The organism is Roseateles puraquae, assembly GCF_002205845.1.
In the GTDB taxonomy this organism is placed as follows: Bacteria; Pseudomonadota; Gammaproteobacteria; order Burkholderiales; family Burkholderiaceae_C; genus Pelomonas; species Pelomonas puraquae.
The window spans coordinates 340,696-454,991 of the sequence record NZ_NISI01000001.1; the positions used below are offsets into that span (position 1 = coordinate 340,696).

96 protein-coding genes and 7 tRNA genes (2 of these 103 only partly in view) are annotated in these 114,296 nt (G+C 67.9%); 27 read left to right on the forward strand and 76 right to left on the reverse strand.

Going from position 1 to position 114,296, the window contains the following annotated elements; translation table 11 throughout:
- Both CDO81_RS01575 and CDO81_RS01580 read right to left on the reverse strand, forming a co-directional pair.
- Window positions 1–2,434, reverse strand: the 5' portion of a protein-coding gene (locus CDO81_RS01575) for a ligand-binding sensor domain-containing protein (RefSeq protein WP_144397106.1). It extends 788 nt beyond the left edge of the window; 2,434 of the gene's 3,222 nt are visible here — the first part of the coding sequence; its start codon is at window positions 2,432–2,434; the stop codon falls past the left edge of the window.
- 232 nt (window positions 2,435–2,666) lie between these two features.
- The gene (locus tag CDO81_RS01580) at window positions 2,667–3,404 is read right to left on the reverse strand and encodes an RNA methyltransferase (RefSeq protein ID WP_088481404.1); all 738 of its coding nucleotides are present in this window, start codon (window positions 3,402–3,404) and stop codon (window positions 2,667–2,669) included.
- Window positions 3,405–3,511: 107 nt separating this feature from the next.
- Between CDO81_RS01580 and CDO81_RS01585 the strand changes: the two genes are divergently transcribed.
- Together CDO81_RS01585 and CDO81_RS01590 are read left to right on the forward strand one after the other, a co-directional pair.
- Window positions 3,512–4,447, forward strand: a complete 936-nt coding sequence (locus CDO81_RS01585; RefSeq protein WP_088481405.1) for an inositol monophosphatase family protein — start codon at window positions 3,512–3,514, stop codon at window positions 4,445–4,447.
- A 245-nt stretch (window positions 4,448–4,692) separates the two neighbouring features.
- Window positions 4,693–5,007 carry an energy transducer TonB gene (locus CDO81_RS01590; protein WP_088481406.1) on the forward strand — a complete coding sequence of 105 codons (315 nt, stop codon included), beginning with the start codon at window positions 4,693–4,695 and terminating at the stop codon, window positions 5,005–5,007.
- Window positions 5,008–5,074: 67 nt separating this feature from the next.
- Here the strand turns inward: CDO81_RS01590 and CDO81_RS01595 are convergent, their stop codons facing one another.
- Window positions 5,075–6,031: a hypothetical protein gene (locus CDO81_RS01595; RefSeq protein ID WP_144397107.1), complete on the reverse strand. Its 957-nt coding sequence runs from the start codon at window positions 6,029–6,031 to the stop codon at window positions 5,075–5,077.
- A 200-nt stretch (window positions 6,032–6,231) separates the two neighbouring features.
- On the opposite strand from CDO81_RS01595, the gene mutS reads away from it, so the two are divergent.
- From mutS to CDO81_RS01640, 9 genes are all read left to right on the forward strand, one after another.
- Complete coding sequence (gene mutS / locus CDO81_RS01600; protein ID WP_241516808.1) at window positions 6,232–8,793, forward strand: DNA mismatch repair protein MutS; 2,562 nt, start codon at window positions 6,232–6,234, stop codon at window positions 8,791–8,793.
- A 4-nt stretch (window positions 8,794–8,797) separates the two neighbouring features.
- On the forward strand, window positions 8,798–9,592 hold the full coding sequence (locus tag CDO81_RS01605; RefSeq protein ID WP_088481408.1) for an alpha/beta fold hydrolase: 795 nt from the start codon (window positions 8,798–8,800) through the stop codon (window positions 9,590–9,592).
- Window positions 9,593–9,650: 58 nt separating this feature from the next.
- Window positions 9,651–11,285 carry a CTP synthase gene (locus CDO81_RS01610; protein WP_088481409.1) on the forward strand — a complete coding sequence of 545 codons (1,635 nt, stop codon included), beginning with the start codon at window positions 9,651–9,653 and terminating at the stop codon, window positions 11,283–11,285.
- Window positions 11,285–12,142, forward strand: a complete 858-nt coding sequence (gene kdsA / locus CDO81_RS01615; protein WP_088481410.1) for a 3-deoxy-8-phosphooctulonate synthase — start codon at window positions 11,285–11,287, stop codon at window positions 12,140–12,142. The genes CDO81_RS01610 and kdsA overlap by 1 nt, the downstream gene beginning before the upstream one ends.
- 18 nt (window positions 12,143–12,160) lie before the next feature.
- Complete coding sequence (locus CDO81_RS01620) at window positions 12,161–12,451, forward strand: DUF1330 domain-containing protein (protein ID WP_088481411.1); 291 nt, start codon at window positions 12,161–12,163, stop codon at window positions 12,449–12,451.
- Window positions 12,452–12,533: 82 nt separating this feature from the next.
- Window positions 12,534–13,820 carry a phosphopyruvate hydratase gene (gene eno, locus CDO81_RS01625; RefSeq protein WP_088481412.1) on the forward strand — a complete coding sequence of 429 codons (1,287 nt, stop codon included), beginning with the start codon at window positions 12,534–12,536 and terminating at the stop codon, window positions 13,818–13,820.
- A 3-nt stretch (window positions 13,821–13,823) separates the two neighbouring features.
- Entirely contained in the window at window positions 13,824–14,111 is a 288-nt protein-coding gene (locus CDO81_RS01630; RefSeq protein WP_088481413.1) for a septum formation initiator family protein, read from the forward strand.
- Window positions 14,111–14,734, forward strand: coding sequence for a nicotinamide riboside transporter PnuC (gene pnuC, locus CDO81_RS01635; protein ID WP_088481414.1), 624 nt, complete (start codon window positions 14,111–14,113; stop codon window positions 14,732–14,734). The genes CDO81_RS01630 and pnuC overlap by 1 nt, the downstream gene beginning before the upstream one ends.
- Entirely contained in the window at window positions 14,731–15,249 is a 519-nt protein-coding gene (locus CDO81_RS01640; RefSeq protein WP_158218132.1) for an AAA family ATPase, read from the forward strand. Before pnuC ends, CDO81_RS01640 begins: the two co-directional genes overlap by 4 nt.
- On the opposite strand, the gene CDO81_RS01645 is transcribed toward CDO81_RS01640, so the two are convergent.
- The 3 genes from CDO81_RS01645 to CDO81_RS01655 form a co-directional block, all read right to left on the reverse strand.
- A complete protein-coding gene (locus tag CDO81_RS01645; protein WP_088481415.1) occupies window positions 15,228–18,587 on the reverse strand; it encodes a hypothetical protein in 3,360 nt (1,119 codons plus the stop codon). The two genes, CDO81_RS01640 and CDO81_RS01645, sit on opposite strands and share 22 nt — an antisense overlap.
- A gap of 111 nt (window positions 18,588–18,698) precedes the next feature.
- The gene (gene hslO, locus CDO81_RS01650) at window positions 18,699–19,661 is read right to left on the reverse strand and encodes an Hsp33 family molecular chaperone HslO (protein ID WP_088481416.1); all 963 of its coding nucleotides are present in this window, start codon (window positions 19,659–19,661) and stop codon (window positions 18,699–18,701) included.
- Window positions 19,658–20,182 (reverse strand): gamma carbonic anhydrase family protein, encoded by a 525-nt coding sequence (locus CDO81_RS01655; RefSeq protein WP_088481417.1) that lies wholly within the window; start codon window positions 20,180–20,182, stop codon window positions 19,658–19,660. Before CDO81_RS01655 ends, hslO begins: the two co-directional genes overlap by 4 nt.
- Window positions 20,183–20,224: 42 nt before the next feature.
- Between CDO81_RS01655 and CDO81_RS01660 the strand changes: the two genes are divergently transcribed.
- On the forward strand, window positions 20,225–21,040 hold the full coding sequence (locus tag CDO81_RS01660) for a ferritin-like domain-containing protein (protein ID WP_088481418.1): 816 nt from the start codon (window positions 20,225–20,227) through the stop codon (window positions 21,038–21,040).
- On the opposite strand, the gene CDO81_RS01665 is transcribed toward CDO81_RS01660, so the two are convergent.
- Window positions 21,021–22,856, reverse strand: coding sequence for a hypothetical protein (locus CDO81_RS01665; RefSeq protein WP_088481419.1), 1,836 nt, complete (start codon window positions 22,854–22,856; stop codon window positions 21,021–21,023). The two genes, CDO81_RS01660 and CDO81_RS01665, sit on opposite strands and share 20 nt — an antisense overlap.
- A gap of 4 nt (window positions 22,857–22,860) precedes the next feature.
- Window positions 22,861–23,883, reverse strand: coding sequence for a DUF4124 domain-containing protein (locus CDO81_RS01670; RefSeq protein ID WP_088481420.1), 1,023 nt, complete (start codon window positions 23,881–23,883; stop codon window positions 22,861–22,863).
- 282 nt (window positions 23,884–24,165) lie between these two features.
- Here CDO81_RS01670 and CDO81_RS01675 point away from each other — a divergent pair, with 282 nt between their 5' ends.
- The 7 genes from CDO81_RS01675 to CDO81_RS01705 all read left to right on the forward strand — a co-directional run bounded on the left by CDO81_RS01675 (window position 24,166) and on the right by CDO81_RS01705 (window position 30,987).
- Window positions 24,166–25,083 carry a DMT family transporter gene (locus tag CDO81_RS01675; RefSeq protein WP_088481421.1) on the forward strand — a complete coding sequence of 306 codons (918 nt, stop codon included), beginning with the start codon at window positions 24,166–24,168 and terminating at the stop codon, window positions 25,081–25,083.
- Between the two features lie 36 nt (window positions 25,084–25,119).
- A complete protein-coding gene (gene aptA / locus CDO81_RS01680; protein ID WP_088481422.1) occupies window positions 25,120–26,436 on the forward strand; it encodes an omega-aminotransferase AptA in 1,317 nt (438 codons plus the stop codon).
- Window positions 26,437–26,504: 68 nt separating this feature from the next.
- Window positions 26,505–27,686 (forward strand): esterase-like activity of phytase family protein, encoded by a 1,182-nt coding sequence (locus CDO81_RS01685; RefSeq protein WP_088481423.1) that lies wholly within the window; start codon window positions 26,505–26,507, stop codon window positions 27,684–27,686.
- 55 nt (window positions 27,687–27,741) lie between these two features.
- Window positions 27,742–28,629, forward strand: a complete 888-nt coding sequence (locus CDO81_RS01690) for a DMT family transporter (protein ID WP_088481424.1) — start codon at window positions 27,742–27,744, stop codon at window positions 28,627–28,629.
- Window positions 28,630–28,638: 9 nt separating this feature from the next.
- Entirely contained in the window at window positions 28,639–29,490 is an 852-nt protein-coding gene (locus CDO81_RS01695) for a PIG-L deacetylase family protein (protein WP_088481425.1), read from the forward strand.
- Window positions 29,487–30,467, forward strand: coding sequence for a succinylglutamate desuccinylase/aspartoacylase family protein (locus CDO81_RS01700; protein WP_088481426.1), 981 nt, complete (start codon window positions 29,487–29,489; stop codon window positions 30,465–30,467). The genes CDO81_RS01695 and CDO81_RS01700 overlap by 4 nt, the downstream gene beginning before the upstream one ends.
- A gap of 13 nt (window positions 30,468–30,480) precedes the next feature.
- Window positions 30,481–30,987, forward strand: a complete 507-nt coding sequence (locus tag CDO81_RS01705; protein WP_088481427.1) for a hypothetical protein — start codon at window positions 30,481–30,483, stop codon at window positions 30,985–30,987.
- On the opposite strand, the gene CDO81_RS01710 is transcribed toward CDO81_RS01705, so the two are convergent.
- The 8 genes from CDO81_RS01710 to CDO81_RS01745 are packed head-to-tail and all read right to left on the reverse strand — an operon-like array spanning window position 30,935 to window position 36,942.
- On the reverse strand, window positions 30,935–31,456 hold the full coding sequence (locus tag CDO81_RS01710) for a DUF4188 domain-containing protein (RefSeq protein ID WP_088482402.1): 522 nt from the start codon (window positions 31,454–31,456) through the stop codon (window positions 30,935–30,937). The genes CDO81_RS01705 and CDO81_RS01710 overlap by 53 nt on opposite strands.
- A gap of 15 nt (window positions 31,457–31,471) precedes the next feature.
- On the reverse strand, window positions 31,472–31,762 hold the full coding sequence (locus CDO81_RS01715) for a type II toxin-antitoxin system RelE/ParE family toxin (protein ID WP_158218133.1): 291 nt from the start codon (window positions 31,760–31,762) through the stop codon (window positions 31,472–31,474).
- On the reverse strand, window positions 31,759–31,983 hold the full coding sequence (locus CDO81_RS01720) for an addiction module protein (protein ID WP_088481429.1): 225 nt from the start codon (window positions 31,981–31,983) through the stop codon (window positions 31,759–31,761). The genes CDO81_RS01715 and CDO81_RS01720 overlap by 4 nt, the downstream gene beginning before the upstream one ends.
- Window positions 31,984–32,031: 48 nt before the next feature.
- The gene (locus CDO81_RS01725) at window positions 32,032–32,661 is read right to left on the reverse strand and encodes a glutathione S-transferase family protein (protein ID WP_088481430.1); all 630 of its coding nucleotides are present in this window, start codon (window positions 32,659–32,661) and stop codon (window positions 32,032–32,034) included.
- On the reverse strand, window positions 32,658–33,521 hold the full coding sequence (gene yghU, locus CDO81_RS01730) for a glutathione-dependent disulfide-bond oxidoreductase (protein WP_088481431.1): 864 nt from the start codon (window positions 33,519–33,521) through the stop codon (window positions 32,658–32,660). Before yghU ends, CDO81_RS01725 begins: the two co-directional genes overlap by 4 nt.
- A gap of 15 nt (window positions 33,522–33,536) precedes the next feature.
- A complete protein-coding gene (locus tag CDO81_RS01735) occupies window positions 33,537–35,147 on the reverse strand; it encodes a diguanylate cyclase domain-containing protein (protein ID WP_088481432.1) in 1,611 nt (536 codons plus the stop codon).
- Window positions 35,144–35,578 carry a hypothetical protein gene (locus CDO81_RS01740; protein ID WP_088481433.1) on the reverse strand — a complete coding sequence of 145 codons (435 nt, stop codon included), beginning with the start codon at window positions 35,576–35,578 and terminating at the stop codon, window positions 35,144–35,146. The genes CDO81_RS01735 and CDO81_RS01740 overlap by 4 nt, the downstream gene beginning before the upstream one ends.
- Before the next feature lie 20 nt (window positions 35,579–35,598).
- Window positions 35,599–36,942: a hypothetical protein gene (locus CDO81_RS01745; RefSeq protein ID WP_158218134.1), complete on the reverse strand. Its 1,344-nt coding sequence runs from the start codon at window positions 36,940–36,942 to the stop codon at window positions 35,599–35,601.
- 122 nt (window positions 36,943–37,064) lie between these two features.
- On the opposite strand from CDO81_RS01745, the gene CDO81_RS01750 reads away from it, so the two are divergent.
- A complete protein-coding gene (locus tag CDO81_RS01750; RefSeq protein WP_088482403.1) occupies window positions 37,065–37,709 on the forward strand; it encodes a DsbA family oxidoreductase in 645 nt (214 codons plus the stop codon).
- Window positions 37,710–37,773: 64 nt separating this feature from the next.
- Entirely contained in the window at window positions 37,774–38,748 is a 975-nt protein-coding gene (locus CDO81_RS01755) for a recombination-associated protein RdgC (RefSeq protein WP_088481435.1), read from the forward strand.
- Window positions 38,749–38,752: 4 nt separating this feature from the next.
- Here the strand turns inward: CDO81_RS01755 and CDO81_RS01760 are convergent, their stop codons facing one another.
- From CDO81_RS01760 to rimP, 15 genes are all read right to left on the reverse strand, one after another.
- Window positions 38,753–40,846: a TonB-dependent receptor gene (locus tag CDO81_RS01760; protein WP_088482404.1), complete on the reverse strand. Its 2,094-nt coding sequence runs from the start codon at window positions 40,844–40,846 to the stop codon at window positions 38,753–38,755.
- Window positions 40,847–40,951: 105 nt separating this feature from the next.
- Window positions 40,952–41,470, reverse strand: a complete 519-nt coding sequence (locus CDO81_RS01765; protein WP_088481436.1) for a hypothetical protein — start codon at window positions 41,468–41,470, stop codon at window positions 40,952–40,954.
- Window positions 41,471–41,722: 252 nt separating this feature from the next.
- Window positions 41,723–42,187 (reverse strand): CYTH domain-containing protein, encoded by a 465-nt coding sequence (locus CDO81_RS01770; protein ID WP_088481437.1) that lies wholly within the window; start codon window positions 42,185–42,187, stop codon window positions 41,723–41,725.
- Complete coding sequence (locus tag CDO81_RS01775; protein ID WP_088481438.1) at window positions 42,177–43,421, reverse strand: DEAD/DEAH box helicase; 1,245 nt, start codon at window positions 43,419–43,421, stop codon at window positions 42,177–42,179. Before CDO81_RS01775 ends, CDO81_RS01770 begins: the two co-directional genes overlap by 11 nt.
- 6 nt (window positions 43,422–43,427) lie before the next feature.
- Complete coding sequence (locus CDO81_RS01780) at window positions 43,428–43,997, reverse strand: methylated-DNA--[protein]-cysteine S-methyltransferase (protein WP_241516810.1); 570 nt, start codon at window positions 43,995–43,997, stop codon at window positions 43,428–43,430.
- A 14-nt stretch (window positions 43,998–44,011) separates the two neighbouring features.
- Window positions 44,012–45,034: a tRNA dihydrouridine(20/20a) synthase DusA gene (dusA, locus tag CDO81_RS01785; RefSeq protein WP_193466479.1), complete on the reverse strand. Its 1,023-nt coding sequence runs from the start codon at window positions 45,032–45,034 to the stop codon at window positions 44,012–44,014.
- Between the two features lie 10 nt (window positions 45,035–45,044).
- Entirely contained in the window at window positions 45,045–47,060 is a 2,016-nt protein-coding gene (locus tag CDO81_RS01790) for an acyltransferase family protein (RefSeq protein WP_088481440.1), read from the reverse strand.
- On the reverse strand, window positions 47,057–48,175 hold the full coding sequence (locus CDO81_RS01795; RefSeq protein WP_088481441.1) for an enoyl-CoA hydratase/isomerase family protein: 1,119 nt from the start codon (window positions 48,173–48,175) through the stop codon (window positions 47,057–47,059). Before CDO81_RS01795 ends, CDO81_RS01790 begins: the two co-directional genes overlap by 4 nt.
- A complete protein-coding gene (locus CDO81_RS01800) occupies window positions 48,172–49,053 on the reverse strand; it encodes a DMT family transporter (RefSeq protein WP_088481442.1) in 882 nt (293 codons plus the stop codon). Before CDO81_RS01800 ends, CDO81_RS01795 begins: the two co-directional genes overlap by 4 nt.
- Before the next feature lie 130 nt (window positions 49,054–49,183).
- Window positions 49,184–51,013: a translational GTPase TypA gene (gene typA, locus CDO81_RS01805; RefSeq protein ID WP_088481443.1), complete on the reverse strand. Its 1,830-nt coding sequence runs from the start codon at window positions 51,011–51,013 to the stop codon at window positions 49,184–49,186.
- Between the two features lie 45 nt (window positions 51,014–51,058).
- Complete coding sequence (gene truB, locus CDO81_RS01810; RefSeq protein WP_088481444.1) at window positions 51,059–52,015, reverse strand: tRNA pseudouridine(55) synthase TruB; 957 nt, start codon at window positions 52,013–52,015, stop codon at window positions 51,059–51,061.
- A complete protein-coding gene (rbfA, locus tag CDO81_RS01815; protein WP_088481445.1) occupies window positions 52,008–52,391 on the reverse strand; it encodes a 30S ribosome-binding factor RbfA in 384 nt (127 codons plus the stop codon). Before rbfA ends, truB begins: the two co-directional genes overlap by 8 nt.
- A 66-nt stretch (window positions 52,392–52,457) precedes the next feature.
- A complete protein-coding gene (infB, locus tag CDO81_RS01820) occupies window positions 52,458–55,478 on the reverse strand; it encodes a translation initiation factor IF-2 (RefSeq protein WP_088481446.1) in 3,021 nt (1,006 codons plus the stop codon).
- Between the two features lie 49 nt (window positions 55,479–55,527).
- Window positions 55,528–57,006, reverse strand: coding sequence for a transcription termination factor NusA (nusA, locus tag CDO81_RS01825; RefSeq protein WP_088481447.1), 1,479 nt, complete (start codon window positions 57,004–57,006; stop codon window positions 55,528–55,530).
- Complete coding sequence (gene rimP / locus CDO81_RS01830; RefSeq protein ID WP_088481448.1) at window positions 57,003–57,626, reverse strand: ribosome maturation factor RimP; 624 nt, start codon at window positions 57,624–57,626, stop codon at window positions 57,003–57,005. The genes nusA and rimP overlap by 4 nt, the downstream gene beginning before the upstream one ends.
- A 260-nt stretch (window positions 57,627–57,886) precedes the next feature.
- On the opposite strand from rimP, the gene fabI reads away from it, so the two are divergent.
- Window positions 57,887–58,669 (forward strand): enoyl-ACP reductase FabI, encoded by a 783-nt coding sequence (gene fabI, locus CDO81_RS01835; protein WP_088481449.1) that lies wholly within the window; start codon window positions 57,887–57,889, stop codon window positions 58,667–58,669.
- 65 nt (window positions 58,670–58,734) lie between these two features.
- Here fabI and CDO81_RS01840 read toward each other — a convergent pair whose 3' ends face one another.
- Window positions 58,735–61,002 carry an arginine/lysine/ornithine decarboxylase gene (locus CDO81_RS01840; RefSeq protein ID WP_088481450.1) on the reverse strand — a complete coding sequence of 756 codons (2,268 nt, stop codon included), beginning with the start codon at window positions 61,000–61,002 and terminating at the stop codon, window positions 58,735–58,737.
- A gap of 399 nt (window positions 61,003–61,401) precedes the next feature.
- Window positions 61,402–62,106 carry a helix-turn-helix transcriptional regulator gene (locus tag CDO81_RS01845; RefSeq protein WP_088481451.1) on the reverse strand — a complete coding sequence of 235 codons (705 nt, stop codon included), beginning with the start codon at window positions 62,104–62,106 and terminating at the stop codon, window positions 61,402–61,404.
- A 77-nt stretch (window positions 62,107–62,183) separates the two neighbouring features.
- On the opposite strand from CDO81_RS01845, the gene CDO81_RS01850 reads away from it, so the two are divergent.
- Together CDO81_RS01850 and CDO81_RS01855 are read left to right on the forward strand one after the other, a co-directional pair.
- Entirely contained in the window at window positions 62,184–62,558 is a 375-nt protein-coding gene (locus CDO81_RS01850) for a hypothetical protein (protein WP_144397110.1), read from the forward strand.
- A 53-nt stretch (window positions 62,559–62,611) separates the two neighbouring features.
- Window positions 62,612–62,702 (forward strand) — tRNA-Ser (locus CDO81_RS01855).
- 560 nt (window positions 62,703–63,262) lie between these two features.
- On the opposite strand, the gene CDO81_RS27460 is transcribed toward CDO81_RS01855, so the two are convergent.
- From CDO81_RS27460 to scpA, 37 genes are all read right to left on the reverse strand, one after another.
- Window positions 63,263–63,508 (reverse strand): hypothetical protein, encoded by a 246-nt coding sequence (locus CDO81_RS27460; RefSeq protein ID WP_144397111.1) that lies wholly within the window; start codon window positions 63,506–63,508, stop codon window positions 63,263–63,265.
- Between the two features lie 172 nt (window positions 63,509–63,680).
- Window positions 63,681–63,757 (reverse strand) — tRNA-Asp (locus CDO81_RS01865).
- Between the two features lie 83 nt (window positions 63,758–63,840).
- A tRNA-Glu gene (locus tag CDO81_RS01870) sits at window positions 63,841–63,916 on the reverse strand.
- A 45-nt stretch (window positions 63,917–63,961) separates the two neighbouring features.
- Window positions 63,962–64,037: transfer RNA gene (locus tag CDO81_RS01875), tRNA-Ala, on the reverse strand.
- A gap of 73 nt (window positions 64,038–64,110) precedes the next feature.
- A tRNA-Asp gene (locus tag CDO81_RS01880) sits at window positions 64,111–64,187 on the reverse strand.
- A 52-nt stretch (window positions 64,188–64,239) separates the two neighbouring features.
- Window positions 64,240–64,315: transfer RNA gene (locus CDO81_RS01885), tRNA-Glu, on the reverse strand.
- Between the two features lie 50 nt (window positions 64,316–64,365).
- Window positions 64,366–64,441, reverse strand: a tRNA-Ala gene (locus CDO81_RS01890).
- Window positions 64,442–64,533: 92 nt separating this feature from the next.
- Window positions 64,534–65,934: a glutamate--tRNA ligase gene (gene gltX, locus CDO81_RS01895; protein WP_088481454.1), complete on the reverse strand. Its 1,401-nt coding sequence runs from the start codon at window positions 65,932–65,934 to the stop codon at window positions 64,534–64,536.
- Complete coding sequence (locus tag CDO81_RS01900; RefSeq protein ID WP_088481455.1) at window positions 65,931–67,157, reverse strand: O-succinylhomoserine sulfhydrylase; 1,227 nt, start codon at window positions 67,155–67,157, stop codon at window positions 65,931–65,933. Before CDO81_RS01900 ends, gltX begins: the two co-directional genes overlap by 4 nt.
- Before the next feature lie 4 nt (window positions 67,158–67,161).
- The gene (gene purF / locus CDO81_RS01905) at window positions 67,162–68,673 is read right to left on the reverse strand and encodes an amidophosphoribosyltransferase (protein ID WP_088481456.1); all 1,512 of its coding nucleotides are present in this window, start codon (window positions 68,671–68,673) and stop codon (window positions 67,162–67,164) included.
- Window positions 68,674–68,684: 11 nt separating this feature from the next.
- Window positions 68,685–69,227, reverse strand: a complete 543-nt coding sequence (locus tag CDO81_RS01910; protein WP_088481457.1) for a CvpA family protein — start codon at window positions 69,225–69,227, stop codon at window positions 68,685–68,687.
- A gap of 11 nt (window positions 69,228–69,238) precedes the next feature.
- On the reverse strand, window positions 69,239–70,051 hold the full coding sequence (locus tag CDO81_RS01915) for an SPOR domain-containing protein (protein ID WP_088481458.1): 813 nt from the start codon (window positions 70,049–70,051) through the stop codon (window positions 69,239–69,241).
- Between the two features lie 17 nt (window positions 70,052–70,068).
- On the reverse strand, window positions 70,069–71,379 hold the full coding sequence (folC, locus tag CDO81_RS01920; RefSeq protein WP_088481459.1) for a bifunctional tetrahydrofolate synthase/dihydrofolate synthase: 1,311 nt from the start codon (window positions 71,377–71,379) through the stop codon (window positions 70,069–70,071).
- Between the two features lie 60 nt (window positions 71,380–71,439).
- Entirely contained in the window at window positions 71,440–72,312 is an 873-nt protein-coding gene (accD, locus tag CDO81_RS01925) for an acetyl-CoA carboxylase, carboxyltransferase subunit beta (RefSeq protein ID WP_088481460.1), read from the reverse strand.
- Window positions 72,313–72,333: 21 nt separating this feature from the next.
- Window positions 72,334–73,134, reverse strand: a complete 801-nt coding sequence (trpA, locus tag CDO81_RS01930) for a tryptophan synthase subunit alpha (protein WP_088481461.1) — start codon at window positions 73,132–73,134, stop codon at window positions 72,334–72,336.
- Window positions 73,131–74,420, reverse strand: coding sequence for a tryptophan synthase subunit beta (gene trpB / locus CDO81_RS01935; RefSeq protein ID WP_088481462.1), 1,290 nt, complete (start codon window positions 74,418–74,420; stop codon window positions 73,131–73,133). The genes trpA and trpB overlap by 4 nt, the downstream gene beginning before the upstream one ends.
- Entirely contained in the window at window positions 74,420–75,061 is a 642-nt protein-coding gene (locus tag CDO81_RS01940) for a phosphoribosylanthranilate isomerase (protein WP_088481463.1), read from the reverse strand. The genes trpB and CDO81_RS01940 overlap by 1 nt, the downstream gene beginning before the upstream one ends.
- Before the next feature lie 36 nt (window positions 75,062–75,097).
- Window positions 75,098–75,880, reverse strand: a complete 783-nt coding sequence (truA, locus tag CDO81_RS01945; protein WP_088481464.1) for a tRNA pseudouridine(38-40) synthase TruA — start codon at window positions 75,878–75,880, stop codon at window positions 75,098–75,100.
- Window positions 75,881–75,952: 72 nt separating this feature from the next.
- The gene (locus tag CDO81_RS01950; protein WP_088481465.1) at window positions 75,953–78,457 is read right to left on the reverse strand and encodes a FimV/HubP family polar landmark protein; all 2,505 of its coding nucleotides are present in this window, start codon (window positions 78,455–78,457) and stop codon (window positions 75,953–75,955) included.
- A 334-nt stretch (window positions 78,458–78,791) separates the two neighbouring features.
- Window positions 78,792–79,904, reverse strand: coding sequence for an aspartate-semialdehyde dehydrogenase (gene asd, locus CDO81_RS01955; protein ID WP_088482406.1), 1,113 nt, complete (start codon window positions 79,902–79,904; stop codon window positions 78,792–78,794).
- Window positions 79,905–79,997: 93 nt separating this feature from the next.
- The gene (leuB, locus tag CDO81_RS01960; RefSeq protein ID WP_088481466.1) at window positions 79,998–81,095 is read right to left on the reverse strand and encodes a 3-isopropylmalate dehydrogenase; all 1,098 of its coding nucleotides are present in this window, start codon (window positions 81,093–81,095) and stop codon (window positions 79,998–80,000) included.
- 1 nt (window position 81,096) lies between these two features.
- Window positions 81,097–81,744 (reverse strand): 3-isopropylmalate dehydratase small subunit, encoded by a 648-nt coding sequence (gene leuD, locus CDO81_RS01965; protein ID WP_088481467.1) that lies wholly within the window; start codon window positions 81,742–81,744, stop codon window positions 81,097–81,099.
- Between the two features lie 2 nt (window positions 81,745–81,746).
- The gene (gene leuC, locus CDO81_RS01970; protein ID WP_088481468.1) at window positions 81,747–83,159 is read right to left on the reverse strand and encodes a 3-isopropylmalate dehydratase large subunit; all 1,413 of its coding nucleotides are present in this window, start codon (window positions 83,157–83,159) and stop codon (window positions 81,747–81,749) included.
- Entirely contained in the window at window positions 83,156–84,049 is an 894-nt protein-coding gene (locus CDO81_RS01975) for a LysR family transcriptional regulator (protein ID WP_088481469.1), read from the reverse strand. Before CDO81_RS01975 ends, leuC begins: the two co-directional genes overlap by 4 nt.
- 81 nt (window positions 84,050–84,130) lie before the next feature.
- A complete protein-coding gene (locus CDO81_RS01980; RefSeq protein ID WP_144397112.1) occupies window positions 84,131–85,471 on the reverse strand; it encodes a phospholipase C/P1 nuclease family protein in 1,341 nt (446 codons plus the stop codon).
- Between the two features lie 71 nt (window positions 85,472–85,542).
- Window positions 85,543–86,301 (reverse strand): LytR/AlgR family response regulator transcription factor, encoded by a 759-nt coding sequence (locus CDO81_RS01985; RefSeq protein WP_088481471.1) that lies wholly within the window; start codon window positions 86,299–86,301, stop codon window positions 85,543–85,545.
- Window positions 86,302–86,304: 3 nt separating this feature from the next.
- Window positions 86,305–87,384, reverse strand: coding sequence for a sensor histidine kinase (locus CDO81_RS01990; protein ID WP_088481472.1), 1,080 nt, complete (start codon window positions 87,382–87,384; stop codon window positions 86,305–86,307).
- Complete coding sequence (locus CDO81_RS01995; protein ID WP_144397113.1) at window positions 87,381–88,052, reverse strand: hypothetical protein; 672 nt, start codon at window positions 88,050–88,052, stop codon at window positions 87,381–87,383. Before CDO81_RS01995 ends, CDO81_RS01990 begins: the two co-directional genes overlap by 4 nt.
- 120 nt (window positions 88,053–88,172) lie before the next feature.
- A complete protein-coding gene (locus CDO81_RS02000) occupies window positions 88,173–88,643 on the reverse strand; it encodes a VOC family protein (protein WP_088482407.1) in 471 nt (156 codons plus the stop codon).
- Window positions 88,644–88,654: 11 nt separating this feature from the next.
- A complete protein-coding gene (locus tag CDO81_RS02005) occupies window positions 88,655–89,863 on the reverse strand; it encodes an FAD-dependent oxidoreductase (RefSeq protein ID WP_088481474.1) in 1,209 nt (402 codons plus the stop codon).
- Window positions 89,856–91,901, reverse strand: coding sequence for an acetyl-CoA carboxylase biotin carboxylase subunit (accC, locus tag CDO81_RS02010; protein WP_088481475.1), 2,046 nt, complete (start codon window positions 91,899–91,901; stop codon window positions 89,856–89,858). The genes CDO81_RS02005 and accC overlap by 8 nt, the downstream gene beginning before the upstream one ends.
- Window positions 91,902–91,911: 10 nt before the next feature.
- Window positions 91,912–92,202, reverse strand: coding sequence for a helix-hairpin-helix domain-containing protein (locus CDO81_RS02015; RefSeq protein ID WP_088481476.1), 291 nt, complete (start codon window positions 92,200–92,202; stop codon window positions 91,912–91,914).
- A gap of 4 nt (window positions 92,203–92,206) precedes the next feature.
- Window positions 92,207–93,739, reverse strand: a complete 1,533-nt coding sequence (locus CDO81_RS02020; RefSeq protein WP_088481477.1) for an acyl-CoA carboxylase subunit beta — start codon at window positions 93,737–93,739, stop codon at window positions 92,207–92,209.
- A gap of 16 nt (window positions 93,740–93,755) precedes the next feature.
- Window positions 93,756–94,145 carry a VOC family protein gene (locus CDO81_RS02025; RefSeq protein ID WP_088481478.1) on the reverse strand — a complete coding sequence of 130 codons (390 nt, stop codon included), beginning with the start codon at window positions 94,143–94,145 and terminating at the stop codon, window positions 93,756–93,758.
- Window positions 94,142–95,107 (reverse strand): methylmalonyl Co-A mutase-associated GTPase MeaB, encoded by a 966-nt coding sequence (gene meaB / locus CDO81_RS02030; protein WP_088481479.1) that lies wholly within the window; start codon window positions 95,105–95,107, stop codon window positions 94,142–94,144. Before meaB ends, CDO81_RS02025 begins: the two co-directional genes overlap by 4 nt.
- On the reverse strand, window positions 95,104–95,532 hold the full coding sequence (locus tag CDO81_RS02035; protein ID WP_241516811.1) for a GNAT family N-acetyltransferase: 429 nt from the start codon (window positions 95,530–95,532) through the stop codon (window positions 95,104–95,106). Before CDO81_RS02035 ends, meaB begins: the two co-directional genes overlap by 4 nt.
- Complete coding sequence (gene scpA, locus CDO81_RS02040; protein ID WP_088481480.1) at window positions 95,529–97,721, reverse strand: methylmalonyl-CoA mutase; 2,193 nt, start codon at window positions 97,719–97,721, stop codon at window positions 95,529–95,531. Before scpA ends, CDO81_RS02035 begins: the two co-directional genes overlap by 4 nt.
- A 103-nt stretch (window positions 97,722–97,824) precedes the next feature.
- Here scpA and CDO81_RS02045 point away from each other — a divergent pair, with 103 nt between their 5' ends.
- Window positions 97,825–98,481: a GntR family transcriptional regulator gene (locus CDO81_RS02045; protein ID WP_088481481.1), complete on the forward strand. Its 657-nt coding sequence runs from the start codon at window positions 97,825–97,827 to the stop codon at window positions 98,479–98,481.
- Window positions 98,482–98,833: 352 nt separating this feature from the next.
- Entirely contained in the window at window positions 98,834–109,174 is a 10,341-nt protein-coding gene (locus CDO81_RS02050) for a hypothetical protein (protein ID WP_088481482.1), read from the forward strand.
- A 172-nt stretch (window positions 109,175–109,346) separates the two neighbouring features.
- Here the strand turns inward: CDO81_RS02050 and CDO81_RS02055 are convergent, their stop codons facing one another.
- Genes CDO81_RS02055 through CDO81_RS02065 form a run of 3 tightly spaced genes read right to left on the reverse strand, consistent with a single transcriptional unit; the run spans window position 109,347 to window position 111,581 of the window.
- A complete protein-coding gene (locus CDO81_RS02055) occupies window positions 109,347–110,111 on the reverse strand; it encodes an FkbM family methyltransferase (protein ID WP_158218135.1) in 765 nt (254 codons plus the stop codon).
- Window positions 110,111–110,851, reverse strand: a complete 741-nt coding sequence (locus CDO81_RS02060; RefSeq protein ID WP_158218136.1) for a class I SAM-dependent methyltransferase — start codon at window positions 110,849–110,851, stop codon at window positions 110,111–110,113. Before CDO81_RS02060 ends, CDO81_RS02055 begins: the two co-directional genes overlap by 1 nt.
- A gap of 7 nt (window positions 110,852–110,858) precedes the next feature.
- Window positions 110,859–111,581, reverse strand: a complete 723-nt coding sequence (locus CDO81_RS02065) for a glycosyltransferase family 32 protein (protein WP_088481485.1) — start codon at window positions 111,579–111,581, stop codon at window positions 110,859–110,861.
- Between the two features lie 105 nt (window positions 111,582–111,686).
- Here CDO81_RS02065 and CDO81_RS02070 point away from each other — a divergent pair, with 105 nt between their 5' ends.
- Window positions 111,687–112,499 carry a glycosyltransferase family 2 protein gene (locus CDO81_RS02070; protein WP_088481486.1) on the forward strand — a complete coding sequence of 271 codons (813 nt, stop codon included), beginning with the start codon at window positions 111,687–111,689 and terminating at the stop codon, window positions 112,497–112,499.
- A gap of 40 nt (window positions 112,500–112,539) precedes the next feature.
- Here the strand turns inward: CDO81_RS02070 and CDO81_RS02075 are convergent, their stop codons facing one another.
- The 3 genes in view from CDO81_RS02075 to CDO81_RS02085 are tightly spaced (at most 12 nt apart) and all read right to left on the reverse strand, a layout consistent with a single transcriptional unit that may run on beyond the window.
- Window positions 112,540–113,214, reverse strand: a complete 675-nt coding sequence (locus CDO81_RS02075; protein ID WP_088481487.1) for a glycosyltransferase family protein — start codon at window positions 113,212–113,214, stop codon at window positions 112,540–112,542.
- A gap of 12 nt (window positions 113,215–113,226) precedes the next feature.
- The gene (locus CDO81_RS29050; protein WP_088481488.1) at window positions 113,227–113,691 is read right to left on the reverse strand and encodes an acyltransferase; all 465 of its coding nucleotides are present in this window, start codon (window positions 113,689–113,691) and stop codon (window positions 113,227–113,229) included.
- Window positions 113,688–114,296: the 3' portion of a glycosyltransferase family 2 protein gene (locus tag CDO81_RS02085; RefSeq protein ID WP_088481489.1), read on the reverse strand. Its footprint extends 354 nt past the window's final position; only the last 609 of its 963 coding nucleotides appear in the window; the start codon falls outside the window, past its right edge — the gene reads right to left on this strand; the stop codon is at window positions 113,688–113,690. Before CDO81_RS02085 ends, CDO81_RS29050 begins: the two co-directional genes overlap by 4 nt.

Below are 114,296 nucleotides of genomic sequence, written 5' to 3' on the forward strand. Positions count from 1 at the left end.
AGCGCGTCCGCAGCGCGACGGCCCCCAGCAGCAACAGCGCCAGCGCGAGCACCAGCCCCGCGCGGAACCACCAGGTCTGGTGCCAGGCCGGCAGCACCTGCACGGCCAGCGCCAGTTCGCGCTCGCCCCACTGGCCGTCGCGGTTGGAGGCGCGCAGCCGCAGGGTGTAGCGGCCCGGCGCGAGGTTGGTGTAGGCGGCCAGCCGGCGGCTCACATCCGCTGCCATCCAGTCGGCGTCAAAGCCTTCGAGCCGGTAGGCATAGCGATTGCGCTCGGGCGCGGAGAAGTCGCTGGACGCGAATTCCACGGCCAGGCTGTTGCCGTCCGCCGGCACCTGCACCACCGCATCTCGCCCGGGCACCACGGGCACCGGGCGGCCGCCCACCTGCACGTCGGCGAGCAACACCTGCGGGGCGAACTGCCAGGGCTGGAGCCTTTCGGGCAACACCACGGTCATGCCGCCGGCGCCGCCGAAGAGGAGTTCGCCCCGGTCCGTGCGGGCAGCTGAACCGGTCCAGTAGGTCGGGAACACCACGCCTTCGGCCCGTCGCAATGCACGGGCAGTGAGTCGCTCGGGGTCAATGCGCGCCAGGCCATCGTCCGTGCTGGCCCAGATGTGGCCGCGCAGGTCCTGCAGCAGCGCGTTGACGCTGGCGTCCGGCAGGCCCTGGGCCAGGCTGAGGCGCCGCACTGGTTCGGGGTGGCCGGCGGCCGGCAGCACGTCGATGCCGCCGCCGAAGGTGCCGACCCAGAGTCGCCCGGCCGTGTCTGGCATGACCGCGGTCACGAAGCCGGCCGACAGGCCGCCCGGGTCTGACGGCGCCGCGGGGATCTGCCGCACCGCACTCGTCACCGGATCGACCCGGTTGAGCCCATTGCGCGTGCCCACCCACAGCTCGCCAGCCGCGCCGCGGGCCAGCACCATGATGCGCTGGTCGGTCAGCCCGGGCTCGGCCAGCTTCACCGGCGTGCTGCGTCCACTGGCCAGGTCCAGCCGCCACAGGCCGTCGAACTGGCCGCCGACCCAGAGCGTGTCGCCGTCGGCCAGCAAGGCCCAGGTGGAGGCGGCCGGATCGCGCGCGCCCAGCCGGACACGCGCCACCTGGCGACCGTCTGCCGACGCGCGGTACAAGCCGCGCTTGGTGCCGATGTAGACGCTGCCGTCCTTTGCAAGGCTCATGGCCAGCACGATGTCCGGCGGCAGCGCGGTCTCCGGCCGGCTGCCGTCAGGCCGGAGACCGGCGACACGGGCGCCCGTCGCGTCCAGGATGTCGATGCCGCTCTTGTGCGTGGCCAGCCACAGCCGACCGTCGGGCATGGGCAGGATCCAGCTGATTTCAGTGCTGATGAGGCGCGAATCAAGCGCCGCGCTCACGTCGGTGGTGGCGCCCAGCCGTGTGAGCACCCCGGCCTGGCGCGGGTCGTAGCGGCTCAGGCCGCGGTTGGAGGCCACCCAGACCAGCCCGGCGCGGTCGCGGTACAGGGTGCGCAAGGCGTTGTCCGCCAGGCTGACGGGCCAGGCGGGCACGTGACGGATACGGCGCGTCTCCAGACGCGTGGCGTCCACGGCAACCGCCCCCTGGCCCAGCGTGGCCACCCACATCTCGCCGGGCTGCACCTCCAGCAGACTCGTGATCTGGGTGTTCTGAAGCAGATCGTCCTTGTCGGCGGCGCCGGTCTCGCGCACAGCCACGACCGGCCCGTCGCCTTGCTGCCCCAGCACGAAGACGCCCTCGTGCAAGGTGCCGGCCCAGATCCTGCCGGCGCTGTCCTGCGCCAACGCCTGCGGTTGCAGCACACGGCCGATCGCCAGAGGCACCGGCTCCAGCGGTCCCTCAGCCGTGCGGCGCCGGAACAGGCCCGCCTGGCTGCCCAGCCAGAGCTGGCCTCGGCGGTCGCGCAGCACGGCCCAGACCCGCGTGCCCGCAGCCTCGGCCCAGCCCCCCGCCGCGCTCGCGCGCTGCACGCGACCGGTCGCCGGGTCGAGATGATCGAGCCCGCCATCGGTGACGACCCAGAGCCCGCCGGCGCCGTCGTCCAGGATCTGGCGCACGCTGACGTGGCTCAACCCGTCGGGACCACCCACGGGGATGGGCACGAACCGGTCCGTCGCCGGGTCATGCCGCAGCAGGCCGGCGGCGCTCGTCCCGATCCACAGCCGGCCGGCAGCATCGCCGTGGAGCGACTGCACATAGTTGTCCGGCAGCGCCCCGGGCCGTGTCGCGTCAGCCTTGTAGACACGGAAGCGGTAGCCGTCCCAGCGTGCCAAGCCGCCGAGCGAGCCCACCCACAGAAAACCTTGGCCGTCCTCGGCGACCGACGTGGCGATGGCGCTTGGCAGCCCCTGTTCCTGCCCGACATGCTGGAAGGTGATGTCCGCCAGCACCGACCACCGCCGGTCCGCGGGCACCGCCTGGGCGGTCGCGGCGAGCATGGCGAGCGCCAGCCCCGGCAAGCGGCGCCGGCAAAGGCAGAACCACAGGGCAGCGACACGCAGGAGCAAGGCGGGCAGTCTCGGGTGGGAGGGCGCTTGGCCCGGGCCTCCGATTCTGATGCAGCCGAAGGGGTCCGGCGCACCGGGCCGTCAGCGTCTCTGGCGGCACTGCTTCGCCGCAGCGAAACCCTGGCGTCGCGGCGGGCGCCTGACGCGCCCGCCAAGGCCTGGCCTAGCGCGAACCGGCCGCAGGCGCGACCTTTTGCATCTGCCGCGCGATGCCGCGCAGGATGTGGACCTCCTCGTGGGTCAGCCCCGCGCGATTGAAGAGCTGGTTCAGGCGCGGCATCAGCTTCTTGGGGGCGGCCGGGTCGAGGTAGCCGATGTCGATCAACGCGGCCTGCAGATGCTCGAGCAAGCCTTGCACCGCGCGCGCGTCGGCCGCATCGGGCGCCGCAGCGCGCGGCTGCACGGTGAAGCCGCCGATGGCCTGACGCAGGTCGTAGGCCAGCAGCTGCACCGCCTGCGCGAGGTTGAGCGAGCCGTAGTCGGGATGCGTCGGGATGCTGAGCACGGCATGGCATCGGTACACGTCCTCATTGCTCATGCCATAGCGCTCGGAGCCGAACACCAGCGCGAGCCGCGGCGCCGCCTCACGCGCGGCGAGATCGGCAAAGAGTGATCGCGGCTCGTGGGTGGGCGGGCCGAAATCGCGCGGCGTCATGGCGGTGGCGCAGGCGAAGTCGACGCCCTCCAGCGCGGCCGTCAGCGTCGGCACCACTTGGGCACGGGCCAGGATGTCGGCCGCGCCACTGGCCATGGCGATGGCTTCCTCATGGCAGAGCACATCGGCAAAGCGCGGCGCCACCAGCACGAGATCGCTGAAGCCCATCACCTTCATCGCGCGGGCCGTCGCGCCGACGTTGCCGGCGTGGCTGGTGTTGATGAGGATGAAGCGTGTGGATTGCACGGGTTTGTACGGAGGCTGCGGCTAGAATCGCGCGATTATCCGGGGCGTGTCTGAGCGCCTCGACGCTCTTTCCTCCTGTCAGCCCCTTCTTCCCAGCGAGTGCCTGCATGCAGCAAACGTCTCTTCATCCCATGCTCAACGTCGCCATCAAGGCGGCACGTGCAGCCGGCGCCCTCATCAACCGCGCCTCGCTGGACCTCGAAGCGCTTCGCATCAACACCAAGAGCCCGAACGACTTCGTGACCGAGGTCGACCACGCCGCAGAAGGGGTGATCATCGAGACGCTGCTGGGCGCCTACCCGGACCACGGCATCCTCGCCGAAGAGTCGGGCCGCACCCACGGCGCCAAGCATTCCGAGTACGTCTGGATCATCGATCCGCTGGACGGCACCACCAACTTCATCCACGGCCTGCCGGTGTACTGCGTGTCCATCGCGCTGGCCCACCGCGGCGTCGTGCAGCAGGCCGTCGTCTTCGACCCGACGCGCAACGACCTCTTCTACGCCACCAAGGGCCGCGGCGCCTTCCTGAACGACCGCCGCCTGCGTGTGTCCAAGCGCACCCGCATGAGCGACGCCCTGATCGGCACCGGCTTCCCCTTCCGCCGCGGCGACAACTTCAAGCGCTACGTGAAGATGTTCGAGGAAGTCATGCAGCACTGCGCCGGCCTGCGCCGCCCGGGCGCCGCCGCGCTGGACCTCTGCTACGTCGCCGCCGGCTACTACGACGCCTTCTTCGAGACCGGCCTGCAACCCTGGGACGTGGCCGCCGGCTCCCTGATCGTGACCGAGGCGGGTGGCCTGGTGGGCAACTTCACCGGCGAGGCCGACTTCCTGCACCAGCGTGAAGTGGTGGCCGGCACGCCCCGCATCTACGCGCCGCTGGTGGCCATGCTGTCGCCCTACACCCGCGTGATCAAGGAAGAAGACGTCGCCGCCGCACCGACTCCGGCCGCGCAAGCCGCAGCGCCGGCACCCGCGGCCCCCAAGAAGCGCGCCCCGGTTCGGATCAAGAAGGACGAAGCGGGCGAAGCCCCGGTCTGACGCGGCAGCCCATCACGGCCCGCGGCTGGCCGATCGTCTGAACAAGCCCTCCTCGCGAGGGCTTTTCTGCGTCTGGGCCGTGACGGATTTCGCGTACGACACGCCTACGGGCAAACCCGCGCTTTTGTTCGTGAAGTGTGCACGGCCCACCCCCTTACCCATGGGGGGAGGCCCGGCCAGAATCCGAGCTGCAACGCGATCACAAGTCGCCGCTTCAACCTCGTCAACAAGCCCGAAAGATCCAGATGTTTGTCCGCTCCGCTGTCGCTCTCGCCCTCATCGCCGCTGCTTCCCTGGCTCACGCCGATGCCAAGGTCCTGAAGAAGGTCGCCCCCGAGTACCCCAGCGAGGCCGTCAAGAAGAACATCGCCTCCGGCAGCGTCCGCGCCAAGATCGCCATCGCCGGCGACGGCAAGGTCTCGAACGTGGAAGTCGTGGAAGCCGAGCCGAAGCGCGTCTTCGACCGCGCCGCCGTCGACGCCCTGAGCCAGTGGAAGTTCGAAGGCACCGGCGCCCCGCAGACGCACGAAGTCAAGCTGGTCTTCAAGTCGGAAGACTGAGACCCAGCCTCACGGCTCCTGAATCAAGCACCGAAGGCCCGCGAAAGCGGGCCTTTCGTTTTGGGCCTCACTCGTCAGTGGCTACCACGCTCGCCAGACCGGTCGGGCGCACGATGAACTGGTAGGACGCCACCGCGTCGCCTTCCCGACCTGGTGGCGCATAGAGGGACACGAGCACCGCATCCCCTTCGCGCCAGCCGACACCGGAGCGGCCGACGAAGGCCAGCCACCAGCGCCCCTGCACCCACAACGGCACCGCGCGAGGGTCCGCGTTGGAGAACTGGGTGAGCATCGCGTCGAGCCGGCGCTCGTCGGCCCCGAACAGCGCAAAGATCGGGTTCAGCATCGAATCGCCCGACGCGCCTGTCGCCAGTCGGCCCAGGGCAGCTGTCGCCGCGGCATCCGGGCGACGCCCTTCATTGAGGGCCACGGCGTCCAGCGGCTGCCGCCGCGCACGCGAGGCCTCATAGGCCTTGGCCAGCCGCTGGGCGCTGCTGGCAGCCTGATCGCAGACCGGGCTGCCAGGGCGGCAGAAGCGCTGCCCGGCCGTCATCGCCGTCTCACGTTTGATCTCCAGGCTGCAGCGCCCGCCCCAGCCCCGACCGGTCCAGGTCGCGATGCGGTAGCGGAGGTCTGGGCTGTCCATGCTGGGCGCACCGCCGACGACGAAAGCCGGCTGGCCCAGCACCTGGGCCAGCCTGGCCGACTGCGTGACGCACAGCTCCATATCCCTGAGTGCGACGGGCAGCGGCACTGACCGCGCCGCCTTGCCAGGCGAGGCTTCCACGAGCACCAGCGTCTGACAGTTCGCCGTACCGCCGTAGGCGCTCAACAGATACAGGGGCGCGCCTGGCAACTGCTGCACGTCCAGCGGCTGCTCCGACATCGCCCCGACCGCATCGCGCCAGCGGGCCTCCCGGCTCAATGCTTCAGCGACAGGCGACGTCGCCGGCGGGGCCACTGGGCGAATCCAGCCCGACTGTGGGTCCGCCTGCGCCCACACGCTGGCGGACGCTTTGCGCATGTCCTCTGCCAGTCGGGTACACACCGACGGCGCCGCCAGAACCTGGGGAACCCAGACCATCGAAACCAGCAAAGCGCACGCACCCCTGAAACGCTTCATCGACGACTCCCTGCATTCGGCACGCCAGTCAGGCGCCGCCGCTTAAACTGCCGCCCATTTTGAAGCCCTCCGCCGAGGGCTTTTGCATTCCCGAAGCCCCCATGACCCAGCCCGCTGACTTCAGCGCCCATACGCCGATGATGGCCCAGTACCTGGGCCTGAAAGCCGACTTCCCGGACACGCTGCTGCTGTACCGGATGGGCGACTTCTACGAAGTCTTCTACGACGACGCCCGCAAGGCCCACGCCCTGCTCGACATCACCATCACGACCCGGGGCCAGAGCGCGGGCCAGCCGGTGGTGATGGCTGGTGTGCCGGTGCATGCGCTGGAGAGCTATCTCGCCAAGCTCATCAAGCTGGGCGAGGCGGTCGCGATTGCCGAGCAGGTGGGTGAGGTCGGCGCGGGCAAGGGGCCGGTGGAACGCAAGGTGGTACGCGTCGTCACCCCCGGCACGATCACCGACACCGAGCTGCTGGCCGACAAGCAGGACGCGGTGCTGCTGAGCGTCAGCGTGCAGGGCAAGCGCCACGGGCTGGCCTGGTTGTCGCTGACGCAGGGCGAAATCGGTCTCGCGGAATGCAATGAGGCCGAACTGCCCAGCTGGCTCGCGCGGCTGATGCCCGCTGAAATTCTGGTCAACCGCGAGCAACAGCCGGCCGCGGTGATGCGAGCGCGCTTCCCGGTCACCAACCGGCCGGCCTGGCAATTCGACGCCACGCTGGGCCAGCGCAAGCTGTGCGAGCAGCTGGGCGTGGCCAACCTGCAGGGCTTCAATGCCCAGGAGCTGGTGCTGGCCCATGCCGCCGGCAGTGCGCTGCTTGCGTTCGCCGAGCACACCCAAGGCCGTGCGCTGGCGCATGTGCGGACGCTGCGGGTGCAGCGGGCCAGCGACCTGCTGGACCTGCCGCCGGCCACCCAGCGCAACCTGGAGCTGACCCAGACCCTACGCGGCGAAACCAGCCCCACCCTCTTCTCGCTGCTGGACAGCTGCAAGACCGGCATGGGCAGCCGCATGCTGCGCCACTGGCTGCTGCACCCCAAGCGCGACCGGGCCGAGGCTGTAAGCCGGCATGACGCGATTGGCGCACTTCAGGCCGAGGGCTTCGAGCGGCTGCGCGAAGCGCTGAAGTCAGTCAGTGACGTCGAGCGCATCGCCGCCCGCATCGCCCTGCGCCAGGTGCGCCCCCGCGAGCTCACCGGCCTGCGCGCCACGCTGCAGGCGCTGCCCGCGCTGCGCGACGCCACGCCGGCAGCCCTGCGCGACGCGGCACTGAACCCGCCCGACGACATCCTGGAGCTGCTGTCCCGTGCCATCGCGGCCGAGCCGGGACTGCTGCCCCGCGACGGCGGCGTGATCGCCGACGGCTTCGACGCCGAGCTGGACGAGTTGCGCGGCATCCAGCAGAACTGCGACGGTTTCCTGCTCGACCTCGAAACCCGCGAGCGCGCACGCACAGGCATTGCCAACCTGCGGGTGCAGTTCAACCGGGTGCATGGCTTCTACATCGAGGTCACGCAGGGCCAGGTGGACAAGGTGCCGATGGACTACCAGCGCCGCCAGACGCTGAAGAACGCCGAGCGCTACATCACGCCCGAGCTCAAGGCCTTCGAAGACAAGGCCCTGTCCGCCCAGGAGCGGGCGCTGGCGCGCGAGAAGCTGCTGTACGAACAGATCGTCGACGCCCTCATCACCCGGCTGGACCCGCTCACCGCGCTGGGTCGCACGCTGGCCGGGCTGGATGCGCTGGCTGCCCTGGCCGAGCGCGCCGCCACGCTGAACTGGTGCCGGCCCGAGTTTGTGCCCCATCCCTGCCTGGAGATCGAGGCCGGCCGGCACCCCGTAGTGCAAGCCCGCCTGGCCGAAACCGGGGGCGCAGAGTTCATGCCGAACGACTGCAAGCTCGACGCCCGCACCCGCATGCTCGTCATCACCGGCCCGAACATGGGCGGCAAGAGCACCTTCATGCGGCAGGTGGCGCTGATCGCGCTGCTGGCCGCCATCGGCAGCTATGTGCCGGCCACCGCCTGCCGCCTGGGCCCCATGGACGCCATCCACACCCGCATCGGCGCGGCCGACGACCTGGCCAATGCACAGTCCACGTTCATGCTGGAGATGACCGAGGGCGCGGCCATCCTGCACTCGGCGACCGAACAGTCCCTGGTGTTGATGGACGAGATCGGGCGCGGCACGTCCACTTTCGACGGCCTGGCCCTGGCCTCGGCCATCGCGAGCCACCTGCACGACAAGACGCGCGCTTTCACGCTCTTCGCCACGCACTACTTTGAGCTGACCGAGTTCCCGGCCAAGCATTCGATGGCGCAGAACTGGCACGTGTCGGCGGTGGAGAGCGGCGAGGACATCGTGTTCCTGCACGAGTTGCAGCCCGGCCCGGCCAGCCGCAGCTACGGCGTGCAGGTGGCCAAGCTCGCTGGCATGCCCGCGAGCCTCGTGCGCCAGGCGCGCGCCACGCTGGAGGCCCTGGAGGCTCGCTCGAACGCGGCGGACGACCAGTTCGACCTCTTTGCCGCGCCGCCAGCCCCGCCACCGCTGCCGGAGCCGAGCGAGCTGCTGCAGGCGCTGGACAAGGTCGACCCCGACGCGCTGTCACCGCGCGAAGCACTGGAGGCGCTGTACAAGCTCAAGGCCCTGGCCAAGGGCTGACGGCATGAAGACCCTCGTCTTCAGCCATGCCAACAGCTTCCCTGCGGGCTGCTACCGGCAGCTGTTCGACGCCTGGCGCGCGGCAGGCTGGCGGGTCGAGGCGCTGGACCGCTTCGGGCATGACCCCGAATTCCCGGTGACCCCGGACTGGCGGCGCCTGCGCGACCAGTTGCTGCACTTCATCACGCACGAGGTGAAGCCCGACGGCCCCGTGGCCCTGGTGGGCCACTCGCTGGGCGGCATGCTCAGCCTGATGGCCGCCTGCCGTCGGCCCGATCTTGTCAGCGGCCTGGTGATGCTGGACTCGCCCGTCATCGCGGGGCTGCGCGCCGCCGGCGTGGCCGTGGCGAAACACACGGGTCTCATGAACCGCTACCCGCCGTCACGTATCGCCCGCGAGCGGCGCCACCTCTGGCCCGACCGGGCGGCGGTGCGCGCGCATTTCATGGCCAAGAAGGCCTTCGCCCGCTGGGACCCACGCGTGCTGGACGACTACGTCGCGGCCGGCTTCGAGGATGCGGGCGGTGAGGTTCGCCTGCGCTTTCACCGCGAGGTGGAGGCCCAGATCTACCGCACCCTGCCCCACCACCTGCCGCAGCTGCTGCGCCGCCGGCCGCCGCGCTGCCCCGTCGGCTTCATCGGGGGCACCGAATCCGTGGAACTGCGCCAGGCGGGCGCATCCGCCTCCATGAAGCTGGCCGGCGAGCGCTGGCGCTGGATGGCGGGCAGTCACCTGTTTCCCTTCGAGAAGCCGGACGCCACCGCGGCCTTGGTGCTTGAGCTGCTTGAGGCGGTTTGAGCGTCTCGTACAATCGCAATTTCCCACCACAGCAGGCTGTTCTGGCCTGCTGCAAGACATGACCAAATACGTCTTCGTCACCGGCGGTGTGGTGTCCTCCTTGGGCAAGGGCATCGCGTCGGCCTCCCTGGCTGCCATCCTCGAATCGCGCGGCCTCAAAGTCACCCTCATCAAGCTGGACCCGTACATCAACGTCGACCCCGGCACGATGTCGCCCTTCCAGCACGGCGAAGTCTTCGTCACCGATGACGGCGCCGAGACTGACCTGGACCTGGGCCACTACGAGCGCTTCATCACGACGCGCATGAAGAAGGCCAACAACTTCACCACCGGCCAGATCTACAAGACGGTGCTGGAGAAGGAACGCCGCGGCGACTACCTCGGCAAGACGGTGCAGGTCATTCCGCACATCACCAACGAGATCCAGGAATACATCAAGCGCGGCGCCGAAGGCGTGGACGTCGCCATCGTGGAAATCGGCGGCACGGTGGGCGACATCGAGTCCCTGCCCTTCCTGGAGGCCGTACGCCAGATGAGCCTGCGCGCCGGCCCCACGAACACGGCTTTCGTGCACCTCACCTACGTGCCCTGGATCGCCGCTGCCGGCGAGCTCAAGACCAAGCCGACCCAGCACACCGTGCAGAAGCTGCGCGAGATCGGCATCCAGCCCGACGCGCTGCTGTGCCGGGCCGACCGCCGCATCCCGGACGACGAGCGCGAGAAGATCTCCCTGTTCACGAACGTGCCCGAGTACGGCGTGATCTCGATGTGGGACGTCAACACCATCTACAAGGTGCCGCGCGTGCTGCATGAGCAGGGCCTGGACCAGCTCATCTGCACCAAGCTCCAGCTCAACACCAAGAGCACCGACCTCAAGCGCTGGGACAACCTCGTCTACGAGGTCGAGAACCCCAAGGAGCAGGTCACCATCGCGATGTGCGGCAAGTACACCGACTTGTCGGACTCCTACAAGTCGCTGAACGAAGCGCTGCGCCACGCCGGCATCCACAACCATGCCGGCGTCAAGATCGAGTACGTCGACAGCGAGACGCTGACGCCCGAGACGGTGTCCAGCCTGTCGCAGTACGACGCCATCCTCGTGCCCGGCGGCTTCGGCAAGCGCGGCGTGGAGGGCAAGATCCTCGCCGCCCAGTACGCCCGCGAACACAAGCTGCCCTACCTCGGCATCTGCCTGGGCATGCAGGTGGCCACCATCGAGTACGCCCGCCACATGGCTGGTCTCGAGGGGGCCAATTCCACCGAATTCGACCCCGCCACGCCCCACCCCGTCATCGCCCTGATCGACGAATGGCAAGACGCCGACGGCAGCATCCAGAAGCGCGACGCCAACTCCGACCTCGGCGGCACGATGCGCCTGGGCGCGCAAAGCTCCGATGTCAAGCCCGGCACGCTGGCGCATGACATCTACGGCCCGGTGGTCAACGAGCGCCACCGCCACCGCTACGAGGCCAACGAGCACTACCTCGACCGCCTGCAGAAGGCCGGCCTCGTCATCTCGGCCATCACCCAGCGCGAGAAGCTGACCGAGATGGTGGAGCTGCCGCGCGAAGTGCACCCCTGGTTCGTCGGCGTGCAGTTCCACCCCGAGTTCAAGTCGACGCCCTGGGGCGGCCACCCGCTGTTCACGGCCTTCATCAAGGCCGCGCTCGACCACAAGCACGAGGCTAAGTGATGGAACTCTGCGGCTACAAGGTCGGTCTCGACCGCCCCTTCTTCCTGATCGCCGGCACCTGCTCCATCGAGAGCCTGCAGATGTCGCTGGACGTCGCCGGCCTGCTCAAGGAGGCCTGCGGCGCTCTCGGCATCCCGCTGATCTACAAGGGCTCCTTCGACAAGGCCAACCGTTCCTCCGGCACCTCCAAGCGTGGCGTCGGCATGGACGCCGGCCTGAAGATCCTGGACGAAGTGCGCCGCCAGACCGGCCTGCCGGTGCTGACCGACGTGCACGACACCACGCAGGTGGCCGAAGTCGCCGCCGTGGTCGACGTGCTGCAGACGCCCGCCTTCCTGTGCCGCCAGACCGATTTCATCCGCGCCGTCGCCCAGAGCGGCAAGCCGGTGAACATCAAGAAGGGCCAGTTCCTCGCCCCGTGGGACATGAAGAACGTCATCGACAAGGCCCGTGCGGCCGCGGCGGAAGTCGGCCTGTCGGAAGACCGGTTCCTGGCCTGCGAGCGCGGCGTGAGCTTCGGCTACAACAACCTGGTGGCCGACATGACCAGCCTGGCCGAGATGCGCAACTCGGGCGCGCCGGTGGTGTTCGACGTGACCCACTCGGTGCAGAAGCCCGGCGGCCAGGGCACCACCAGTGGCGGTGCCCGCGAGATGGTGCCGGTGCTGGCCCGTGCCGGCGTAGGCGTGGGCGTGGCGGGCCTCTTCATGGAGACCCACCCCAACCCGGCCGAGGCCTTCAGCGACGGCCCGAACGCCGTGCCGCTCAAGCACATGAAGACGCTGCTGGAGCAGCTGGTGGCGCTGGACCGTGTGGTCAAGCAGCAGCCGCTGCTGGAGAACGACTTTTCCTGCTGAAGTCCTCAATCGACCCCCATGCCCAGCGCCTACATCCTCGCCAACGTCACCGTCACCAATCCGACCCAGTACGAGGACTACCGCAAGTTCTCGAGCATCGCCATGCAGGTGCACGGCGCCGAAGTCTGCGTGCGGGGCGGCGCCGTGACCGTGCTGGAGGGCGACTGGACGCCGGAGCGCGTGGTGCTGCTGAAGTTCCCGTCGCGCGAAGCCGCACAGGCCTTCTACGATTCCGCCGAGTACACCCGCGCTCGCCAGGCCCGCGAAGGCGCGGCGGTGATGCGCATGGTGCTGATCGAAGGCGTCTGAACCCCACGAATGTTGTGACGCGGTAACGCCCTCTTGGCACACTCACGGCCGACCGAATTTTTCACTTCCCTGGAGACATTGAATGAGCGCCATCGTTGACATCGTCGGCCGAGAGATTCTCGACAGCCGCGGCAACCCCACCGTCGAATGCGACGTGCTGCTGGAGTCCGGCGTGATGGGCCGTGCGGCCGTGCCGTCGGGCGCGTCCACCGGCTCGCGTGAAGCCATCGAGCTGCGCGACGGCGACAAGGCCCGCTACCTGGGCAAGGGCGTGCTGAAGGCCGTCGAGCACATCAACACCGAGATCAGCGAGGCCGTGCTCGGCCTGGACGCCTCGGAACAGGCCTTCCTCGACAAGACCCTGATCGACCTGGACGGCACCGAGAACAAGAGCCGCCTGGGCGCGAATGCGATGCTGGCCGTCTCGATGGCCGTGGCCCGTGCCGCGGCTGAAGAGTCGGGCCTGCCGCTGTACCGCTACTTCGGCGGCATGAACGGCTGCCAGCTGCCCGTGCCGATGATGAACGTCATCAACGGCGGCGCCCACGCCAACAACAGCCTCGATCTGCAAGAGCTGATGATCATCCCCGTGGGCGCGCCGAGCTTCCGCGAGGCCCTGCGCTGGGGCGCCGAGGTCTTCCACGCGCTCAAGAAGATCCTGCACGACAAGGGCATCTCCACCGCCGTGGGTGACGAGGGCGGTTTCGCGCCCAGCGTCGAAAGCCATGAGGCCGCCATCCAGCTGATCCTGCAGGCCATCGACAAGGCCGGCTACACCGCCGGCGAGCAGATCGCCATCGGCCTGGACTGCGCCGCCAGCGAGTTCTACAAGGACGGCAAGTACGTGCTCGAAGGCGAAGGCGGCATCCAGCTGACCGCGGCCGAGTGGACCGACATGCTGGCCACCTGGGTCGACAAGTACCCCATCATCTCCATCGAAGACGGCATGGCCGAAGGCGACTGGGACGGCTGGAAGCTGCTGACTGACCGCCTGGGCAAGAACGTGCAGATCGTCGGCGATGACCTCTTCGTCACCAACACCAAGATCCTGCAGCAGGGCATCGAGCGCGGCATCGCCAACTCCATCCTGATCAAGATCAACCAGATCGGCACGCTGACCGAGACCTTCGCCGCCATCGAGATGGCCAAGCGCGCCGGCTACACCGCCGTCGTCTCGCACCGCTCCGGCGAAACCGAGGACAGCACCATCTCCGACATCGCCGTCGGCCTGAACGCCGGCCAGATCAAGACCGGCTCGCTGTCGCGCTCCGACCGCATGGCCAAGTACAACCAGCTGCTGCGCATCGAGGAAGACCTGGGCGACATCGCCGTCTACCCCGGCCGCGCCGCGTTCTACAACCTGCGCTGAGCCTTGAAGGTTCTGGCCCTCGTCCTGGCGCTCTTCCTGATCGCCATCCAAGCCCAGCTCTGGGTGGGCCGGGGCAGCATTCCCTATGTGGCCCACCTCCGGGAGGAGGTGGCTGCCGCCCACGCCGAGAACGACAAGGCGCGGGCGCGCAATGCCCAACTGCAGGCCGAACTGCGTGATCTGCGCGAAGGCCTGGAGATGGTTGAGGAAAAGGCCCGCTTCGAGCTGGGCATGATCAAGACCGACGAGGTATTCGTGCCGGTCGTGGCCGCGTCAGGCGCCCGCCGCTGATGTGGGCCTCCGCCTGGGCGGCGCTGCTCGCGCCGGCCTTCAGCGCCTTCGGCAGCCCGATTTCCTGGCTGGAGCTGGTGGCCTTCGTGCTGGCCGTCTGGATGGTGATCTGCAACATGCGGGTGCACCTGCTGGCCTGGCCGCTGGCCTTCATCAGCTCGCTGATGTATTTCGCCCTCTTCTGGGACGGCAAGCTCTATGGCGAGGCTGCGCTGCAGCTGGTGTTCGCCGCGCTGGCCGTCTGGGGCTGGTGGCAGTGGCGCTTCGGGCGCACCCGCCAGGGCGACGCACTGCGGGTCCGGCGCCTGGGCCTGCGAGGCCTGCTGCGCCCGGTGCTGCTCACGCTGGCGGCCTGGCCACTGCTCGGCCTGTTCCTGTCTCGCGCGACCGACAGCCCCCTGCCCTATTGGGACGCGTTTCCTACCGTGGCCAGCCTGCTCGGCCAGTGGCTGCTGGCGCGCAAATACGAGGAAAACTGGCCCACGTGGATCGTCGTCAACGCGGTCAGCGTCGTGCTGTTCGGCTTCAAGGGCTATTGGCTGACGGTCGTCCTGTACGCAGGGTTCATCCCGATGAGCATCGTCGGCTGGCGTGCCTGGCGCCGCGCCGGGAGCATCGCTTGAGCCGCATCGTGGCGTTGCTGGGCGCCGAATGCACCGGCAAGTCCACGCTGGCCGAAGCCCTCGCCGCACGCTTCTCGGCCGGCCTCGTGACCGAGTACCTGCGCGAGTGGTGCGACACCCACGGCCGCACGCCGCAGCAGCACGAGCAGGCCCACATCGCGGCGGAGCAGGCGCGCCGCATCGACGCCGCGGCGCAGGCACACCGCCTCGTGTTCTGCGACACCACGCCGCTGATCACGGCCCTGTGCAGCCAGCACTATTTCCACGACGACTCGCTGCTGGCTGGCGCCGTTGACTTCCAACGCGGCTGCGACCTGACCCTGCTCTGCGCCCCCGACCTGCCCTGGCAGCCTGACGGCATCCAGCGCGACGGGCCCGCGGTACGCGCCGCCTTCGACGCCAGGCTGCGGCAAGCGCTGGCCGCGCACGACCTGCCCTGGGTGGACATCGCCGGCCAGGACGACATGCGCCTGCAGCAGGCCATCTCAGTGCTTCAGCGGCCCAGCAGCAAGTAGTCGAACAGCTGCGTCCCACCGGCGCCGCCCAGCGGCACCAGCATGGCCTTGAGCAAGGGTTGGTCGAAGAAGGAGGCGAACGCGCCTTCGGTCTCGTTCTCGACCTGCACGATGAGTCGCTTGAACGGTTCCACCAGATCCGCCCGCGGCTTGCCGCTGCCCGCCAACCAGCGCAAGTCAGCCTGCATGGAGGCCAACGCCCGGCGGCGCGTGTTCTCGGCCGCCTGTTTCAGCAGCAGCGTGAGCCCGATCAGCACCGCCACGTAAAAGCTCACGCCGACCGCAATGGCCGGCGTCAATGCCCAGTTGTCGAACAGCCGGCTGCGCGCCACCACCAGCAAGGCCAACACGACAAAAGGCCAGATCACCAGCCGGGCCACCGGCGCGCTGCGCCGCGCCACCACGCGTACGTCGATCCAATCATCCAGCAGGGTGTGCACCGTGAAGTCGTCGCCCCCCTCGGCCGCCGTGCGACCCCGGTCCTGGGGCCGCGCGGCAAAGCGCTCGGCCCACAAAGCAGCATGCTCAGGGCCCAGCGCACGGGCGACGTTCTGGAGGGTGGCTTCCGGGTAGTAGCTGCGCCCGGCATTGAGGTGCTTCACGAAGCGGTAGAGCAGCGTGATGGAGTCGGCCACCGTCACGATCAGCAGCGGCAACAGGAACAGCAGCGCGTACAACCCAGCCGCCACCAGATGCCGATGCGACGGCCCACGCACCGGCACGGCGGGCACCTGCAGGCCGTTGACGCTGATGAAGATCAGCAGCACCACTGCCACGGTGAGCCCGTACCAGAAGGCGCAGCGCAACACCCGAGGCAACGGCCCGCCACGTTCGCCGTACTCGGCCCACAGGACCTTGAAGTCGCAGCTGAAGCCGACGCCGGGGCGCCAGAACAGCACGCTGCCCCGGTCCCACCAGTCGCGAAGCAACTGGCCGACCTGGGTGTGGACGATCGGCGCATCCAGCTGCAGCCAGCGCGAATCCTGCCGCAAGCGGCGCTGGGCATCTGCCCAGGCCCAATCGAGGGTCCACAGGATGAGGAAGAGCCCCAGCAAGTGGATGAGATGCGAGGGCCAGGCGCTGACGCCTTCCAGCCACACCATCGGCTCGCAGCTTTCACAAGGCCGGCGTCCAGCCGCCTGCGGGCCGGGCCAGATGAACTCCACCAGGCTGACCAGCAGAAAGGCCAGCAACGCGGCATGCAGCACGACGAGCAGCAGCGCGGTAGGCGCCAGCGGCGCGCGATCACCCCGGCCTCGCCCCGGCCGCAACGCCCCGACCGCCTGGCGCAGGGCCGGCGTGCCCGGCCATACGAACAACCCGCCGAGCACCACGCCCGCCATCGCCAGCGCGACCGACACGCGACCCGCCAGGCCGCCCTGCGGAGCCGCGTTCAGCGCGTAGCCTGCCAGCGGCACTGCGGCCGAGCGACCGATCTCGTAGACCGATGGCTGGCTCAGCGGCACGCGCAGTGCCTCACGTTCTGCGTCACGACAGGCCTCGTTGCGGCAGCCCGCGCGGCGCGCAGCGGCATAGGTGCTGGTCTGGTAGTTGTCGCGCAGCGGTGGCGTGCCGGCCTGCAGGTCGAACTGACCGGGCGGCACGGGGTAGAAGGCCAGCGGCAGGCTGCTGGCCACCACCAGATTGCGCGTGAAGGCCTGGGTGCGCGGGTGCAGGTAGCGCGCATCCATGTCCGTCGTGAAGAACATCCGGTCAGAGAAGTCCTCATGCAGGGCCTGCAGCACCAGCAGTTTGTCGTGCACGTCGTTGGCGAGAATGCCGATGGCCCCGATGGGCGCAAGGCGCGAGTCAGCCTCGCTTTGCTTCAGCTGGGCACCGAGCCGGCGCAGATAGTCGAGCTGGTCACGGCTCTCCGGCCATTCCAGCGTCGGCTGGCTCTTGGGCGACGCGGGCGCCGCCACGGCCGCGCCGTCCTTGGTGGTGGCGCCGTCGATGCCGCGGAAGAAGTAAATCACCTGCAGTTGCCTGGCGCGCTCCGGCGGCAGCGCTTCGGTGATCCTGCTGACCAGGGCCTGGGCGTAGATGGAGTCCCGCTCGGCCACCAGCACGATGCGCCCGGCGGTGCGGGACAGGCGCAATTGCAGCTCGGTCATCAGGCGCTCGATGAGATCGGTGTCGTCCCCCACCGTGCGCTCCATGCGCACCGGATGCTGGACCGGATCGTCGCCCGTGAGGCGGCTGAACTGGTGGCTCAGGAAGCGGTCCAGGCTCTGGCGCCCCAGGTCGCCCAGCAGTTGGTCTTTCGCGTCCAACTCGGCCAGGATGGAGATGGGTGCGGTGGACGCCGAGTTGTAGAACTTCGCGCGCGACAGCAGCCGGTAGCCGTCCAGCACGTCCGGCGGCAGGCCTGCGCCGACGCGGGTGTCTCGGGTTGCGCACAGCGTGGCGTCTTCCAGGGCCCGCTTGCTGCGGCGGATGCCTTCCACATTGTTCAACTCGGCGGCGCAGCGCAGATCCCGCAGCGCCGTGCGCAGCGCGTCAGTGGACGAGGGCCCGATGACTGCCAGCTGCGGCAGGCTCGGGCTGTCCAGCTTGCGCCGGCCCGCCGCATCCAGGGCGGTGAGGCCCATCAGCCGGTCGACCAGGCGCGCCAGCGCATCGAGCTTGCGCAATGGGAGCGAGCTCTCGTCGATCCACAGCACCGCAACCCGGCTGTACCGCGCCGGGTTTGGCTCCGGCCGGGCACCGCTGGCTGACATGCCACGCTGCTCTCTCAGCGACAGCAGCTCGTACGGCACCACATAACTACCCCGTGCCGCGCCAGGGTTCTGGGTCACGGCGGTGGACGATACGAGGCCGGGCGTCAGCAGGTCGAACTCCAGCAGGCTCAGCCGCTCGGCGTTGTCGGGCATGTAGCCCTGGGCCAGCAGGCCGGCCAGGGTGGCATAGCGAATGCGGCGCCGGGCCTCTTCGGCGCCCACGAAATCAGCGCCCGGCATCAGGCCAAGCAGGATCAGGGTGTCGTCGAGCGCCTTGTCATGGTCGTCATCCAGGCGCGCGGCGAACTGCAACGGATTGCGCGCGGCAGCCACGCGACTCTCACAGTCGACATCCAGCCTGGCGGACGCCTGCTTGCGAAGCCGATCACAGCGCTCGGAGCGCTCGACCTCGTAGCGGCGCAACGCGGCGAAGGGGTCTTCCCACAGCCGGGCGTTGACCTCCAGATCCGGGTCCAGCGGCGCCTGGGCCCGCGCCTTCTCGGCGGGCCTCAGCGCATCGAAGGCATGCGGCACGAGCTGGGTGCTGGCCACGAAGGCCAGCAGCACCGCGGCACTCGCCCACGGAAAGCTGCCGAGCCCACCTTTCGAATCCGCCATGCCGAGCCCCCACCTGTGGGCCAGGAAGGCCCCGCGGCAAAGGTCTCAGGCGGCGGGCTCAGCGTCAATCACCAAGCTCGAAAACATCCTCACAACGCATGAGGCAGGCGCTCATTGCAGGGTCGAGGCGGCGCCACCCTCAGGCTGCTGACCAGCCGGCGTGAAGAGCGCGCCCACGTCGACCGCGTCGAAACGGTAATGCCGGCCACAGAAGTCGCAGCCGATCTCCACATCGCCCCGCTCGGCCAGCACGCTGTCGACCTCCTCGCGCCCCAGGCCCAGCAGCATCTGCCCCACACGCTCGCGTGAGCAGGTGCAGGCAAAGCGCGGCGACTGCGGCTCGAAGCGCGTGACCTGCTCCTCCCAGAACAGGCGGCGCAGCACGGTGTCGGCGTCCAGCGTGAGCAGCTCGTCGGCCGTCAGGGTGCCAGCCAGGATGCTGATGCGATTGAAGGCGTCGGACAGGCCGATGTCATCCTCGTTCTTGCGCCCCTCCAGATTGCCCTCGCCTTCGACAGGCAGCCGCTGGATCAGCAGGCCGGCCGCGATCTCGCCATTGGCGGCCAGCACCAGCTTGGTGTCGAGCTGCTCGGACTGCAGCATGTAGTGCTCCAGCACTTCGCTGACCTTCTGCAGCGGTTCGCGCTGGTCGCCATGCAGGGGCACCACGCCTTGGTAGGGCTGCTGGCCCGGCAACTTGTCCTTGGGGTCGAGCGTGATCGCGCAGCGACCCTGGCCGTGGACGTTGACCATGGCTTCCAGCGTGGCGCCCGGTGCGACCTCACCAACGCACTTGGCGGTCGTGCGGAAGGCGAGGTCCGGCTGCACCTCCGCCACGGCCACCTTGACCGGGCCGTCACCGAAGATCTGCAGCACCACCGCGCCGTTGAACTTGATATTGGCCTGCATCAGCACGGCCGCGGCGCTCATCTGGCCGAGCAGATCACGCAGCTCCGGTGGGTATTCCTGGCCGGGCTCGCGCCGCGCCAGCACCTCCTGCCAGGCGTCGGTCAGCCGCACCAGCATGCCGCGCACGGGCAGGCCATCGAACAGGAACTTGTGCAATTCGCTCATCGGATTCTTTTCAGGCCAGCGCCATAGCGGCGGCCGTTGTTGATGTAGTGGGCAGCGCTGGCCTTCAGGCCGGCCTTCTGCGCATCGGTCAGCTCGCGCACGACCTTGGCGGGGGCGCCGACGATCAACGAACCGTCCGGGAACTCCTTGCCCTCGGTCACCAGCGCGCCGGCGCCGACGATGCAGTTGCGGCCGATACGGGCGCCATTCAAGACCACCGCCCCGATCCCGATGAGGCTTTCGTCACCAACGGTGCAGCCATGCAGCATGACCTGGTGGCCCACCGTCACGTTCTCGCCAATCACCAGCGGGAAACCCGTGTCGGCATGCAGGACCGAGCCGTCCTGGATGTTGCTCCCTGCACCGATGGTGAGGGTGTCGCTGTCGCCGCGCAGCACGGCGTTGAACCAGACGCTCACGTCCGCCCCGAGCGTGACGCGGCCGATGACTTCGGCGCTGTCAGCCACGAAGGCCGAGTCGGCCACATCGGGGATGTGCTCGTCGAGCTGGTAGATCGCCATCGCGGGCCTCCCTGAAAAACCCCGGATTCTAAAATTGCGCCGATGTCCGACCTTCGCCTGGCCACGATCGGCCCCCTGCTCACCGCCGATGCGCCCGCCAAGGCCGCCGCCGCGCTCGCGCTGCCTGTCGATCTACCGGTCGACACCGGGGCCATCATCCCCGCGCCTGCCGGCATCCCGGGCCGACCGGCCCGCCCCCAACTGGTGCCCCACATCCGGCTGAAGCCGCCGTCCATGCGCACCCCTGCCGGCATCGCGGCGCTGGTGCACAGCATTGCCCACATCGAGCTCAACGCCATCGACCTGGCGCTCGACATCTGCTGGCGCTTTCCCGGCATGCCCGAGGCCTTCTACCGCGACTGGCTGCGCATCGCCCAGGAGGAGGCCACGCACTTCACGCTGCTGCGCAACCACCTGCTGACGCTGGGCTTCGACTACGGCGACTTCGACGCGCACAACGCGCTGTGGGACATGGCCGAACGCACCCAGTACGACCTGCTCGCCCGCATCGCGCTGGTGCCGCGCACGCTGGAAGCCCGAGGCCTGGACGCCTCGCCTGCCGTGCGCGCCAAGCTCGTCGGCGCTGGCGACCACGCAGCGGGCGCCATCCTCGACGTCATCCTGCGCGACGAGATCGGCCACGTGGCCGCGGGCAACCGCTGGTACCGCTTCCTGTGCGAGCAGCGCGGGCTGGACCCGATCACCACCTACGCCGAGCTGGCCGAGCGCCACCAGGCCCCGCGGCTGCGCGCGCCGTTCAACCTCGAAGCACGCCGGGCGGCGGGATTCGACGAGGCCGAGCTGCAGGCGCTGCTCGGCCCCGCACAGGACACCGGGCTCAGCGCCCGCCCACGCTGAAGCTGCTGCCGCGGTAGTTACCCTGGAACAAAGAGATGGGGCGCCCGGCCCACCGCGCCACCTCGCGCTGCAGGGCCGCGAAGCCCGCACTGTCCTGCTGGTAGGCGTAGTGACGGCCGATCTTCAACACGCGGGCCTCACCCGCACCTTGGACGGTGGAGTCGTAGTAGCCGCCCACCAGGACCGCACCGAGACGGGCCCCGGGTTCAAGCCTCAATTGCCACTGCACGGGCTCGTAGGACGTCAACACCAGCACCAGAGGTTGAGCAGAACGTCGCACCGTCACCGTCACACGGCCAGTGCTGCGCGACTGCCCGGGTTGCGCCACGCGTTCGGCGGGCTCGTAGATGCCAATGCCTTCCACCTGCGCATCGCGGACATAAGGCAGCAGCGGTGAACCCTGCTGCAGCGCCGGGCTCGCAGCCACGCGCTGCTGCTCCAGCTGCACCTTGTTCAAGCGCGCCTGATTGACCTCTTCCAGTTGCGCATTGATGACGTCCGAGACGGCCTGAGGCGCAGCGGTCTCCAGCTTGTCGAGCAACCAGACGGTTGGCGAGCTGACGCGCGCCAACCGGCCGATGCCCCCGAGATAGGTCAGCGGGCGCTGGGCATCGGCGCCTTCGAGGCGTGCCAGCGTGCCGGCGGTCGTGTCGTACAGGTATTTGGTCTGCGCGCCAGGGTTGGCGGCTTCCATCGGCGCACGCAACTCGAGCACGAATTGATCCGGCCGGCTCGTGGGCACCGCAGTATCCACCTGCAATGGCTGGAAGTTGGTCTCCTGCACTTCCAGAGACGTCAGATCCAGGCGCAGGAACGACCCTGACCGGTCCAGCAGCCAAAAGCGGCCGTCGGACGACAAGCGACCCGCGCCGATGCCGATCGACATCAGGGACGACTGCACGCCGGGCTTCTCCGCCACCACCGTGACTGAGAACTTGCCTGCGGCCTCCTTCCCCTCCAGCTGGTAGAGCCCGGGAAAGGTCAGCAGGTTGAATCGTCCACTGTTGCCCGGAACCGGCAGCAGCACATCGTTGCCATGCGACCCGAAGCTGTTGACCACCACAGGCGCCTCCTCGGCGGTGTTCAGGCTCAGCAGGTAGGACGGCTTGTTGCTGGCGCTGCGGACGCCGACGAACCAGGAGGCCAGCCAGTGCACCGAACGCGCATCGGCGAGCTCCAGCAAGGTTTCGCCCCCTTCCACGGCACGAATGCGCGACACCCCACCCGACAGCGTCTGCACGAACAGGCGCCCGTTGGGAGACAGGCTCAGCGTGCCACCTGATCCACGCTCCTTGAACAGACTGCGGCCACTGTCCAGCGCGACCAGTTCAAAGCCATCCCCCGAGCTGACCACGCCCACGGGTGCCTGGCTGCTGGCCCCGGCCAGCTGCCCTGACAAGGTCAGCGATGGTGACACCTCGCCCACCGGCAGCGCCGCCTGGCTCAACAGCAGGCGCACGCGCTGGGCGCCGATCCAGCGGGTCAACTTGCGATCGAACTCGGCGAAGCAGGCCTTGTTGCCCACGGCTGCGCGCACTTCATCGCTGGAGTGCCGCCACGTGGGCGTGAAGTCGGGGCTGCACGAGAGCGCACGCGCACGCAACCGGCCCTGCCAGGCGTTGTCCAACTGCGCCCGATCGCCGCCGGTCGTACCGAGTTGATCGGCAAGGCGCTCGTGCGCCTGGCGAACATCGATGCCCATCGGCACCGCTGCATTGATGCGGTCTTCCGCGTTGACGAATCGTTCGCGCAGGTCACAGCCTGCCAGCATCAGGGTGGCGGCCACACTGGCCATCAGGGTCACAAGTCGGTGCATGAAATCAATCCTTGTAGGTCAGCTGGGCGATGCCGCTGGCCATGGCGTAAGTCCAGATGTGCGTCACCTTGGCTCGGCTGATCTTGACGATGGCCGCCACACCGTCTCTGACGGTGAGGTGCAGGGTGGCATCCAGCGAGCCGGCCATCGTTCGCGCATGGGGTGGGAGCACGCCGGCGAGTGGCACCATCCGCTGCTCCTGGCCTTGCGCGTCGTAGCTGACAAGCTCCAGTTGGTCTGTGATGCCAAAGAAGCTGCCGTTCGCCGCGTCGGACGCCAGTGCAACCAGGTTGCGATTGCGCAGCGGCACGGCCCCCAACCAGGCATGGCGGCGCGTGTCATAGCGGTAGAAGTACCCGTCGCCGCGGCCGGATGCGAAGGCCAGCACGCCGGCGCGTGTGTCCCAGGCGATGGTCGAGGCCCAGGACATCCGGGGCAGCCTGGCCGGGAGCGTCAGCTCCTGCTGAGGTCCGCCCAGGCCGCGCGGCATCCAGACCAAATGGCTGCCGTTGCCTCCGAAGGTGTAGGCCTCGCGCCCGGTCGCATCGAGAGCGACAGGCCCGCCTTCCTCGACGTTCATCGCCCCATCGCGCACCTGGCCTGCCTGTGGATTGCCGCCTTTGGGGCCTGCGTTCGTCCAGGGCAGCCTGCGCCCGTCGGTGCTGAGCAGGTCAAAGCTCAAACGCAGCAGCGGTGCCTGGACGCGCTCGGGCGCGGTGGCGGTTCGCGATTCCAGCGCTGGCGCCGGGGCCGCGGGAGGCGCGACCTCGCCGTCCAAGGTCATCACATCCCAGCCAGGATTCGGCGTCAACCGAGCCGGCGGGGCGGGACGGGCGGGCCCGGCTGGCTTGGGCGCCGGCTGGGCATCCACCTTCAACGGGGCCCCAGCGCTCGCCTCCGGGCAGGGCTGGGCCTGGTAGGTCGTCTTGCCCGAGGCATCGGTGCATTTGTAGACCGCCGCAACGGCCAACGGGCTGGTCACGGCCAGCGTCAGCGCAGCCACAACTGCGCAGCAATTCGTACTCATGTCACTCCCTGGCGCGCCTGCGGCAGGGCCGCGGCAGCTTTCCACCCATTTTGCGGGATGGGCCCAGTACGAAACGGCTGCAATTCACAAACCGAATCACTTTCCGCTTGCCGACAGTCGCGCGCCCCCCGACCTGAGGGGCGCCTATGCGGCGTGGGCCAAACGTCCCGCGCATCCATCGTGCCGGGGCCGCCCGGGCCCACATGGCATGCTCGCGGCTTTGACATCAGGCGGCCTTGGAGCGCAACGTGCAGCGTAACGGGCCGCCCCAGCTTCCCTCCCATGAGCCGCATCCAGGCCAACCTCCTCCTCACCTTTGTGGCCCTGATCTGGGGCTCTGCCTTCGTCGCACAAAACCGCGCGATGGCCGATGTCGGGCCGCTGCTGTTCACCGGGGTGCGGTTTCTCGTGGGCTCGCTGGTGGTGCTGCCCTTGGCCGTCATCGAGTGGCGGCGACTCGGGCGCGAAGGCCGGCCGTTGTCGTGGGGCGATGGCGGTCACATCGCGGGTCTGGGCGCCCTCATGATGCTGGGCGCCGTCATGCAGCAGATCGGCATCCAGTTCACCAGCGTCACCAACGCCGGTTTCCTGACCGCGGTCTATGTGCCGCTGGTGCCGGTGCTGGCCTGGCTGCTGCTGCGCCAGGTGGCACATTGGTCGGTGTGGCCCGCGGCGGCGGGCTGTCTGGTCGGGGCCTTCCTGCTGTCAGGCGCGCATGAACTGAGCATTAGCGTGGGTGACCTGTGGGTGCTCGGCTCAGCAGTACCTTGGGCCGTGCATGTGCTGATGGTGGGCCGCTGGGCCGACCGCATGGGCGCGCCCTTCCTGGTGGCCAGCGGCCAGTTCGCGGTCTGCGGGCTGCTGTCGCTCGGCGCGGCCACCGTGATGGAACCGGTGCGCTGGGACGGCCTGATCGCGGCGGCTGGCCCCATCGCCTACACCGGCGTGCTGTCGGTGGGCGTGGCCTTCACCGCGCAGGTGGTGGCACAGCGCTACGCCCATGCGGCTGACGCCGCCATCATCCTGTCGTCGGAGACCTTGTTCGCCGCCGCCTTTGGCTATGCGCTGCTAGGCGAACGCCTGGACGCCAACGGCCTGCTGGGCTGCGGCCTCATGCTCGCCTGCATCCTGCTTGTCCAGCTCACCCCGCTGGTGGGAACCCTGAGGCGTCGTCGAATTCTGACAACCCCGTCAAATTAGCTTTTAGACTTTGCCATCCCTTTCGCGGAGCCCTGCATGAGCGCTGACGTTTCCAAGCTGGATGCCTACTGGATGCCCTTCACCGCCAACCGGCAGTTCAAGCAGGCGCCGCGCCTGCTGACCCAGGCCGACGGCATGTTCTTCCGCGATGACAAGGGCCGCGAAGTGCTCGACGGCATCGCTGGCCTGTGGTGCGTGAACGCCGGCCACAACCGCCCGAAGATCGTGCAGGCCATCCAGCAGCAGGCCGCCGAACTGGACTTCGCGCCGCCCTTCCAGATGGCACACCCCAAGGCCTTCGAGCTGGCCGAGCGTCTGGCGCAGATCACGCCCGCGGGGCTGAACCGCATCTTCTTCACCAACTCCGGCTCGGAATCGGTCGAGACCGCGCTGAAGATGGCCATCGCCTACCACCGCGTGCGCGGCGAGGGCGCCCGCACCCGCTTGATCGGCCGCGAGCGCGGCTACCACGGCGTCAATTTCGGTGGCATCTCGGTGGGTGGCATGGTGGCCAACCGCAAGATGTTCGGCAGCCTGCTCTCCGGCGTTGACCACATCCGCCACACGCACGACCCGGCGCGCAATGCGTTCTCGGTTGGCGTCCCGCAGCATGGCGCCGAGTTCGCCGACGACCTCGAACGCCTCGTGCAGCTGCACGACGCCTCGACGATCGCCGCCGTCATCGTCGAGCCGGTGGCTGGCTCCACCGGCGTGCTGATCCCGCCGCAGGGCTATCTGCAGCGGCTGCGCGACATCTGCGACAAGCACGGCATCCTGCTGATCTTCGACGAGGTCATCACTGGCTTCGGTCGCACCGGCAACCCGTTCGGCGCCCAGACCTTTGGCGTGACGCCCGACCTGATGACGGTCGCCAAGGGCATCACCAACGGCTGCGTGCCCATGGGCGCGGTCTTTGCGCAGCAGAAGATCCACGATGCCTTCATGACCGGGCCCGAGCACCTCATCGAGTTCTTCCACGGCTACACCTACTCGGCCCACCCGCTGGCATGCGCCGCCGGCCTGGCTACGCTCGACACCTACGCTGACGGCGACCTGCTGACCCGCGCCGCCCGCATGCAGGACGAGTTCGCGAAGGCCCTGCACTCTCTGCGTGATGAACCCAACGTCATCGACGTGCGAAACATCGGCCTGGTCGGCGGCATCGAACTCAAGCCGCTCGATGGCCAGCCGGCCAAGCGCGCCTTCAACATCTTCCTGGACTGCTGGGACAAGGGCCTGCTGATCCGCACCACGGGCGACACCATTGCGCTGTCGCCGCCGCTGATCATCGAAAGCAGCCACATCGAACGCATCATCGACACGCTGCGTGGCGCGCTGCGACGTGCGGCCTGAAGCCTCCGCCTGACGCCGTGCACTAGACTGCGCGCCGCTGTGCGGCCGCGTGCCGCCCCGAGGATTTGATGAAGTTGATCGCCCGCTGCGCCGCCCTGGCCTCTCTCTCCGCTGCCCTGTCCCTGGTTTCGCTGCCGGCGCTGGCCCAGACCCTGAACTACCTCGGGCAGCAGATCGTGCCCACCAGCGCCGTCTTTCGGGGCGTGCCGGTCGGCGGGCTGTCCAGCATCGACTACGTGCCGGCCACCGGCCGCTACCTGGCCATCAGCGACGACCGCAGTGACCGCGGCCCGGCCCGCTTCTACGAACTCGCACTCGACCTGAGCAAGTTCCGCCGCAGCGCCACACCGGGCGACGCCGGGGTCAGCTGGGTCAACATGACCACCATCCTCGACCTGGACGGCCAGCCCTTCGGCCGCAACATGGTCGATCCCGAGAGCCTGCGGCTCGACGCGCGGCGCAACCTCATCTACTGGAGCAACGAGGGGCAGCGCAGTTCCGCCGGTTTCCAGAACCCGACCGTGCGTCGCATGACGCCGGACGGCAAGCCCGCCGGCGAATTCCCGGTGCCGGTGTACTACCACCCCAGCGGCAGTGCAGGCGGCTTGGCCGCGGGCGACGTGGGTGTCTACAACAACCTCGCCTTCGAGAGCATCGCGCTCACGCCCGACGGCAAGACGCTCTGGACGATGACGGAGAACGGCCTGGCGCAGGACAGCCTGCCGACCGCGGTTGGCCGTGGCAGCCGGGCGCGCATGCTGTCTTTCGACCTGGACAGCGGCAAGGCCGGCGCGGAGTACGTCTATGAAGTCGGCCCGGTGCCTTTCCCGCCGGCCAAGGCGGGTGATTTCGCGACCAACGGCGTGCCCGACATGCTCGCCCTGTCGGACCACGAGTTCATCGTCATCGAGCGCGCCTATGCCGTGGGCGCCCAGACGCCCGGCATCGCAGCGCTGACCAAACTGCCCACCAGCAACACGATCAAGCTCTTCCTGGTGGATACGCGCGGTGCGACCGACGTCGCCGGCTGGACCAGCATCAAGGGCCGCGAGGTCACGCCCGTCAAGCGCACGCTGCTGATGGACCTGTCCTCGCTGAAGAACGATGACGGCAGCATCCTCGCACTGGACAACATCGAAGGCCTGACCTTCGGCCCGGTGGTCAATGGCAAGCGCACCTTGATCCTGGTGTCGGACAACAACTTCAACCCGGCGCAGTTCACCCAGTTCGTCGCCCTGACGATCGAATAACCGGCCTGATGAGGCTCGCCGGCCACGGGGTCGGCGCGCTCTGTGGCCCCGCCTCATGCACCCCGTTCCCTGGCGCGCCTACGCTCTGCTGGCCGCGAGCACCAGCCTCGTGGGCAGCTACGTCGGGCTGTCCAAACTGCTGGTGGCCGCCTTCCCGGTGTTCCTGCTGGCGGGCCTGCGCTTCGGCATCGCGGCCGTGCTCATGCTCCCCTGGCTGCGCAAGCCGGCCGATGAAGCGCCTCTGGACGGCCGTGCCCGGCTGCTGCTGTTCCTGGAATCCTTCCTGGGCAACTTTCTGTTTTCCATCTGCATGCTCTTCGGCCTGCGGCAGAGTTCAGCGGTGGTGGCGGGCGTCATCATGGCCGGCATCCCGGCGGCGGTGGCCCTGCTGAGTTGGGCCTTCCTGCGCGAGCGGCCCAGCGGCCGGGTGCTGGCCGGCATCGCCTGCGCGGTGGGGGGCATCGCGCTGGTGGCCACGGCCAAGCAGGGCGGCGCCGAGACCACGCTGGTGGGGGCGCTGCTGCTGCTCGCGGCGGTCTTCTGCGAGGGCTGCTACGTGGTCATCGGCAAGACCCTGACCGCAGGCCTGGGCCCCAAGCGCATCAGCGCGCTGATCAACCTCTGGGGCCTCGTGCTGGTCTCGCCGCTGGCGATCTGGCAGGGGCTGAGCTTCGACTTCCAGACGCCGCGGCTGCAGGACTGGGGGCTGCTCGCCTACTACGCCGCCACGGCCAGTGTCGTCACGGTCTGGCTGTGGATGGCGGGCCTGAAGCGCCTGCCGGCGGCCCAGGCGGGCGTCTTCATGGTGTTCCTGCCGGTCAGCACCGCGCTGATCGGCTTGCTGCTGGGCGAGCGCCTGTCGGGCCTGCAGGCGCTGGCCTATGGCCTGGCCTTATCGGGCGTGCTGCTGGCGACATGGCCCGGAGCCGCGCCGCGTCGGTAGGATGCCGGGATGTCCCTGGAAGCCGACCTCGCCCGCTGGCGAGACCACCTCAACCGCTTCGCCGCGCTGCTCGGCAATCCGCCAGATCGGGCGGCGCCCCCCACACCGGAGGCCCGGCCGGGCCACTGCCTGGTGCTCGCGCCGCACCCTGATGACGAATGCATCGTCGGCGCCCTGCCCCTGCGACTTCAGCAGGAGGCCGGCTGGCGCGTGACCAATGTGGCCGTCACGCTGGGCAGCAACCCCGAACGCCGCGAGCCGCGCTGGGCTGAACTGGTCGATGCCTGCGGCGTGCTGGGTTTCGGCTGCATCCGCCTGGGCGCCGAGGGGCTGTCGGACGTGCGCGACGACACCGCCGAGCGCAATCCCGCCCTGTGGGCCGCCCATGTGCAGACGCTGGCCGAGCTGCTGACCGAGCAGCAGCCCTGCCTCCTGCTGGCACCGCATGCGCTGGACGACAACCCCAGCCACCGAGGCACCTACCGGCTCGTGGCGGAGGCCCTCGCACGGGCGCGGCTGGACACCGTGCTGGCCCATACCGAGTTCTGGGCCACCCAGTCAGCCCCGAACACACTCGTGCAAACCAGCATCGCCGACACGGCCCGCCTGATTGCCGCGCTGGAGCGCCACACCGGCGAGATCGAGCGCAACCCGTATCACCTGCGCCTGCCCGCGTTCCTGGCCGACAGCGTGCGACGCGGCGGCGAGCTGGTGCTGGGCGCCGGCGAGGCGCCGCCTGATTTCGCCTTCGCCACCCTCTACCGCCTCGTGGCCTACCGCGCCGGCCAGCCCGCGGCCGAACTGCCACGACGCGTCTACCCGGCCGACCAGGCCCTGACTTCCGCCCTGCTCACGCCATGACTGCCACGTCTCACCTCCGCATCCACCAGTTCGCCGGCCTGACGCCCGGCCCGCGCCTGCTCGTGACCGGCGCAGTGCATGGCAACGAGGTGCATGGCACCCAGGCCATGACCGAGATCATTCGACAGTTGGACGCTGGCGAGCTCACCCTGCTGCGCGGCACCCTCACCTGCGTGCCCATCGTCAACCCGCTGGCCCACCAACTGGGCCGCCGCGAGGGCGACCGCAACCTCAACCGCAACCTGCGCCCGCCCGTCATCGCGCAAGACTACGAGGACCGCATCGCCCGGGTGCTGTGCCCGCTCATCGCCCAGCACGACGGCATCCTCGACCTGCACAGCTTCCAGGGCAACGGTCCGGCGTTCGCGATGATCGGCCCGCGCAACAACACCGGCGAACTGGAGCCCTTCTCGCAGGAAGCCACCGAGTCGGCCCTGGCCGCACAGCTCGGTGTGGGCCGCATCGTGGAGGGCTGGCTGTCCACCTACGCCCTCGGCCTGAAGCGCCGGCAGCAGCGCGAGCACGACGGCTCCCGTCGGGCCAGCCTCATCAGCGACCCGCACTATGGCGTGGGCACGACGGAGTACATGCGCTCCACCGGCGGCTGGGCCATCACGCTGGAGTGCGGCCAGCACCTGGACCCGAACGGCCCATCGGTGGCCCGCCTGGCCATCCTGCGCACCCTCGTGTTCCTGGGCATGCTGGATGAAAGCGCCGTGGAGCCCCACCGCCCGAGCCAGCCCCCCGAGATGCTGCAGCTGTACGACGTCATCGACCGCGAGGACATGGGCGACCAGTTCGCCCGCGAGTGGGCCAGCTTCGACCCCGTCGAGAAGGGCCAGACCATCGGCACCCGCGCCAGCGGCGAGGCCGTGCTGGCGCCGAGCGAGGGCCGCATCGTGTTCCCGAACGTGAAGTCACAGCCGGGCACCGAATGGTTCTACCTGGCGCGGCCGAGCGACCGCCAGCTGGGCTGAAGACTTCCCCATCATGGCCGCCGACGCCCCACCCGCCCTGCCCGCCCGCCGGCTGTGGCGAATGGCGGCCAAGGTGCTGCATGAGCTGGCCTCCATCGGCTTCGGCGGCGGGCTGGCCGCCTGCCTCTTCATCAATGGCCTGGCCGACCGCGGCACCCCTGAGACTTTCGCCACCGCACGCGAGGCCTTTGCAGCGATTGCCAACTACCTGCTCGTGCCGTCGATGGCCGTGGTGGTCGTCAGCGGGCTGCTGGCGATTGCCGCAACCCGCGGCTACATGGACGCCGGCTGGGCGTGGTTGAAGGCGCTGCTCGGCATCACCGTGTTCGAGGCCACGCTCATGGTGGTGGGCTCGGGCGGTCGCCACGCCGAGATGCTGGCCGCCTTCACGGCTGACCCTGTGGCGCTGCAGGCGCTGCTTCGTTCGGAGCGCAACACCTTGTGGCTGCTGATCGCGCTGAGCGCGGTCAACGTGGTACTGGCGGTGTGGCGTCCTCGCCTGACGTGGCGGGTGCGCTGACGCCCTGAGCCCGCAGCCTGGCTGCGGCTGACTGCAGGCCACCTCGCGCCGGCTGCAACTCGCCCGCTTTGCCCAGGCCAAAGGCCGGCATGTTCACGTAGACGTTTTCGTAGCGCCCCGGGCCGGCGAGATAGGTCTCGTGCCAGATGCCGACGCTGCCGTCCGTGCCGATCGCCCGGTTGAAGGCCTGCCAGGCCGGCAGATGCGCCGCCTGGCGGTCCTGCGCATAGGCCAGCAGCGCGTCCATGCTGCGCCAGTACTGCACCAGCAGAATCGTTCGCGAGAACCACATCTCGTGGCTCAGCAGCCCAAGCTCGGGCTGGGTGTAGAGCTCCCGCAGCATCTTCGGCATGGCCGACGCCACCGGCCACCAGCGGTGCACCGCCCAGGGCCGGTTGATGCGCATGCCGATCAAGAAGACGGCGAACTCACCGTCCAGCCGCGCCGTGAGGCGATCGCGATGGATCATGGGGTCCTCCTGCATTCACCGGTGGCGCCAATAGCCAGGCCCGCGTCCATGGTGCGCAATGGCACTCACTCTGACCAGGCTGCCATCGACCCGATACAGGATGGAGAACGGATAGCGACCGATTGGATAGAGCCGCCGGCCACGCGATGTGGGCGTACCCACGCCTGGAAAGGTTTCGATCAGCCGGATCTTGGCCTCAAAGCCGGCAAGAAAGTTCTGCGCCGCCGCCAGGCCGAATTGATGCCGGCAGAACTCGGTCGCGTCCGCCAGCTCTGCGGCAGCCTCTGGCGCGAGGACAAACGTCACTTCAGCCGCGCACGGGCCTGGGCCAAGGCCTGCTGGCCATCCACCCACTGCTGCGGGTCTTGCGCCAGGCGCGCCTCGCGACGATCGGCCTCGACGCCCCAGGTCTCCTCCCAAGCCGGGTCGTGGCCGAGACTGACCAGCAGCTTGTCCACCAGTCGGGAGCGATCAGCCTGAGGGAGGCTGAGCAATTCGGCCTCCAGCACCTCGATCGGAATGGACATGCGGCACCTCCAAGAATCTGCGCTCAAGCATGCCACAGGCCGTGGCGCTCAACCCATGGTCCCACGGCGCTGCATCGCCTCGCGCCAGCGCAGCAGGTGAGGATGCGCCTCGCCCGGCTTGACCTTCACGATGCGTGCGAAATCGACCGCAACGACGGCCGTGATGTCGGCCACGCTGAACTGCCCTGCGGCGATGAAGTCGCGGTGGGCCAGGTGGTCGTTCAGCACGGCCAGGAAATGGTGCAACCGCGCCAGACCGCGTTCGGCCAGTGCGGGAATCTGGGCGTAGCCGACCGGGCCCGGCAAGGCCCGCCCCGCCATGGCCGGGCTGCTGTTGCGCACCGCTTCAGCAATGGCCATCAGGCCCTCGAACTCCACACGCCACTGCCAGCCGGCGATCTCGGCCTTGTCCAGCGGTGTGCGGCCCAACAGGGGCGGCTCGGGAAAACGGGCTTCCAGGTAGGCCGCGATGCTGGCGTTGTCGGTCAGCACCGGACCTTCGTCGGTCACCAGCGCCGGCACGGTGCACTGCGGGTTGATGCGCCGGAAGGCCTCGCCGAGCTGCTCGCCGCTGCGCAGGTCGACCTGCACGGTCTCGTGCGGCACGTTCTTCTCGGCCAGGAAGATGCGCGCCCGGCGCGGGCTCGGGGCGGTGGCGCAGTCGTACAGGGTGATCATGGCGCGAGCTTGTCTTGCGTGCGGGTGTCGAAGTCGCTGGCGTCGTGCCGCTCATGGAGCTGCGTGGCGGGGTCGCCGTAGACGCGGTTGACCTTGCGACCGCGTTGCACCGCGGGCCGCTGGGCGATCTCGTCGGCCCAACGGATGACGTGGCTGTATTCGTGCACCGACAGGAACTCACCCGCGCCATAGAGCTGCCCCTTGGCCAGCGCGCCGTACCAGGGCCAGGTGGCGATGTCGGCCAGCGTGTACTCGTCGCCCGCCAGGTAGCGGCGCTCGGCCAACAGCCGGTTGAGCACGTCCATCTGTCGCTTGACCTCCATCGCGTAGCGGTTGATGGGGTACTCCAGCTTCTCCGGCGCATAGGCATAGAAGTGCCCGAAGCCACCGCCCAGGAAAGGCGCGCTGCCCATCTGCCAGAACAGCCAGCTCAGCGCCTCCGCACGCGCCGCGCCCGACGCCGGCATGAAGGCGCCGCCGAACTTCTCCGACAGGTACATCAGGATGGCCCCCGACTCGAACACCCGCACCGGCTCGGAGCCGCTGCGGTCCATCAAGGCCGGAATCTTGGAGTTGGGATTGACCTCCACGAAGCCGCTGCCGAACTGCTGGCCCTCGTTGATGCGGATCAGCCAGGCGTCGTACTCCGCGCCGGTGTGGCCCAGGGCCAGCAGCTCTTCCAGCAGGATGGTGACCTTGACGCCATTGGGCGTGCCGAGCGAATAGAGCTGCAGCGGATGGCGCCCCACGGGCAGCTCACGCTCGTGCGTGGCGCCGGCAATCGGACGGTTGATGTTGGCGAATTGACCGCCACTGGCGGTGTTCCAGGTCCAGACCTGGCGCGGCGTGTAGTCAGGCATGAAGCGTTCCGGGTTTCAACCCGGCAACGCTAGCGCAAAAGCCAGTTTCCCGTTGCGCTTCACGTGATAAAGCGCTTCGTCGGCAGACCGCAGCAATGCGGCGGCCTGGTCGCCGTGCAGCGGCAGGCAGGCGACACCCAGGCTGACGCCCACGCGCACCACCTCGCCGCCAGCCAGCTCGATGGGTTGAGAAAGCCCGTCGATCAACTGGGTCATGACCTGCGTCAGCACCGCGTCGCCCGGCCCGACATCACGCAGCGCCACCAGGAACTCGTCACCGCCCAGGCGCGCCACCAGGTCCGACGAACGCCGCACCGCCGCCCGCATGCGCTCGGCGCAGGCCACCAACACCGCATCGCCTGCCGCATGCCCATGGGTGTCGTTGATGCGCTTGAAGCCATCCAGGTCAATGCAGACCACGCTGAGCGACGCCGCGCCTTCGCGGGCCTCGTGCACCAGCCGGGCCAGGGTCTGCTCACCCGCGGCCCGGTTCTTGAGCTGGGTCAGCCCATCGTGCTCGGCCCGGTGGCGCACCGCGTTCTCGTTCGTCTTGCGCTCGGTCACGTCGTAGATCACGCCCTCGACCGTGCCGCCGTCAGGCGGCGCCGAGATCAGGCAGTGGACCCAGCGCCGCGCCTCGCCCACCGGCGCCAACTCCAGGTCCGCAGACACGGCTTCACAGCGCTGGGCGGCCTCCGCCATCATCTGGCGCACCTGCTCCGGGCGCTGGAAGACGCGGGCGATGAAGTCCTGCTCCCCCAGCGCGCGCAACTCGCCCATGCTCAAGCTGAGCAGACGCGAGACCGTCGGGTTGGCGTTGATCAGGCGGCCCTGCGCATCCACCACGAAGATGCCGGCGCTGCTGGCATCGAAGATCTGGCGGTACTGTGCCTCCATGGCTTCCACGGCGGCCCGCAGCTGGCGCTCGGTCTGCAGGGCGCGCTCGTTGGAATCCAGCAGCGCGTTCGCACCCGCGATCAGCACGCCGATCTCATCGTGCGCATGCCCCGCTGGCGTCTGCAGACGTTCTTCGGCACCAGGCTGCATCCGGCGCAGGGCGCTGGCCAGCCGCACGATGGGGCGCGACACCAGGCGTGCGGCCAGCAGGTAGAGCACGACGGCCAGCACCGCCGCCTGCCCGGCCATGGCCGCGGCCAGGGTGTAGGCCTCCCGGTCGGCGTCTGCTCGCACGCGGGCCTCGTTGATCTGGATGCGCAACTGCGCCAGGCGCTCGCTGCCGTCAAACGGCGACAGCACCGGCCGCTGCAGCCAGCTGCCCGGCAAGCCGGGGCCTACGCCCGGACGCGCGGCCCGGGCCAATCGACGACCGTCGGGTGCCACGACCTCAGCCACGTCCACCCATTCGTTGCGTGCCAGGCCGCTGACGACCTCCTGCAGCAGCACCGGGTCGTTCGCAAAGGCGCCAATGGCAAGCGTCTTCTCGACCGCTGCCACCACCGCTTCGACATTGCTGCGGCTGCTGGCCAGCGCCCTCGCCTGCCCGAAGTGGTAGGCGATCGTCGCTGCCACGACGGCCAGCAAGGCCGCGCTCGCGAACGCCAGCAGCATGAAGCGCAGCTGCAGGCTGCGGGTACCGCGCACCCGCGAGACGGCCGGCGCGGTCATCGGGCGGCGGCCTCCTTGATGACCAGCACCGTGCGCAGGGCCGGGTCAGCCGGCTCCCGGCTCAGCCACCCCAGCGCGCCGGGGTTGCGGCGCAGGGCAGCGAGCATCGCCGTTTCATCAGGCAGGGCCTGGGGCGGCACACTCTGGCCGGAGAACATCAGGCGCGACCAGTAGCTGTTCACCTGCGCCACGGTCATTCCGGTGAGCGCCTGGTAGAACGCGGCGCGGCGCGGATCGTCCCGCGGCAGATCCAGGATCAGCGCAATCTCGCCGTTCGTGAACGCACGGCTGCGGCCCATGTAGAGCGCAATCGCCTCCTTGGCGCTCAGGTTGCGCTCCGGATTGGCGGCGTTCACGACCACATAGAAATCAGCCCGCGCCGCGCCGGCCAGCAGCAGGCTGGTCAGCAGGAGCGGCAGGCGCAAGCGCATCGGGGTCGCCTTCACACCGCTCAGAAGATGAAGTCCAGCACGAGGCTGGTCAGGCGCGCCCGGGCGGCGCGGCTGTCGGCACCGGTCCAGAGCGATCCACCGCCGAAGGGCACGCGCACCTGGTCCCACTGCAGCTTGACCGCCGCCTGCGGGTGCACATCCCAGCGCACGCCCACGGCGTTGCTGGACTGCTCGATGCGCCCGCCGTTCAGGAGCCCGGTGGCTGCATCAGCGAGTTGCTGCGCCTGTGCCGCCGTGCTCGGCCCGAGCACCGGCGTGAGGCTCGCCTGCCAGGCTGGCGGGTTCAGGGCGTCAAGCCCATTGCGGACCCGGCTGAAGCTGACGTAGGGCGTCCAGGCGCCGAACCTGCGGCCGAGGGTGAGGTAAGCCGCGTTCTCGATCGTCAGCGGCGATGCATCCACCCGCACGAACTCCAGATTGGCCTGCCAGTCAGCGGATTCGTACCGGGCACCGAGCTCGGTGAACGTCGCCGGCATGTTGTTGGTACTGAGGCGATCCCTGAACGCCTGGGCTTGGGCCGCAATGTCCGGCAGCGGAAGTTGCGCCAGCTGGCCAAAAGTCTGGATGGCTGGCTGCAGCCCGGAAAGATCGAAATTCACCCGCCCGCGGGCTGCACTGGCGCGCAGGAACCATGGCCCCTCCTCGCGTGACACCATCACCCCGCGCACACCGGTCAGGCGGCCTGGCTTGGAGAAGTTCGTGTCTCCGATCCGTGTGGTGCCCGCCATGACCTTGACGCGCCACTGCGCATCGCCCACCCACCAGCTGCGGGCCACGTCCCCGCCGTCCAACGTGGTCGGCTGGCGGGCATACAGCTCGACCGGTGGACGCGCCGTCAGGAAGCCAAAGCCCACGTTGCGGTAGTCGGCCATCAAAAAGGCGTCGACGTTCACCCGCCCGAGGCGCAGCGTCCAGTCGGCGTCCGGGCGGTAGCTGGCGTAGGCCCATTCCAAGGCATCGGTGTCTGCGGCATAGGCGCCCCGCTTCTTGGCGATGACCTGACCGACCAGCTCCAGCGCCGGGCTGGCCGCGTAGTTTAGCTGCACACCGAGGCGAGAGTCGACGTCGGTGCGCCAGGTGGACGCATGTCCGGGCTGCGTGAGCTCGCGTCGATAGCCCCAACCCTCAGGGCCGCTCAGGCCCGCCACGCCCAGCGTGCCGAAACCACTGAGCCGCAACGACGGACCCGCGACCGGCTCCGGGGGCGCATCGGCTGGACCCACGTCAGCAGAAACCGAGGCTGCCGCCAGGGCGCCCAGCAACAGGCCCACGGCCCACGACGCCGCTCGGCGGCCAGGGCGCGACGAACGCGGCGAATCGTCCAACAAGGTGTCTCCCTTCACGCGACTGATTATTGGAGGCTGCGCCCCTGTCGGCCAGCCCCTGCCGCGCGCGAACCCCAAACCCTTCACGGTTGAAACGGCCGCTTGCAGGGGTCATGGCGGCCTGCCGTGACAATGGCGTCATGCGTATCGACTTCATCTCCGACATCGTCTGCCCGTGGTGCGCCATCGGCCTGTACTCGCTCGAAGCGGCCGCCGCCCGCATCCCGGGCCTGACGCTGGATCTGCATTTCCACCCCTTCGAGCTCAACCCCGGCATGGGGCCCGAAGGCCAGGACATCGAGGAGCACCTGGCCGAGAAGTACGGCGCCAGCCCCGAACAGCTTGCCGGCACGCGCCAGGCCATCCGTGAGCGCGGCGCAGCGCTGGGTTTCGAGTTCCGGATGGAGGCGCGCAGCCGCATCTACAACACCCGTGACGGCCACCGCCTGCTGCACTGGGCCGGGGAAGCCTTCGGCGCCCACGCGCAGCGATCGCTGAAGGTCGCCCTGCTCAAGGCCTACTTCACCGAGGGCCGTGATGTCTCCGATGCGGCCGTGTTGCTGGACGTGGCGACGTCGACCGGCCTGCCTGAGGCTGACGCGCGCGAGCTGCTGGCCAGCCGCCGCTATGACGCCGAGGTTGCCGCCGCAGAAGCCGAAGTCCAGCGCCAGGGCATCCACGCGGTGCCGGCCATCGTGGTCAATCAGCGCCACCTGATCCAGGGCGGCCAGTCGGTCGAGGTGTTCGAGCAACTGCTGCGGCAGGTGCTGGCGCAGCCAGCCTGAGACAATCCGGGCATTCCGTATCCGAAGCCCGCCGCTGGCGGGCTTCTTGTTTCCCAAGCGATCCATGTTCAAGAACCTGATCACCTACCGCATCGGCGAAGGCTGGCAGACCGACGCCACCCAGCTCGCCGAGCAACTCGCCAAGGAACCTTTCCTCGCCTGCGGCCCGACCCAGCCCCTGGCCGTGGGCTGGGCTCCGCCCCGTGGCGTCGAGCACGCGCCCCTCGTCGAAGTGGTCGACGGCCACTGGCTGATCAAGCTCAAGCGCGAACAGCGCCTGCTGCCCTCCTCCGTCGTCAATGACCGCGTGGACGAACTGTGCGAGCAGATCGAAGAGCAGACCGGCCGCAAGCCCGGCAAGAAGGCAAAGAAGGAACTCAAGGAACAAGCCGCCCACGAACTGCTGCCGCGCGCCTTCACCAAGACGTCGGCGACCCAGGTCTGGATCGCGCCCAACGAGCGCCTGCTCTTCGTGGATGCCGGCTCCAGCAGCCGGGCCGACGAGGTCATCACGCTGCTGATCCAGGCCAGCCCGGGCCTGAGCCTGCAGCTGGTGCAGACGGCCGAGAGCCCCGCGGCCTGCATGGCCGCCTGGCTGATGGACGGCGTGACGCCCGAGGGTTTCCAGATCGAGCGCGAGTGCGAACTCAAAGGCAGCGACGAGCAAAAGCCCGTGGTGCGCTACGCCCGCCATCCGCTGGACATCGACGAGGTTCGCGCCCACCTGACCAGCGGCAAGATGCCGACGCGGCTGGCGCTGAGCTGGAATGAACGGGTCGCCTTCACGCTGACGGAGGCGTTCGCGATCAAGAAGATCAGCTTCCTGGATCTGGCTTTCGAGGGACGGCCCGACGTCAGCGGCGACGAGGCCTTCGACGCCGACCTTGCGCTGGCCACGGGCGAACTCGGCCGCCTCATTCCGGCGCTGATCGAGGGCCTGGGCGGCGAACACGACTTTGCTGCAGCTGCCGCCACCCCGGCACCCGCGCCGGCCGCGCTGCCCACCGAGCCCCTGCCCGAGGGCGCCGCGCCCTGGTGAGGCGTCAGAACCCGAGCTTGAGCGTCAGGCGCACCGTGCGCGGCTCGGCCGGGTGCACGTGCCGGTCGGCCACGGCAGCCGCTTCGCCTGGCAGCCGCGACTCGTAGAAGTACTCGATGTCGTTCACCTTGCGGTCGGCGAGGTTGAACACGTCCAGCGTGAGCTCGCTGCGCAGACCCAGCCGCCGGCTCACGCGCAGGTTGGTCGTCAATGACGCGCGGGAACGCACGCTGTTGTCCTCGATCAACGCGCCGGAGCCCAGGTAGCGCCACTGCAGGCTGGCCGACCACGGCCCCAGATCGCGCAGCGTGACGGCCAGCGAGGCGACCTTGTCGACCGCGTTCGGGATGCGGTTGCCCGCAGGGTCGGTGTCGGCGAATCGCGCATGGGTCCAGGCCAGGTCGGCGTCGATCAGCAGCCAGGGCTCGGGCACGTAGCGGTTGTTCCATTCCACGCCGCGCCGCTTGCTGGGCCGGTTGGCCTCAGTGGCGCCCGCATCGCCGACGTAGACCAGCTCGGAATCGAAGTCGAGCTGCCACAGCGCCAGGGAGCTCTGCAGTCCGGGCAGCCATTCGGTGCGCGCCCCCAGTTCCAGGCCTCGGGCGGCCACCAGGCCCGGCACCGGCGCCAGCGCGTCGCCGGTCTTGGGGTCGATGCGGGTGGTCGTGCCGCGCGCGTCATTGCTGTGAAAACCGCGACCGGCGTTGAAGAAGAACTCGGTCCGCGCCCACGGCCCAGCGATCAGCGACAGCTTGGGCGACAGCAGATGGGCCGATGTCCGGCCGCTGTTGGCTGCCAGGGTCAGGCTGTTCACATCAAAGCGGGCCTCGTCGGCGCGCAGCCCGGCGACGGCGCGCAACCAGGCGGTGAGCTCAACCGACGTCTGGCCATAGACCCCGGCCTGCGTCTGGCGCACCTGGTCGTCGCGGGTCGTGGCGGTGATGCGGCGCTGCACCGTGTCGAACAACCCCACGCGGATGCGGTCCTGGCGCAGCTGCAGCCCGATCTCGGACCGCGCCGGCAGGCCGGCCCAAGCGTGGTCGATGCTGTGGCTGGCCGCCAGGCCGTAGACCCGGCGTTCGTCCTGCTGCGAGAACTGGTCGCCGTCATCCGGCCGATCCAGGGCGTAGGTGAAATTGCTGAAGAGCTGCAGCCGGTAGTCCATGGCGTAGGCCGAAACGCGGCTGCGGCTGGCGTCGGTTGCGCGATGCCATTCGCCGGAGAAACTGCTGCGGCGGGTGTTGCCGCCGTCGCTGGTGTCGACCGCATCGAAGCGGCCGAAGGGCTGGCCGTTGTAGCGGCCCGCGTCGATCAGGCGCTCAGGGACCTGGTCGGTCGAGTTCCAGCGAGCGTCGTAGCCCATCAGGCTGGCACTCCACCCCTCGGCCCGCGTACCCCCCGACAAGGTCAGCACGCCGTTGGACTTGCGCAGGCGCTCCGGCAGGCGCCAGGGGCCGTCGTTGTGCTGCACTTCGAGGGCCGCGAGCAGGTTCAGGCCACCGCCCAGCGTGGTGGCTCCCGCGCCAACAAAGCGCTGGAACTGGCGCTGGCCCAGGGTCAGCGCCGCAAAGTTGTCGTCCAGGGTCTGGCGATAGACGATGTCGGCCGAGCCGGCGGCCGCGAAGTCGCCGTTCTTCGCGAAGTACGGGCCTTTGCGGTATTCGATGCGCTCGACCAGTTCAGGAATGAGGAAGTTCAGGTCCGCATAGCCCTGGCCATGACCATGGGTGGGCATGTTGACGGGCAGGCCGTTGACGGTGGTGGCGAAGTCGGTGCCGTGGTCCAGGTTGAAGCCGCGCAGGAAGTACTGGTTGGCTTTGCCGTCGCCGGAGTGCTGGGTGACGATGAGGCCGGGCACGAACTCCAGCACTTCGCCCGGACGCAATGCGGGGCGGCTCTTCAGCAGCTCGGCGCGGATCACGCCTTCCGAGGCGGCATCGCTGCTGCCCACGGCGTTGTCGTAGTGGCGACCTTCAACGGCCACGCGCTCCAGCGCAACGACGGCCGGCGCCGTCTGGCCATGTGCTCCGGCTGCACAAAGTGCGCTGGCCAGCACCAGCACTCGCGGCCTGCCGCGAGAGAAATGAAAAGAGGGCATAAGGTTCTCGGTGAACTCGGCGCGCGTGCGCACCCGTTCCCGCCGGCCATCCAGGCAGGCGGATTGCTGACAAGCCATGCAAGGCGCCTGCGGCGCCGGGGGTCGTCAGGCGCGCGGCGGTGCCAGCGGGGGCGGCACGACGCGATCGCGCCAGGCGCTCGTGGTGCCCATGACCGGCGGGAGCGCCTCGCCCTCGGCGAGCTTCCACCGCTGGGGCAGCCAGGCCAGGAACAGCGTGGCCCCCACCTGCCGGCCTTCATCGCCGGGGTCGGGCAGATCGAGCACGTCCCGGGTGTCGGCATCGTGCGTGTGGAAGACGCCGTCGTGCGAGTGCAGGCCCTGTTCGTGCCAGCTGCCCTGCCCAACCAGGCGCAGGTCCTGGGCCGCATGCAGGCGGTCGAGCACCGCGCGCAGCGGGGCCGCCAGCCGCGCGGCCAGCGAGACCGGGCTGTCATGCCCTCCGGCCGCGATGCGGGAAGCGCCGGTATGCACATGGCGGTGGGCCTTCAGCCCGGCCGCCAGCTGCGCCACGCTGTGCAGCGGCAACACCACCACCAGCATCACGAGGATGCCGGCACGGGCGCGACGCAGCAGCGATGACAGGGTGAGGTGCACAGGCTTCAAGAAAGTGTCAATACGGGCGGACGGCCGCCAGACGGCCAACGCCGGATCATCGACATCCGGCATTGCCTTCGTGTGACGAGACGGCAAACGGCCCTGAGCCTCTTTACGTAGCTGCAGGCCGGCTGGATGCAGCCGCAGCGACTTCAAACGTGGGATGGCCCCTGGTGGCCCCCCCGACACCACACCAGACGCCACACCAGGGACCAGCCCCCCGCACCCGCGCCGGCCTGCCCCGTGGCAGCGGTGCGGGCGCTACCAGCAGGTGTAAGGTCGCACAGCCAGGTTGGCGTTCACGTAGCGCCCATCGCCCGTGACCTCATCACCCAGCCAGGCCGGCCGCGTGAAGGGCTGCGCCTCATCTTCGAGTTCGATCTCGGCGAGCACCAGGCCGGCATTGGCCCCGAGGAACTCGTCCACCTCCCACGTCATGCCATCGCACAGGCAGAGGTGGCGGATCTTCTCCACCACGGGGCCGTCGCACATCGTCAGCAGCGCCTGGGCATCCTCCAGGGGAACGGCGTACTCGAATTCGGCACGTGTGGCGCCGCGGGTGGCGCCCTTGATCGTCAGGAAGGCCTGCTCACCGGCGATGCGCACGCGCACCGTACGGGCCGGGTCGCGGCTCAGGTAGCCCTGGCTGAAGCGGGTGGCGCGCTGCGCCTGCGCGCGCCAGGTGTCATTCGCGACAAGGAATTTGCGTTCGATCTCAATGCCCATGGCTCGCTGCCTTGGCTGCGGCCTCGCGCAGCTTGTCCTTCTTGCTCTTGCGGGTGGTGCTCTTGATGCCACCGGTGGCCTGCGCTTCGGTGGCCACGGCCTCGGGTTCGAAGCCGGGCAGGCGTTCACGCGGCACACGCTGGCCCTGGCGCTTCTCGATCAGGCGGAAGTGGCTCTCCGCGTTCTCGGGGCTGTCAGCGCAAATGAAGCTGACCGCCACACCCTGGGCCCCTGCCCGGCCGGTGCGGCCGATGCGGTGGGTGTAGTCGGCCGCGGAACGAGGCAGCTCGTAGTTGACGACGGCCTCCAGCGCGTCGATGTGCAGGCCACGCGCCGCGACGTCGGTCGCCACCAGCACCTGCACCTCGCCCGACTTCAACGCGGCCAGCACATCGCGCCGCGCGCCCTGGCTGAGCTCACCGTGCAAGGCGCCGGCCTTGAATCCATGCGCGAAGAGCTTGTCCGAGACCAGCTCGGCGGTGTAGCGGCTGGCCACGAACACGAGCACCCGTTGCCAGCCTTCATCACGCAGCAGCTGACGCAGCGCGGGCAGGCGCTGGGCACGATCCAGCTGCACGGCACGCTGCGTGATCTGCGGCGGCGCCTCGTCGATGCTGATCCGCACCGGCTCGTGCAGCAACTGCCCGGCCAGGCCCTGCACGGCTGGCGGGCAGGTGGCGGAGAACAGCAGCGACTGGCGACGTGCAGGCAGCAGCGCCAGTACGCGCTGCAGCTCCTCGGAGAAGCCCGCAGCCAGCAGGCGGTCGGCCTCGTCCAGCACCAGGCAGTCCACACCGGCCAGCGTGAGGCCGTTGTGATCGATGAGGTCCAGCAGCCGGCCGGGCGTGGCCACCATCACGTCGCATCCGCCGCGCAACGCCATCAGCTGCGGGTTGATCGACACGCCGCCGAACGCCAGCGCCACCTTGGGACGATGCAGCAGCCGGCTGGCGAGTTCGCGCAGCAACTCGGCGGTCTGTGCCGCGAGCTCCCGCGTGGGTGCGAGCACCAAAGCTCGCGGGCCAGGGCGCGGCGGCGCAGCCACCAGCCGTTGCAGCAGGGGCAGCGCAAAGGCGGCAGTCTTGCCGGAGCCGGTCTGGGCCAGGGCCAGCACATCGGCGCCCGCCAGGATGGGTGGCAGGGCCGCCGCCTGGACGGGCGTGGGGGCGTGATAGCCCTGCTCACGCACGGCGCGCAGCAAGGCGGGCGAGAGGCCCAAGGAAGCGAAGGACATGCGCGATTAGAACAAGGCTTGCTGGTCGCCGGCGAGCTGCCCGGCCGCACGGGCCTCGATCAGCAGCAGCCGGCGCTTGGTCTCGATGCCGCCGGGCGCCGAGAAGCCGGTCGGTTCACCACCGGCGCCCATCACGCGATGGCAAGGCACGATGGGCGGAAATGGGTTCTCGGCCTCGGCACGCCCGACGGCGCGGGCAGCGCCCGGCTCGCCCAGGGCGGCAGCGATCTCGCCGTAGGTACGGGTCTGGCCGGGCTCGATGGCCCGGGTCAGTGCATGCACCGCGCGGCGAAACGCCGGCAAGCCGCGCTCATCGAGCGCGACATGGCGCAGGTCACACAACTCGCCCCGCAACAGCGCCTGCACGCCGGCAATGGCCTCGGCGATGGCGGGCGGCCATTCGAGGCACTCCTGGGCTGATGGGAAGCGGCGGCGCAAGGTCTCCACGGTGACCTCGGGCAGGCGCGCAGCCACCACGCCCTGCGAGCTCCAGACCAGCCCGCAACGGCCCTGCGCCGTGTCGAACACCGTGCAGGCCAACGGTTCCTCGGGCGGGCGCGGCGGCAGGTCCTCCACGATGGGCCTGCCCCTCAGGCGGCCAGCGCCGCGCCGGAGAGCCGCGCCGCCGTGGCTTGGGCGGCGACCTCGCGCGGCGGCAGCGCCTTCAAGCGATGGTCGCTCCAGACCTGGCGCCAACGTCGTGCACCCGGCGTGCCATTCCACAGGCCCAGGGCGTGCCGCATGGCGTGAGGCCAGGAACGACCGGCCGTATGAAAGCGATCGAGGTAGTCGAGCCAGGCCGCTTCCACCTGCTCACGCGAGTGGGCCGGGTCCGTCGCGCCAAAGAAGCGCGAATCCCATTGCGCCATGCTCCAGGGCTCGTGATAGGCCTCGCGGCCGATCATCACGCCGTCCACGGCGGCGAGGTGCGCCTCGATCTCGTCGGGCGTCTTGATGCCGCCATTGACCGCGATCGTGAGTTGCGGGAACTCGCGCTTGAGCTGGGCAACGACCTCGTAGCGCAGCGGCGGGATCTCGCGGTTCTCCTTGGGGCTCAGGCCTTGCAGCCAGGCATTGCGGGCGTGCACGATGAACACCTCGCAACCCGCGGCGGCCACGGTGCCGACGAAGTCGCGCACGAAGTCGTAGCGCTCGATCTTGTCGACGCCGATGCGGTGCTTGACGGTGACCGGCAAGCGGGTCGCGTCGCGCATCGCCTTGACGCAATCGGCCACCAACTGCGGCTCCGACATCAGGCAGGCCCCGAAGGCGCCTTTCTGCACCCGCTCGCTGGGGCAGCCACAGTTCAGGTTGACTTCGTCATAGCCCCAGCGTTCGGCGAGCTTGGCGCAGGCTGCCAGGTCGGCCGGCTCACTTCCCCCCAATTGCAGCGCGACGGGATGCTCCTCGGCGTTGTAGTCGAGGTGGCGAGGCTGGTCGCCATGCAGCAAGGCGCCGGTCGTGACCATCTCGGTGTAGAGCAGCGCATGGCGCGTGATCAGCCGGTGCAGATAGCGGCAGTGACGGTCCGTCCAATCCATCATCGGAGCGACGGACAAGCGCCAAGGTGAGAAGGGAGCAGGCATTGCGACGGATTGTGATCGGGACGACATCACCACCCGGTCATCGAGGCGGTTGCGCCGTCGACGACGCGGCTGGCATCAGAGGCAGCAGATGCTGGCCCAGCGTCGGGGCGAGCGCGCGCACGAAGGGTTCGCTCAGGTGGGTTCTGTCGCGATACATCGGCATGTCGCCCTGCCGGGTCGGGCAGCGGGCCGAGGTGCACAGCAGGGGTGACAGATCCACATACGGGATGCCGAGGCCGCGCGCGGTCTCCTGTTCAGCCTGGGCCACCTGAGGCAGGCGATCCTGCGGGCCCAAGGCCGGATAAGTGCAGGCGTCCGCCGGCGTCCACCCCCACCAGACGACGCGGGCCCAGCAGGTGGGCACATCCAGGCCAGTGTGCGGGGTGTCACGCAGATAGGCGACCTGACTGCCCAGGCCCTGCAGATGCTTCACGGTGCGCGACATGCCGTCTTGCCAGCGCGGCAGCGGCACGTCGTGGTAGCCCGCGGAGTTGGCCAGCACCACCAGTTGGGGCCGGAGTTGGTCGATGCGCGTCAGCATGCGCGCACGCCAGGTCTCGCATTGTTCAAAGCGTCGGCGCGTGACGTAGAAGTCCACCGGCGTGTCCACCGAAGGGCAGACCGCCTTGGTCAGCGCCACCACGCGCCAGCCCTGTTGGCGCGCCAGCATGTCGATGGCGGGCAGCCATTGGGCGGCGTGCGAGTCCCCGAACAACACCACGGTCTTGTCAGACGAGGTCACGCCGAACTCGCACGGCGGCTGATCAACCGCGTCGAACTGCACGAGGCAGCCGGAGGGGTCGACCAGCGGCCAGGTCGCAGCGGCCATGTAGCGATCGCCTTCGGTCGCACGCGGGATCTGGCCGCGCATGAACTGCGCGGCGGCCGCCACGGCGATGCAGGCCACGAGCCCGATCACCACGACATGCGATGGCCGCGCCTGCAGGGCGACCCGGCGCATGAAGACCTGCTCCACGAAGCGGTAGGACAACCAGCCCAGCAGCAGCGACAGCGCGAGCAGCCCCGCCGTGAGCCACGGCCCCTTGACCGGCGCCACCACCGCAGCAGCAATGATCACGGGCCAGTGCCACAGGTACAGCGAGTAGGAGCAGTCGCCCACCCAGCGCAGCGGCGGTAGTTGCAACCAGCGCCCGGCGACGCTGTCGGCGCCGCGCTCGGCCACCAGCAGCAAGCCCATCGCGCCGAGCACGGGCAGCGCGGCCCAGAAGCCGGGGAATCGCAGGCTGCCGTCGTAGGCCAGCGTGACCGCCGTCAGCAGCAGCAAGGCACCGGCGCCCAGCCCCTGCAGCGCACGCGGCCCCAGCGCGCGCGACCAAGCCGGGTTGAACGCAATCAGCATGCCGGCACCGAACTCCCACATGCGCATCGGCGTCAGGAAGAAGGCGTACTTGAACTGGATCTGTGAGATGGCTACACAGGCGACCAGGCTCAAGAGCCCGGTCACCGCAACGAGTGCGATGACGCTGCCGCGCGGCCCCGCACGCCGGCCGACGCGACAGGCCGCGAGCATCAACAGCGGCCAGACGAGATAGAACTGCTCCTCCACGGCCAGCGACCACAGGTGCAGCAGCGGGTTGGCTTCCGTGTGGCCGCCGAAATAGTCCGTAGGCCGGCTGGCAAACCACAGGTTGGCCGCGTAGAGGGCCGACGCACGGACTGACGAGAGCAACTCGTCCTGCTCATGCGGTGCGTACAACAGCCGAACGCCCAGCAGCACCGTCGCGATCACGAGCAGCGACGCGGGCAGCAGCCGCCGCACCCGACGCGCGAAGAAGGCCCACAGGTCGATGCGGCCGGTGGCCTGCATCTCGCGCAGCAGCAGGCCGCCGATCAGGTAGCCGGAGATCACGAAGAAGACGTCCACGCCGACGAATCCGCCGTGAAAGCCAGGGATCTCGGCATGATTGAGCAACACCAGCAGGATGGCGATGCCCCGCATGCCCTGCAGGCCGAGGTTGTAGGCGTGCTGCGCCGAAGCGCCAGCCGGCTCGGCGGGCGCAAGGGTCCCGCCGAGAACGGCGGCTGCGGTCACTTCAAGTCCCTCAGCGGATGCGCCTGCGGCGCCCAGGGGCTGATGAAGAAGGCGGCCACCTCGGCCGCATCCACCTCGGCCACCGAGGCCGGGCGCCAGCGGGGCGCGTGGTCCTTGTCGACGGCCAGCGCGCGAATGCCTTCCACGGTTTCGCTGCGATCCGCGCCGCCCCTCAGGTGGAAGCAATGGTGCACGAGGTCGCGCTCCAGCCGGAGATCGTCTGCCAGGCTCAGCCTCCGCCCGCGGCGCACCAGTTCGAGCGTGACGGCCATCATCGTCGGGGAACGGTGCTGCAGCAGCTCGAGCGTCTGGTGTGACCAGTCGTCACCCGCGGCGGCCAGGGACGCCATGATGCGGTCGAGCGAAGCCTCGCCGAAATGACGATCGATCCGCTCGGCAGCGGCCTTGGGGTCCGACGCCGGCGCAAGGTCGGCACGCTCCATGACGGTAGCCACCACATGCTCGGCGCTCGGCTGCGGGCTGGACTTCAATGCCGCCACCAGATCCGCCCATTGCGCCCCGGGCACGAACACGTCGCCCAGCCCCCACTCGATGGCATCGCCAGCGGCGATCGTCTGGCCGGTCAGCGCCAGCCACTCCCCCACATGGCCCGGGCACTGCGCGAGGAAGTAGCCGCCCCCGACGTCCGGAAAAAGGCCGATCGCCGTTTCCGGCATCGCGAGCTTGGAGCGCTCCGACAGAACCCGCAGCTTGGCGCCCTGGCTGATGCCCATGCCGCCGCCCATGACGATGCCATCCATCAGCGCGATGTAGGGCTTGGGGTAGGCGTGAATGAGGTGGTTGAGCCGGTACTCCTCAGTGAAGAAATCGCCGAGTGCTGAGTCACCGGCGTGAGCGGCCTGGTGGAAGAAACGGATGTCACCGCCAGCACAGAAGGCCGGCGCCTTGCCCTCGCGGCCCGCGCCCAGCACAGCCACGGCCTGGATCTCCGGGCGACTCGCCCAGTGCAACAGCAGCGTGGTCATGTCGCGGACCATGCCGAGCGACAGCGCGTTGAGCGCCTGCGGGCGGTTCAGGGTGATCAGGCCCAGGCAGCCATTCACCTCGGCGAGGATCTGGCCCTCGGACACCAGGGGCGGAATCAGGTCGTTCATGCGTTCTTGGAGACGGATTGGACGGAAGACGGCGCCAGTGCTTCGTTGGCGATCAGCGCACCGAGCACGAGGCTACCGCCGATCAAGGCGGCGCTGCCCGGATGTTCTCCCGCAAACAGCCAGGCCCACAACACCCCGAGCAGGGTCTCGGCTTGACCCAGCAGCGCGATCTCATGACCGGGCAGTTCACGCGCCAGGCGCACGGCGAGGAGACAAGGCACGGCGAGCTGGAACACGCCGAGGAAGGCGAGCAGCCCCAGATCGTGCGCACCAGACTGCAACGGCCAGGCCAGAGGCAGCGTCGCCACCGCCGACACGCAGGCGCCGATCAGCACGGCAGGCAGCATGTCCGTGCCGCCGCCCTGCTGCCCCACTTTTTGCAGCAGACACCAGTTGATGGCCGCGGCCAGCGGCACGCCGAGGGCGACCAGGACGCCAGCGAGGCTTCCACCTGCCCCGGCCTGCTGGCCGAACATCCAGGCGATGCCCACACTGGCCACGATGATCGCGGCCCACGTGCGCACCGGGATGTGCTGGTGCAGGAATAGCCGCGCGAACAAGGCGGTCAGCAGCGGGCCGAGCGACATCGTCACCAGCACATTGGCCACGGTGGTCAGCGACAGCGCCACCATGAACGCCGTGAACATGACCGCCCAGCACACGCCCGACGCCCACACCGCGACGCCCCTGAGTGCCGGCAGCAGCGCCCTGCCCCGCATCAGGCCCAGGATGACCACCAGGGCCAGCGCATTGAAGCTGCTGCGCCAGAACGTGATTTCAAACCCGCGCGCCGCCTCCAGCTGCCGCGTGACCACGCCCGCCGAACTCCACATCAGCGTGACCAGCAGCATCAAAGAGACCGCGGTTCGATGGCGCATGGAAGACGAAACAAAGCGACAGAGACACAGAGGCACAGAGAGGCTTGGATGCCGCGCAGAGGCGCTCGTCCTCTGTGTCTCTGTGCCTCTGTGGCTGTCTTGAGAGATCGGCCGTCAGGCCGATCACCGATCAAGCGTTCTCTCGGGCGGCACGCTTGCGTTCGTTCTCCGAGAGGTGGCGCTTGCGCAGCCGCACCGACTTGGGCGTGATCTCGACCAGTTCGTCGTCATCGATGAAGTCGACGCCGTACTCCAGCGTCAGGTCGATCGGCGGTGTGATCTTGATGGCGTCTTCCTTGCCCGACACGCGGAAGTTGGTCAGCTGCTTGGTGCGCGTCGCGTTGACCACCAGATCGTTGTCACGGTTGTGGATGCCAACGATCATGCCTTCGTAGACCGGGTCGTTGGGCTTCACGAACATGCGGCCGCGGTCGTCGAGCTTGCCCAGCGCGTAGGTGAAGATCTCGCCGTCGTCCATCGAGATGAGCACGCCGTTCTTGCGGCCGCCGATGTCGCCCTTGTGCGGCTCGTAGCCGTCGAAGATGGACGAGATCAGGCCAGAGCCGCGCGTCAGGTTCATGAACTCGTTGGCGAAGCCGATCAGGCCGCGCGCCGGAATGCGGTACTCCAGGCGCACGCGGCCGTTGCCGTCCGGCTCCATGTTGAGCATCTCGCCCTTGCGCAGGCCCAGCGCCTGCATGACGCCGCCCTGGTGGGTTTCCTCAACGTCGGCCGTCACCAGCTCCATCGGCTCGCTCTTGACGCCGTCGATGTCCTTGAACATCACGCGCGGCTTGGAGACGGCCAGCTCGTAGCCCTCGCGGCGCATGTTCTCCAGCAGGATGGTCAGGTGCAGTTCACCGCGGCCGCAGACCTCGAAGACGCCGTCTTCGTCGGTCTCGGACACACGCAGGGCCACGTTGTGCTGCAGTTCCTTCTGCAGGCGGTCCCAGATCTGGCGGCTGGTGACGAACTTGCCTTCGCGGCCTGCCAGCGGGCTGGTGTTGACGCAGAAGTTCATCGTGAGCGTCGGCTCGTCGACCTTGAGCATCGGCAGCGGCTGCGGATTGGCGGGGTCGGTCACGGTCACGCCGATGCCGATCTCCTCGATACCGTTGATCAGCACGATGTTGCCCGGGCCGGCTTCGGTGACCTGCACGCGGTCCAGCCCCTGGAAAGTCAGCACCTGGTTGATCCGGCCATTGACGGACTTGCCATCCGGGCCTTCCATCACGGCGACCTGCATGCCCGGCTTGATGGTGCCCTGGCTGATGCGACCCACGCCAATGCGGCCGACGAAGGTGGAGAAGTCCAGCGCCGAAATCTGCAGCTGCAGCGGGGCGCTCGCGTCACCCGACTGCGGAGGCACGTGCTTCAGGATGGTCTCGAACAGGGCCGACATGTCGGGGCCCCACTTCTCGCCGGGCGCGCCTTCGGTCAGCGAGGTCCAGCCATTGATGCCGGAAGCGTAGACGACCGGGAAATCCAGCTGTTCATCGTTGGCGCCCAGGTTGGCGAACAAGTCGAAGGCGGCGTTGATGACGGCGTCGGGCTTGGCACCCGGCTTGTCCACCTTGTTGACCACGACGATGGGCTTCAAGCCCAGGGCCAGCGCCTTCTTCGTGACGAAGCGGGTCTGGGGCATCGGGCCTTCCTGGGCGTCGATCAGCAGCACGACGCCGTCGACCATCGACAGGGCGCGCTCCACCTCGCCGCCAAAGTCCGCGTGTCCGGGCGTGTCGACGATGTTGATGTGGGTGCCGCCCCAGCTGACCGCGCAGTTCTTGGCCAGGATGGTGATACCGCGCTCGCGTTCGATGGCATTGCTGTCCATGACGGTGTCGACGACCTTCTCGTGGTCGGCGAAGGTGCCGCTCTGGCGCAGGAGCTGGTCGACCATGGTGGTCTTGCCGTGGTCAACGTGGGCAATGATGGCGATGTTGCGGATCGGGGTGGTCATGGGACTTCTCGGGGTAAAACGTGTGCGGGCGGCCTGTGCCGGGCGTCAGGCGGTGAGGAGAGCCTGGACCTCCGGCGGGGTCAACAGGCGGTCGGCGATCAGGTCGCCAGCGGTGATGTGGGCACTGCCGAGAAAGGCGCGCGGCTCGGGGCCGTAGACGCGCACGCGCTCGGCATCCGGCGCCTCCACGCGGCGGCGCAGGCCGCTCAGGAAGCGCACGGCGTCGGCCATGTTCAGACGCAGCTCCGGAGCATCGGCCAGCAGGCAATCGGGCGAGGCCAGCAGGCCGGCGCGCTGTTCGTCGGGCAGGGCCTCGATCTGCGACAGCGTCACGGCGCCCTGCAGGGTCAGCCCACCGGAGCCGGTGCGGCGCAACGCGGCCAGGCTCGCGCCGCAGCCGAGCGCCGTGCCGATGTCTTCGGCCAGCGTGCGGATGTAAGTCCCTTTGGTGCAGCGAACATCGAGCGTCACGGTATCAGCGTGCATGGCGACGATGTCGATGGCGTGAATCGTGACCCGACGGCTCTTGCGCTCGATCTCGATCCCCTGCCGCGCGTATTCGTACAGCGCCTTGCCCTCGTGCTTGAGCGCGGAGTACATCGGCGGCATCTGGTCGATCTCGCCGACATAAGCCGCGCAGGCGGCGGCGATCTGCTCGGCCGTGACGCCGCCCACGTCGCGCCGCTCCAGCACTTCGCCTTCCGCGTCGCCCGTGGTCGTGCGGATGCCCAGCGCCAGCGTGGCGAGATAACGCTTGTCTGCATCCAGGCTCAGCTGGCTGAACTTGGTGGCGGCACCGAAGCACAGCGGCAGCAGGCCGGTGGCCAGCGGATCAAGCGTGCCGGTGTGGCCCGCCTTCTCGGCGCGCAACAGCCATTTGGCCTTCTGCAGCGCGTCGTTGCTCGACAGGCCCAGCGGCTTGTCGAGCAACAACACGCCATGCAGCGGCCTGCGCTGGATGCGCACGCGCGGCGGGCGGGCCTCGGCGGCGACCTCAGTCATTCGGTTCCTCGTCGGCGTCCGCGGCACGGGTGGCGTTCGCCTTGGTGATGAGCGCACTCATCTCGGCTGCACGCTCCGTCGTGCGGTCGAACTGGAAGTGCAGCGTCGGCACGGTGTGGATCTGCAGTCGCTTGAAAAGGCCGTTACGCAGGAAACCGGCCGCTTCGTTCAGCGCAGCCTGCGTCTGCTCAGGATCACCGATCAGGACCGAGAAGAACACCTTGGCATGGGCGTAATCCGGCGTGACCTCGACCGCACTGATCGTGGCCATGCCGATGCGCGGGTCCTTCAGCTCACGGATGAGCTCCGCCAGATCGCGCTGGATCTGGTCGGCGACCCGGAAGGAGCGGTTGGGGATGGCGCGTTTGTGTCTCATGCTGGGTTCCCTTCAAAGAACAAACCCCGCCCGACGGGGCGGGGTTTGGCCCCGGGGTTCGGGTGATCAGAGCGTTCGGGCCACTTCCTTGATCTCGAAGAACTCGAGCTGGTCGCCCTCGGCGATGTCGTTGTAGTTCTTGAGCTTGATACCGCACTCGAAGCCTTCCTTGACTTCGCGCACGTCGTCCTTCTCGCGCCGCACCGACTCCACTTCACCGGTGTAGATGACGGTGTTGTCGCGCAGCAGGCGGAAGCGTGCACCACGGCGCACCAGACCGCTGGTGACCATGGAACCTGCGACCGTACCGATCTTGGAGGCCACGAACACCACGCGGATCTCGGCGGTACCGAGGGCTTCCTCGCGCTGCTCGGGCGCCAGCATGCCGGACATGGCCTTGGTCACATCGTCCACGGCGTCGTAGATGATGCTGTAGTAGCGCAGGTCGACCGCGTTGCCCTCGGCCAGCTTGCGCGCACCGGCGTCGGCACGCACGTTGAAGCCAATGATGACGGCCTTGGAGGCGATGGCGAGGTTGATGTCGCTCTCGCTGATGCCACCGACCGCCGCGTGGACGATCTGCACCTTGACCTCGGCGTTGCTGAGCTTGAGCAGCGAAGCGGCCAGCGCTTCCTGCGAACCCTGCACGTCGGCCTTGATGATGAGGGGCAGCGTCTGCACGTCGCCCTGGCCCATCTCGTTGAACATGTTCTCGAGCTTGGCGGCCTGCTGCTTGGCCAGCTTGACGTCGCGGTACTTGCCTTGACGGAAGGTGGCCACTTCGCGGGCGCGGCGCTCGTCGGCCAGCACCATGAACTCGTCACCGGCTTGCGGCACTTCGGTCAGGCCCTGGATCTCGACCGGGATGGACGGGCCGGCCTCGTTGGTGGCCTTGCCGTCTTCGTCCAGCATGGCGCGCACGCGGCCATAGGTGGAGCCGGCCAGCACCACGTCGCCGCGCTTGAGCGTGCCGCTCTGCACGAGCACCGTGGCGACCGGGCCGCGGCCCTTGTCCAGCTTGGCTTCGATGACCAGGCCCTTGGCCATGGATTCGACCGGCGCCTTCAGTTCCAGCACTTCGGCCTGCAGCAGCACTTGCTCCAGCAGATCGTCGATGCCCTGCCCCGTCTTGGACGACACGCCCACGAACGGCGAGTCACCACCGAAGTCTTCCGGCACGACCTCTTCACCGACGAGTTCGCTCTTGACGCGCTCGACGTTGGCATCGGGCTTGTCGATCTTGGTCATGGCGACCACGATCGGCACGCCGGCAGCCTTGGCGTGGTGGATGGCTTCCTTGGTCTGAGGCATCACGCCGTCATCGGCCGCACAGACCAGGATGACGATGTCGGTGGCCTTGGCACCGCGCGCACGCATGGCCGTGAAGGCCGCGTGACCCGGGGTGTCCAGGAAGGTGATCATGCCGCGCGGGGTTTCCACGTGGTAGGCGCCGATGTGCTGCGTGATGCCGCCGGCTTCGCCTGCGGCCACCCGGCTGCGGCGGATGTAGTCCAGCAGCGAGGTCTTGCCGTGGTCGACGTGACCCATGACGGTGACGACCGGCGCACGCGGCAGGGCCTCGTGCTGCTGCTCGGCGGTACCCTCTTCTTCGAGGAAGGCGTCCGGGTCGTCCAGCTTGGCGGCGAAGGCCTTGTGGCCCATTTCCTCGACCACGATCATGGCCGTTTCCTGGTCCAGCTGCTGGTTGATGGTGACCATCTGGCCCAGCTTCATCAGTTGCTTGATGACCTCGGCCGCCTTCACGGACATCTTGTGGGCAAGGTCGGCCACCGAGATGGTCTCGGGAACATGCACCTCTTGCACCTGCTGCTCGACCGGCGGTTGGAAGGTCGATTGACCGTTGCCATTGCGGTCACCGCGACGACCCGCGGCACCACGCGCCGGAGCGCGCCAGTTGCCACCACCACCCGGGCGACCGGCACCGGCCGGGCCAGCCCCGATGGTCTTGAGGCCACGCTTCTTGGCGGCGTCATCAGCCCAGCTGGAAGACAGCTTCTCGGACTTGACCGACTTCTTGTCGCCCGGCTTGCCAGCACCAGCGCTCGGCGCTGCTGCAGCAGGCGTCGGGGCGCCGGCCTTCTTGTGGATGGTGCCCTTGATGCCGGCGGCTTCCGCAGGCTTGGGCTCTTCCTTCTTGGGCGCGACCAGCACCTTCTTCGGCGCGTTCATCATCGCGCGAATCTTGGCGGCTTCTTCCTCGGCGGCCTTGCGGCGGCGGGCCAGGTCGTCCTGCTTCTGCTTCTCTTCGGCCGCAGCATCGACCGCCTTCACCACACGGAGGGCGGGCTTGGCCACCTCGGGCGCAGGCGTCGGTGCGGGCGGCGGCGGAGCGACCACCTCGGGCGCCGGCGCGGGGGCCGGCGGCGGCGGGGCAACGACTTCCGGCGCCGGCGCGGCAGCCACCGTCTTGGCACCACGCTTGGCAGCCGCCTTGTTCAGGGCGGCAGCCTCCGCAGCGGCGGCAGCCGCATTGCGGGCACGGGCCTGGGCCGCGTCGTCCACTTTCGTCTCGGCCTTGGCGGCAGCCTCGGCAGCGGCAGCTTCAGCCGCGGCCTTGGCGGCAGCTTCAGCCGCGGCAGCCTCGGCGGCGGCCTTGGCTGCAGCGGCAGCCTCGCGAGCCGCACGTTCGGCTTCTTCGCGGGCCTTGACCTTCGCAGCCAGCTCTTCTTCCTGCGCACGCAGGGCGGCAGCCTGGGCCTGGGCCTCTTCCTCGCGGCGGGCGAGATCGGCTTCATCCGGGCCGGCCGTCGTCTCGTCGACGGAATCGTCACGCTTGACGAAGGTGCGCTTCTTGCGCACCTCGACCTGGATGGTGCGGGCCTTGCCAGAGGCATCGGCCTGCTTGATCTCGGTGGTCGACTTCTTGACCAGCGTGATCTTCTTGCGCTCGGTACCAGCGGTGCCATGGGCGGTACGCAGGTGGTCGAGCAGGCGTTCCTTGTCGGACTCGGAGAGCGAGTCGTCGACGGAAGACTTCTTGACGCCCGCGGCTTGCAGCTGCTCCAGCAGCGTGCCCGCCGGCTTGCTCAGCTCGGCGGCAAATTGGGCGACGGTAGTCACGGCCATGTGGGGATCCTTCAGATTACTTTCGATGCGGCGCGGCGTGTGGGGTTGATCAGGCGTTGAACCAGTGTTCGCGTGCCTTCATGATCAATGCGCGCGCGGCCGCCTCGTCCATGCCGGACAGGTCGACCAATTCGTCCACGGCCAGGTCGGCCAGGTCGTCGCGGGTGTTGATGCCGCCCTCGGCCAGCTTGGCCAGCAGTTCGGGCGTCACGCCTTCCAGGTCGCGCAGGTCCTGGGAGACTTCCTCGACCTTCTCTTCCTTGGCGATTTCCATCGTCAGCAGCGCATCCTTGGCACGGGTGCGCAGCTCGGTGACGGTGTCCTCGTCGAAGGCTTCGATCTCGAGCATTTCCTGCATCGGCACGTAGGCGACTTCTTCCAGGCTGGTGAAGCCCTCGGCGATGAGGATGTCGGCGACTTCGGCGTCCACGTCGAGCTTCTCGACGAAGAGCTTGCGGACGCTTTCAGCTTCCTGCTCGTGCTTGGCGGCCGATTCTTCGGCCGACATGATGTTGATGCGCCAGCCGGTCAGCTCGGACGCGAGGCGCACGTTCTGGCCGCCGCGCCCGATGGCGATCGCGAGGTTTTCTTCGTCCACCACCACATCCATGGCGTGACGCTCCTCATCCACCACGATGGACTGCACATTGGCCGGAGCCAGCGCGCCAATGACGAACTGGGCCGGATCCTCGCTCCACAACACGATGTCCACGCGCTCGCCAGCGAGTTCGGTCGTCACGCCATTGACGCGCGAGCCCCGCACACCGACGCAGGTGCCGATCGGGTCGACACGGCGGTCGTGGCTGATGACCGCGATCTTGGCGCGGCTGCCCGAGTCACGGGCGCAGCTCTTGATCTCCAGCAGACCCTGCTCGATTTCCGGCACTTCCTGGGCGAAGAGCTCCTTCATGAACTCCGGCGAGGAGCGCGACAGCATGATCTGCGGGCCCCGCTGGGTCGGATCGACGCCGAGGATGACGGCGCGCACGCGGTCACCCGTGCGCAGGTTTTCCTTCGGGATCATCTCGTTGCGCTTCAGGCGCCCTTCGACGCGACCGCTCTCGACAATGATGTCGCCCTTGTCCAGGCGCTTGACGGTACCGACGAAGATCTTCTCGCCGCGCGACATGAAGTCGTTCAGCAGCTGTTCACGCTCGGCGTCACGGATCTTCTGCAGGATCACCTGCTTCGCAGCCTGCGCGCCAATACGGCCGATGGGCACAGATTCGACAGGCTCTTCGATGTGGTCGTCGATCTCGATGTCGGGAATCTGTTCCTGGGCTTCAAACAGCAGGATCTCGGCATCCGGGTTCTGCAAGCCGGCCTCGTTGGGCACGACGTGCCAGCGGCGGAAGGTCTCGTATTCGCCGGATTCACGGTCGACGCTCACGCGGATGTCGGCTTCACCGCCATAAATCTTCTTGGTGGCCGAGGCCAGTGCGGCTTCCACCGCACCGAACACGACATCGCGCTCCACGCTCTTCTCGCGCGAGATCGCGTCCACCAGCATCAACATTTCGCGGTTCATTGCTTGAGACCTCCGTCAACCTTGTCTTGGCCGGGTGCAGCCGCTTCGGCTCCACCCTCTTGTTTCTTGGATGCCGCTTTCTTCGGCTTGATGACGCCACGCTGGCCCGGCTTGCGGTCGGGTGCCGGCTCACCGCCTCGCCCCTTGAAGCTGAAGGCCGGCACGAGGCGGGCTTCGCGCACCTCGTCGAGCGTGAAATCCAGGGCCTGCTCGGCAGCGCCGTCGTCAAACACCAGGCGCCAGGCCTGGTCGCTCTCAACGCCGGGCTGGCTGCCGAGGACGCCGCGGTACTTCTTGCGCCCCTGGAAAGGCAGCTTCAGGGTGATGTCGATTTCCTGGCCCGTGAAGCGCGCGTAATGCGCTGCGTTCTTGAGCGGCCGATCCAGCCCCGGCGAGGACACCTCGAGCCGGGCGTAATCGAAACCCTCGACCTCCAGCACGTACTGCAGCTGGCGAGTGACCTTCTCGCAGTCGTCCACCGTGATCAGCTCACCAGCCTCGGCCTGGGCCTGCAGCTTGTCGATCGTCACGCGCAGCAAACCGCCGGCACTGCGTTCACAGTCCACGAGTTCGTAACCGAGTCCGGTCACGGTGGTCTCAACAGCGGCTTGCCAACTCATGCGTCTGGTGGGTTCCTGGGGGGAAAGCGAAGAAATCAAAAAAACGAAAAAGCAAAAAAAATGGGCTGGATGAATCCGCCCACTCGTTCACCAGAATCCTGCGCCGGGGGATATCGTCCGGAGCTCGCGACAACCGGAAAAACGCCGGTTCTCATTTCTGCTGAAGCTCGGATTGTACTGTGCAAGTCCCGTGCCGGCAAGCCACGGGCATCGGCGCATGCCAGAATCGCAGGCTGTTTGAGACCTCACAGGAGACACGAATGGGCTTTCTCGCCGGCAAGCGGCTGCTGATCACGGGCGTGCTGTCCAACCGCTCCATCGCCTACGGCATCGCCCGCGCCTGCCACCGCGAAGGCGCCGAGCTGGCCTTCAGCTACCAGGGCGAGCGCTTCAAAGAGCGCATCACAGAATTTGCCGCGGAGTTCGGCTCCAGCCTGGTGTACGACTGCGACGTGACCAGCGATGAACAGATGGAGGCGCTGTTCAACCAATTGGGCGAGGTCTGGCCGGAGTTCGACGGCTTCGTGCACTCCATCGGCTTCGCGCCGCGCGAGGCGATTGCCGGCAACTTTCTTGATGGCATGACCCGCGAGAACTTCCGCATCGCCCACGACATCTCGGCCTACAGCTTCCCGGCGATGGCCAAATTGGCGGCCCCGCGCCTGCGCCCGGGCGCGGCCCTGCTGACGCTGAGCTACCTGGGTGCCGAGCGCTTCGTGCCCAACTACAACACCATGGGCCTGGCCAAGGCGGCGCTGGAAGCCAGCGTGCGCTACCTTGCCTACGACCTGGGCGCCAAGGGCGTGCGGGTGAACGGCATTTCGGCCGGCCCGATCAAGACACTGGCCGCGTCGGGCATCAAGGACTTCGGCAAGCTGCTCAACCAGTTCGCGGCCTCGGCGCCGATCCGCCGCAATGTGACCATCGAAGACGTCGGCAACGCTGCCGCCTTCCTGCTGTCCGACCTGGCCGCAGGCGTCAGCGCGGAGATCATGTATGTCGATGGCGGCTTCAGCCATGTCGCACTGGCCAGCGGCGAGTGAACGGTCAGCACTGACGCAGAAAAGGGCCCCGCGGGGCCCTTTTTCATGGTCATTCAACGGCGACCTTACTGCTTCACGCAGTCCACGTAGTAGTGACCGCGCCCGGTCTCCTCGTCCACCTCGTGCACGAGGCCATGCACGTCGGTCGCGAAGCCGGGGAACTTCGCGTTGAAGGCGCGCGTGAACTTCAGATAGTCCACGATCTTCTTGTTGAAGCGCTCACCCGGGATCAACAGCGGGATGCCCGGCGGGTACGGCGTCAGCAGCGAGGTGGTGATGCGGCCTTCCAGTTCGTCGATGCCGACGCGCTCGGTCTTGCGCTGGGCGATGTGGGCGTAGGCGTCAGTCGGCGTCATGGCCGGCTGCAGGTTGGACAGGTACATGTCCGTGGTCAGCCGCGCGATGTCGCCTTCAGCGTAAGCCTGATGGATGCTCTGGCAGAGATCACGCAGGCCCATGCGCTCGTACTTCGGGAACTGGGCGCAGAACTCCGGCAGGATCCGCCACAGTGGGGCGTTCTTGTCGTAGTCGTCCTTGAACTGCTGCAGCGCGGTGAGCAGCGTGTTCCAGCGGCCCTTGGTGATGCCGATGGTGAACATGATGAAGAACGAGTAGAGCCCCGTCTTCTCGACGACCACGCCATGCTCGACGAGGAACTTGGTGACGACTGACGCAGGGATGCCAGACGCCGCGAAGCGCCCTTCCATGTCCAGCCCGGGCGTGATGATGGTGGACTTGATCGGGTCCAGCATGTTGAAGCCTTCGGCCAGTGCCCCGAAGCCATGCCATTCCTCGTCCGCGTGCAGCATCCAGTCGGCCGAGACCGGCTCGCTGCCCTCCTCCGCCCGCAGGAAGTCCGGCCCCCAGACCTTGAACCACCAGTCGTCGCCGTAGTCCCCCTCGACCTTGCGCATTGCACGACGGAAGTCGAGCGACTCACGGATGCTCTCTTCCACCAGCGCCGTGCCGCCCGGGGGCTCCATCATGGCGGCAGCGACGTCGCAGCTGGCGATGATGGAGTACTGGGGACTGGTGCTGGTGTGCATCAGGTAGGCCTCGTTGAAGAGGTGCTTGTCCAGCTTGACCGTCTGCGAGTCTTGCACCAACACCTGCGAAGCCTGGGAGATGCCAGCCAGCAGCTTGTGTGTCGACTGCGTGGCGTAGACGACGGCCTCCTTCGGGCGCGGGCGGTTCTTGCCCATCGCATGGAACTGACCGTAGAAGTCGTGGAAGGCCGCGTGCGGCAGCCAGGCCTCGTCGAAGTGCAAGGTCGGGATGTAGCCGTCGAGCTTCTTCTTGATGGTCTCGGTGTTGTAGAGCACACCGTCGTAGGTGCTCTGCGTCAGCGTCAGGATGGCGGGCTTGATCTTGTCGGGATCGACACCGGCCAGCAGCGGGTTCGCCGCGATCTTGGCGCGAATCGCCTCCGGGCTGAACTCGCTTTCCGGGATGGGGCCGATGATGCCGTAGTGGTTGCGCGTCGGCGGGAGGAAGACCGGAATGGCCCCGCACATGATGATCGCGTGCAGATTGCTCTTGTGGCAGTTGCGGTCGATAACCACCACATCACCCGGCGCCACGGTGTGGTGCCACACCATCTTGTTGGAGGTGGAGGTCCCGTTCGTCACGAAGAAGCAGTGGTCGGCATTGAAGATGCGCGCTGCGTTCTTCTCGGATGCCGCGACGGGGCCGGTGTGGTCGAGCAACTGGCCGAGTTCTTCCACGGCGTTGCAGACGTCAGCGCGGAGCATGTTCTCGCCGAAGAACTGATGGAACATCTGCCCCACTGGGCTCTTCAGAAAGGCGACGCCGCCAGAATGCCCGGGGCAATGCCAGGAGTACGAGCCGTCCTGGGCGTAGTCCATCAACGCCTTGAAGAACGGCGGCGCCAGACCGTCGAGGTAGCTCTTGGCCTCGCGGATGATGTGGCGCGCCACAAACTCCGGCGTGTCCTCGAACATGTGAATGAAGCCGTGCAACTCGCGCAGCACGTCATTGGGCAAATGCTGGCTGGTGCGCGTCTCGCCGTAGACGTAGATCGGGATGTCCGGATTGCGGAAACGGATTTCCTCAATGAACTTGCGCAGGTTCAGCACGGCCGGATCGAGGTCGGGGCCGGAGGTGAACTCCTCGTCGTCGATCGACAGGATGAAGGCGGAGGCGCGGCTTTGCTGCTGGGCGAACTGCGACAGGTCGCCGTAGCTCGTCACCCCCAACACCTCCATGCCCTCTTTCTGGATGGCCTCGGCCAGCGCGCGGATACCCAGGCCCGAGGTGTTCTCGGAGCGATAGTCCTCGTCAATGATGACGATGGGGAAATGAAAACGGATCATCAGCGGCCTCCAGCGGGCGGGCATCAAAAAAGCGAAGCCGCGAAGTGTAGGGCCGCAGCGTGTCCCGGCCGTGTCGATGGTTGAACGCAGCGCTGGCACGTCAACGTCGAAGGGCCGGGCAAGCGGAAACAAAAAAGCCCGCGAGGGCCCCGGTGGGGCGGTCGCGGGCATAAGACGTTCGGGGGGCGCCGAACGAAAGCGATGGAGGTGTCGCTTTACTGAGATTCCTCCGCAAGCGGGTCAACCGCCGGTGTAGGGCAAACCAAAAACTTCAGCAATGAGCTTCCACATGTTTCACTCCGTCTGGCCTTACGCCGTGATTCGATGGAGTTCAGTGTGCGGGAGCGTGCAATTTTGAGGAACTACAAACCCTGGTAGGGCGGCCAAGCCACAACCGCTCTACAGCAGTCCGAGTTCCATGGCCTTCAAGACCGCATGATTCTTGTTCGAAACATCCAGCTGCTTGAAAAGCTGCTTGAGGTGGTAGTTCACCGTGTTTTCGCTGATGCCTAGCAAACTACCGACTACCCAGGCGCTTTTGCCCTCCATGGTCAGACGGAGGATCTCAAGTTGCCTGGCCGGAAGCCGCGGCACCTTGGTAGGCACAAGCAGCCTCGCGGCAGCATCTTGGGCGTGGACGGCCAGCAATTGCAAATCCGCGATCATTCGGTTGAGCTTGATCGGGTCCGACGGGAGCGGCTCATGCCGATCAACCCCGAGAAGAAATCGCCGATAGCCCGGCATGTGAACGCTGACGGCCAGCCCGGTTCTATAGCCGAACGGGGCTTGCATCTCCCAAAGATCTCCGGAGCCGGCATCGACGTAAAGCCGCTGGTCGTAGATGAGCGGAGCAGCGTTCGTCATCACATGCCGATGCACTGGATCACGCTTCGCGTTCTCCGGGTTGACCTGAGCAGCCAGGAACTCCGCAGGTGTGTTGCCCACTGAGAAGTACTCCGTCTTGGCTCCGGGGCCCTTGCGCTCCACGGCAAGGACTCCGGAGATCAGCCCGAAGTCCAGGTCACCCGCGAAGTCGATCAACCCCTGTCGGAAGGAGTCGAAATCTGCCGCTTGACTGACTTGTTCGTACCGCTGCAGGTTCATGCGCTACTAGGGTTGGTAGGCGCAGCGCGCCCTCGATGAACGCAAACTGACAGCCATCCAAATGACGGGAGATCCGAATGCAGATAGCTGCTTGGCAACTGATGGCCTGCGAGACGGTTATCAAGACTGTAAACGAGTTCCAATTGGCAACCCATGAACTGCGTCAAGTCGGAAGCAGCGTTAGGGTGCACGATGCACGGTCCGGCCTGCGATGCGGCCAGGAGGTCTGGGCGACGATCGACGAGGGTGGTCCGATCCAGATTGCATGGGAATGGACGGAGATCCAACCCAACGTCGTGGCCCTGTTCGATCCGATGAACATCCTTTGCAACGTCGCGCTGGTCGATGGCCATGGGCACACGCTGGCGCGCTCGCGCCGCATGCTGCACCTCAACAATGTCGTGCACCAGCTCGAATGGCGTGACGCCCTGTGCACACGCAAGGCGGCCTGAGGCGAGAACTCCTGCGCCGGCCGCCCATCCTGGGTTATGATGTCGGGCTTGCAGGAGAGGTGGATGAGCGGTTTAAGTCGCACGCCTGGAAAGCGTGTGTGGGTTAATAGCCCACCGCGGGTTCGAATCCCGCCCTCTCCGCCAAATCGAGACCCAAGTGACGCAAGCCACTTGGGTTTTTTCTTGGGCGGGCTCATCGATTGCATCGGGGTCGGCCACCGCATTGACCCGCCGCAGGTCATGCACCGCCCTCGTTGAATTGTCGACACAGGCAGACGCCGATCGTCTTCTCTGCTCGCCTCGATTCAGGCACGGCGTAGCGCCAGACAACCCCGAATTCATTGGCACAACCAGAGAGACGCGGACAGGCCGCGTACGCACTGCGAAACCACGCTTGGGGCCATGGCAACGCAGCCTCAGCACACGGCGCCGCAGCCGGCTCGCCACTGACACCCTCGTCATTCGGGGCAGTCGCCGACTGCAACCGGTCACGCAAACGATTGAGGCTCATTCGCCAACTCTCAGGATCAGGCCATGGTGTTCGAAGCAGTTCGTCAGGCGAAACTAGGCGCGTGCGGCTCGGTGCACTATTGGTTGTCACCACCCTCAAGCGACCTCATCAGACATCGCGATTCACATCCGCCAACGCCTCGGCAGGGCAACTGCAAGCCGGCATTCCACCTTTCACGCAGGTGCTTCGCAATTCATCCCCAGGAAAGCGCAGTTCGTCGCGCGACGCTGGCTTGCATGGGCCGGATGGCAAACACTGCGACGCGTGCCTTGCCGTCTGCAAGGTGGGAGGTCGGGATGCCGAAGATGTCGAAACGCTGGATGAGTCTGTGCTTGGCGCTAGGAATGATCGCTGGCGCCATGCCGTCGCAGGCCAGCGAAGTGGTGAAGTTGGCGCGGCTCGTGGTCAGCGGAAAACGCAACCCGGCTGATGTCAGCAAGCCCGCGCCGGCGGAGGCTCGGTCGCCGGCCACTGGCAGCCAAGTGCACGGCAGCGTTGGAAGCAATGACGCGGGCACGGCACCCGCACCGCCGCGTGGCGTCTCCTGATTCGAGATCGACAGGCCAAAAACAAATGCGCCGATTCCGCGAGGAATCGGCGCATTGAATACTTGGCGGAGTGGACGGGGCTCGAACCCGCGACCCCCGGCGTGACAGGCCGGTATTCTAACCAACTGAACTACCACTCCGCGTGGGATGATTTCGATATCGTCTTTCGACTCAATCCAAGCTCATCAAACTCGCCTGTCTTGCAACAGGAAACCAGTATAACTGGCGTCCCCTAGGGGATTCGAACCCCTGTAATCACCGTGAAAGGGTGGTGTCCTAGGCCTCTAGACGAAGGGGACTTCAACTTTCACACTTTCTGAGTCCGGCCAATTCCCTCGGGAATTTGGTGGAGGTAAGCGGGATCGAACCGCTGACCTCTTGCATGCCATGCAAGCGCTCTCCCAGCTGAGCTATACCCCCGGGAACCAGTCTCAAAAAGCAAACGGCCAATAAATTGGCCGTTCGTTGCTCGGGCAAGCCCGACGAAAACCTTTGGCGGAGTGGACGGGGCTCGAACCCGCGACCCCCGGCGTGACAGGCCGGTATTCTAACCAACTGAACTACCACTCCGCGTGGGATGATTTCGATAACGCTTTGCAGCACTATCCAAGTTCATCAAACTTGGCGTCCCCTAGGGGATTCGAACCCCTGTAATCACCGTGAAAGGGTGGTGTCCTAGGCCTCTAGACGAAGGGGACTAAACCTTCGTGGCTTGAACTGCGCGCCACTCAAATCTCGTTGGAGATTTTGGTGGAGGTAAGCGGGATCGAACCGCTGACCTCTTGCATGCCATGCAAGCGCTCTCCCAGCTGAGCTATACCCCCGTTTTGATTATCGATTCAGCTGTTGCCAGCTTGGTCGCCAATCGCTTCGTTTGCAGCGCTGTTCAAGCGAGACCAAGAGTATATGACGAAATTTAAACAGCTTGCAAGCGTTCAAGCACTTTTTTCTGGTCGAAGTGCTCAAGGACGGCATCGAGGCTTGGCGTCTGTGCGCGACCGCACACCAGAACCCGCACCGGCACGGCCAATTGGGGCATCTTCAGGCCCGTCGCCGCCAGTGTGTCCTTCAGCGCCTGCTGGATGTTGCCCTTGTTCCAGTCGCCCACGGCTGACAGCTTGCCAGCCAGATGAGCGATCGCCGGACGGACGGCTTCGGTGACATGCGTCGCCAGATCTTCTGCCGACGGTGACACCGGCGCGAAGTACATCGACAACCAGTCCGCCAACGCCGCCACGGTGGCGCAGCGATCCTTGAAGAGGCCGACCTTGGGCTGCACCTGCGCCGCCGAGACCGCCAAACCCTTGCCGGCCAATTGCTCGACGACGAGGGCCGCGAGGCGCCCTTCGTCGACCGTCTTCACGTAGTGGCCATTGACCCAGTCCAGCTTGGCCGGGTCCCATTGGGCGGGGCTGCGGGACAGGTGGCTCCCATCGAACCAGGCCACCATCTGCGCCGCCGAGAACAATTCGTCGTCGCCATGGCTCCAGCCCAGGCGGGCCAGGTAGTTCAACATCGCCTCGGGCAGGTAGCCATTGGCGGCATAGTCCATCACGCTGACGGCCCCGCGGCGTTTGGACAACTTCAGCCCGTCGTCACCCAGGATGATCGGCAAGTGGCCGAACTGCGGTAGCGGCGCCCCAAGCGCATTGAAGATGTTGATCTGCCAGGGCGTGTTGTTGACGTGCTCGTCGCCCCGGAAGACGTGGCTGATGCGCATGTCCCAGTCGTCCACCACGACGGCGAAGTTGTAGGTCGGCACACCGTCCGTGCGGGCGATGATCAGGTCATCGATTTCGCGGTTGTTGATGGTGATCGGGCCCTTGACGAGGTCGTTCCAGGTCACGTCGCCCTCGATCGGGTTCGCAAAACGGATGACCGGCTTCACCCCTTCCGGCGGCGTCGGGAGCACCTTGCCCGGCTCGGGACGCCAACGGCGGTCGTACAGCGTCTTCTCGCCCCTGGCCTTCTGCGCCTCGCGCATTTCATTGAGCTCTTCTGGCGTGGCATAGCAGCGGTAGGCCTTGCCCTCGGCGATCAACTGGTCGATGACAGCCTGGTAGCGGTCCAGGCGCTGCATCTGGTAGATCGGGCCCTCGTCGTAACTCAGGCCCAGCCAGTTCATCGCCTGGATGATCTGCTCCACGGAATCCTGGGTCGAGCGGGCAACGTCGGTGTCTTCGATGCGCAGCACGAACTGGCCACCATGATGGCGGGCGTAAGCCCAGGAGAACAACGCTGTGCGCGCCGTGCCCAGGTGAAGGAAGCCGGTCGGCGACGGCGCGATGCGCGTGCGGATCTTGTCGAAGGAGCTCATGCGTGATTCAAGGTGGAAAGGCCGCGCGCCAGGTCATCGCAGATGTCGTCGACATGCTCGAGACCGACGGCGAGCCGGATCAGGCCCTGGCCGATGCCGGCTGACAGGCGCTGCGCTTCAGTGAGGCGGCCATGCGACGTGGTGGCGGGGTGCGTGATGATGGACTTGGTATCGCCCAGGTTGGTGGCGATGGAAATGACGCGCGTGCTGTCAATGACATGGAAAGCCGCCGCGCGCGCGGCGTCGGGCGTATCCGCCTTCAGGTCGAAAGACAGCACCGCCCCACCCTGCCCTGATTGCTGGCGCATCGCCAGCTCATGCTGAGGGTGCGACGGCAGCGATGGGTAGTAGACGCGCGCCACCTGGGGCTGGGCCTCCAGCCAGCGGGCCACAGCCAGCGCCTGCTCGCTCTGGGCCTTCATGCGCAGCGCCAGCGTCTCGAGCCCCTTCAGCACCACCCAGGCGTTGAACGGCGCCAGCGTCATGCCGACCGTGCGAAGGATGGGGCCGAACACGTCACGGATGAGCTTGTTCGGGCCACACAGCGCTCCAGCCATGACACGCCCCTGCCCGTCCATGTACTTGGTGGCCGAATGCATGACGATGTCTGCACCCATCTCGGCGGGGCGCTGCAGCGCGGGCGTCGAGTAGGTGTTGTCGACGGCAAGGATGGCGCCCGCCGCATGCGCCATGTCCGCCAGCGCGCGGATGTCGCAGACCTCGGTCAGCGGATTGGTCGGCGTCTCGGCGAAAAAGAGTTTGGTGCTGGGGCGAACCGCGGCCTGCCATTCGGCCAAATCGGTCTGCGAGACGAAGGAGGTCTCGACGCCGAACTTGCCGAATTCCTTCGCAAAGAGATTGATCGTCGAGCCGAACACCGAGCGCGAGCAGACGACATGGTCCCCCGCCTTCAGCATGCCCATGGCGAGCAACAGGATGGCGCTCATGCCGGTCGAGGTGGCGATGGCGGCTTCAGTGCCCTCCAGCGCCGCCAGTCGAGCCTCCAGGCTGCGCACCGTCGGGTTGCTGGTGCGCGAGTAGGTGAAGTCTTCCGAGTTGGAGAACTTGCGTGCCGAGGTCTCCGCGTCGGACTGCACGTAGGCGGTCGTCAGGAAGAGCGCCTCGGAGTTTTCGCCATGCTGGCTGGGCGCCAGGGCCGTGCGCACGGCCAGCGTCTCGCGGCGCAGGCCTTCAGGCAAGGGGCGGCGGGGAGCGTCGCTCATGGCATCAGCCCTCGCTGCCACCCTGCAGCGCGAGGCGGCTGCGGGCGTCGGCATCTTCGTCGCCCGGCTGGTTGGCACGCTGCTCGCGGATGGCTTCGAAGTCAGCCAGGCTGACGTCGCCGGTCACGTAGTGCCCGTCGAAGCAGCTGGCCTCGAAACCGGCCAGGCCCGGCCGCAGGGCCGAGACCACCCGTTTCATCGCGTCGACGTCCTGGTAGATCAGCGCATCGGCGCCGATGTACTGGCGCACCTCCTCGATGCTGCGGCCGTGGGCGATGAGCTCCTCCTTGGTCGGCATGTCGATGCCATACACATTGGGGAAGCGCACCGGCGGCGCCGCCGAGGCGAGGTACACCTTGCGGGCACCGGCCTCGCGAGCCATCTGGACGATTTCCTTGGAGGTCGTGCCGCGCACGATGGAGTCGTCCACCAGCAGCACGTTGCGGCCCTTGAACTCCACGCCGATCGCGTTGAGCTTCTGCCGCACGCTCTTCTTGCGCGCGCCCTGCCCCGGCATGATGAAGGTGCGGCCGACGTAGCGGTTCTTGACGAAGCCCTCGCGATAGGGCTTGCCGATGCGGTGCGCCAGTTGCATGGCTGACGGGCGGCTGCTTTCCGGGATGGGGATGACGACGTCAATCTCGTTGGGCGGCATCGTGGAGATGACGCGCTGCGCCAGCGTCTCGCCCATGTTCAGGCGAGCCTGATAGACCGAGATGCCGTCCAGCACCGAGTCGGGCCGCGCCAGGTACACGAACTCGAACATGCAGGGGTTGAGCGACGGCGCATCACTGCACTGCTCGGTGTGGAGCTTGCCGGTCATGTCGACGAACAGGGCCTCGCCCGGCGCCACGTCGCGCTCCAGCACGTGGCCGGTGCCTTCCAGGGCCACGCTTTCGCTGGCCACCATGAAGTCGCCATTGGATGCACGGCCAAAGCACAGCGGCCGGATGCCGTAGGGATCGCGGAAGGCGAGCAGGCCCTGGCCGGCAATCAGCGCGATGACGGCGTAGCTGCCCTTGATGCGCTTTTGGACGGCTCGCACGGCTGCGAAGATTTCCTTCGGTGTCAGTGGCAGGTCGCGCGCGGCCAACTCCAGCTCGTGGGCCAGCACGTTGATCAGCACCTCGGTGTCGCTCTCGGTGTTGATGTGACGGCGGTCGATGTCGAACAGCTCTTCCTTCAACGCATGCGCGTTCGTCAGGTTGCCGTTGTGGACCAGCACGATGCCGAAGGGCGCATTCACGTAGAAGGGCTGCGCCTCCTCTTCGCTGTAGGCGTTCCCGGCCGTCGGGTAGCGCACCTGGCCCAGGCCGATGCTGCCCGGCAGCGCCCGCATGTTGCGGGTGCGAAAGACGTCCCGCACCATGCCGCGTGCCTTGTGCATGAAGCACTTGTGGCCCTGCATGGTGACGATGCCGGCGGCGTCCTGACCACGGTGCTGCAGCAGCAGCAAGGCGTCGTAGATGAGCTGGTTGACGGGGGTAGCGGCAAGGGTGCCGACGATGCCACACATGGTGGGGTTCCTTATTCAGGCGAATCCGCGTCAGATGGGGTCATCGAGCGGGAAACAAAGCGGGAAACGGGTTCGGGCAGCAGCGGCGCGAGGTCATGCAGCACGCCGGTCAGTACCGGTGCTGCGCGCGAGGCCTGCCAGGTGGGCGACTGCGCCAAGGGCGACGCACCGATGACGAGCACCAGCAGCAAGGCAATGAACACGCCGCGCAGCGCACCGAAACCGGCGCCACCCAGGCGGTCCACCACCGACAAGGGCGTGGCGTGGATGAGCGTCTTGATCAGGCGCGACGCCAAGCTCCAGACGATCAGCACGGCGAAGAAGGCGATAACCAGCGTCACGAGGTGCAGAACAGCCGGGCCGAACTGGCTCGTGACGCCTTCGGGCAGCAGATCCGCCACGAGCGGCGCCAGCGGCGCGGCCGCGAAATAGGCGACCACCCAGCCCGCCAGGGACATCACCTCGAACACCAGGCCGCGCCACAGGCCGATGCCGATCGAAATCAGCAGCAGCCCTGCGAGCGCAAGATCGACCCAGCTGAGCGAGACGTCCATGGCCTCGGGCGTCAGAGCGTGAGGATGGAACCGGGCAGACCGGCGCCCTTGAGCTTGGACGCAGCGCGCTCGGCTTCGTCGCGCGTCGCAAACGGGCCCAGGCGCACCCGCACCCGGCGGCCGTCGGCCGTATCGACGGCCTGGGCGTAGGTCTTGAGGCCGAGCTTCTCGACCTTGGCCCGCATGTCCTGAGCCGCCTTGTTCTCGCCGTAGGCGCCCACCTGGACGATGTAGCGCGCGCCAGCGGCGGCGGCAGGCTCCTTGCCTTCCAGCAGTGCCTGCGCACGCGCGCCGTCGTTCGCCGGCTTGGGCTTGTCAGCCGGCTTCTCCACGGGTTTGACGGCAGGCTTCTCAACCGGCTTCTCAACCGGTTTCTCAGCGGGCTTGCTGGCGGCCTTCTCTGCAGGCTTCTCCGCGGGCCTGGCGACCGGCTTCTCGGCTGGCTTGACATCCGCCGGCTTGGGCTCGGGCGGGAGTTCCGCACTGGCCGCCTGCGCGACCTGCGAGGGCACGGCGGCAGGCGTGGCCTCGGCCTGAGCCAGCGGCTCGCGCGTCGGCACGGTCAGCGGCGGTGCGCTTTCCTTGCGCGGGATGTCAATCGGCAGGTCGACCGGAATCGGGCGAGGCTGGGTTTCGAAGATCAACGGGAAGCCCACCACGCCGGCTGCCACCAGCACGGCCGCACCGATCAGGCGGCGCCGGGCACGCACCCGCAACACCTGAACGTCATCGGCCGCGGAGGCCTTGGCGCCGGACTTGGCCGACTTCTTGGGCGCCGCCGCGGCGGCAGCGTCATCGCGCTTGAGGAAGGAAAACAGGCCCATCGGCGGTGTCGCTGGCGTCAGTGAAGGGTGGGAGGCTGTTCGGCCGGGCGGCCGGCGGTCACGCGAGGCAGGCCGGCCTGGAGCACCCCGCCCACGGTGTAGAAGGAACCGAAGACCAGGATTCTATCGGCCGGTGTCGCCTCGGCCGCCGCGGCATGCAGGGCGTCCAGCGGGGACGCATGCGTCGTGGTGGTGACACCCGCCGGCGTCTTGAGACCCGCCGCCAGGAAGGCCGATTCCAGCTGTTCCGCCGTCGCCGCGCGGGGCAGCGGCAGGTTGGTGAAATGCCAATGGTCCACCAGCGGCGCAATGCGGGCCAGGATGCCGGCCAAATCTTTGTCTGCCATCGCGCCGAACACCGCATGGGTGCGCGGGAAATAGCCCATCTGGTCGAGGTTCTGCGCCAGCGCCGCAACGGCATGCGGGTTGTGGGCCACATCCAGCACCACCGCGGGCTGGCCCGCCAGCACCTGGAAGCGGCCCGGCAGCTCGACCAGTGCGAGCCCGGTGCGCACCGCCTGGGCACTCACCGGCAGGCGATCTGCGAGCGCCTCGAAGGCCGCCAGCACACCCGAGGCATTGAGCAACTGATTCACACCACGCAGCGCTGGGTAGGCCATGCCCGAGAAGCGCTTGTCGCGGCCCGCCCACTGCCACTGGGTGCGGTCCCCGCTGAAGGTGAAGTCGCGACCCAACTGGCGCAGGTCGGCCCCCAGCTCAGCAGCCCGCGCGGCGAGGGACTGCGGCGGCATCGGGTCGCTGACGACCACCGGGCGGCCGGCGCGCATGATGCCGGCCTTCTCGCGCCCGATGGCTTCACGGTCAGGCCCGAGGAACTCGGTGTGGTCCAGGTCGATGCTGGTGATCACGGCGCAGTCGGCGTCCACCACGTTCACGGCGTCGAGCCGTCCGCCCAGGCCCACTTCCAGGATGACGACATCCAGTGGCTCGTGCTGCAGGCGCCGCATGATGGCCAGAGTGGTGAACTCGAAGTAGGTCAGCGTGATGTCACCCCGCGCAGCCTCGACCGCTGCGAAATGCGGCTCCAGCGACTCGGCCGACACCGGCGCGCCGCCCACGCGGCAGCGCTCCTGGAAATGCACCAGGTGCGGCTTGATGTAGAGCCCCACCCGGTAGCCGGCATGCAGGGCGATGGCTTCGAGCATCGCGCAGGTCGAGCCCTTGCCGTTGGTGCCGGCCACGACGATGGTCGGGCAGTCGAAGGCGATGCCCAGCCGCTCCTTGACCGCCTTCACGCGGTCCAGCGTCATGTCGATGGTCTTGGGGTGCAGTCGCTCGCAATGGGCGAGCCAGTCGTCAAGCGTCATGGCGGGTCGAAAAAAACAAAGCCAGGCGCAGGGCCTGGCTCGGGTTCATGGCGGCGCCGGTCAGGCCACGGCATCAGCGCTCTGGCGCTGCAGCATGGCGAGCTGACGGGCGATGGTTTCGCGGAGCTGGCGGCGATCCACGATCATGTCGACCGCGCCCTTCTCCATCAGGAACTCGGCGCGCTGGAAGCCCGGGGGCAGCTTTTCGCGCACGGTGTTCTCGATGACGCGCGGGCCGGCGAAGCCGATCAGCGCCTTGGGCTCGGCCAGCACGATGTCCCCCACGAACGCGAAGGAGGCCGACACGCCGCCCATGGTGGGGTCGGTCAGCACGCTGATGTAGGGCAGCTTCGCCTTGGCCAGGCGCGTGAGCGACGCGTTGGTCTTGGCCATCTGCATGAGGCTGAGCAGGCCTTCCTGCATGCGCGCGCCGCCCGTGGCGGTGAAGCAGATGAAGGGCGTCTTCTGTTCGATGGCGGTCTCGACACCGCGCACGAAGCGCTCACCGACCACCGACCCCATGGAGCCGCCCATGAAGTCGAACTCGAAGCAGGCCACCACCACCGGCACGCTCATGACCGCGCCGCCCATGACCACCAGCGCGTCGGTCTCGCCGGTGTTCTCCAGCGCTTCCTTCAGGCGGTCGGGGTACTTCTTGCTGTCCTTGAACTTCAGCGCGTCGACGGGCAGGACTTCCTGGCCGATCTCGTAGCGGCCTTCGCCGTCGAGGAAGGCGTCCAGGCGCGCCCGCGCGCCGATGCGGTGGTGATGCGAGCACTTGGGGCAGACGTTGATGTTCTGCTCCAGGTCGGTCTTGTAGAGCACCGTCTCGCAGCTGGGGCACTTGATCCACAAGCCCTCGGGCACGGTGCGGCGGTCGGCCGGGTCCCCTTGCTGAATCTTGGGCGGGAGCAGTTTGTCGAGCCAGCTCATGCGTTCTCTTCCTTGTGGGACTTAGAGGGTGTCCAGCGCCGCACGGATCTCGCGGATGAAGGCGGCGCCAGTCGAGGCGACATTATCGACCGGCTGGCGCTCCAGCAGTTCGACCAGCTTGGAACCGATGACCACCGCGTCAGACACCGCCCCCACCGCCTTGGCGGTGGCCGCGTCGCGGATGCCGAAGCCCACGCCCACCGGCACGCTGACGTGGCGACGGATGCGCGGCACGGCTTCGGCTACCGCGTCGGTGTTGAGGTGCCCGGCGCCGGTCACGCCCTTGAGCGACACGTAATAGACGTAGCCGCTGGCCAGTTGCCCCACCTGGGCCATGCGCGCCTCGGTGGAGGTCGGCGCCAGCAGGAAGATGGCGTCCATGCCGGCGGCACGCAATTGGCCCGCGAACTCCGCGCACTCCTCGGGCGGATAGTCGACGATGAGCACGCCATCGACACCGGCGACCTGCGCGTCAGCCACAAAGGCTGCGGTGCCGTAGCGCTCGACGGGGTTGGCGTAGCCCATCAGCACGATGGGCGTGCGGTCGTTGCTTGCGCGGAACTCGCGCACGTAGGCCAGCACGTCGCGCAGGGAGATGCCCTTGGCCAGCGCCCGCTCACCGGCGCGCTGGATGACCGGGCCATCCGCCATGGGGTCGGAGAACGGCACACCCAGCTCGATGACATCCGCGCCCGCCTCGGCCATGGCCTGCATCAGCGCGACCGTGGCGGCTGGGTGCGGGTCGCCCGCCGTCACAAAGGGAATGAGGGCCTTGCGGCCCTGCGCCTTGAGGCTGTCGAAGGTGGTGGCGATGCGGCTCATGCGCGGGCTCCCGGCAGGCTGACGACCGCGTCACCGCCCTTGACGGACTGACCGCGGCAGCTCGGGCGACAGTAGAAATCGGCGTTGGACAGATCGGCCACGGTGCCGATGTCCTTGTCGCCGCGACCGGAAAGGTTGACCAGCAGGACCTGATCCTTCGCCATCGTCGGGGCGATCTTCATCGCGTGGGCCACGGCGTGGCTCGATTCCAGGGCCGGGATGATGCCCTCGGTGCGGCAGAGGTGATGAAACGCCGCCAGCGCCTCGGCATCGGTCACACCCACGTACTCCGCCCGGCCGATGTCCTTCAGGTGGGCATGCTCGGGGCCGACGCCGGGATAGTCGAGGCCGGCCGAGATGGAGTGCGTCTCGATGATCTGGCCATTGGCGTCCTGCAGCAGGTAGGTGCGGTTGCCATGCAGCACGCCCGGCGTGCCGGCTGACAGCGTCGCTGCGTGCTTGCCGCTGTCGATGCCCTCGCCGGCTGCTTCGACGCCAATCAGGCGCGTCGCCTGATGCGGGATGTAAGGGTAGAAGATGCCGATGGCATTGCTGCCGCCGCCCACGCAGGCGAGCACGGCGTCGGGCTGGCGCCCGACCATCTCAGGCATCTGTACCAGGCACTCGTCACCGATGACGCGCTGGAAGTCGCGCACCATCATCGGGTAGGGGTGCGGGCCGGCCACGGTGCCGATGATGTAGAAGGTGTTCTCCACATTCGTCACCCAGTCGCGCATCGCCTCGTTGAGGGCGTCTTTCAGGGTCTTGCTGCCACTGTCGACGGGCACGACGGTCGCGCCGAGCAGCTTCATGCGGTAGACATTGGGCGACTGGCGCTTGACGTCTTCGCTGCCCATGTAAACGACGCATTCCAGCCCGTAGCGGGCGCAGATGGTGGCCGTGGCCACGCCGTGCTGGCCGGCGCCCGTCTCCGCAATGACGCGCGGCTTGCCCATGCGCTTGGCGAGCAGGGCCTGGCCGATGACGTTGTTGATCTTGTGCGCGCCGGTGTGATTGAGGTCCTCGCGCTTGAGGTAGATCTGGGCGCCGCCCAGCTCGCGGCTCAGGCGCTCGGCGTGATAGATCGGGCTCGGCCGGCCCACGAAGTGCGCGAGTTCCTTCTTGAACTCGGCGATGAATTCGGGATCGTTTCGGTAGTGCGCGTAGGCGTCCTTGAGCTGGTCCAGGGCATGGACCAAGGTCTCGGACACGAAGCTGCCGCCAAAGGCGGGGCCGGCGGGTGAGCGGAAATGCCCGGTGGCATCGGGCTGCTGGTAATCGAACATCAGGAGGTCTCTCTGGCGAGAGCCGCGTCGGCGTCACGCACGGCGCGGCAGAAGGCTTGGATCAGGCCGGCGTCCTTGATGCCCTTGGCGGACTCGACGCCGGAACTCACATCAACGGCCCAGGGCCGGATGCGCGCCATGCCATCGGCGACGTTGGCCGCACTCAACCCACCAGACAAAACGACCGGAAAGGGAGCGCTTGGAGGAAGAAGTGACCAATCGAAAACCTTGCCGCCGCCGCCATACCCCTCGACGACGGCGTCGAGCAGGATGGCCTGGGCGCTGGAGAAAGACTGCCTGAAGTTTAGCAAGTCGAAGCCCGGCCCCACGCCAGCCGCCCGAATGAACGGACGCCCGACGCGGTCACAGTCGGCCGGCGCCTCGTCGCCATGGAACTGGATGAGCATGTTCGGCAATGCGTCCAAACCAGCCTGCAGCTCGGCGTCGGTCGCGTTGACGAACAGGCCCACTGGCGTCACGAAGGGCGGCAGCAAGCGGGCCAGCACCTTCGCACGCTCGGGCGTCACCGCGCGCGGACTCTTGGCATAGAACACAAAGCCAATGGCATCGGCGCCCGCCTCCACGGCGGCTTCCACATCGACCTCACGGGTGAGGCCGCAGATCTTGATTCGGGTCTTCATCGGAGCCTCTCGGCGTTCAGGCGGGTGTCGACGCCATCACGGCAGCCAGTCCAGCGCAGCGACATGCTGCGGGATGTCGAACGCCGCATCGTAGGTCGGGCCCAGAAAGTACAGGCCGTCCGGGGAAAACGTGGGCGCCGCCACCTTGCGGTCGCGCGCTGCCAGCACCTCGCTGACCCAATCTGGCGAGCGCGTACCGGTCCCGGCCGCCAACAGGCAGCCCATCAGATTGCGCACCATGTGGTGCAGGAAGGCGTTCGCCTCGAACTCGAAGCGCCAGTACACGCCTCGCCGCTGGACCTTGATCTCACGCAGCGTCTTGACCGGCGAGGCCGCCTGGCACTCCGACGAACGGAAAGACGAAAAATCGTGCTCGCCGATCAAGCGGTCAGCCGCGGCCTCCAGCGCTGCCTGGTCCAACGGGCGGAAGATCCAGCCGCACTGGCCGGACTCGATGGCCGGCCGCACCGCGGACTCCAGCAGCAGATAGGCGTAACGGCGCCCGCGTGCGGAGTTGCGCGCATGGAAGGTGTCGCCCGGAAAGCGACTCCACTGGATGGCGATGTCCGGCGGCAGGTAGCGGTTGACGCCACGCACCCAGGAGAACGGCTCGCGTTCGACCTCGGTGTCGAAGTGCACCACCTGGTTGATACCGTGCACCCCGGTGTCGGTACGGCCGGCACAGAGGGTGCGAATGGGCTGCGCTGCGAAGGTCGACAGCCCCTTCTCCAGCGCATCCTGCACGGTGCGGCCGCCCGGCTGGCTCTGCCAACCGTTGTAGCCGCCGCCGCGGTAACTCACGCCAAGTGCAACTCTCATCGGGGTCTGGAAGTGACAACGCCCGGCGGGGCCGGGCGTTGGAGTATCGCGGCTCACGCCGCGCGCATCGCGTCAACGCAGTTGGTTCAGCATCGCCTCAGCCCGCGCCTTGAGCGGACCGCTGGCACGCTGGATCAACTCCTGCAGCACTTCGCGCGCACCTTCGGTGTCGCCGATCTGGCGGAACTCGTCTGCCAGTTCGAGCTGGCGCATCAGCGGGTCGCCGTCATCGTCGCCCAGGGCTTCGATGGCTTTGGCCAGTTGGTCCGGCGCTTCAGCGGCAGGCACATCCACGCCGAGATCGAAGTCGAGGTCGGTCGATGCCGCTGGCGCCGGCGTCGCGGTCACCGGCAGGTCGCCCATGCCGCTGAGGTCGAAGCTCAGGTCAGGCGCGGGCGGTGCGGTACGGGTGCCGCGGCTGGAGATGTCGAAGTCCATCGTCATCGGCGCATGCTCGACCGAGGCCGGCATGGCCTGGGTGGCTGCCATGGCGTTGGGCGACACCGGCTCCGGGGCGTCCAGGTCCAGGTCCAGCGCGAGGTCGAAGCCGCTGACCGGGCCTGTGTCGGGGCCGCTGCGCATCGCGTCGGTCGACAGATGGGCCGCCGCAGCCGCCGCAGCCGCCGCCCCCGGCGGCAGCGCCGTCTGGGGCAGCGTGCTGGCATTCATCGGCTCCGGACGCAGTTCGGGGCCGTCATCGCTGAGCGCCGGTGCGCCACCAGGCTGGTAGAGCGGATTGTCCGGATCGATGCCACGGCCCAGCTCCTGCGCCTTGCTCCAGTCTTCGCCCGAGCCCTTGGTCTCGGCGTAGAGCTGCACGGCCAGTTGCTCAAAGCCCTTGATGTCACGCCGCTTGGCGTAGACCTCCAGCAGCTTCAGGCGGATGGCCAGGCGCGTCGGGTTGGCGCGCAGGGCTTCCTTCAGGATTTCCTCGGCCTGCAGGTCGCGGCCGTAGGCCAGGTAGACGTCGGCCTCGGCGACCGGGTCCACATCGCCGATGGCATCGAGCTGGCTCAGCGAGTAGCTCATGGACGACTGGCCGCTGTTCTGCGTATCGCGGGTGTCCACGCGCTGACCGCCAGTGCCGCCGAAGAAGGAGTCCGGCTGCAGGCGGCTTTCGTGGAAGCCCGTCTCGGCCGCGTGGGCCGGGCGACGCGAGCGCAGACGGTACAGACCGAAGCCCCCCAGCACGGCCACGAGGGCGCCCACCAGAGGCAGCACCACGGGGCTGTCGAGCAGCTGCTCAATCAAACCAGGCGGCTCGGCAGCCGGCGGGGGCGGCAGCGGCGCGCTGGCGCGCGGTGCCGGGCGCGATGCCGCGCTGGCAGCCGCCACCGGCGCAGAGGCCGCCACCGCTGCGGAAGCGGGTTCGGCTGCCGCGACGACCGGGGCGGGAGCTGGCAGGGCTGGCGTTGGCACCACGGCCGGCGCCGGCGCCGGTGCGGAGGCTGCCGGCTTGGCGGCGCTGGAGAGCTTCTTGAGCTCTTCCACGTTGCGCGTCAGCTCCGCCACGCGGGCGGCCGCGTCCTTCTTCTCGGTGTCTTTGGACAGCTTGGCTTCAGCCGCGCTGGCCGAGCCCCCCGCCTTGCTGAGCGTGAGCTTGTCGGGCGTCGGCGCTGCCGCCGGCTTGCGATCGTCCACGGCCGCTTGCACCTGCCCCTTGGACTGGCGCTCGCTCTCGGTGTTTTGCAGCGTCGGCGCGGCCGACGCCAGGCGTTGGCGGTAAGCCGAGAAGTCGGCGCTCTGCGCCAGGATGATTTGACGCGCCTCGCTCTGCGGCACCGCGGCCAGCGCGTCGCTGCCCGGCACCTGCAGGACCGTACCGGCCTTCAGACGGTTCATGTTGCCGTCGATGAAGGCGTCGGGGTTGTTGCGGAACAGGCCTACCAGCATCTGGTCAAGCGAGATGCCGCTGACCTGCGTGCGGGAAGCCACCTTGGAAAGCGTGTCGCCGGGGCGAACCGGCACTTCGGAGGCGGCAGTCACGGGCGGACGCACCACCGGCGCCGGGGCGGCCGGTGCGCGGGCTGCCGCCACGGGAGCCGGGACGTTGCCGTTGCGCGGCAGGGCCGACGTGACGGCCGGTGCCGGCGCGGGCACGGCCTCGCTGGAGGCTGCACCGGCCGGCGCAGGCGCGGCGGAGATGGCGGGCTGCGCGGTCACCACCGGCGCAGGCTTGGCCAGGCTCGGAGGATCGAACAGCAGCGTGTATTCGCGCACGAGACGACCACCGGTCCACGTCAGCTCCAGGATGACGTCGACGAACGGCTCCTGCACCGAGCGGTCGCTGCTGACCCGCAGCACGGTACGGCCGCCGTTGCGAACGACCTGCACCTGGGTGGAGGTGAGCACCGGGTTGTATTCGATGCCGCTGCTGCGGTAGGAATCAGGCGGCGCGACTCGAACCTTCAGGCTGGCAGCCTCTTCAGGCGTCAGGCTGGTGATGTCGATCTCAGCCCGCATGGTTTCGCCGAGCGCCGACTGGACGCTCAGTTTGCCCAGGCCCAGAGCCTGTGCGCCGCTGCCGGCCACGAGCAGCGCAGCAGCCAACGCGAGATGATGGCGAGCAAAGCCCATGGGTCGAACTCCCTCGATTGCGTCGCGGATGTGGTCTTTCAAGGCATTCCCCAAAGCAACAAGGCGGGGCTGTTGAGGGCCCCGCCTGTCTCGATCTTCAGCAAGCAAATGCACGAACCGGCTGGTAACACGGGTTTGCACGATGTGGCCTGCGTCGAGTTTCAAATCAAAAACACAACGACATCAAGCATATACGCTGAATTGCTCAAGCGGTATGTGATGTGTCGCTTGGTTTCAATATCAACGCCCGGGTGAACCCTAGGTCGGCACGTAAAAGACCGTAAGCAAATCACGAAGACGGCCGTTACGCGAGGGAACGGCCGCCAGCACCCGATCAGCGCTCGATCAGGATGCGCAGCATGCGGCGCAGCGGCTCGGCGGCGCCCCACAGGAGCTGGTCGCCGATGGTGAAGGCGCCCAAGTACTCGGGACCCATGGCGAGCTTGCGCAGACGGCCGACCGGGATGGTCATCGTGCCCGTCACGGCCACGGGCGTCAGGTCGCGGATGGTGGCTTCACGGGTGTTCGGGACCACCTTCACCCAGGCGTTGTCGGCGGCGATCATGGCCTCGATGTCGGCCAGCGGCACGTCCTTCTTGAGCTTGAAGGTCAGGGCCTGGCTGTGGCAGCGCATGGCGCCCACACGCACGCAGAAGCCATCGACAGGGATCGCGCCGGAGCCGAGGATCTTGTTCGTCTCGGCCATGCCCTTCCACTCTTCCTTGGACTGGCCGTTGCCCAGGTCCTTGTCGATCCACGGGATCAGCGAACCGCCCAGCGGCACGCCGAAGTTGGCGGTTTCTTCCGCAGACAGCGAGCGCTGCTTGGCGATGACCTGGCGATCAATCTCGAGGATGGCGCTCTTGGGGTCATCCAGCAGCGACTTCACCGAGGCGTTCAGCGTGCCGTACTGCGTCAGCAATTCACGCATGTGCTGGGCGCCACCGCCGGAAGCGGCCTGGTAGGTCTGGGTAGACATCCACTCGACCAGCCCGGCCTTGTACAGCGCGCCCACACCCATCAGCATGCAGCTCACGGTGCAATTGCCGCCAATCCAGTTCTTGCCGCCGCTGGCCAGCGCCTTGTCGATGACGGGGCGGTTGACCGGATCCAGGATGATGACCGCGTCGTCGGCCATGCGCAGCGTGGAGGCGGCATCGATCCAGTGGCCGTTCCAGCCCGCAGCGCGCAGCTTGGGGTAGACCTCGGTCGTGTAGTCGCCGCCCTGGGCGGTGATGATGATGTCGCAGCGCTTGAGCTGGTCGATGTCGAAGGCGTTTTGCAGCGTCTTCTCGTTCTTGGCCTGGGCTGGGGCAGCGCCGCCGGCGTTGGAGGTCGAGAAGAACAGCGGCTCGATCAGGTCGAAATCCGATTCGGCGGTCATGCGCTCCATGAGCACCGAACCCACCATGCCGCGCCAGCCTACGAGGCCTACCAAGGTCGTCATCATCAATCCTTTCGTCTTTCGGTCACCAAACCCCTTCCACTTCGGGCCCCGGCTCGTTCGCCGGGTCTGGTGGGGGCGAGACGAGACGGAGCGTTAGCTCTTAATGGTTTTGGTGGTGGTGATGGCTTTGACGACGGCGTCGCCCATCTCGACGGTCGAAACCTTCGAGGTGCCTTCACTCCAGATGTCGGCGGTGCGCAAGCCCTGGGCCAGCACCGACTGCACCGCAGCTTCGATACGAGCAGCGGCGTAGGGCAGGTTGAGGGAGAACTTGAGCATCATGGCAGCGGACAGGATTGTAGCCAGCGGGTTGGCGATGCCCTTGCCGGCGATGTCCGGCGCGCTGCCGTGGGAGGGTTCGTAGAGGCCCTTGTTGTTTACGTCCAACGAGGCGGACGGCAGCATGCCGATCGACCCCGTGAGCATCGCGGCTTCGTCGGACAGGATGTCGCCGAACATATTGCCCGTCACGACCACGTCGAACTTCTTGGGCGCCTTGACGAGCTGCATCGCGGCGTTGTCCACGTACATGTGGTCGAGTTCGACGTCCGGGTAGTCCTTGTGGACCTCGGTGACCACGTCCTTCCAGAACTGGAAGGTCTCCAGCACGTTCGCCTTGTCGACGCTGGTCACCTTCTTGTTGCGCTTGCGCGCCGCCTGGAAGGCCACGTGGGCGATGCGCTCGATCTCGGGGCGCGAGTAGCGCATCGTGTCGAACGCTTCCTCGGCACCCGGGAAGTGGCCGTCAACTGCCGTGCGGCGACCGCGCGGCTGGCCGAAGTAGATGTCGCCGGTCAACTCGCGAATGATGAGGATGTCGAGCCCCGCCACCAGCTCGGGCTTGAGCGACGACGCATGCGTCAGCTGCTCGTAGCAGATGGCCGGGCGGAAATTCGCGAACAGGCCCAGGGCCTTGCGCAGGCCCAGGATGGCTTGCTCGGGGCGCAGCGCGCGTTCGAGCTTGTCGTACTTCCAGTCGCCGACGGCACCGAACAGCACCGCGTCGGCTTCCTGGGCGAGCTTCAAGGTGGCCGGCGGCAGCGGGTGGCCACTGTTCTCGTAAGCCTTGCCGCCCACGTCGGCCCATTCGAGCGTCAGCGGCAGGTCCAGCGCCTGCAGGACCTTGACGGCCTCGGCCATGATTTCCGGGCCGATGCCATCGCCGGGGAGAACTGCAATCTTCTTGGTCATGTCAGACGATGCGATGGTTGAGCCAGGGTTTGGCGGCGATGCGCTGCGCCTCGTAGGCGCGAATCTTGTCTGCGTGCTGCAGGGTCAGGCCGATCTCGTCCAGACCGCCGATCAGGCATTCCTTGCGGAAGGGCTCGATGTCGAAAGGCAACTCGGCGCCATCCGGCTTCACAACGACCTGGCGCGGCAGGTCGATGGTGAGCTGGTAGCCCGGGAAGGCGGCGACTTCGTCGAACAGGCGCGCGATGGCCCCTTCCGGCAAGACGATGGGCAGCAGGCCGTTCTTGAAGCAGTTGTTGAAGAAGATGTCGGCGAAGCTCGGTGCCAGGATGGCGCGGAAGCCGTACTGCTGCAGCGCCCACGGCGCGTGCTCGCGGCTGGAGCCGCAGCCGAAATTCTGGCGCGCGATCAGCACGCTGGCGCCAGCGAAGCGCGGCTGGTTCAGCACGAAGTCGGGGTTGGGCTTGCGGCTGCTCGGGTCCTGACCCGGCTCGCCGTGGTCGAGGTAGCGCCATTCGTCGAACAGGTTGGGGCCGAACCCCGTGCGCTTGATCGACTTCAGGAACTGCTTCGGAATGATCGCGTCGGTGTCGACGTTCTCGCGGTCTATGGGGGCCACGAGACCCGTGTGGAGGGTGAACTTATCCATGCTCAGCTCAGGGTCCGGACGTCAACGAAGTGGCCGGTCATCGCGGCAGCAGCGGCCATGGCGGGGCTGACGAGGTGGGTGCGGCCACCAGCGCCCTGGCGGCCTTCGAAATTGCGGTTGCTGGTGGAGGCGCAGCGCTCGCCCGGCTCCAGCCGGTCGGCGTTCATCGCCAGGCACATCGAGCAGCCGGGCTCACGCCATTCGAAGCCGGCCGCCTTGAAGACCTGATCCAGGCCTTCGGCTTCCGCCTGCGCCTTCACGAGGCCGGACCCCGGCACGACCAGGGCCAACTTGATATTGCGAGCCACGCGGCCGCCGACGCGCTTGACGACGGCCGCCGCCTCACGCATGTCCTCGATGCGGCTGTTGGTACAGGAGCCGATGAAGACCTTGTCGACATGGATGTCGCTGATCGCCTTGTTCGGCTCCAATGCCATGTAGGTCAGCGCGCGCTCGATGGCGCCACGCTTGACGGCATCCTTCTCCTTGTCGGGGTCGGGCACGCGGTCGTCGATGGCCAGCACCATCTCGGGCGAAGTGCCCCAGGTCACCTGCGGGCGGATCTGCGCGGCATCGATCTCGACGACCTTGTCGAAGTGTGCGCCGGGGTCGGAATGCAGCGTGCGCCAGTAGGCGACGGCCTGGTCCCACTCCACGCCTTGTGGCGAGAAGGGGCGGCCCTTGACGTAGTTGATCGTGGTGTCGTCAACCGCGATGAGGCCGGCGCGCGCACCGGCTTCGATGGCCATGTTGCAGACCGTCATGCGGCCTTCCATGCTGAGCGCGCGAATGGCCGAGCCGGCAAACTCGATGGTGTAGCCCGTACCGCCGGCGGTGCCGATGCGGCCGATGATGGCCAGCACGATGTCCTTGGCGCCGCAGCCGCGGGGCAACTGCCCCTCGACCTTGACGAGCAGGTTCTTGGCCTTCTTGGCCGACAGCGTCTGGGTAGCGAGCACATGCTCGACCTCGCTGGTGCCGATGCCGTGCGCAAGCGCACCGAAGGCGCCATGCGTGGAGGTGTGGCTGTCACCGCAGACGACGGTCATGCCGGGCAGCGTGGCGCCCTGCTCCGGGCCGATGACGTGGACGATGCCCTGCCGCTTGTCGCTCATCTTGAACTGCGTGATGCCGAAGCGGTCGCAGTTCGCGTCGAGCGTATCGACCTGGAGCTTGGACACCGGGTCGGCGATGCCCTGGCTGCGGTCGGTGGTGGGCACGTTGTGATCGCTGACCGCGAGGTTCGCGCTCAGGCGCCAGACCTTGCGGCCGGCAATGTCCAGGCCTTCGAAGGCTTGCGGGCTGGTCACCTCGTGCACGAGGTGCCGGTCGATGTAGAGCAGCGCCGTGCCGTCCGGCTCGGTGTGCACGACATGCTCGTCCCAGAGCTTGTCGTAAAGGGTTCTTGAAGTCATTGCTTCTCTCGCGGGATGAGGGTGTCCACGAAGCGTTGCACCACGGTAGGCAAGCGCTGTTGGCGCAGCACACCCAGGTAATAGTCGCGCTCGGCCCACGACTCTTCAAGCCGCAGGGCGCGCACGCCGAACACGCGGGTGAAGCGCTCGGCGGGATGTTCAGGAAGGACGGCCACGCCCAGGCCCGACTCCACGAGCTGGGCAATGCCGTCGAAGCCGCGCACCTGCAGGCGGGCGTTGAGCGTCTTGCCGCGGGCCGCAGCCTGTTCACGCATCAGCTCCTGGGCGCTGGCGCCGGCATGCAGGCCGATGAGGTCATACGCCAGGAGATCGTCGAAGCTGACCGCCTCGCGGTTGGCCAGCGGATGCTTGAGCGGCACCAGCGCGGCCAGACGGCCACGGGCGAAGACCCAGGTCTGCACGCGGTTGTCCAGCACCGGGGCGGTGAAGACGCCGACGTCGGCCCGGCCTTCAGCGACCGCGGCCTGCACCTCGGCACTGGTGAGGTCTTCCAGGCTGATGCGGATCTGCGCATGCGCCTGGGAGAACTCCACCAGATACGGCGGCAGGCACTCGGCGATGGCACTGGTGTTGGAGGCGATGCGCAGATGCCCCTTGATGCCGCGCGAGAACTCCATCACCTCCGTCTCGAGGGCATAGAGCGATGCATGCAGCGAACGGATGTGACGCACCAACGCACGCCCCGCCTCGGTCGGCTCGACGCCGCGCGCGCGACGCTCGAAGAGCTGCACGCCGAGACGGCTTTCCAGGTCTGACAGCCGCTTGCTCGCCGCCGCCAGCGCCAGGTGCTCCTGGGCCGCGCCGCGGGTGATCGAGCGGGTCTGCTCGATGGCCAGCACGAGATTGAGGGTGGTGAGGTCGTGTCGCATGGTGGGGTGGACTCCAGCATAGCCTTCGCGAAGAAGGCAATTCTGCGCCAGAAAGCGACTTTGGCTTCGCCGTTTGCGAATTTACGACGGCACTTGCCCCGCCGCTTGGCGCAGTCCCCGCAACGCATTGCGGCTATGGGCGCCGAAGTGCCCCAGCAGGTTGGCAATCGCCCGATGCAACGCGTCCCGCTGCCCCTGCAGATCCCTCGCCAGCTCCGGCCCCAGCTGCGCCTCGTTCGCTGCAAAGTCGAAATTGGGGTCAGAGACGAATTTTGCCGGCGCCCCCACCACGACCGCCGCATCGGTGGCGGGCCCGGCCGCAAAGGCCTCGGCCGCCACCACCTCGCGCACGTAGGCCGGGCTCCAAGGCGGGTAACGCGCATCCAACGCGGCATCTCGCAGGGCCAGCTCCAGCGGACCATCGCGGCGTTGGCGGGCGTTTTCGAGAATCCAGCGCGTCTGGAACTGCTCCAGCACGAAATGCCGGTTGCCCTGCAGGACCACCAGCCCCTGCCGGTCTGCCGGCGCGCCCAGCTGCGCCTTCAGGTTGACCCACATCATGTGTCCGAGCGTCGCGCCCGGCGCCGCGCTGGCATGGTACGGCTGGGTCAGGTCCTGCACGTGGTGCAGCGCCAGGCCGGCGAAGCGCCAGCCCCAGTAGGCATGGCCCGTCTGCCAGGCGAGCACCGCCAGGCCACCGTATTGCTGCACGCGCAGCTCGGTGAAGGTGCGCGCAAAGCTGGGGGCCAGCGTGTTGAAGATCGCCCCCTGGTGGAAGAAGCCCATGTGGAACGGCGCCTGCGAGCCGATGGCCACCGCCGGATTGCCGAAGGGCTGCTTGCCAAAGCCGTAGTCCGGATGCCCCGGGTTGTCGTCAAAGAGGTTCAGGTCGTGCCCGTAGTCGGGCTCGTCGCAGGCCGATGCAAGCACGGCCAACGGCGCCACACCATCGCCTGGCGCCAAGGCCACGAAACGCTGCGTGGCCCCCTTGGACGGCGTGACCGCACTCACCACCGACGCGTCCAGCCGCGGCCCGCTCGGTTCCGCCTCGCGCGGGTCGGGTTGCAGGTAAAGCGCCAGGCGTGTTTGAGGAGACAGCCTCAGCGCCCGCAAGAACGCTGCCCGGCGCTGCTCGTCCGAGCGCGCAGCGTCAACCCTGAAGCGCAAGGCCTCAGGCCGCGGCGCGTGTTGCGGCAGATGCTGCCGCGCCCAGGCCTCTTGCGCCTCCAAGGTGCGAGCGATGGCCGCCTCCTGTGCCCGCAGAAAGTCCACCAGCGGCTCAGCGCGCACCGGTGCCGCCTGCGCGACCTCAGGCATGCGCTCGAACGCCCGGTAGCACATGGGCGTGTGATTGCCCCAGGCCAGCGCCGGGCCAGACGCGCAACCGGCAAGCAAGAAGAGCAGGACGAATCGACGAAGCATGAACGGACAGTGGGCGGCGGCCGGGTCGGGAAGCTGCGCATTCTGGCCTGCCCGGGCGCCGCGCCGGCACGCTACATCTGCCGGAACCGCGCCTGATAGCTCTGGCTCACGCTCAGGATGGCGTCATGCTGCTTCAGGTGGATGCGCATGCGGCCCAGCGCGCTGCGCTCCACCCAGTCGACGTGCGCCAGATTGACGATGGCATTGCGATGCACCTGCCAGAACGCCTGGGCGTCGAGCTGACCCGCAAGCTCCTTCAGGCTGAGCCGGATCCACCAGTCGCCGGCCTTCGTGACCACCTGGGTGTATTTGGTCTCGGCGCGGAAGAACAGCACGTCGGCCACCGTCACCAGCCGCAAATGCTCCCCCTGCCCCACCTGCAGCCAGCGCAGCGGCTCGGCGCGCGCGGACACAGGATCGGTCGATGGCCGCTGCAGTTGCTGCAGCAGCCGGCTCAGATCCGGCGGCGCCGACTGCAGGCGCTCGCGCAGCCGTTGCACCGTCTGCGCCAATCGCACCGGCTGCAGCGGCTTGAGCAGGTAGTCCACCGCGCCCTGCTCGAACGCCTTCACGGCATGCTGGTCGTAGGCCGTGACGAACACCAGATGCAACGAGCCGCGCACTGCCTGCGCCAGCTCCAGGCCGCCCAGGCCCGGCAGGCGGATGTCGACGAAGGCCACATCAGGCCGCTGGGCGTGCAAGAGCGCCAAACCCTGCAGGCCATCGTCGGCTTCACCCACGATGCGCAACTCGGGCCAGAGCTGGGCGAGGCGCTCGCGCAGGTCAGCGCGCGGCAGGGCTTCGTCTTCGATGAGGACAGCGGTCGGCATGGGTCAGGTCGGTGGGGCGTCAGGCAGGCGGATGGTGGCCACCACACCGCCCTGAGGCCGCCCGGTGACGTCCAGGCTCGCCGCCGGCCCGTAGATCAATTGCAGACGCTGCTGCAGGCTGGTCAGGCCCAGGCCGCTGCCGGCAGTCGCCGCCTGAGGCTGCAGGCCTATGCCGGTGTCGCTCACGACGAGCTCCAGCGCACCATGCTGCGTGCGAGCCTGTACCGTCAGATGGCCGCCACCCGGCTTGGGCTCGATGCCGTGCTGCAGCGCGTTCTCGATCAGCGTGCCCAGCATCAGGGGTGGGAACGGGCGCTGCGCCAAGTCCGCCGGCAGGTCCAGCCTGACAGTGAGCCGCTCGCCCAGACGCATCTGCATCAGCGCGAGGTAGGCCTCGGCCAGCGCGAACTCCTGTGCCAGCGTGGACATCGGCGCGCGCATCGCCGGCAGCGCCAGGCGCAGGTAGTCGTGCAGCCGGCCCAGCATGCGGTCAGCCAGCAGCGCGTTGTGCCTTACCAGGTACTGGATGCCCGCCAGCGTGTTGTAGAGAAAGTGCGGCTCGACTTGGGCCTGCAGTGTCTTCAGCTCGGCCAGCGTGACCTGTCGCGACAGGTCGGCCACGGCGGCGGCGTCGCGCAGGCGCTTCGCTTCGGCCGCATGCCGGCGCTGCTCGCGCCAACGCGCGGCCAGCGGCAGCAGATGCAGCACCGCCGCAAGAGACACGGCCGGCAGCAGCTGCGCAAGCAGTGCCGAGCTCAAGGCGAGGCGATGCCAGGCGAAGTCGGCCGTCAAGGGCAACCCCAGCAAGGCGCCCAACAGCGCCGCGGGCACCAGCGCGAAACCGATCAGCCAGAGCGGGCCGCCGTGCCTGGCCGATAGCCGGGCGGCCACCGCCGACAGCGCCCACCAGGCCAGCGAGTAAGCCAGCCAGAACTGCGCCGCCACGCCCAGCGCGCGCTGTCCCGTGCCTGGGGGCAGCTGCCAGCGCAGCAGCCCCCAGGCCAGCCAGAACAGCAGCACCGGCCACCAATTCGCGTGGCGCGGGCGGTAGTCCTGCAACAGCTCGCTCGCCAGCCTCGTCATTCCAGGCTCAGGTTGGGCGGAATACGGCGCGACGCCTTCTCGGCCAGCCGCTTGGCCTCGGCCGCGCGCTGCTCGGGCGTGGGTAGCGGCATGCCGATGCGGGCCGTTGTGAGCGGCACGTCGAGGCCGACCTCTTCGAAGCGCATGGCACTCAGCCAGACCTTGCCTTCGCCGACCACCATGGCGCCCATGGACACCATGGCCGTCGGTGTGTTGGGCACGTCGACCACGAGGCTGACTTCAGTCCAACGATCAACGCTGACAGCCCCACCGGCACCGAAAGGCAGGTCGTCTTCCTTCAAATCGGGCCGCCTCGAACCAAAGAAGCGCTCCGCCCCTGACGGTGCCACGTGAATGAAGGCACCCGCCCAGCCCGTCACATCGCTGCTTCGCAGCCATCCACTGAACCGGACACGCTTGCCGGCGTAGCCATAGCCATACTGGATCACAGCACCGTGGGAGTCGTGCTGAACCAGCCCTGACTGCGCCTGAACAGAAATGCTGCGCTGACCCTGAAATTGCATCGCCGGATCGATGCCCATGCGGTAAGCGCCAGAGGTAGTACCCGTCGACCCGGACGACCAGCCATTCAGCGGCGCCAACGGCGCCGCGCTCGCTACCAGCAAGACAGCGGCCAACGGTGCGGCCGCGAAGATTTTCCAATCCATGGATGCTCTCGAAGAAGTGGATGACGCTGCCACTGTGCGGCAGCAGCGCCCGCATCGGGGCCTGACGCGACGAGCGCGCCCCTCGGGCGACAAGCCAGCCCGGCGCGCGACGATCGGGCCTCAGCCCAGCGCCTTGACCACCTCGGGCGGCGCCTGCACCAGCTCGATCAGCACGCCCTCGCCACCGACCGGGAACTGGTCGTTGCCCTTGGGGTGCACGAAGCAGATGTCATGGCCCGCCGCGCCCGGCCGGATGCCGCCCGGCGCAAAGCGCAGCCCCTGGGCTTCGAGCCACTGCACCGCCGCCGGGAGGTTGTCCACCCACAGGCCGATGTGGTTGAGCGGCGTGGCGTGCACGGCGGGCTTCTTGTCGGGGTCCAGCGGCTGCATCAGGTCCACCTCCACCGCGTAGGCGCCCTGCCCCAGCGTGCAGATGTCCTCGTCGACGTTCTCGCGCTCGCTCTTGAACGTGCCGGTCACGGGCACGCCGAGCAGGTCGACCCACAGGTGGCGCAGCCGGCCCTTGTCGAGGCCGCCGATGGCGATCTGCTGCAGGCCAAGGATCTTGAACGGGCGGGAGGGGATGCTCATGGGAATCATCCTCAGAGTTTGAGCCGCCCCCAGAGCCAGCCGGTCTTGTAGCCAGCCAGGGTGGCGATGGATTGTTGATGGATGTAGGGCAGGCGGCCGCCCCAGCCGAAAAAGCGGTCACGCAGCCAAGGCGCGACGACGGCGTGGGACTGGAACATGGGCGTGAGGCCCTTGCTGGCCTGGCCGTAGAAACGCAGGTGGGCGCGGCGGCGGCGCGTGTAGCGCGCAAAGACAGCGGGCCAGTCGCGCCCAGCGTCGGAGCCCAGTTCCGCTGACAGCTCGTGCGCGTCGATCAAGGCCATGTTGGCACCCTGCCCCAGCTGCGGGCTCATGCCGTGGGCACAGTCACCGATGGCCAGCACGCGGCCGTCGTGCCAACGCTGCATCCACACGTCGGCGTAGCGGGCTTCGCGAAGCTGAGACGGCTCGGTCAGGCCGGCCAGCAGCGGCGCCACGTCGGGGAACAGGTCCGTCATCTGGCGCTTCAGCGGTGCCAGCCCGATGCGCGTGGCCCAGCCGTCGAGTGCCGCCACCGGCAGGCTCCAGAACAGGTTGATACCGCGCGCCGGATCGTCGTGAGACGCCCGGCCCACCGGCATGAGTCCGAGCATCTGCGACGCCGCCCGGAAGCGCTGGCGCAGCTCGATCTGAGGAAACCCGTCAGGCGCTGGCAGCACCGTCCACACCGCGCCCCACGGGAACGGCCGCACCTGCTGCGGCACCCGCAGGCCCTCGCGCAAGCGCGAGAAGCTGCCGTTGGCGAGGATGAGGGCGTCATGCCGGGCCGTGGCGCCGCCGGCCAACTGCACCGTCACGCCACCCGCATCCTGCGTGAAACCATCGACCGCCATGCCGCACCGCCAGCGCACGCCCAGCGTCTGCAGGCGCGACCACAACAGCCCCATCAAGGCGCCGCGCTGGATGCCCAGACCGTAGGCATCCGCCTGGAAGCGGCGGTAGCTCATGTCAAGCACCGCACGACCTGCCGGCGTGTCACCGAAGAGCCGGTCCACGCGCGTGCCCAGCGCCAGCGCTTCGTCCAGCAGGCCCATGGCGGCCAGCACGCGCTGGCCCGTGGGCTGCAGCAGCAGGCCCGCGCCGATGGGGCGCGGCTGGGGCACGGCCTCGTACAGGTCGACCGCCATCCCGCGCTCAGCGAGCCGGATGGCCGCCGCCGCGCCGGCCACGCCGGCGCCAACGATGGCGACGGACTCAGGCAAACCGCAAGATGGGCTGGTCCACCGACAGGCTCTCGCCCGGCTTGGCCAGGATCTCGGCGACGGTCACGTCCTGCACGGCGGACAGGATGTTCTCCATCTTCATCGCCTCGATGACGGCCAAACGCTCACCGGCCTGCACGGTCTGGCCGACCTGCGCCGCCAGATGCACCAGCAAGCCCGGCATGGGCGACAGCAGCAGCTTGGAGGTGTCGGGCGGCGCCTTGTAGGGCATCAGCGCCTGCAACTCGGCCGCGCGCGGGCTCAGCACGGTCAGCTCCATGGAGCGCCCCCCGTGCTGGATGCGGTAGGCCAGCGGGTTCTTGGCCGTGCCGCGCTCGGCCTGGGCCGTGAAAGGCTGGCCGTTGACCGTGCCGGTGATGCGCACATCGTTCAGTCGCGAGCGCGAGACGATGCGGTAGGCCCGGTCGCCGACCTTCACCAAGGCCTCACCCAGCGCGCCGGCGAACTCGCTGATGTGCAGCGCATGGCGTTCGCTCTGGCCCGCCCCCAGGTTCACGACGGCCACGTAGTCATGCTCGATCTGCACCTCATGGCCCGGCAGCTGGCCGCTGATGCCGGCCTCGCGCTCGCGCGCCTTGCGGCGGATGAAGCCGGCCAGGGCCACGAGGAACAAGGGATCGTCGTGCGGCACGTCTTCCGCGCGGAAGCCGCCAGCGTAGTGCTGCGCAATAAAGCCGGTGTTGAAGTTGCCGGTGCCGAAGTCCGGGTGTGCCAGCAGCGCCGCCTGGAAGGGGATGTTGCTGGACACGCCGCGGATGACAAAGCCGTTGAGCGCCTCGCGCATCTTGGCGATGGCCTCCGCACGGTCCTTCCCGTGCACGATGAGCTTGGCGATCATCGAGTCGTAGAACATCGGGATCTCGCCGCCTTCGTACACGCCGGTGTCCACGCGCACGCCGAAGCGGCTGGGCTCGGCCTGCACCATCGTCGCCTCCGGCGGCTGGTAGCGCACCAGGCGGCCGGTGGACGGCAGGAAGTTGCGGAAGGGGTCTTCCGCATTGATGCGGCACTCGATGGCCCAGCCGTCGCGCTTGATGTCGGCCTGGGTGAAGCCGAGCGGCTCGCCTGCCGCCACGCGGATCATCTGCTCCACCAGGTCCAGCCCCGTGATGCACTCCGTCACGGGGTGCTCCACCTGCAGGCGGGTGTTCATCTCCAGGAAGTAGAAGTCCTGGTCCTTGCCGACGACAAACTCCACCGTGCCTGCGCTCTGGTACCTCACCGCCTTGGCCAGCGCCACGGCCTGCTCGCCCATGGCTTTGCGCGTGGCTTCGCTGATGAAGGGCGACGGCGCCTCCTCGATCACCTTCTGGTGGCGGCGCTGGATGGAGCACTCGCGCTCGTGCAAGTAGACGACGTTGCCCTGCGAGTCACCCAGCACCTGGATCTCGATGTGGCGCGGCTGCTCGACGAACTTCTCCATGAAGACGCGGTCGTCGCCGAAGCTGTTGCGCGCCTCGTTGCGGCACGACGTGAAGCCCTCGAAACATTCCTTGTCGTTGAACGCGACGCGCAAGCCCTTGCCGCCGCCGCCCGCACTGGCCTTGATCATGACCGGGTAGCCAATGCGCTGGGCGATGCTGACTGCCTCGTCGGGCGTCAGGATGGGCTCGTTGTGGCCTGGGATGGTGCTGACCTTGGCCTCGTTGGCGAGCTTCTTGGAAGCGATCTTGTCGCCCATGGCCGCGATGCTGTAGTGCTTGGGGCCGATGAAGGCGATGCCCTCTTCCTCGCAGCGGCGGGCGAAGTCCTCGTTCTCGCTCAGGAAGCCATAGCCCGGATGCAGGGCCTGGGCGCCGGTCTGCTTGCAGGCGGCAATGATCTTGTCGGCCACAAGGTAGCTCTCGCGCGACGGCGCGGGGCCGAGCAGCACGGCCTCGTCGGCCAGGGCCACGTGGCGCGCGTCCTTGTCGGCCTCGGAGTAGACAGCAACGGTCGCGATGCCCATCTTGCGGGCGGTGGCGATGACGCGGCAGGCGATTTCACCGCGGTTGGCGATCAGGATCTTCTTGAACATGGGAGGCCTCTTAAGTCGTTGAACCCAGCAGCCGCTTGCGCTGCTCGGTGAAGTTCCACCACGGCTGGGCAGGCCCGCCGTTCATGAAGTCGTGCGCGGCCATGAAGGTGTCGAGCACGCAGGGGTCGTGCAGGCGGCCCTGCGCGTCGCGCAGTCGGTCGTAGGCCTGCAGCGGGTCCATCCCCTTCACGTCAGCCGGTGTCGGAAAGCCCAGCGCGATCAGGTCGGCCGCAGCCGCCTTGCCGATGTTCGGGATGTCGGTAAGCCGCTTCGCTTCAGCGGCACAGGTCGCCTTGGCCATGGCGTTACAGCGGGATATTGCCGTGCTTGCGCCACGGGTTCTCGAGCTTCTTGTCCTTGAGCATCGCCAGCGACCGGCAGATGCGCTTGCGCGTCTCGTGCGGCTGGATGACGTCGTCGATGAAGCCACGCGCGCCCGCCACGAAGGGGTTGGCGAAGCGGGCCTTGTACTCGGCCTCGCGCTCGGCCAGCTTGGCCGGGTCCTTCTTGTCCTCGCGGAAGATGATCTCCACCGCGCCCTTGGCGCCCATCACCGCGATCTCGGCGTTCGGCCAGGCGAAGTTCACATCGCCGCGCAGGTGCTTGGAGGCCATCACGTCATACGCGCCGCCGTAGGCCTTGCGGGTGATGACGGTGATCTTCGGGACGGTTGCCTCGGCGTAGGCGTAGAGCAGCTTGGCGCCGTGCTTGATGATGCCGCCGTACTCCTGCGAGGTACCGGGCATGAAGCCGGGCACGTCGACGAAGGTGATGACCGGGATGTGGAAGGCATCGCAGAAGCGCACGAAGCGTGCGGCCTTGATGCTGCTCTTGATGTCCAGGCAGCCCGCCAGCACCAGCGGCTGGTTGGCGACGATGCCCACGGTCTGCCCCTCCATGCGGGCGAAGCCGGTGACGATGTTCTTGGCGTAGTCGGGCTGCAGTTCGAAGAAGTCGCCGTCGTCCACGACCTTCAGGATCAGCTCCTTGATGTCATAGGGCTTGTTGGGGTTGTCGGGCACGAGCGTGTCCAACGACAGGTCCAGTCGGCTGGCCGGGTCGCCGCTCGGGCGCACCGGCGCCTTCTCGCGGTTGGACAGCGGCAGGTAGTTGAAGAAGCGGCGCAGCATCAGCAGCGCTTCCACGTCGTTCTCGAAGGCCAGGTCGGCCACGCCGCTCTTGGTGTTGTGGGTCAGCGCACCGCCGAGCTCTTCGGCGGTCACTTCCTCGTGCGTCACGGTCTTCACGACCTCGGGGCCGGTGACGAACATGTAGCTGCTGTCCTTCACCATGAAGATGAAGTCGGTCATGGCGGGCGAATACACCGCGCCGCCGGCACACGGGCCCATGATCATGCTGATCTGCGGAATCACGCCCGAGGCCAGCACGTTCTTCTGGAACACATCGGCATAGCCGCCCAGCGAGGCGACACCCTCCTGGATGCGCGCACCGCCCGAGTCGTTCAGGCCGATGACCGGGGCGCCGACCTTCATGGCCTGGTCCATCACCTTGCAGATCTTCTCGGCGTGGGCTTCGCTCAAAGCGCCGCCGAAGACGGTGAAGTCCTGGCTGAAGGCGAAGGCCAGGCGGCCGTTGATCATGCCGTAGCCGGTCACGACGCCGTCGCCCGGGATCTTGTTGTCGGCCATGCCGAAGTCCACGCAGCGGTGCTCGACGAACATGTCCCATTCCTCGAAGCTGCCTTCGTCGAACAGCAGTTCCAGCCGCTCGCGGGCGGTGAGCTTGCCCTTGGCGTGCTGGGCGGCGATGCGCTTCTCGCCACCGCCCAGGCGTGCGAGGGCGCGCTTGGCTTCCAGGGCTTGCAGGATGTCTTGCATGGTGTGGACGCTTTCGTCAGAACGGGAAATTGATCTCCACGCCGTTGCCGGCGGGATCCTGGAGGAAGAACTGGTGCTGGCCGGTGACGGCCGAGCGCGATTCGTGGAAGCGCACGCCGTGTGAGCGCAGCCGCTCGGCCGTGGCCTCGGGGTCGGTGCCGGCAAAGGCGGTGTGGTCGTAGGTGCTCGGCGCGGCCGGATCGACCGGGCCACGGGGCACTTCGTCGGGCCGCTGGGTGGACAGGTGCAGCACCGGGTGCCCGCCGGCGTAGAGCCAGAAACCGGCGGTGCCGAAATCGGGCCGGGGCCCGACCTCCAGGCCGAGCACGTCGCGGTAGAAGTCACGCAGCACGGCCAGCAACTCGGCCGGCGCGCGCAGGTTGATGTGATGCAGGCCGGTGATCATGGGGTACTCCTGAACAGGGCCAGCAACTGGCGGGCGGCCGTCGAGGCAGGGATGCGCCCCTCGCGGACCGCGGTGGTGCTGGTTGCCAAGGCCGTCTGCACGGCCGGGTGGGCGGTGAAAGCCTGGCGCAGCCCGGCCTGGATACGCTCCCACATCCAGGCCAGCGCCTGCTCACGGCGCTTGGCGGCCCAGGCACCGCTGGCCTCGCGATCGTCGCGCAGCGCCGTGACGGCGGCCCACAGCGGCGCGATGCCGTCCGCCTTCAATGCGCTGACCTGCAGCACGCGCTGCACCGTTTGCGCATGCGTGGGCAGCAGGCGCAGGGCCGAGGTGATCTGGGCCTGGGCGCGGGTGGCGGCGGCGGCATCGAGATCAGCCTTGTTGATGACCACCAGATCGGCGAGCTCCATGACGCCCTTCTTGATCGCCTGAAGATCATCACCCGCATTGGGCAGTTGAAGCAGCACGTACAGGTCGGTCATGCCGGCTACCGCGGTTTCGCTCTGGCCCACGCCCACGGTCTCGACGATGACGACGTCGTAGCCCGCCGCCTCGCACAGCAGCATCGCCTCGCGCGTCTTCTCGGCCACGCCGCCCAGCGTGCCGCTGCTGGGGCTCGGGCGGATGAAGGCCCGCGTGTCCATGGAGAGCCGCTCCATGCGCGTCTTGTCGCCGAGGATGGCGCCGCCGGACACACTGCTGGACGGGTCGATGGTCAGCACCGCCACGCGGTGCCCCTGCGCCAGCAAGAAGACGCCCAGCGCCTCGATGAAGGTGCTCTTGCCCACGCCGGGCACGCCGGAGATGCCCAGGCGCAGCGCATGGCCGGTGGCGGGCATCAGGCCTGTCAGCAGCGCGTCGGCCTGCTCGCGGTGGTCGGCGCGGGTCGACTCGATCAACGTGATGGCCTTGGCCAGCGCGCGGCGCTCGCCGGACTGGAGGCGCTGGGCCAGATCGCTCATGCGATCGGCTCCCAGCGGTATTCGATGTCGAAGTCCTGCTCCTCCACGGCGCGGAAGCCGTGACGGCGGTAGAAGTCATTGGCCCGGCTTTCCCGCAGGGCCGCCAGCGAGATGGGCAGGCCGCGCGCCTTGAGCTTGTCGATCACCCAGGCGCCGATGCCCTGTCCTTGTGCGGCGGGCGCGAGGTAGAGGTGGTGAAGCCGCAGCTCGCCCTCCCGCGGCTCGACAGTGAAGTAGCCGACGCGTTCGCCGCCCAAAACGAGGTGCTGCATCCACGCGGGGTGGAACTGCGCCCGCAGCCGCGCCCGGGCCACCTCGGGGTTGAAGCGGCCGAGCCGCGTGAGGCTCTCGCGCAGCGCCTCGATGCGCAGCGCGAGCATGGCTTCGAAGTCGCCGTCGACGACGGGCGCGAGCGTCAGGTTCAAGCCGCCACTCCGGCCGCGCCCGCGACCTGGGCGCGAATCTGCTCCAGCACGTCCTTGGCGCTGGCCGGGATGGGCGTGCCCGGGCCATAGATGCCTTTCACGCCGGCCTCATACAGGAAGCCATAGTCCTGCTGCGGGATCACGCCGCCGACGAACACGATGATGTCGTCGGCGCCCTGCTTCTTGAGCTCGGCAATGATGGCTGGCACCAGGGTCTTGTGGCCGGCCGCGAGCGTAGACACGCCCACGGCGTGCACGTCGTTCTCAATGGCCTGGCGGGCGCATTCCTCGGGCGTCTGAAAGAGCGGCCCGATGTCAACGTCAAAGCCGAGGTCGGCGAAGGCGGTGGCGACCACCTTGGCGCCGCGGTCGTGGCCGTCCTGGCCGAGCTTGGCGATCATCACCCGCGGGCGGCGGCCCTGGGCGTCGGCGAAGGCGGCGATCTCGGCCTGCAGCTTGGCCCAGCCTTCAGCCGAGTCGTACGCCGCGGCATAGACACCACTGACCTTGTGCGTGTCAGCGCGGTGGCGGCCGAACACGGCTTCGAGCGCGTCGGACACCTCGCCCACGGTCGCGCGCAGGCGCATCGCTTCGATGCTGAGTTCCAGCAGATTGCCCTCGCCGTTCTCGGCAGCGCGGGTGAGCGCGCCCAGGGCCGTCTGCACGGCTTCGGTGTTGCGGGTGGCCTTGATGTGCTTCAGGCGCTCGATCTGCGCCTCGCGCACCTTGACGTTGTCGACCTCCAGGATCTCGACCGGGTCTTCCTTGGCCAGCTTGTATTTGTTGACGCCCACGATGACGTCGGCGCCGGAGTCGATGCGGGCCTGCTTCTCGGCCGCGCTCGCCTCGATCTTGAGCTTGGCCCAGCCCGAGTCGACCGCCTTGATCATGCCGCCCTGGGCGTTCACCTCCTCGATGATGGACCAGGCCTTGTCGGCCATGTCCTGCGTCAGCTTTTCCATCATGTAGCTGCCGGCCCAGGGGTCGACGACGCTGGTGATGTGGGTCTCTTCCTGGATGATGAGCTGGGTGTTGCGCGCGATGCGGGCGCTGAACTCGGTGGGCAGCGCGATGGCCTCGTCCAGCGAATTGGTGTGCAGGCTCTGCGTGCCGCCGAACACCGCCGCCATGGCCTCGATGGTGGTGCGCACCACGTTGTTGTAGGGGTCCTGCTCGGTCAGGCTCCAGCCGGAGGTCTGGCAGTGGGTGCGCAGCATCAGGCTCTTGGGGTTGGTGGCGCCGAACTCCTTCATGATGCGGCACCACAGCAGACGCGCGGCCCGCATTTTGGCGATCTCGAGATAGAAGTTCATCCCGATCGCCCAGAAGAAGCTCAGGCGCGGCGCGAAGTCGTCGACGCTCAGGCCCTTGGTCATCGCGGTACGCACATACTCCTGACCGTCGGCCAGCGTGAAGGCCAGCTCCAGCGCCTGGTTGGCGCCCGCCTCCTGCATGTGATAGCCGGAGATGCTGATCGAGTTGAACTTGGGCATCGCCCGCGCGGTGTACTCGATGATGTCGCCGACGATGCGCATCGACGGCTCCGGCGGGTAGATGTAGGTGTTGCGGACCATGAACTCCTTGAGGATGTCGTTCTGGATGGTCCCGGCCAGTTGATCCTGGCCGACGCCCTGCTCTTCAGCCGCCACCACGTAGCCGGCCAGCACCGGCAGCACGGCCCCGTTCATCGTCATGGAGACCGAGACCTTGTCCAGCGGGATGCCGTCGAACAGGATCTTCATGTCCTCCACCGAGTCGATGGCCACGCCGGCCTTGCCGACGTCACCGGTCACGCGGGGGTGGTCGCTGTCGTAGCCGCGGTGAGTGGCCAGGTCGAACGCGACCGACACGCCCTGTGCTCCGGCGGCGAGCGCCTTGCGGTAGAAGGCATTGCTCTCCTCGGCGGTCGAGAAGCCCGCGTACTGCCGAATCGTCCAGGGCCGGGCGGCATACATCGTGGCTTGCGGGCCGCGCAAGAACGGCTCGAAGCCTGGCAACGTGTCGGTATGGGGCAGCCCGGCCGTGTCGGCGGCGGTATAGAGCGGCTTGACCGTCAGCCCTTCCGGCGTCACCCAGTTCAGCGCCGAGACGTCACCGCCAGGCGCGGATTTGGCGGCGGCCTTCGCCCATTGCTCCAGCGTGGCGGTCTTGAACTCCGGGGCATCCCCGGTCCGGTGGGCGTCCGACATCGAAACTCTCCTGTAACGGCGCGGCATCTTAGCCGAGCGGTGATTCATAATTATGAATTCAAAATCTGTACACTGAGCTGACACCGCCGCCCGCCACGCGACCATGCCCGCCCTCACCGCCGACGCCCCGCTTGCCTCGACCGCCCTGTACGAACAGGTCGCCGACCGCCTGCGCCAGCGCATCCTGGCGCGGGAGTTGGAGCCTGGCAGCTGGATCGACGAGCTGAAGCTGTGCGGCGAGCTGGGCATCAGCCGCACCCCGTTGCGAGAAGCCCTGAAGGTGCTGGCCGCCGAAGGCCTGGTGACGATGAAGCTGCGCCGCGGCGCCTACGTCACCGAGATGAGCGAGCGCGACGTGGCAGAGGCCTACCAGCTGCTGTCCCTGCTTGAAAGCGACGCGGCCGCCATCGTGGCCAGCCAGGCGTCAGACGATGATCTGGCCGAGTTGCGCGCGCTGCATCAGGCGCTGGAAGACGCCCTGCCCGACCGCGACCGCTTCTTTGCGGCCAACGAACGGTTTCATCTGCGGCTGCTGGAGATGGACGGCAACCGCTGGCGCCAGCAGATCGTCGGCGACCTGCGCCGGCTGATGAAGCTCAACCGCCACCACTCCCTGTTCCGCGAGGGGCGGCTGAGCGAATCGCTGGACGAGCACCGCGCGATGCTGGCCGCCTTGCTGCGCCGCGATGGCGATGGCGCCCGAGCCCTGATGGCCGCCCATTTCCGGAACGGCCTCGCCGCCACCCGCCCCGTCAGCTGAACCCAGCCGCAGGCGGCGTGAACTGCGCCCGAAAGCCCGCGGTTATCCATGTTCCGGACGCGGGATGCGTCCTTAGCATCGGCTGACCTGGGTTTTCCATGCCCGCCACGTTCACCTTGCAACCGGTCGTTCGTGACGGATTTGGCAACCCCAGGGGTGCATGGCCGGTGGCCGGGAAACATTTTTTTGCAGTTTCCTAAAGTCAAGCCGACCCTGCCCGATAACCGACTGAAGGTCATGGTCGTGACCTGGCCGCTGCGCATGCGTCTCGTGCGCGCGCCGGCCACGACCCGGGCCCCCGAGTCGCCGCCTCACCCGCGGCGGCGCCCCAATTGCAGCCTGTGAGATTGCCATGGCAACCATCGTCCCCCTGATTCCCGCTTCCAAGATCCCTGGTCTGAGCACCACGACGATCCGGGACTTCACGACGGAGGATTGGGCCGCGTTCAAGACGGACCAGATCGCAGCCCTGACGACGGCGCAGGCTGCCGTCATCAGTTCAGACGGGATTGCCGCGCTCGGCACAGCCCAGATCCGCGCCTTCGAGACGCAGGATCTGCGTTCGCTGAGCACGACGGCCATCCAGGGCCTGGCATCCGACAACGTCAAGGCGCTGACGACGGACCAGATCGGGGCGCTTAATACCAACCAGGTGGCGGTGCTGTCGACCGACCAGCTCAAGGGCATGACCACCGCCGACATGGTCGCCCTGACCTCGGCCCAGGTGGCGGCACTCAAGTCCAACCAGCTGGCCTCGCTGAACACCGACCAGCTCCGCGCCATCGAGACGGGTGACATCAAGGCGCTGACCACGGCCAGCGTCCGTGCGCTGGACACCGACCAGCTCAATGCCCTGACCACCAACCAGCTGCAGTCCCTGATCAGCAGCCAGATCACCGCCCTGACGACCGACCAGGTCCAGGCCCTGAGCACCGGCAACCTGAATTCGCTGACGACTGCCAGCATGAGCCAGTTCGCCACCGGCCAGGTGCGCGTGCTGACCAGCGATCAGTTGCAGAACCTCACCACCGCCAACCTCGTGGCCCTGGGCACGGGCCAGTACGCGGTGCTGAACTCCGACCAGATCGGGGCTCTCAAGACCAGCCAGATCCGCAGCCTTGAAACGGCGGACATCCGTGCCATCACGACGGCCGCCCTGCAAGGCCTGAACTCCGACCAGGTCAAGGCGCTCACCACCGATGCCGTCGTCGCGTTGAGCACCGGCCAGGTCAGCGTGCTGAACACCGACCAACTCAAGGGCATGACCACCGCGGACATGGTGGCGCTCAGCTCGGCTCAGGTGGCGGCGCTCAAGTCAGGCCAGGTGGCCTCGCTGAACACCGACCAACTTCGCGCGATCGAGACCGGCGACATCAAGGCGCTCACCACCGCCAACATCCGCGCGCTCGACACTGACCAGCTCAACAACCTCACCACCGCCCAGCTGCAGGCCCTGGCCAGCAGCCAGGTCGCGTCGCTGACGACCGACCAGGTCCAGGCCCTGAAGACCAGCAACCTGAACGCGCTCACCACGGGTGAGATGAGTCAGCTCACCACCGGCCAGGTGCGCGTGCTGACCAGCGACCAGCTGCAGAACCTCACCACCGGCAACCTGGTGGCCCTGAGCACCGGCCAGTACGCCGCGCTGAACTCCGACCAGCTCGCCGCGCTGACCACCGCCCAGGTCCGCAACCTGGAAACGGCGGACGTCCGCGCCATTTCGACCGCTGCCCTGCAGGGCCTGAACTCCGACCAGGTCAAGGCCCTGACCACCGACGGTATCGGCGCGCTGAGCACAGGCCAGGTCGCCAACCTGTCGACCGACCAGCTCAAGGGCCTGAGCACCGCCGGCATGGTGGCGCTGACCTCGGCGCAGATCGCCGCGATGAAGTCCAGCCAGGTGGCCTCGCTGAACAGCGACCAGCTGCGCGCCATCGAAACCGCTGACATCAAGGCGCTGACCACGGGCGACATCAAGGCCCTGGACACCGACCAGATCAACAACCTGACCACCGCCCAGCTCCAGGCCCTGGCCAGCAGTCAGGTCGCCGCGCTGACGACGGACCAGGTCCAGGCGCTGAAGACCGGCAACCTCAACGCGCTGACGACCGCCGAAATGGGCCAGCTGACGAGCGGCCAGGTCCGGGTGCTGACCAGCGACCAGCTGCAGAACCTCACCACGGCCAACCTCGTGGCCATGACCACCGGCCAGTACGCCGCCCTGACCTCCGACCAGGTCGCGGCGCTGACCACCGCCCAGATGCGCAATCTGGAGACCGCCGACCTCAAGGCCATCTCCACCGCAGCCATCCAGGGCCTGAACTCCGACCAGGTCAAGGCGCTGACGACGGACACCGTGGCCGCCCTGACCACCGGCCAGGTCGCCGCCCTGACCACCGACCAGCTCAAGGGCATGACCACCGGCGACATGGTGGCCCTCAGCTCGGCCCAGGTGGCGGCCATCAAGTCGGACCAGCTCGCCTCGCTGAATACCGACCAGCTGCGCGCCATCGAAACCGGCGACATCAAGGCCCTGACGACAGCCAACATCCGTGCGCTGAACACCGACCAGGTCAACGCGCTGACGACCAACCAGCTGCAATCGCTGTCCAGCGCGCAGGTGACGGCGCTCACGTCCGACCAGGTCAAGGCCCTGACCACCGGCAACCTGAACTCGCTGACCACGGCCGAAATGAGCCAGCTCAGCACGGCTCAAGTCCGGGTGCTCACCAGCGATCAGCTCCAGAACCTCACCACCGGCAACCTGGTGGCGCTGAGCACCGGCCAGTACGCCGCCCTCACCTCCGACCAGACCGCCGCCCTCACCACCGCGCAGATGCGCAACCTGGAGACCGCCGATGTGCGCGCCATCTCCACGGCCGCCCTGCAAGGCCTGAACTCCGACCAGGTCAAGGCGCTGGCCACCGACGCCATCGTGGCCATGACCACGGCCCAGGTCGGCACGCTGAACACCGACCAGCTCAAGGGCATGACCACCGGTGACATGGTGGCCCTGACCTCGGCCCAGGTCGCCGCGCTCAAGTCCGACCAGGTCGCGTCCCTCAACACCGACCAGCTGCGCGCCATCGAGACGGGCGACATCAAGGCCCTGACGACCGCCACCATCCGGGCGCTGAGCACTGACCAGATCAACGCCCTGACGACCAACCAGCTGCAGTCGCTGTCCAGCGCCCAGGTGGGCGCGCTGACGACCGACCAGGTCCAGGCCCTGACCACCGGCAACCTGAATGCGCTGACCACGGCCGAGATGAGCCAGCTCAGCACGGCACAAGTGCGCGTGCTGACCAGCGATCAGCTGCAGAACCTCACCACCGGCAACCTGGTGGCGCTGACGACCGGCCAGTACGCCGCGCTCAACTCCGACCAGACTGCCGCGCTGACCACCGCCCAGGTGCGCAACCTGGAGACGGCTGACGTGCGCGCCATCTCCACCGGCGCCCTGCAAGGCCTGAACTCCGACCAGGTCAAGGCGCTGACCACCGACGGCGTGGCCGCCATGACGACCGCCCAGGTCGCCAACCTGACGACCGACCAGCTCAAGGGCCTGACCACGGCCGGCGTGGTGGCCCTGACCACCGCCCAGGTCGCCGCGCTGAAGTCCGACCAGGCTGCCTCGCTGAACACCGACCAGCTGCGCGCCATAGAGACCGTGGACGTGAAGGCTCTGACCACGGCCGACCTGCGCGCGCTGAGCTCCGACCAGGTCAACAGCCTGACCAGCGCCCAGCTGCAGGCACTGACCTCGGCCCAGGTCGCCGCGCTGACGACCGTGCCTCAGGTCAGCAACCTGACCACCGGCAACCTGAACGTGCTGACGACCGACCAGATCGCCCGCCTGACCACGGCGCAGATCCAGTCGCTGACCAGCGATCAGCTGAAGAACCTGACCACCGCCAACCTGGTGGCGCTGACGACCGGCCAGTACGCGGCCATGAACTCCGACCAGCTTGCCGCGCTGACCACCGCCCAGGTGCGCAGCCTGGAGACGGCGGACGTGCGCGCCATCAACACGACCGCGCTGCAAGGGCTGAACTCCGACCAGGTCAAGGCCATCACCACCGACGGCATCGTGGCGCTGACCACCGGCCAGGTGTCGTCGCTGAACACCGACCAGCTCAAGGGCATGACCACCGGCGACATGGTGGCCCTGACCTCGGCCCAGGTCGCGGCGATGAAGTCCAGCCAGGTCGCGTCCCTGAACACCGACCAGCTGCGCGCCATCGAAACCGGCGACGTGAAGTCGTTGACCACCGGTGACATCAAGGCGCTGAACACCGACCAGCTCAACGCCCTGACCACCAACCAGCTGCAATCGCTGTCCAGCAGCCAGGTCCAGGCGCTGACGACCGATCAGGTGCAGTCGCTCACAACCGGCAACCTGAACGCGCTGACCACGGCTGAAATGAGCCAGCTCGCTACCGCCCAGGTGCGCGTGCTGACCAGCGACCAGCTGCAGAACCTGACCACGGGCAACCTCGTGGCCCTGGGCACGGCCCAGTACGCGGCGCTCACGTCCGACCAGACGTCCGCCCTCACCACGGCCCAGATGCGCAACCTGGAAACGGCCGACGTGCGCGCCATTTCCACCGCCGCGCTGCAAGGCCTGAACTCCGACCAGGTCAAGGCGCTGACGACCGACGCCATCGCCGCCATGACGACCGCCCAGGTCGCCGCGCTGAACACCGACCAGCTCAAGGGCCTGACCACCGCCGACATGGTGGCCCTGACCTCGGGCCAGGTCGCCGCGCTCAAGTCCGACCAGGTCGCGTCCTTGAACACCGACCAGCTCCGCGCCATCGAGACCGGTGACATCAAGGCCCTGACCACCGGTGACATCAAGGCGCTCAACACGGACCAGCTCAACGCACTGACCACCAACCAGCTGCAGTCCCTGTCCAGCAGCCAGGTCCAGGCGCTGACGACCGACCAGGTGCAGTCGCTCACCACCGGCAACCTGAACTCGCTGACCACGGCCGAGATGAGCCAGCTCAGCACCGCCCAGGTGCGCGTGCTGACGACCGACCAGGTGCACAACCTGACCACCGGCAACCTGGTGGCCCTGAGCACCGGCCAGTTCGCCGCGCTGAACTCCGACCAGGTCGCCGCGCTGACCACCGCCCAGGTGCGCAACCTGGAGACGGCCGATGTGCGCGCGGTCACGACCAACGCCCTGCAAGGCCTGAACTCCGACCAGGTCAAGGCCCTGACGACCGACGGCGTGGCCGCGATGACCACCGGCCAGGTCAGCTCGCTGAACACCGATCAGCTCAAGGGCCTGACCACGGCCGGCGTGGTGGCCCTGACCACCGCGCAGGTCGCGGCGCTGAAGTCGGACCAGGCATCGTCCCTGAACACCGACCAACTGCGCGCCATCGAGACGGTGGACGTGAGGGCGCTGACCACGGCCGACCTGCGCGCCCTGAGCTCTGACCAGGTCAACAGCCTGACCAGCGCCCAGCTGCAGTCGCTCACCTCGGCCCAACTCGCCGCGCTGACGACCGTGCCGCAGGTCAGCGGCCTGACGACCAGCAACCTCAACGTGCTGACGACCGACCAGGTCTCCAAGCTCACCACCGCCCAGATCCAGGCCCTGACCAGCGACCAGCTGCAGAACCTCACGACGGGCAACCTGGTGGCGCTGACCACCGGCCAATACGCGGCGATGAACTCCGACCAGCTCGCCGCGCTGACCACGGCCCAGGTGCGCAACCTGGAAACGGCTGACGTCAAGGCCATCACGACCGCTGCCCTGCAAGGCCTGAATTCCGATCAGGTCAAGGCGCTGACCACCGATGGCGTGGCCGCAATGACCACCGCCCAGGTGGCCGCGCTGAACACCGATCAGCTCAAGGGCCTGACCACGGGCGACATGGTGGCCCTGACCTCGGCCCAGGTGGCCGCGCTCAAGTCCTCCCAGGTCGCCGCGCTGAACACGGACCAGCTGCGCGCCATCGAGACCGGCGACGTCAAGGCCCTGACGACTGCCGACATCAAGGCGCTGAACACCGACCAGCTCAACGCGCTGACGACCAACCAGCTGCAGTCGCTGTCCAGCAGCCAGGTCCAGGCGCTGACGACCGACCAGGTCCAGTCGCTGACGACCAGCAACCTCAATGCGCTGACCACGGCCGAAATGAGCCAGTTCGCCACCGCCCAGGTGCGCGTGCTGACCAGCGACCAGCTCCAGAACCTCACGACCGCCAACCTCGTGGCGATGGGCACGGCGCAATACGCGGCGCTGAACTCCGACCAGACGGCGGCACTCACCACCGCCCAGGTGCGCAACCTGGAGACTGCGGACGTCAAGGCCATCTCGACCACCGCCCTGCAAGGCCTGAACTCCGACCAGATCAAGGCCCTGACGACGGATGCCGTGGCCGCGATGACGACGGCCCAGGTCGCCGCACTGACCACCGACCAGCTCAAGGGCCTGACCACGGCCGGCGTGGTGGCCCTGACCACCGCCCAGGTCGCGGCGCTGAAGTCGGACCAGGCCTCGTCGCTGAACACCGACCAGCTGCGCGCGATCGAGACCATCGACGTGAAGGCGCTGACCACGGCCGACCTGCGCGCCCTGAGCTCTGACCAGGTCAACAGCCTGACCAGCGCCCAGCTGCAGTCGCTCACCTCGGCCCAACTCGCCGCGCTGACGACCGTGCCGCAGGTCAGCGGCCTGACGACCAGCAACCTCAACGTGCTGACCACCGACCAGGTCACGCGCCTGACCACGGCCCAGATCAAGTCGCTGACCAGCGACCAGCTGCAAAACCTCACCACGGGCAACCTCGTGGCGCTGACCACCGGCCAGTACGCGGCGATGAGCTCGGACCAGCTGGCGGCGCTGACCACCGCGCAGGTGAGCAAGCTGGAGACGGCCGACGTGCGTGCGGTCACGACGGCTGCGCTGCAAGGCCTGAACTCCGACCAGATCAAGGCCCTCACCACCGACGGCGTGGCCGCCATGACGACGGCCCAGGTCGCCGCGTTGACGACCGACCAGCTCAAGGGCATGACCACCGGCGACATGGTGGCCCTGACCTCGGCCCAGGTCGCCTCGTTGAAGTCTGACCAGGTCGCGTCCCTCAACACCGACCAGTTGCGCGCCATCGAGACCGGTGACGTCAAGGCCCTGACCACCGCGGACATCAAGGCCCTGAACACCGACCAGCTCAATGCGCTGACCACCAACCAGCTGCAGTCGCTGTCCAGCAGCCAGATCGTGGCGCTGACCACCGACCAGGTGCAGAGCCTGACCACCGGCAACCTGAACTCGCTGACCACGGCTGAAATGAGCCAGCTCGCCACCGCCCAGGTGCGCGTGCTGACCAGCGACCAGCTGCACAACCTCACCACGGCCAACCTCGTCGCGATGACGACCGGCCAGTACGCGGCGCTCAACTCTGACCAGACGGCCGCGCTGACGACCGCGCAGATGCGCAACCTGGAGACGGCCGACGTGCGCGCCATCTCCACGGCCGCCCTGCAGGGTCTGAACTCCGACCAGATCAAGGCGCTGACCACGGATGCCATCGCCGGCATGACCACCGCGCAGGTCGCCGCGCTGACCACCGACCAGCTCAAGGGCATGACGACCGGTGGCGTCGTGGCCCTGACCACGGCCCAGGTCGCGGCGCTCAAGTCCGATCAGGTCGCCTCGCTGAACAGCGACCAGCTGCGCGCCATCGAGACGGTGGACGTGAAGGCGCTGACCACGGCCGACCTGCGCGCACTGAACTCCGACCAGGTCAACGTGCTGACCAGCGCTCAGCTGCAGTCGCTCACCTCGGCCCAACTAGCCGCGCTGACGACCGTGCCGCAGGTCAGTGGCCTGACGACCAGCAACCTGAATGTGCTGACGTCCGACCAGGTCTCCAAGCTCACCACCGCCCAGATCCAGGCGCTGACCAGTGACCAGGTGAAGAACCTGACCACGGCCAACCTGGTGGCACTGACCACCGGCCAGTACGCGGCGATGAACTCCGACCAGCTCGCGGCCATGACCACGGCGCAAGTGCGCAACCTGGAGACGGCCGACGTCAAGGCCATCACGACCGCCGCGCTGCAAGGCCTGAACTCCGACCAGATCAAGGCGCTGACGACGGACGCCGTTGCCGGCATGACGACAGCCCAGGTCGCCGCGCTGAACACCGACCAGCTCAAGGGTCTGACCACCGGTGACATGGTGGCCCTGACCTCGGCCCAGGTCGCCGCGCTCAAGTCGGATCAAGTGGCCTCGCTGAACACCGACCAGCTGCGTGCCATCGAGACCGGCGACATCAAGGCGCTGACCACGGCCGACATCCGTGCGCTGAACACCGACCAGCTCAACGCGCTGACCACCAACCAGCTGCAGTCGCTGTCGAGCAGCCAGGTCGTGGCGCTGACGTCCGACCAGGTCAAGGCCCTGACCACCAGCAACCTGAACTCGCTGACCACGGCTGAAATGAGCCAGTTCGGCACGGCCCAGGTGCGGGTGCTGACCACCGACCAGCTGCAGAACCTCACCACGGCCAACCTGGTGGCGATGGGCACGGCCCAGTACGCCGCGCTGACCTCCGATCAGACCGCGGCCCTGACCACCGCCCAGGTTCGCAACCTGGAGACGGCTGACGTGCGCGCCATCGCCACGGCTGCCCTGCAGGGCCTGAACTCCGACCAGGTCAAGGCCCTGACGACCGACGCCGTCGGCGTGCTGACGACCGGCCAGGTGGCCACGCTGAGCACCGACCAGCTCAAGGGCCTGACGACGGCCGGCGCCGTCGCCCTGACCTCGAGCCAGGTCGCCGCCCTGCGCAGCGACCAGGTCTCGTCGCTCAACACCGACCAGCTGCGCGCGATCGAGACGGGTGACATCAAGGCCCTCACCACGGCCAACATCCGCTCGCTGAACACTGACCAGCTCAATGCGCTGACCACCAATCAGCTGCAGTCGCTGTCCAGCAGCCAGGTCGTGGGCCTGACGACGGACCAGGTCCAGGCGCTGACCACCAGCAACCTGAACTCGCTGACCACGGCCGAGATGAGCCAGCTCAGCACCGGCCAGGTTCGCGTGCTCACGTCGGACCAACTGCAGAACCTGACAACCGCCAACCTGGTGGCCCTGACGACGGGCCAGTACGCGGCGATCAACTCCGACCAGATCGCGGCGCTGACCACCGCCCAGATGCGCAACCTGGAGACGGCCGACGTTCGCGCCATCACCACTGGCGCGCTGCAGGGGCTGAACTCCGACCAGGTCAAGGCCTTCACCACCGATGCGGTGCAGGTCATGACCACGGCGCAGATCGCAACGCTGAACAGCGACCAGATCAAGGGCTTCACCACCGCCGACATGGTGGCGCTGACCTCGTCCCAGGTCGCCGCGCTGTCCTCGGTCTCGGTGCATGCGCTGTCGACTGACCAGATCAAGGCGATCGAGTCCGACGACCTGCGCGCCATGGGTGCCGCCTCGCTGCAATCGCTGACCAGCGACCAGCTCGGCGTGCTCACGGCGGGCCAGCTCACCGGCCTGGGTGCGAAGGTCCAGCTGCTGACGACCGATCAAATGCACGATCTGTCGACCGGCCAGCTCAACGCCTTCACGGCCAGCCAGTTCTCGGTGATGACGACGGCCCAGCTGTCCAACCTGTCGACGCTGCAGATCAGCAAGCTGGAAAGCGATGACCTGCGGGCCCTGACGACGGCCGGCGTCCGCGCCCTGACCACCGACCAGTGGCAGGCGCTGACGACGGCGGAAATCAGCCAGCTGCGCGAGGCCCAGATCGGCGCGCTGACCACGGCCCAGGCCGCTGCGATGACCACCGACCAGATCCATGCGATCACGTCGGATCAGATCCACAGCCTGACCACGCAGAGCATCTCGTCGATGTCGATGACGCAGCTCGAGGCGCTGTCCACCACGGCCGCCGCTGAGCTGAGCGCGGCGCAGCTCAACGCCTACTACGCAGTGACGCCGATCGCCCTCGACCTGGACGGCCACGGGGTGAACACGCTGGCAGCAGCCAACGGGGTCAACTTCGACCTGCTGGGCACCGGCCAGACCCACAAGGTCGGCTGGGTGGCCGGCAGCGACGGCCTGCTGGTGATGGACCGCAACCATGACGGCGTCATCAACAACGGCAGCGAGCTGTTCGGCATGGGCACCATCCTGGCCAACGGCAAGCGTGCGACGGACGGCTACGTGGCCCTCGCCGCCGAGGACACCAACCACGACGGCAAGATCGACTCGCACGATGCCCACTGGAAGGAGCTGAAGGTCTGGGTGGACGGCAACCACGACGGCAAGACCGACGCGGGAGAGCTGAAGACGCTGGACGAGATCGGCATCGCCTCGCTGGACCTGAACGCCACCAAGAACGGCGCGATCGACAACGGCAACCTGGTGGGGCTGGTGTCGAGCTACACGACCACCGACGGCAAGCAGCACCAGATGGCGGACGTCTGGTTCGCCAAGGACGTTCAGCCGCAGACGACGCACGACGACAAGCCGACCGTGTCCCTGCACGACGTGCTGGCACCCGCGACCACCCCGCTGCTGGCGGGCGCCACGGAACCGGTGCACGACGCCGCCAAGACCGGCACGCCGCCCGATGCCCACCTCGCGGCGGTGGACCGCAAGCTGGCCGAGGAGGAAGAACTGCGCCGCAACAACCACGGCGGGCAGTGGATCTGACCTCCGCCGCCTGAGCCGCCACGACACCGGCGCCAGCCGCCGGTGCCCTCCCACAGGCCCGCTGGAGCGATCCCGCGGGCCTGTGTTCTTGGGCCCGCTCAAGCGGGGCCGCGGGCAGGCCAAAAAGAAAGGGCGCCGACGGCGCCCTGTTCACGAGAGGGGGACGGCCCGCCTACCGCAGACCGATCATGGCGCCGAAGGCCGGGTGCTGGGCGACGAAGTTCTCGCTGCCGTCGAAATTGAGCGCCACATAGCCCAGGCCCTGCAGGAAGGCTTCCAGCGCCGCCTTCTTGGGCGCATACCACTCGAAGGCCCAGGCCTCGTACAGGATGGGCGGGAAACCGCAGCGCAACAGGGTGCCGGCAGCGCCCTTGAGCACCTCCAGCTCCAGCCCTTCCACGTCGATCTTCACCAGCCGCACGTTCTCCAGGAACAGGCTGTCCAGGTTGACCACCTTCACCGTGACCGTCTCGCCGCGGAACTCCTGCCCGCGCACACCCTGGCGCATGCCGGGGTCGAGGCTGAAGGAGCCGATGTTGATCTCCTCCGCGTAGACCGGCAGCGGCACCTCGATCTCGCTGGCCGCCTGGGCCAGGCCGAAAGGGTGGGCCGACACATTGCCCAGGCTGTTGAGCAGCACGTTGGCGCACAGCTGGTAGAACACCGGCGGCTGCACCTCGAAGCAATGGAAGCGGTGCTCCGCATAGCGCTTGGCCATCGGCACGGTGAAGCTGCCCAGGTTGGCCCCGATGTCCAGCACCAGGCCTGGCTGCGGGTTGGCGTTGAGCAGCGCCGAGGCCAGCACCTGCAGGTTGGGTTCGTAGCTGCCGCGGGCGCGCAGGCTCTGCGACACGCCATGCGTGTCGGGCCCGCGCATCAGCAGATAGCGCAGGCCTTCGGGCGTTTGCAGCAGTTCGACGTCAGGAAGCGCAGCCATCATGTCCTCGCGGCGGTGGGGGTCAGGGTCGGGTAGACCACGGTCTTGCCGGCCACGACGACCGCGTTGTGCTGGTACTGCCAGCCGCGCGGGTAGTCACCCAGCTCCACGGTCCAGGCGCCATGGAAGAGCACATTGGCCACCAGGGTCTGCGCCGCCACGGTCTGGCGGTCGCGCACCAGCACATAGGTCGGGAAGTTCTCCATCGTCAGCAGCAGAAAGTGCCAGCCTTCCCGCTCGCAGAAGGCATTGACCGCCTCCACCACGCCGAAGCCCGACTGCCGGGCCGGCTGGTGGTTGGTGTAGTCGTGCCCGAGCAGGAAGCCGTCGGGCTTGACCTTGGGCGCGTAGTCGCGCAGGTCGGCCGCCACACCGGCCTCGCTGTGCAGGCCGTCGAGGTAGACCCAGTCGAGCTGCCCCGGCGAGAAGCGCGGCGCGGCATCGCTGGAGTAGGCGCGGATCAACTCGACCTGGCCGCTCGCCGTCTCGGCGGCGAATGCGGCCGAGACCTGCTGGAAGCGGCTCTCCTGCTCCTGCGCCGCCACGTTGCCGTAGCGGTCGGTCTGGTAGTCGTCGCGAGCCTGGTGTTCCCAGGGGTCGATCAGGTGCAGTCGCCGAGGTTGGGCATCGCGCAGGATGTGGCGCGAGAACACGCCCTCCGCCACGCCGATCTCGGCCGCCTCGCCGCCCTGCGGCAGCAGCCGCAGCAGATCCAGGCGGCTCAGGTTGGTCAACAGCATGCGGGCCTCAACGGTAGTTGCTGAAGCTGGGCGCGATCTGATCGTGCAGAACACGCTCATGATGGGCCAGCACCAGCGGGTGGAAGACATTGCCGAGCAGCTCGGTCCAGGCCAGCGGATAGGCGCTCAGGCTGCCGTCGGGCAGCTGGACGCCGGTCTGGTCCTGCGGATGGCGGGCCGGGTTCTGGCGCAGGGCCTCGAACTTCGCGTCCAGCAGCGCATGGGTCTGCGCCAGCCAGGCCGTGGTGAAGGGCGAATAGCGCCGGCCGATGAAGGCGCACAGGCCGACCAGCTTGTCGTAGTGCGCGCGCAGCAGGTCGCCCACCGGCGGCGGCAGCGGCGCCACCCCGTGCGGCCCGATCTCGGTGTAGCCCAGCAGGTCATGCGCGGGCGATGCGCGCAGCCGCGCAAAGAACGGCGCCCAGGCGCGCGAGGTGTGCTTGATGTCGGTGTAGCCGCCGCCGTAGTGGTGCATCAGGTAGACACGCAGGTAGTCGGCCTGATGGACCTGGCTGAGCAGCGGGAACGCCGGGTGGAAGGGATGCTCAGGATGCTGCCAGTCGGGGATGTTGGCCGCCGTCAGCAGCTGCACCGGGCAGCCGGTCTGGACCTGGATGGACAGCAGCGCCTGCACCCGCTGGGCCGACATCGGGTTCAACCCCGTCCAGGCACAGAAGATCAGGCCGCTGCGCAACCCGTCGAAAGCCCTCAAGTCATCCACTGCCTGCATGCAGTCATCCTAAGCCTCGCCTGCCTGGCACCGAAGGGCCGAATTCGGCGGGATGCACAGTGCTGTTCCCGGCCACGCACGGGCCGCTGGGCATAGCATCCCGGCATGGCTGCCACCGCTTCGTCTCCCGCACCCTTCTTCTCGATCATCATGGCCACGCACCAGCGGCCGCAAACGCTGGCCCGCGCCATCGCGTCGCTGCGGGCGCAGACGGACGCCGATTTCGAGCTGCTGCTGGTGGCCGACCAGCTCGACCCCGAGACCGCCGTTGTCGCCGCGCGCGACCTGGGCCCGCAGGATCGCTTCCTGAAGCGCACCGGCCCGAACGGCCCGGCGGAAAGCCGCAACCAGGGCCTGGCCATGGCGCGTGGGGAATGGGTGATCTTCCTGGACGACGACGACACCCTGCAGCCCCATCACCTCGCGACGCTGCGCCCTCATTGCCAGCAGCCCCAGGCCCAGGTGCTGTTCACCGACGTGGTCATCGTCACCGAAGACCGCCAGCAGCCCGGCATCCCCGAACTCGGCCGCCAGGTCACCGACCTCGGCTCGCTGGAGCTGCCCACGCTGTGGGTGCGCAACTTCATCCCCCTGCACTGCCTGGCCTACCGCCGCAGCCTGCTGCAGGGCCTCAGTTTCGACACCCACATGGCCTCCCAGGAGGACTGGGACTTCCTGCTCGGTGTGTGCAGCCGGGCGATGCCGACCTATGTGGCAGGGGGCGGCGCCGTCATGCACAAGGACTACGTGAACCCGGGGCAGCGCCGCGGGCAGCAGGCCACGTCCAACAACGCGACGGTGCTGCTGGACTTCGTGCACGCCTACCGGCGCTGGCCGGCCCCCACGCCGGAACTCAAGGCCGCGCGTGCCGCCCTGCTGCAAAGCGTCGGGCTGCCGTTGCCGGCGGATTGGTTCTGAGCCGCGCCCGCGGCTCGCCCGCGCACTCAGTGGCCCAGGCTCAGTCTCCCCACTTGGCCAGGTAAGCCGCGTAACTCTCGGCCCAGCCGTTGGAGGCGAAGCCGCCCTCGCTCTGGTGGGTAATCGCAATCGGCCAGGTGCCCAGTCGCAGGCCGGCGCCGCGTGCGGTGCGGCAGAAGTCCATGTCGTAGAAATGGAAGCGGAAGCGCTCGTCAAAGCGCACCTGCCGCTCCAGCAGCAGGTCGCGGCGCACCGCCAGCATCACGCCGTCGAGCAGCTCGCAGGGAGCGGGCGTCGGGCCGAAGGGCGAGACCACCCCGAAGGCCGTCGGCCCGTGGGCCACGGTGCCGGACAGGTTGGCCCGGTCATCCCACTTGAACTCCAGCGACGGGAACGCCCAGGACGGCTGCCCTGGCGCGCGGCGCCGGTTGCCGGCCACGCCGACCACGTCGAAGGCATTCAGCGCCGCCGACACATGCTCGGGGAAGAAGAAGTCGTCCAGCCAGACGTCGTCGTGGATGAACACCAGCAGCGGCGACGCGTCGGGCGCCACGATGCGCTCGTTGTAGAGCTCCGGCAGGCCACGCTGGTTCTCGAAATAGACGCGCGGCTGCAGCCGGGTGTCATGGGCCACGCGGCGCAGCGACTGGCCCAGTGCTGACTGGCTCCAGAAGGCTTCGCGCGAATGGCGGGTCGCACAGACGAGATCGAGCATGCCCACAGGCCCTCAGAGTTGGCGGATGACGCGCGCCGGGTTGCCCACGACCACCGCGCCCGGCGGCACGTCGCGGGTGACGACCGCGCCCGCGCCGACCATGGCGCCGGCCCCGACGGTGACGCCGGGCAGGATGGTGGCATTGGCGCCGATGCTCGCGCCGGCACACAGCAGCGTGCGGGCATAGGCCGGCGGGCGCTGGCGCGAGCGCGGGAAGGCGTCGTTGGCGAAGGTGGCGTTCGGACCGATGAAGACGTCGTCCTCGACCCGCAGCCCATCCCAGAGCTGCACGCCGCTCTTGACGGTGACGCGGTCGCCGATGACGACATCACCCTCGATCAGCACCTGGGCGCAGATGTTGCAGTCCGCGCCGATGCGTGCGCCTGCCAGTACCACGCAGAACTGCCAGACGCGCGTGCCGTCCCCGATCACCTCGGCCTTCACGTCGGACATGGGATGGATGTAGGCGGGCTTCATGCAGGCATCTCCAGGGCGCCACAGTAGGCATGCCAGGCGGCGAGGTAGTCGACTTCGGCCTCGGGGCCCTGCCCCAGCCGCAGCCCGAGTTCGGCCACGTCGCACATGGCCGGGTCGACGGCGCGGTAGTGCTGCAGCACCGTGCCGCCGATGCGCTGGGCCACGGCGGCCATCTGGCCCGCGTCCAGGTATCCCAGCCGGTGCGACGCCAGTGCCAGCGCCACCCAGGCCAGCAGCCCGAGCTTGAAGATGCGGCCGGTGGTCAGCGAGGTGTTCTGGCCAGGGCTGGTGCGGAAGTAGCCGAGGTGTTCATTGATGTAGATCAGCGGCGCCTGGCGGCAAGCCACCAGGAAGGCGCCGATGTCTTCCAGCCCGGTGAAGCTGACGCCCGCCAGCCGGGTGCTGAGCAGTTCCTCGCGCATGCCGGCGCGGAAGGTGGCGTTGGAGAACTCACCCAGCCAGTTGTTCGACGCCGCCACGGTGCTGGGGAAGAGCACATCAGGCCCCAGCGCGAACAGGCGCTGCAACTGGCCGTGGATGCTTTCGGGTACCGGCAGGCTGCCGGTGGGCTCACCCGATTCGAGCGCCGTCCAACGCCGGCTCAC

Bases quoted from the DNA above. Each gene is read 5' to 3' on its own strand.
- CDO81_RS01585 (WP_088481405.1), top strand. From the start codon at position 3,512: ATGCAGCAAACGTCTCTTCATCCCATGCTCAACGTCGCCATCAAGGCG.
- CDO81_RS01590 (WP_088481406.1), top strand. From the start codon at position 4,693: ATGTTTGTCCGCTCCGCTGTCGCTCTCGCCCTCATCGCCGCTGCTTCC.
- CDO81_RS01595 (WP_144397107.1), bottom strand. From the start codon at position 6,031: ATGCGCAAAGCGTCCGCCAGCGTGTGGGCGCAGGCGGACCCACAGTCG.
- mutS (WP_241516808.1), top strand. From the start codon at position 6,232: ATGACCCAGCCCGCTGACTTCAGCGCCCATACGCCGATGATGGCCCAG.
- CDO81_RS01605 (WP_088481408.1), top strand. From the start codon at position 8,798: ATGAAGACCCTCGTCTTCAGCCATGCCAACAGCTTCCCTGCGGGCTGC.
- CDO81_RS01610 (WP_088481409.1), top strand. From the start codon at position 9,651: ATGACCAAATACGTCTTCGTCACCGGCGGTGTGGTGTCCTCCTTGGGC.
- kdsA (WP_088481410.1), top strand. From the start codon at position 11,285: ATGGAACTCTGCGGCTACAAGGTCGGTCTCGACCGCCCCTTCTTCCTG.
- CDO81_RS01620 (WP_088481411.1), top strand. From the start codon at position 12,161: ATGCCCAGCGCCTACATCCTCGCCAACGTCACCGTCACCAATCCGACC.
- eno (WP_088481412.1), top strand. From the start codon at position 12,534: ATGAGCGCCATCGTTGACATCGTCGGCCGAGAGATTCTCGACAGCCGC.
- pnuC (WP_088481414.1), top strand. From the start codon at position 14,111: ATGTGGGCCTCCGCCTGGGCGGCGCTGCTCGCGCCGGCCTTCAGCGCC.
- CDO81_RS01645 (WP_088481415.1), bottom strand. From the start codon at position 18,587: ATGGCGGATTCGAAAGGTGGGCTCGGCAGCTTTCCGTGGGCGAGTGCC.
- hslO (WP_088481416.1), bottom strand. From the start codon at position 19,661: ATGAGCGAATTGCACAAGTTCCTGTTCGATGGCCTGCCCGTGCGCGGC.
- CDO81_RS01655 (WP_088481417.1), bottom strand. From the start codon at position 20,182: ATGGCGATCTACCAGCTCGACGAGCACATCCCCGATGTGGCCGACTCG.
- CDO81_RS01660 (WP_088481418.1), top strand. From the start codon at position 20,225: ATGTCCGACCTTCGCCTGGCCACGATCGGCCCCCTGCTCACCGCCGAT.
- CDO81_RS01665 (WP_088481419.1), bottom strand. From the start codon at position 22,856: ATGCACCGACTTGTGACCCTGATGGCCAGTGTGGCCGCCACCCTGATG.
- CDO81_RS01670 (WP_088481420.1), bottom strand. From the start codon at position 23,883: ATGAGTACGAATTGCTGCGCAGTTGTGGCTGCGCTGACGCTGGCCGTG.
- CDO81_RS01675 (WP_088481421.1), top strand. From the start codon at position 24,166: ATGAGCCGCATCCAGGCCAACCTCCTCCTCACCTTTGTGGCCCTGATC.
- aptA (WP_088481422.1), top strand. From the start codon at position 25,120: ATGAGCGCTGACGTTTCCAAGCTGGATGCCTACTGGATGCCCTTCACC.
- CDO81_RS01685 (WP_088481423.1), top strand. From the start codon at position 26,505: ATGAAGTTGATCGCCCGCTGCGCCGCCCTGGCCTCTCTCTCCGCTGCC.
- CDO81_RS01690 (WP_088481424.1), top strand. From the start codon at position 27,742: ATGCACCCCGTTCCCTGGCGCGCCTACGCTCTGCTGGCCGCGAGCACC.
- CDO81_RS01695 (WP_088481425.1), top strand. From the start codon at position 28,639: ATGTCCCTGGAAGCCGACCTCGCCCGCTGGCGAGACCACCTCAACCGC.
- CDO81_RS01700 (WP_088481426.1), top strand. From the start codon at position 29,487: ATGACTGCCACGTCTCACCTCCGCATCCACCAGTTCGCCGGCCTGACG.
- CDO81_RS01705 (WP_088481427.1), top strand. From the start codon at position 30,481: ATGGCCGCCGACGCCCCACCCGCCCTGCCCGCCCGCCGGCTGTGGCGA.
- CDO81_RS01710 (WP_088482402.1), bottom strand. From the start codon at position 31,456: ATGATCCATCGCGATCGCCTCACGGCGCGGCTGGACGGTGAGTTCGCC.
- CDO81_RS01720 (WP_088481429.1), bottom strand. From the start codon at position 31,983: ATGTCCATTCCGATCGAGGTGCTGGAGGCCGAATTGCTCAGCCTCCCT.
- CDO81_RS01725 (WP_088481430.1), bottom strand. From the start codon at position 32,661: ATGATCACCCTGTACGACTGCGCCACCGCCCCGAGCCCGCGCCGGGCG.
- yghU (WP_088481431.1), bottom strand. From the start codon at position 33,521: ATGCCTGACTACACGCCGCGCCAGGTCTGGACCTGGAACACCGCCAGT.
- CDO81_RS01735 (WP_088481432.1), bottom strand. From the start codon at position 35,147: ATGACCGCGCCGGCCGTCTCGCGGGTGCGCGGTACCCGCAGCCTGCAG.
- CDO81_RS01740 (WP_088481433.1), bottom strand. From the start codon at position 35,578: ATGCGCTTGCGCCTGCCGCTCCTGCTGACCAGCCTGCTGCTGGCCGGC.
- CDO81_RS01750 (WP_088482403.1), top strand. From the start codon at position 37,065: ATGCGTATCGACTTCATCTCCGACATCGTCTGCCCGTGGTGCGCCATC.
- CDO81_RS01755 (WP_088481435.1), top strand. From the start codon at position 37,774: ATGTTCAAGAACCTGATCACCTACCGCATCGGCGAAGGCTGGCAGACC.
- CDO81_RS01760 (WP_088482404.1), bottom strand. From the start codon at position 40,846: ATGCCCTCTTTTCATTTCTCTCGCGGCAGGCCGCGAGTGCTGGTGCTG.
- CDO81_RS01770 (WP_088481437.1), bottom strand. From the start codon at position 42,187: ATGGGCATTGAGATCGAACGCAAATTCCTTGTCGCGAATGACACCTGG.
- CDO81_RS01775 (WP_088481438.1), bottom strand. From the start codon at position 43,421: ATGTCCTTCGCTTCCTTGGGCCTCTCGCCCGCCTTGCTGCGCGCCGTG.
- dusA (WP_193466479.1), bottom strand. From the start codon at position 45,034: ATGTCGTCCCGATCACAATCCGTCGCAATGCCTGCTCCCTTCTCACCT.
- CDO81_RS01795 (WP_088481441.1), bottom strand. From the start codon at position 48,175: ATGAACGACCTGATTCCGCCCCTGGTGTCCGAGGGCCAGATCCTCGCC.
- CDO81_RS01800 (WP_088481442.1), bottom strand. From the start codon at position 49,053: ATGCGCCATCGAACCGCGGTCTCTTTGATGCTGCTGGTCACGCTGATG.
- typA (WP_088481443.1), bottom strand. From the start codon at position 51,013: ATGACCACCCCGATCCGCAACATCGCCATCATTGCCCACGTTGACCAC.
- truB (WP_088481444.1), bottom strand. From the start codon at position 52,015: ATGACTGAGGTCGCCGCCGAGGCCCGCCCGCCGCGCGTGCGCATCCAG.
- rbfA (WP_088481445.1), bottom strand. From the start codon at position 52,391: ATGAGACACAAACGCGCCATCCCCAACCGCTCCTTCCGGGTCGCCGAC.
- infB (WP_088481446.1), bottom strand. From the start codon at position 55,478: ATGGCCGTGACTACCGTCGCCCAATTTGCCGCCGAGCTGAGCAAGCCG.
- nusA (WP_088481447.1), bottom strand. From the start codon at position 57,006: ATGAACCGCGAAATGTTGATGCTGGTGGACGCGATCTCGCGCGAGAAG.
- rimP (WP_088481448.1), bottom strand. From the start codon at position 57,626: ATGAGTTGGCAAGCCGCTGTTGAGACCACCGTGACCGGACTCGGTTAC.
- fabI (WP_088481449.1), top strand. From the start codon at position 57,887: ATGGGCTTTCTCGCCGGCAAGCGGCTGCTGATCACGGGCGTGCTGTCC.
- CDO81_RS01840 (WP_088481450.1), bottom strand. From the start codon at position 61,002: ATGATCCGTTTTCATTTCCCCATCGTCATCATTGACGAGGACTATCGC.
- CDO81_RS01845 (WP_088481451.1), bottom strand. From the start codon at position 62,106: ATGAACCTGCAGCGGTACGAACAAGTCAGTCAAGCGGCAGATTTCGAC.
- CDO81_RS01850 (WP_144397110.1), top strand. From the start codon at position 62,184: ATGCAGATAGCTGCTTGGCAACTGATGGCCTGCGAGACGGTTATCAAG.
- gltX (WP_088481454.1), bottom strand. From the start codon at position 65,934: ATGAGCTCCTTCGACAAGATCCGCACGCGCATCGCGCCGTCGCCGACC.
- CDO81_RS01900 (WP_088481455.1), bottom strand. From the start codon at position 67,157: ATGAGCGACGCTCCCCGCCGCCCCTTGCCTGAAGGCCTGCGCCGCGAG.
- purF (WP_088481456.1), bottom strand. From the start codon at position 68,673: ATGTGTGGCATCGTCGGCACCCTTGCCGCTACCCCCGTCAACCAGCTC.
- CDO81_RS01910 (WP_088481457.1), bottom strand. From the start codon at position 69,227: ATGGACGTCTCGCTCAGCTGGGTCGATCTTGCGCTCGCAGGGCTGCTG.
- CDO81_RS01915 (WP_088481458.1), bottom strand. From the start codon at position 70,051: ATGGGCCTGTTTTCCTTCCTCAAGCGCGATGACGCTGCCGCCGCGGCG.
- folC (WP_088481459.1), bottom strand. From the start codon at position 71,379: ATGACGCTTGACGACTGGCTCGCCCATTGCGAGCGACTGCACCCCAAG.
- accD (WP_088481460.1), bottom strand. From the start codon at position 72,312: ATGAGCTGGCTCGACAAACTGCTCCCGCCCAAGATTCAGCAAGGGGAC.
- trpA (WP_088481461.1), bottom strand. From the start codon at position 73,134: ATGAGCCGCATCGCCACCACCTTCGACAGCCTCAAGGCGCAGGGCCGC.
- trpB (WP_088481462.1), bottom strand. From the start codon at position 74,420: ATGTTCGATTACCAGCAGCCCGATGCCACCGGGCATTTCCGCTCACCC.
- CDO81_RS01940 (WP_088481463.1), bottom strand. From the start codon at position 75,061: ATGAAGACCCGAATCAAGATCTGCGGCCTCACCCGTGAGGTCGATGTG.
- truA (WP_088481464.1), bottom strand. From the start codon at position 75,880: ATGAGAGTTGCACTTGGCGTGAGTTACCGCGGCGGCGGCTACAACGGT.
- CDO81_RS01950 (WP_088481465.1), bottom strand. From the start codon at position 78,457: ATGGGCTTTGCTCGCCATCATCTCGCGTTGGCTGCTGCGCTGCTCGTG.
- asd (WP_088482406.1), bottom strand. From the start codon at position 79,904: ATGACGACCTTGGTAGGCCTCGTAGGCTGGCGCGGCATGGTGGGTTCG.
- leuB (WP_088481466.1), bottom strand. From the start codon at position 81,095: ATGACCAAGAAGATTGCAGTTCTCCCCGGCGATGGCATCGGCCCGGAA.
- leuD (WP_088481467.1), bottom strand. From the start codon at position 81,744: ATGGATAAGTTCACCCTCCACACGGGTCTCGTGGCCCCCATAGACCGC.
- leuC (WP_088481468.1), bottom strand. From the start codon at position 83,159: ATGACTTCAAGAACCCTTTACGACAAGCTCTGGGACGAGCATGTCGTG.
- CDO81_RS01975 (WP_088481469.1), bottom strand. From the start codon at position 84,049: ATGCGACACGACCTCACCACCCTCAATCTCGTGCTGGCCATCGAGCAG.
- CDO81_RS01980 (WP_144397112.1), bottom strand. From the start codon at position 85,471: ATGCTTCGTCGATTCGTCCTGCTCTTCTTGCTTGCCGGTTGCGCGTCT.
- CDO81_RS01985 (WP_088481471.1), bottom strand. From the start codon at position 86,301: ATGCCGACCGCTGTCCTCATCGAAGACGAAGCCCTGCCGCGCGCTGAC.
- CDO81_RS01990 (WP_088481472.1), bottom strand. From the start codon at position 87,384: ATGACGAGGCTGGCGAGCGAGCTGTTGCAGGACTACCGCCCGCGCCAC.
- CDO81_RS01995 (WP_144397113.1), bottom strand. From the start codon at position 88,052: ATGGATTGGAAAATCTTCGCGGCCGCACCGTTGGCCGCTGTCTTGCTG.
- CDO81_RS02000 (WP_088482407.1), bottom strand. From the start codon at position 88,643: ATGAGCATCCCCTCCCGCCCGTTCAAGATCCTTGGCCTGCAGCAGATC.
- accC (WP_088481475.1), bottom strand. From the start codon at position 91,901: ATGTTCAAGAAGATCCTGATCGCCAACCGCGGTGAAATCGCCTGCCGC.
- CDO81_RS02015 (WP_088481476.1), bottom strand. From the start codon at position 92,202: ATGGCCAAGGCGACCTGTGCCGCTGAAGCGAAGCGGCTTACCGACATC.
- CDO81_RS02020 (WP_088481477.1), bottom strand. From the start codon at position 93,739: ATGCAAGACATCCTGCAAGCCCTGGAAGCCAAGCGCGCCCTCGCACGC.
- CDO81_RS02025 (WP_088481478.1), bottom strand. From the start codon at position 94,145: ATGATCACCGGCCTGCATCACATCAACCTGCGCGCGCCGGCCGAGTTG.
- meaB (WP_088481479.1), bottom strand. From the start codon at position 95,107: ATGAGCGATCTGGCCCAGCGCCTCCAGTCCGGCGAGCGCCGCGCGCTG.
- scpA (WP_088481480.1), bottom strand. From the start codon at position 97,721: ATGTCGGACGCCCACCGGACCGGGGATGCCCCGGAGTTCAAGACCGCC.
- CDO81_RS02045 (WP_088481481.1), top strand. From the start codon at position 97,825: ATGCCCGCCCTCACCGCCGACGCCCCGCTTGCCTCGACCGCCCTGTAC.
- CDO81_RS02050 (WP_088481482.1), top strand. From the start codon at position 98,834: ATGGCAACCATCGTCCCCCTGATTCCCGCTTCCAAGATCCCTGGTCTG.
- CDO81_RS02055 (WP_158218135.1), bottom strand. From the start codon at position 110,111: ATGGCTGCGCTTCCTGACGTCGAACTGCTGCAAACGCCCGAAGGCCTG.
- CDO81_RS02060 (WP_158218136.1), bottom strand. From the start codon at position 110,851: ATGCTGTTGACCAACCTGAGCCGCCTGGATCTGCTGCGGCTGCTGCCG.
- CDO81_RS02065 (WP_088481485.1), bottom strand. From the start codon at position 111,581: ATGCAGGCAGTGGATGACTTGAGGGCTTTCGACGGGTTGCGCAGCGGC.
- CDO81_RS02070 (WP_088481486.1), top strand. From the start codon at position 111,687: ATGGCTGCCACCGCTTCGTCTCCCGCACCCTTCTTCTCGATCATCATG.
- CDO81_RS02075 (WP_088481487.1), bottom strand. From the start codon at position 113,214: ATGCTCGATCTCGTCTGTGCGACCCGCCATTCGCGCGAAGCCTTCTGG.
- CDO81_RS29050 (WP_088481488.1), bottom strand. From the start codon at position 113,691: ATGAAGCCCGCCTACATCCATCCCATGTCCGACGTGAAGGCCGAGGTG.